Source organism: Citrobacter sp. MGH104 (assembly GCF_001034485.1).
GTDB lineage: Bacteria > Pseudomonadota > Gammaproteobacteria > Enterobacterales > Enterobacteriaceae > Citrobacter > Citrobacter freundii.
This window is the reverse complement of the sequence record NZ_KQ089818.1, coordinates 3,072,405-3,171,265: the sequence shown is the minus strand read 5'-3', so window position 1 is coordinate 3,171,265 and position 98,861 is coordinate 3,072,405. Positions and strand designations below refer to the sequence as shown.

General features: G+C 53.0%; 93 protein-coding genes and 1 riboswitch. Of the genes, 47 read left to right on the top strand and 46 right to left on the bottom strand.

Annotation, left to right across the window (positions count from 1 at the left end; genetic code table 11):
- The 3 genes from SK34_RS24840 to SK34_RS14805 all read left to right on the top strand — a co-directional run.
- On the top strand, positions 1 to 232 hold a 232-nt coding region (locus SK34_RS24840), incomplete at its 5' end, for a hypothetical protein (protein ID WP_048233326.1).
- 119 nt (positions 233 to 351) lie between these two features.
- Complete coding sequence (locus SK34_RS14810; RefSeq protein ID WP_048233324.1) at positions 352 to 1,563, top strand: multidrug effflux MFS transporter; 1,212 nt, start codon at positions 352 to 354, stop codon at positions 1,561 to 1,563.
- Between the two features lie 165 nt (positions 1,564 to 1,728).
- The gene (locus tag SK34_RS14805; protein ID WP_003845515.1) at positions 1,729 to 2,526 is read left to right on the top strand and encodes an SDR family NAD(P)-dependent oxidoreductase; all 798 of its coding nucleotides are present in this window, start codon (positions 1,729 to 1,731) and stop codon (positions 2,524 to 2,526) included.
- Between the two features lie 12 nt (positions 2,527 to 2,538).
- Here SK34_RS14805 and SK34_RS14800 read toward each other — a convergent pair whose 3' ends face one another.
- Positions 2,539 to 3,453 (bottom strand): DMT family transporter, encoded by a 915-nt coding sequence (locus tag SK34_RS14800; RefSeq protein WP_016149848.1) that lies wholly within the window; start codon positions 3,451 to 3,453, stop codon positions 2,539 to 2,541.
- A 102-nt stretch (positions 3,454 to 3,555) separates the two neighbouring features.
- On the opposite strand from SK34_RS14800, the gene SK34_RS14795 reads away from it, so the two are divergent.
- Positions 3,556 to 4,470: a LysR family transcriptional regulator gene (locus SK34_RS14795; protein ID WP_048233322.1), complete on the top strand. Its 915-nt coding sequence runs from the start codon at positions 3,556 to 3,558 to the stop codon at positions 4,468 to 4,470.
- 5 nt (positions 4,471 to 4,475) lie between these two features.
- On the opposite strand, the gene SK34_RS14790 is transcribed toward SK34_RS14795, so the two are convergent.
- Positions 4,476 to 5,024, bottom strand: a complete 549-nt coding sequence (locus tag SK34_RS14790; protein WP_048233320.1) for a TetR/AcrR family transcriptional regulator — start codon at positions 5,022 to 5,024, stop codon at positions 4,476 to 4,478.
- Positions 5,025 to 5,109: 85 nt separating this feature from the next.
- Here SK34_RS14790 and SK34_RS14785 point away from each other — a divergent pair, with 85 nt between their 5' ends.
- The 3 genes from SK34_RS14785 (at position 5,110) to SK34_RS14775 (ending at position 7,522) form a co-directional block, all read left to right on the top strand.
- A complete protein-coding gene (locus tag SK34_RS14785) occupies positions 5,110 to 6,318 on the top strand; it encodes an MFS transporter (RefSeq protein ID WP_003836950.1) in 1,209 nt (402 codons plus the stop codon).
- Positions 6,318 to 7,133, top strand: coding sequence for a Cof-type HAD-IIB family hydrolase (locus SK34_RS14780; RefSeq protein ID WP_003035335.1), 816 nt, complete (start codon positions 6,318 to 6,320; stop codon positions 7,131 to 7,133). The genes SK34_RS14785 and SK34_RS14780 overlap by 1 nt, the downstream gene beginning before the upstream one ends.
- A gap of 107 nt (positions 7,134 to 7,240) precedes the next feature.
- Entirely contained in the window at positions 7,241 to 7,522 is a 282-nt protein-coding gene (locus tag SK34_RS14775; protein WP_003035330.1) for a hypothetical protein, read from the top strand.
- 28 nt (positions 7,523 to 7,550) lie between these two features.
- Here SK34_RS14775 and SK34_RS14770 read toward each other — a convergent pair whose 3' ends face one another.
- On the bottom strand, positions 7,551 to 8,783 hold the full coding sequence (locus tag SK34_RS14770; protein ID WP_003836956.1) for an MFS transporter: 1,233 nt from the start codon (positions 8,781 to 8,783) through the stop codon (positions 7,551 to 7,553).
- Positions 8,784 to 9,081: 298 nt separating this feature from the next.
- Between SK34_RS14770 and ybjG the strand changes: the two genes are divergently transcribed.
- Together ybjG and deoR are read left to right on the top strand one after the other, a co-directional pair.
- Complete coding sequence (gene ybjG / locus SK34_RS14765; protein ID WP_003836958.1) at positions 9,082 to 9,690, top strand: undecaprenyl-diphosphate phosphatase; 609 nt, start codon at positions 9,082 to 9,084, stop codon at positions 9,688 to 9,690.
- A gap of 64 nt (positions 9,691 to 9,754) precedes the next feature.
- The gene (deoR, locus tag SK34_RS14760) at positions 9,755 to 10,513 is read left to right on the top strand and encodes a DNA-binding transcriptional repressor DeoR (protein ID WP_003836960.1); all 759 of its coding nucleotides are present in this window, start codon (positions 9,755 to 9,757) and stop codon (positions 10,511 to 10,513) included.
- Positions 10,514 to 10,558: 45 nt separating this feature from the next.
- On the opposite strand, the gene dacC is transcribed toward deoR, so the two are convergent.
- Positions 10,559 to 11,761, bottom strand: a complete 1,203-nt coding sequence (dacC, locus tag SK34_RS14755; RefSeq protein WP_048233828.1) for a serine-type D-Ala-D-Ala carboxypeptidase — start codon at positions 11,759 to 11,761, stop codon at positions 10,559 to 10,561.
- Positions 11,762 to 12,089: 328 nt separating this feature from the next.
- Here dacC and SK34_RS14750 point away from each other — a divergent pair, with 328 nt between their 5' ends.
- On the top strand, positions 12,090 to 12,716 hold the full coding sequence (locus SK34_RS14750) for a glutathione S-transferase family protein (protein WP_016149843.1): 627 nt from the start codon (positions 12,090 to 12,092) through the stop codon (positions 12,714 to 12,716).
- A gap of 5 nt (positions 12,717 to 12,721) precedes the next feature.
- Here SK34_RS14750 and SK34_RS14745 read toward each other — a convergent pair whose 3' ends face one another.
- Positions 12,722 to 13,819, bottom strand: coding sequence for a PQQ-dependent sugar dehydrogenase (locus SK34_RS14745; protein ID WP_016149842.1), 1,098 nt, complete (start codon positions 13,817 to 13,819; stop codon positions 12,722 to 12,724).
- A 102-nt stretch (positions 13,820 to 13,921) separates the two neighbouring features.
- Positions 13,922 to 14,305: a biofilm formation regulator BssR gene (bssR, locus tag SK34_RS14740; RefSeq protein ID WP_003845496.1), complete on the bottom strand. Its 384-nt coding sequence runs from the start codon at positions 14,303 to 14,305 to the stop codon at positions 13,922 to 13,924.
- Between the two features lie 229 nt (positions 14,306 to 14,534).
- On the opposite strand from bssR, the gene rimO reads away from it, so the two are divergent.
- On the top strand, positions 14,535 to 15,860 hold the full coding sequence (gene rimO, locus SK34_RS14735) for a 30S ribosomal protein S12 methylthiotransferase RimO (RefSeq protein WP_003836967.1): 1,326 nt from the start codon (positions 14,535 to 14,537) through the stop codon (positions 15,858 to 15,860).
- Positions 15,861 to 15,915: 55 nt separating this feature from the next.
- Here the strand turns inward: rimO and gsiD are convergent, their stop codons facing one another.
- The 6 genes from gsiD to SK34_RS14705 form a co-directional block, all read right to left on the bottom strand.
- Positions 15,916 to 16,827 (bottom strand): glutathione ABC transporter permease GsiD, encoded by a 912-nt coding sequence (gene gsiD, locus SK34_RS14730; protein WP_003035302.1) that lies wholly within the window; start codon positions 16,825 to 16,827, stop codon positions 15,916 to 15,918.
- 2 nt (positions 16,828 to 16,829) lie between these two features.
- The gene (gene gsiC, locus SK34_RS14725) at positions 16,830 to 17,750 is read right to left on the bottom strand and encodes a glutathione ABC transporter permease GsiC (protein ID WP_003836970.1); all 921 of its coding nucleotides are present in this window, start codon (positions 17,748 to 17,750) and stop codon (positions 16,830 to 16,832) included.
- A gap of 46 nt (positions 17,751 to 17,796) precedes the next feature.
- Positions 17,797 to 19,335 (bottom strand): glutathione ABC transporter substrate-binding protein GsiB, encoded by a 1,539-nt coding sequence (gene gsiB, locus SK34_RS14720; protein WP_003035297.1) that lies wholly within the window; start codon positions 19,333 to 19,335, stop codon positions 17,797 to 17,799.
- Between the two features lie 28 nt (positions 19,336 to 19,363).
- Positions 19,364 to 21,235 carry a glutathione ABC transporter ATP-binding protein GsiA gene (gene gsiA / locus SK34_RS14715; RefSeq protein ID WP_003836972.1) on the bottom strand — a complete coding sequence of 624 codons (1,872 nt, stop codon included), beginning with the start codon at positions 21,233 to 21,235 and terminating at the stop codon, positions 19,364 to 19,366.
- Positions 21,222 to 22,187, bottom strand: coding sequence for a beta-aspartyl-peptidase (gene iaaA / locus SK34_RS14710; protein WP_003836974.1), 966 nt, complete (start codon positions 22,185 to 22,187; stop codon positions 21,222 to 21,224). The genes gsiA and iaaA overlap by 14 nt, the downstream gene beginning before the upstream one ends.
- A gap of 191 nt (positions 22,188 to 22,378) precedes the next feature.
- Positions 22,379 to 23,167 (bottom strand): aminoglycoside adenylyltransferase family protein, encoded by a 789-nt coding sequence (locus SK34_RS14705; RefSeq protein WP_048216669.1) that lies wholly within the window; start codon positions 23,165 to 23,167, stop codon positions 22,379 to 22,381.
- A gap of 175 nt (positions 23,168 to 23,342) precedes the next feature.
- Here SK34_RS14705 and moeA point away from each other — a divergent pair, with 175 nt between their 5' ends.
- Positions 23,343 to 24,578 carry a molybdopterin molybdotransferase MoeA gene (gene moeA / locus SK34_RS14700; RefSeq protein ID WP_048233318.1) on the top strand — a complete coding sequence of 412 codons (1,236 nt, stop codon included), beginning with the start codon at positions 23,343 to 23,345 and terminating at the stop codon, positions 24,576 to 24,578.
- Complete coding sequence (gene moeB, locus SK34_RS14695) at positions 24,578 to 25,327, top strand: molybdopterin-synthase adenylyltransferase MoeB (protein WP_003836980.1); 750 nt, start codon at positions 24,578 to 24,580, stop codon at positions 25,325 to 25,327. Before moeA ends, moeB begins: the two co-directional genes overlap by 1 nt.
- Positions 25,328 to 25,413: 86 nt before the next feature.
- Here moeB and fsa read toward each other — a convergent pair whose 3' ends face one another.
- A complete protein-coding gene (fsa, locus tag SK34_RS14690; RefSeq protein ID WP_003836983.1) occupies positions 25,414 to 26,076 on the bottom strand; it encodes a fructose-6-phosphate aldolase in 663 nt (220 codons plus the stop codon).
- Positions 26,077 to 26,208: 132 nt separating this feature from the next.
- On the opposite strand from fsa, the gene SK34_RS14685 reads away from it, so the two are divergent.
- The 4 genes from SK34_RS14685 to SK34_RS14670 all read left to right on the top strand — a co-directional run bounded on the left by SK34_RS14685 (position 26,209) and on the right by SK34_RS14670 (position 31,945).
- Positions 26,209 to 27,108 carry a glycyl-radical enzyme activating protein gene (locus SK34_RS14685; protein ID WP_048233316.1) on the top strand — a complete coding sequence of 300 codons (900 nt, stop codon included), beginning with the start codon at positions 26,209 to 26,211 and terminating at the stop codon, positions 27,106 to 27,108.
- Between the two features lie 5 nt (positions 27,109 to 27,113).
- The gene (locus tag SK34_RS14680) at positions 27,114 to 29,546 is read left to right on the top strand and encodes a glycyl radical protein (RefSeq protein ID WP_048233315.1); all 2,433 of its coding nucleotides are present in this window, start codon (positions 27,114 to 27,116) and stop codon (positions 29,544 to 29,546) included.
- A 167-nt stretch (positions 29,547 to 29,713) separates the two neighbouring features.
- Positions 29,714 to 30,529, top strand: coding sequence for a Cof-type HAD-IIB family hydrolase (locus SK34_RS14675; RefSeq protein WP_003836989.1), 816 nt, complete (start codon positions 29,714 to 29,716; stop codon positions 30,527 to 30,529).
- 153 nt (positions 30,530 to 30,682) lie between these two features.
- The gene (locus SK34_RS14670; protein ID WP_003035273.1) at positions 30,683 to 31,945 is read left to right on the top strand and encodes a DUF1479 domain-containing protein; all 1,263 of its coding nucleotides are present in this window, start codon (positions 30,683 to 30,685) and stop codon (positions 31,943 to 31,945) included.
- Positions 31,946 to 32,088: 143 nt separating this feature from the next.
- On the opposite strand, the gene SK34_RS14665 is transcribed toward SK34_RS14670, so the two are convergent.
- Positions 32,089 to 33,684: an ABC-F family ATPase gene (locus SK34_RS14665; protein ID WP_003035269.1), complete on the bottom strand. Its 1,596-nt coding sequence runs from the start codon at positions 33,682 to 33,684 to the stop codon at positions 32,089 to 32,091.
- A 232-nt stretch (positions 33,685 to 33,916) separates the two neighbouring features.
- On the opposite strand from SK34_RS14665, the gene ldtB reads away from it, so the two are divergent.
- Complete coding sequence (ldtB, locus tag SK34_RS14660; protein ID WP_048233825.1) at positions 33,917 to 34,837, top strand: L,D-transpeptidase; 921 nt, start codon at positions 33,917 to 33,919, stop codon at positions 34,835 to 34,837.
- A 64-nt stretch (positions 34,838 to 34,901) separates the two neighbouring features.
- On the opposite strand, the gene SK34_RS14655 is transcribed toward ldtB, so the two are convergent.
- Complete coding sequence (locus tag SK34_RS14655; protein ID WP_048233313.1) at positions 34,902 to 36,011, bottom strand: anion transporter; 1,110 nt, start codon at positions 36,009 to 36,011, stop codon at positions 34,902 to 34,904.
- Positions 36,008 to 36,481 (bottom strand): manganese-binding transcriptional regulator MntR, encoded by a 474-nt coding sequence (gene mntR, locus SK34_RS14650; protein WP_003035264.1) that lies wholly within the window; start codon positions 36,479 to 36,481, stop codon positions 36,008 to 36,010. Before mntR ends, SK34_RS14655 begins: the two co-directional genes overlap by 4 nt.
- A gap of 186 nt (positions 36,482 to 36,667) precedes the next feature.
- Between mntR and mntS the strand changes: the two genes are divergently transcribed.
- Positions 36,668 to 36,796, top strand: coding sequence for a manganase accumulation protein MntS (gene mntS / locus SK34_RS14645; protein WP_003035262.1), 129 nt, complete (start codon positions 36,668 to 36,670; stop codon positions 36,794 to 36,796).
- A gap of 276 nt (positions 36,797 to 37,072) precedes the next feature.
- On the top strand, positions 37,073 to 38,659 hold the full coding sequence (locus SK34_RS14640; protein ID WP_048233312.1) for a phosphoethanolamine transferase: 1,587 nt from the start codon (positions 37,073 to 37,075) through the stop codon (positions 38,657 to 38,659).
- Positions 38,660 to 38,723: 64 nt separating this feature from the next.
- On the opposite strand, the gene ompX is transcribed toward SK34_RS14640, so the two are convergent.
- Complete coding sequence (ompX, locus tag SK34_RS14635; protein ID WP_003035257.1) at positions 38,724 to 39,239, bottom strand: outer membrane protein OmpX; 516 nt, start codon at positions 39,237 to 39,239, stop codon at positions 38,724 to 38,726.
- Positions 39,240 to 39,592: 353 nt separating this feature from the next.
- Here ompX and rhtA point away from each other — a divergent pair, with 353 nt between their 5' ends.
- From rhtA to ybiO, 6 genes are all read left to right on the top strand, one after another.
- Positions 39,593 to 40,480 (top strand): threonine/homoserine exporter RhtA, encoded by an 888-nt coding sequence (gene rhtA, locus SK34_RS14630; protein ID WP_046669902.1) that lies wholly within the window; start codon positions 39,593 to 39,595, stop codon positions 40,478 to 40,480.
- Between the two features lie 304 nt (positions 40,481 to 40,784).
- Entirely contained in the window at positions 40,785 to 41,288 is a 504-nt protein-coding gene (gene dps / locus SK34_RS14625) for a DNA starvation/stationary phase protection protein Dps (RefSeq protein WP_032936399.1), read from the top strand.
- 365 nt (positions 41,289 to 41,653) lie between these two features.
- Positions 41,654 to 42,400, top strand: a complete 747-nt coding sequence (glnH, locus tag SK34_RS14620) for a glutamine ABC transporter substrate-binding protein GlnH (RefSeq protein WP_003035251.1) — start codon at positions 41,654 to 41,656, stop codon at positions 42,398 to 42,400.
- 137 nt (positions 42,401 to 42,537) lie between these two features.
- A complete protein-coding gene (gene glnP, locus SK34_RS14615) occupies positions 42,538 to 43,197 on the top strand; it encodes a glutamine ABC transporter permease GlnP (RefSeq protein WP_003035248.1) in 660 nt (219 codons plus the stop codon).
- Complete coding sequence (gene glnQ, locus SK34_RS14610; RefSeq protein ID WP_003035246.1) at positions 43,194 to 43,916, top strand: glutamine ABC transporter ATP-binding protein GlnQ; 723 nt, start codon at positions 43,194 to 43,196, stop codon at positions 43,914 to 43,916. The genes glnP and glnQ overlap by 4 nt, the downstream gene beginning before the upstream one ends.
- A 118-nt stretch (positions 43,917 to 44,034) precedes the next feature.
- Positions 44,035 to 46,272: a mechanosensitive channel protein gene (ybiO, locus tag SK34_RS14605; protein ID WP_048233310.1), complete on the top strand. Its 2,238-nt coding sequence runs from the start codon at positions 44,035 to 44,037 to the stop codon at positions 46,270 to 46,272.
- On the opposite strand, the gene rlmF is transcribed toward ybiO, so the two are convergent.
- Complete coding sequence (rlmF, locus tag SK34_RS14600) at positions 46,269 to 47,195, bottom strand: 23S rRNA (adenine(1618)-N(6))-methyltransferase RlmF (RefSeq protein WP_048233309.1); 927 nt, start codon at positions 47,193 to 47,195, stop codon at positions 46,269 to 46,271. The genes ybiO and rlmF overlap by 4 nt on opposite strands.
- 210 nt (positions 47,196 to 47,405) lie before the next feature.
- Here rlmF and mcbA point away from each other — a divergent pair, with 210 nt between their 5' ends.
- The 5 genes from mcbA to ybiJ all read left to right on the top strand — a co-directional run bounded on the left by mcbA (position 47,406) and on the right by ybiJ (position 51,871).
- Positions 47,406 to 47,666, top strand: a complete 261-nt coding sequence (gene mcbA, locus SK34_RS14595) for a DUF1471 family periplasmic protein McbA (protein ID WP_003837009.1) — start codon at positions 47,406 to 47,408, stop codon at positions 47,664 to 47,666.
- 292 nt (positions 47,667 to 47,958) lie between these two features.
- Positions 47,959 to 50,244: a catecholate siderophore receptor Fiu gene (locus tag SK34_RS14590; RefSeq protein WP_048233823.1), complete on the top strand. Its 2,286-nt coding sequence runs from the start codon at positions 47,959 to 47,961 to the stop codon at positions 50,242 to 50,244.
- 43 nt (positions 50,245 to 50,287) lie between these two features.
- The gene (gene ybiX / locus SK34_RS14585) at positions 50,288 to 50,965 is read left to right on the top strand and encodes a PKHD-type hydroxylase YbiX (protein WP_003837014.1); all 678 of its coding nucleotides are present in this window, start codon (positions 50,288 to 50,290) and stop codon (positions 50,963 to 50,965) included.
- 75 nt (positions 50,966 to 51,040) lie between these two features.
- On the top strand, positions 51,041 to 51,307 hold the full coding sequence (locus SK34_RS14580; RefSeq protein WP_003035233.1) for a DksA/TraR family C4-type zinc finger protein: 267 nt from the start codon (positions 51,041 to 51,043) through the stop codon (positions 51,305 to 51,307).
- Between the two features lie 303 nt (positions 51,308 to 51,610).
- Positions 51,611 to 51,871, top strand: coding sequence for a DUF1471 family protein YbiJ (ybiJ, locus tag SK34_RS14575; protein WP_003035231.1), 261 nt, complete (start codon positions 51,611 to 51,613; stop codon positions 51,869 to 51,871).
- A 97-nt stretch (positions 51,872 to 51,968) separates the two neighbouring features.
- Here the strand turns inward: ybiJ and SK34_RS14570 are convergent, their stop codons facing one another.
- The 5 genes from SK34_RS14570 to SK34_RS14550 form a co-directional block, all read right to left on the bottom strand.
- Positions 51,969 to 53,054 carry a malate/lactate/ureidoglycolate dehydrogenase gene (locus SK34_RS14570; RefSeq protein ID WP_003837017.1) on the bottom strand — a complete coding sequence of 362 codons (1,086 nt, stop codon included), beginning with the start codon at positions 53,052 to 53,054 and terminating at the stop codon, positions 51,969 to 51,971.
- A 162-nt stretch (positions 53,055 to 53,216) separates the two neighbouring features.
- Positions 53,217 to 54,185 (bottom strand): DNA-binding protein YbiB, encoded by a 969-nt coding sequence (gene ybiB, locus SK34_RS14565; RefSeq protein WP_003035227.1) that lies wholly within the window; start codon positions 54,183 to 54,185, stop codon positions 53,217 to 53,219.
- A 29-nt stretch (positions 54,186 to 54,214) separates the two neighbouring features.
- Positions 54,215 to 56,365: an ATP-dependent DNA helicase DinG gene (dinG, locus tag SK34_RS14560; RefSeq protein ID WP_003837021.1), complete on the bottom strand. Its 2,151-nt coding sequence runs from the start codon at positions 56,363 to 56,365 to the stop codon at positions 54,215 to 54,217.
- Between the two features lie 154 nt (positions 56,366 to 56,519).
- Positions 56,520 to 57,941: a DASS family sodium-coupled anion symporter gene (locus SK34_RS14555; RefSeq protein WP_003837022.1), complete on the bottom strand. Its 1,422-nt coding sequence runs from the start codon at positions 57,939 to 57,941 to the stop codon at positions 56,520 to 56,522.
- Between the two features lie 33 nt (positions 57,942 to 57,974).
- Positions 57,975 to 59,327, bottom strand: coding sequence for a class-II fumarase/aspartase family protein (locus tag SK34_RS14550; RefSeq protein WP_003837024.1), 1,353 nt, complete (start codon positions 59,325 to 59,327; stop codon positions 57,975 to 57,977).
- 202 nt (positions 59,328 to 59,529) lie between these two features.
- Between SK34_RS14550 and SK34_RS14545 the strand changes: the two genes are divergently transcribed.
- Positions 59,530 to 60,264: a GntR family transcriptional regulator gene (locus SK34_RS14545; RefSeq protein ID WP_016149828.1), complete on the top strand. Its 735-nt coding sequence runs from the start codon at positions 59,530 to 59,532 to the stop codon at positions 60,262 to 60,264.
- A 68-nt stretch (positions 60,265 to 60,332) separates the two neighbouring features.
- Here SK34_RS14545 and rhlE read toward each other — a convergent pair whose 3' ends face one another.
- Positions 60,333 to 61,679 (bottom strand): ATP-dependent RNA helicase RhlE, encoded by a 1,347-nt coding sequence (gene rhlE, locus SK34_RS14540; RefSeq protein WP_048233307.1) that lies wholly within the window; start codon positions 61,677 to 61,679, stop codon positions 60,333 to 60,335.
- 221 nt (positions 61,680 to 61,900) lie between these two features.
- Here rhlE and cecR point away from each other — a divergent pair, with 221 nt between their 5' ends.
- Genes cecR through SK34_RS14515 form a run of 5 tightly spaced genes read left to right on the top strand, consistent with a single transcriptional unit; the run spans position 61,901 to position 67,542 of the window.
- Positions 61,901 to 62,578 (top strand): transcriptional regulator CecR, encoded by a 678-nt coding sequence (gene cecR / locus SK34_RS14535; RefSeq protein WP_003035216.1) that lies wholly within the window; start codon positions 61,901 to 61,903, stop codon positions 62,576 to 62,578.
- Positions 62,575 to 63,570 (top strand): secretion protein HlyD, encoded by a 996-nt coding sequence (gene hlyD, locus SK34_RS14530; protein ID WP_048233305.1) that lies wholly within the window; start codon positions 62,575 to 62,577, stop codon positions 63,568 to 63,570. The genes cecR and hlyD overlap by 4 nt, the downstream gene beginning before the upstream one ends.
- The gene (locus tag SK34_RS14525; RefSeq protein ID WP_048233304.1) at positions 63,563 to 65,299 is read left to right on the top strand and encodes an ATP-binding cassette domain-containing protein; all 1,737 of its coding nucleotides are present in this window, start codon (positions 63,563 to 63,565) and stop codon (positions 65,297 to 65,299) included. The genes hlyD and SK34_RS14525 overlap by 8 nt, the downstream gene beginning before the upstream one ends.
- On the top strand, positions 65,292 to 66,425 hold the full coding sequence (locus SK34_RS14520) for an ABC transporter permease (protein ID WP_003035208.1): 1,134 nt from the start codon (positions 65,292 to 65,294) through the stop codon (positions 66,423 to 66,425). Before SK34_RS14525 ends, SK34_RS14520 begins: the two co-directional genes overlap by 8 nt.
- 10 nt (positions 66,426 to 66,435) lie before the next feature.
- A complete protein-coding gene (locus SK34_RS14515) occupies positions 66,436 to 67,542 on the top strand; it encodes an ABC transporter permease (protein ID WP_003837035.1) in 1,107 nt (368 codons plus the stop codon).
- On the opposite strand, the gene SK34_RS14510 is transcribed toward SK34_RS14515, so the two are convergent.
- A complete protein-coding gene (locus SK34_RS14510; protein WP_003035203.1) occupies positions 67,504 to 67,914 on the bottom strand; it encodes a YbhQ family protein in 411 nt (136 codons plus the stop codon). The genes SK34_RS14515 and SK34_RS14510 overlap by 39 nt on opposite strands.
- 131 nt (positions 67,915 to 68,045) lie before the next feature.
- Between SK34_RS14510 and SK34_RS14505 the strand changes: the two genes are divergently transcribed.
- The 3 genes from SK34_RS14505 to SK34_RS14495 are packed head-to-tail and all read left to right on the top strand — an operon-like array spanning position 68,046 to position 71,007.
- Entirely contained in the window at positions 68,046 to 68,807 is a 762-nt protein-coding gene (locus tag SK34_RS14505) for an endonuclease/exonuclease/phosphatase family protein (protein ID WP_003035201.1), read from the top strand.
- A complete protein-coding gene (gene clsB / locus SK34_RS14500; RefSeq protein WP_003837040.1) occupies positions 68,804 to 70,045 on the top strand; it encodes a cardiolipin synthase ClsB in 1,242 nt (413 codons plus the stop codon). The genes SK34_RS14505 and clsB overlap by 4 nt, the downstream gene beginning before the upstream one ends.
- A complete protein-coding gene (locus SK34_RS14495) occupies positions 70,045 to 71,007 on the top strand; it encodes a lysylphosphatidylglycerol synthase domain-containing protein (RefSeq protein ID WP_048233302.1) in 963 nt (320 codons plus the stop codon). Before clsB ends, SK34_RS14495 begins: the two co-directional genes overlap by 1 nt.
- A gap of 100 nt (positions 71,008 to 71,107) precedes the next feature.
- On the opposite strand, the gene SK34_RS14490 is transcribed toward SK34_RS14495, so the two are convergent.
- From SK34_RS14490 to moaA, 6 genes are all read right to left on the bottom strand, one after another.
- A complete protein-coding gene (locus SK34_RS14490; RefSeq protein WP_003831536.1) occupies positions 71,108 to 71,812 on the bottom strand; it encodes a Bax inhibitor-1/YccA family protein in 705 nt (234 codons plus the stop codon).
- A gap of 41 nt (positions 71,813 to 71,853) precedes the next feature.
- Positions 71,854 to 72,306 carry a molybdopterin synthase catalytic subunit MoaE gene (gene moaE, locus SK34_RS14485; RefSeq protein ID WP_003035193.1) on the bottom strand — a complete coding sequence of 151 codons (453 nt, stop codon included), beginning with the start codon at positions 72,304 to 72,306 and terminating at the stop codon, positions 71,854 to 71,856.
- Position 72,307: 1 nt separating this feature from the next.
- On the bottom strand, positions 72,308 to 72,553 hold the full coding sequence (gene moaD, locus SK34_RS14480; protein ID WP_003837047.1) for a molybdopterin synthase sulfur carrier subunit: 246 nt from the start codon (positions 72,551 to 72,553) through the stop codon (positions 72,308 to 72,310).
- Complete coding sequence (gene moaC, locus SK34_RS14475) at positions 72,546 to 73,031, bottom strand: cyclic pyranopterin monophosphate synthase MoaC (protein ID WP_048233300.1); 486 nt, start codon at positions 73,029 to 73,031, stop codon at positions 72,546 to 72,548. Before moaC ends, moaD begins: the two co-directional genes overlap by 8 nt.
- A gap of 2 nt (positions 73,032 to 73,033) precedes the next feature.
- Positions 73,034 to 73,546, bottom strand: a complete 513-nt coding sequence (moaB, locus tag SK34_RS14470) for a molybdenum cofactor biosynthesis protein B (protein ID WP_003035187.1) — start codon at positions 73,544 to 73,546, stop codon at positions 73,034 to 73,036.
- Positions 73,547 to 73,565: 19 nt separating this feature from the next.
- Positions 73,566 to 74,555: a GTP 3',8-cyclase MoaA gene (gene moaA / locus SK34_RS14465; protein ID WP_003035186.1), complete on the bottom strand. Its 990-nt coding sequence runs from the start codon at positions 74,553 to 74,555 to the stop codon at positions 73,566 to 73,568.
- Positions 74,543 to 74,688: riboswitch (molybdenum cofactor riboswitch) on the bottom strand. It overlaps the preceding gene by 13 nt.
- Before the next feature lie 329 nt (positions 74,689 to 75,017).
- Here moaA and yvcK point away from each other — a divergent pair.
- The gene (gene yvcK, locus SK34_RS14460; protein ID WP_003837052.1) at positions 75,018 to 75,926 is read left to right on the top strand and encodes a uridine diphosphate-N-acetylglucosamine-binding protein YvcK; all 909 of its coding nucleotides are present in this window, start codon (positions 75,018 to 75,020) and stop codon (positions 75,924 to 75,926) included.
- A gap of 122 nt (positions 75,927 to 76,048) precedes the next feature.
- On the opposite strand, the gene uvrB is transcribed toward yvcK, so the two are convergent.
- Entirely contained in the window at positions 76,049 to 78,070 is a 2,022-nt protein-coding gene (uvrB, locus tag SK34_RS14455; protein WP_003837055.1) for an excinuclease ABC subunit UvrB, read from the bottom strand.
- 769 nt (positions 78,071 to 78,839) lie between these two features.
- On the opposite strand from uvrB, the gene SK34_RS14450 reads away from it, so the two are divergent.
- The gene (locus SK34_RS14450; RefSeq protein WP_003035181.1) at positions 78,840 to 79,562 is read left to right on the top strand and encodes an ABC transporter ATP-binding protein; all 723 of its coding nucleotides are present in this window, start codon (positions 78,840 to 78,842) and stop codon (positions 79,560 to 79,562) included.
- Here SK34_RS14450 and bioD read toward each other — a convergent pair.
- The 4 genes from bioD to bioB are packed head-to-tail and all read right to left on the bottom strand — an operon-like array spanning position 79,528 to position 83,152.
- The gene (gene bioD / locus SK34_RS14445) at positions 79,528 to 80,226 is read right to left on the bottom strand and encodes a dethiobiotin synthase (protein ID WP_048233298.1); all 699 of its coding nucleotides are present in this window, start codon (positions 80,224 to 80,226) and stop codon (positions 79,528 to 79,530) included. The two genes, SK34_RS14450 and bioD, sit on opposite strands and share 35 nt — an antisense overlap.
- Positions 80,219 to 80,974, bottom strand: coding sequence for a malonyl-ACP O-methyltransferase BioC (gene bioC / locus SK34_RS14440; RefSeq protein WP_048233296.1), 756 nt, complete (start codon positions 80,972 to 80,974; stop codon positions 80,219 to 80,221). The genes bioD and bioC overlap by 8 nt, the downstream gene beginning before the upstream one ends.
- Complete coding sequence (bioF, locus tag SK34_RS14435; RefSeq protein ID WP_048233295.1) at positions 80,958 to 82,115, bottom strand: 8-amino-7-oxononanoate synthase; 1,158 nt, start codon at positions 82,113 to 82,115, stop codon at positions 80,958 to 80,960. The genes bioC and bioF overlap by 17 nt, the downstream gene beginning before the upstream one ends.
- On the bottom strand, positions 82,112 to 83,152 hold the full coding sequence (bioB, locus tag SK34_RS14430; protein ID WP_003837062.1) for a biotin synthase BioB: 1,041 nt from the start codon (positions 83,150 to 83,152) through the stop codon (positions 82,112 to 82,114). Before bioB ends, bioF begins: the two co-directional genes overlap by 4 nt.
- Positions 83,153 to 83,228: 76 nt before the next feature.
- On the opposite strand from bioB, the gene bioA reads away from it, so the two are divergent.
- Together bioA and SK34_RS14420 are read left to right on the top strand one after the other, a co-directional pair.
- A complete protein-coding gene (gene bioA / locus SK34_RS14425) occupies positions 83,229 to 84,518 on the top strand; it encodes an adenosylmethionine--8-amino-7-oxononanoate transaminase (protein ID WP_003035170.1) in 1,290 nt (429 codons plus the stop codon).
- 57 nt (positions 84,519 to 84,575) lie between these two features.
- Positions 84,576 to 85,052, top strand: a complete 477-nt coding sequence (locus SK34_RS14420) for a kinase inhibitor (RefSeq protein ID WP_044701085.1) — start codon at positions 84,576 to 84,578, stop codon at positions 85,050 to 85,052.
- 95 nt (positions 85,053 to 85,147) lie between these two features.
- Here SK34_RS14420 and hutH read toward each other — a convergent pair whose 3' ends face one another.
- The 5 genes from hutH to hutI form a co-directional block, all read right to left on the bottom strand.
- Positions 85,148 to 86,668: a histidine ammonia-lyase gene (hutH, locus tag SK34_RS14415; protein ID WP_003837068.1), complete on the bottom strand. Its 1,521-nt coding sequence runs from the start codon at positions 86,666 to 86,668 to the stop codon at positions 85,148 to 85,150.
- Between the two features lies 1 nt (position 86,669).
- Positions 86,670 to 88,355 (bottom strand): urocanate hydratase, encoded by a 1,686-nt coding sequence (hutU, locus tag SK34_RS14410; RefSeq protein WP_003837071.1) that lies wholly within the window; start codon positions 88,353 to 88,355, stop codon positions 86,670 to 86,672.
- A gap of 136 nt (positions 88,356 to 88,491) precedes the next feature.
- Positions 88,492 to 89,211 carry a histidine utilization repressor gene (locus SK34_RS14405; RefSeq protein WP_003023059.1) on the bottom strand — a complete coding sequence of 240 codons (720 nt, stop codon included), beginning with the start codon at positions 89,209 to 89,211 and terminating at the stop codon, positions 88,492 to 88,494.
- Positions 89,212 to 89,298: 87 nt separating this feature from the next.
- On the bottom strand, positions 89,299 to 90,240 hold the full coding sequence (gene hutG / locus SK34_RS14400) for a formimidoylglutamase (RefSeq protein ID WP_048233294.1): 942 nt from the start codon (positions 90,238 to 90,240) through the stop codon (positions 89,299 to 89,301).
- A complete protein-coding gene (hutI, locus tag SK34_RS14395; protein WP_048233293.1) occupies positions 90,237 to 91,460 on the bottom strand; it encodes an imidazolonepropionase in 1,224 nt (407 codons plus the stop codon). Before hutI ends, hutG begins: the two co-directional genes overlap by 4 nt.
- A 224-nt stretch (positions 91,461 to 91,684) precedes the next feature.
- Here hutI and SK34_RS14390 point away from each other — a divergent pair, with 224 nt between their 5' ends.
- Positions 91,685 to 92,968 (top strand): putative acyl-CoA thioester hydrolase, encoded by a 1,284-nt coding sequence (locus SK34_RS14390; protein WP_003837077.1) that lies wholly within the window; start codon positions 91,685 to 91,687, stop codon positions 92,966 to 92,968.
- Positions 92,969 to 93,050: 82 nt separating this feature from the next.
- Here the strand turns inward: SK34_RS14390 and pgl are convergent, their stop codons facing one another.
- Positions 93,051 to 94,046, bottom strand: a complete 996-nt coding sequence (pgl, locus tag SK34_RS14385; RefSeq protein WP_048233292.1) for a 6-phosphogluconolactonase — start codon at positions 94,044 to 94,046, stop codon at positions 93,051 to 93,053.
- Positions 94,047 to 94,211: 165 nt separating this feature from the next.
- Here pgl and SK34_RS14380 point away from each other — a divergent pair, with 165 nt between their 5' ends.
- Complete coding sequence (locus SK34_RS14380) at positions 94,212 to 95,030, top strand: pyridoxal phosphatase (RefSeq protein ID WP_048216686.1); 819 nt, start codon at positions 94,212 to 94,214, stop codon at positions 95,028 to 95,030.
- Here the strand turns inward: SK34_RS14380 and modC are convergent, their stop codons facing one another.
- The 4 genes from modC to SK34_RS23925 all read right to left on the bottom strand — a co-directional run bounded on the left by modC (position 95,031) and on the right by SK34_RS23925 (position 97,903).
- Positions 95,031 to 96,089, bottom strand: a complete 1,059-nt coding sequence (modC, locus tag SK34_RS14375; RefSeq protein WP_003837092.1) for a molybdenum ABC transporter ATP-binding protein ModC — start codon at positions 96,087 to 96,089, stop codon at positions 95,031 to 95,033.
- 2 nt (positions 96,090 to 96,091) lie between these two features.
- Positions 96,092 to 96,781 (bottom strand): molybdate ABC transporter permease subunit, encoded by a 690-nt coding sequence (gene modB, locus SK34_RS14370; RefSeq protein ID WP_003023032.1) that lies wholly within the window; start codon positions 96,779 to 96,781, stop codon positions 96,092 to 96,094.
- Positions 96,781 to 97,554, bottom strand: a complete 774-nt coding sequence (gene modA / locus SK34_RS14365; protein ID WP_003023029.1) for a molybdate ABC transporter substrate-binding protein — start codon at positions 97,552 to 97,554, stop codon at positions 96,781 to 96,783. Before modA ends, modB begins: the two co-directional genes overlap by 1 nt.
- A 199-nt stretch (positions 97,555 to 97,753) precedes the next feature.
- A complete protein-coding gene (locus SK34_RS23925) occupies positions 97,754 to 97,903 on the bottom strand; it encodes an AcrZ family multidrug efflux pump-associated protein (protein ID WP_003023026.1) in 150 nt (49 codons plus the stop codon).
- A gap of 130 nt (positions 97,904 to 98,033) precedes the next feature.
- On the opposite strand from SK34_RS23925, the gene modE reads away from it, so the two are divergent.
- Positions 98,034 to 98,822, top strand: a complete 789-nt coding sequence (gene modE / locus SK34_RS14355; RefSeq protein ID WP_003023018.1) for a molybdenum-dependent transcriptional regulator — start codon at positions 98,034 to 98,036, stop codon at positions 98,820 to 98,822.
- The last annotated feature ends 39 nt before the right edge of the window (positions 98,823 to 98,861 follow it).

Sequence of the window (98,861 nt, the reverse complement as noted above, 5' to 3'; positions counted from 1 at the left end):
CACCAACACCAACACCAACACCAACACCAACACCAACACCAACACCAACACCAACACCAACACCAACACCAACACCAACACCAACACCAACACCAGCAGTATGCCCGTATTCGAAGTCAGTGTACTTATGGTTCCTCGTGCTGCCTGGCAATCAAACACAATTAAATTTAACTGGAACCCTACCATCGAAAATTATGGCTATATACCTGTGACTCATATCTCAATTTTTTGAGTCAAAAGTTTGACAGTTCATTTCAACTCTGTTTTATTGCCTACACGATAATTATCCACAACATCTCTATTTAAATAGTGAACTTTTTCATGCTTTTAATTTACTCATGGTGATAAGTAATGAAGCTGCAAACTGTTATTCATAGAAAGAACATAATTTACTTTACTGTCGGCCTGGCCATGTTGACGATAATGGGGATTCTGGGAGTGGACACTTATTTACCTTCAATTCCCGACATCGCAAAAGAATTTGAAAAAAATGTCTCAACCACGCAGTTGTCGATTATGGTTTATACCCTATGCATTGGTTTTGGACAGCTAATTTTTGGTCCATTATCTGATGCTATTGGCCGGCGAAAAATTATGCTTACAGGTGCGGTTATTTATGGCGTAACAACATATTGTCTCACGCTCTCAACCGATCTGGTTATGTTTCTGGCGATCCGTGTCATACAAGGTCTTTCTATATCAATAACGCTGGTTACAGCAATCAGCGCAGTTCGAGATGTAACTCGTGGTTCAGTGGCCGCGACGCTGTATGCCATCATCATCACTATCGAAGGTGTCGTTCCCATTGCTTCGCCCCTGCTGGGAGGGGTAATTAATGACTTATGGGGATGGCGCGCAATTTTTTTAATGATATGTGGCTATGCTATTATAACGTTAATATTCGTTTATTTTAACTTCCCTGAAACACTCAGCCATGAGAGAAGGGTTGCCTATTCATTAAAATCATCATTTAATACGTATAAAGAGATCAGCAAACAACCTCGATTTTATCTACCTTGTCTGTCTCTTGGTCTGTCATTTTCGCTGATTTATTGCTATGTCACAGCCTCCCCATTTATTTTTATGGTTACGTTTGGATACTCATCAACGCAATTTGGTGTGCTTTCATCAATTATTGGAGGCTTCCTACTGCTGGGGGCTGCATTATCAGGTAAACTTCTTAAGAAAAGGTCTGCGCCGCAAATTTTGAATTCGTGGCTGAAAATCATCGCCTCATTTATTGTACTGTGTATTCCATTAATAATACTTAGTTATCACGTCAATATTTTTATATTCTTCTTTATTATCCTGATGTTTGCTGGAGGGATGTTCGAATCACTCTATACCTACCTGACCATGTCCAGCCAGCGCACCAACCTGGGAGCGACCTCTGCGTTGATGGGAGCCGCCTCGCTGGTTATTCCGTCAGTCATCGGAGGTGTCGGTAGTTTTTTAATTGAGCTAAATACCAGCATCTGGATGATGTACTTGCTTTTGATAATTTTGATAATGATATACATGTTAAAGAAATATCAAACACTTACAGTAACTGATCGGCGTTAAAATGAGCTGATAGACATTGCTGCTATAAGATCCATAGCAGCAATGTCCCCGACATAACCTGATTTTTCATCGCTGAGTGAGGTTCCCCGGAAACGCTTTCTCAAATTTGCAGCATGCCCGTTATGGCACATACTTTACTCGGTGCTAAATGGTGATGGGGTTGCTATGTTACTCTCAGGCAAAGTCGCAATGATCTTCGGTGGCAGCGGCGCTATTGGTAGTGCAGTTGCGCATACTATGGCGCGCGAAGGGGCCCATGTGTATCTGGGCGCGCGCCGTCAGGAAAAGCTGGATTGGACCGCCAGTGGCATCCGAACGGCGGGTGGTACAGTCGAAACCTTTATCACCGATGTACTCGACGAGCACAACGCATCGAAGGAAGTTACCCGCCTTGTACAGCAAACCGGTGGAATAGATGTGGTGGTTAACGCAACGGGATTTATGCACGAACAGGGCAAGCGCATCGATGCATTATCCCTCTCTGAGTTTATGAGCGGTATCACCCCTTTTCTTGCGGCGCAGTTCAATATCGCAAAAGCCGTAACGCCGCACATGGGCGGCAATCGAGCAGGCGTTATTCTCACCATCGTTGCGCCCGCAGCCCCGATGGCGATGCCCGGGCATCTCGGCCATATCGTCGGCTGTGCAGGAACAGAGGCTTTTATTAAGGCGCTCGCCAGCGAGACGGGACCAATAAACATTCGTGTCGTCGGCGTGCGGTCGCATGCGATTGTGGATGCTGTAGCGGCTGGCTCCTATACCGGAGAAATTTTCACCGCTAAAGCACAGTCAATGGGTTTAACCGTCGATCAATGGTTAGGGGGGGCGGCGCAAAGTACCATGCTCGCGCGCCTGCCTACGCTTGCACAAATCGCTGAGGTTACAACCTTTCTCGCTTCAGACCATGCCAGCGCCATGACCGCCACAGTGGTAAATATTACCGGGGGCGCCACCATAAGCTAATTTACCCGCTTTTCACGCCACGCGCTGCTGCGAGCCTTTTTTTGCACTCGGACGGGAACACAATGCTATACCGCACATAATAACCAACGCGCTCACCAGATGATATGAATGCAGAGTGACGTGCAAAAACATCACGCTAAATAATCCGCCACTCAATGGGATCAAGTGTGAATAGATCTCTCCACGCGTTGCGCCAATGGCGCTAATCCCTTTGTTCCATAATAGATATGACAGCCACGAAGGAAAAATAACAAGGTATGCCAGCCCAGTCACAACGCCTGTATTGGCATAGCTATTCCATCCCGGCATACCATTGCGTATCAACTCCAAAGCCAGTACCGGAATAAGTACAATCGCACCTAACAGCGCGCTCACTGCGACAAAGGCGTTTCCCTTTACCTCACGCGGTTTAATGCGTAAAAAAGCACAATAGACGGCCCAACTTAACGCTGACCCCATGGTCCAGAAATCGCCCTGATTCAGATGCGCAAATACCCGCGCATTTATCATATCACCCTGCGACACCAGCCATATAACACCAACAGTACTCAGGATCACACCAGCTATATTTCGCGCAGAAATCCGCTCTTTAAAAAAAAACTTATTGATTAACAGTACGAGCGCCGGGGTGGTGGACATATAAATCGCGGCATTAAGCGAGGTTGTATATTGCAAGCCGATATACAACGTTAAGGGGAAAAGAACCTGACCACAAAGCGCAAGGAAGACGATAGTACCAAAGGATTTTTTCATCACCGGCCATTGCTCTGTGACCTGACGAAAATAGAGCGTCATCAATAATAACGCGGTAAATACCCAGCGTGCCGCTGATAAAACGATGGGATTAACTTCAGCGACCAAGAGATGACCAATCACATAATTTCCACCCCAAAAACAGGCAGCCAGACTGAGTAAAAGATAGGGCATATTTGCGCCTTATTGTCAGTTGTACGGTATGACCACAAGGCTACGGCGGCGTGAGAATGAATGCTAATATAACGTTTTTATCCATCTGCATAGATTAAAACTATGAAATTTACGCTAAGGCAACTTGAGTTTTACATCGCGCTTGCAGAAACATTACAAATTTCCAAAGCTGCTGCACGCTGTCATATTTCTCAGTCATCAATGACCATTGCCATGCGGAACCTGGAAGAAGCATTAGACGTGCAGCTATTTGTACGTTATCCCAAAGGTGTGAAGCTCACCGCTGAGGGCGAGCGCTTTCTGGCACATGCCTGCAACATCATCAACAGTAGCCGCTCGGCTATTGACGCCCTGCATGACAGGAGCGAAATTCTCACCGGCACGGTGCGCATAGGCATTGCCGAAACGCTCTCTGCCTATCTTATCCCGGATATACTCAACGATATTGAACAACGTTTCCCTTTGCTGGAGATCGTGTTTTATGAAGCCACTGCACCGGAACTGGTACAGGCGCTACGGGAACAAAAGGTCGATTTTTGCCTGCTTCTGACCTCAAATATCAACCATGATAACGACCTGGAGATCGAAACATTTATTCGTTCGCAGCGCCGCCTGTGGACGTCTATTGGGCATCCGCTACAGAGCCAGGAATCGATCCGTTTAATAGACGTCGAGAAACTACCATTTTTACTGCTGGAAACCGATAAGTACCCTGACGTAATCATCGATTACTGGCAGCAGCGTGGCTATACGCCCAATATCAGTTTTCGCAGCAACTCTTTTGAAGCAATAAGAAGTCTGGTTGCAAAAGGCAGAGGGATAACCATTTTATCCGACCTGGTGTATCGCCCGTGGTCACTGGATGGTCTGCGCGTCATGCACAGAACGATTGATGATTTTATTACTTATATGGATGTCGGGACGGTAAAAAAAGCCGCCCGACCGTTGACGCCAGAGGCGGTAAAAGTCATTGATTTTTTACGTCAGGCCGTTACCCGCCTCGACAAACCATTTTGAGGATTTTATCTCTGCGGCAATTCGGCAATACGCTCCACCATCATCAGAATATCTTCTCGCTGCAGCGGTTTTTTATCCGTGACAAAATGCAGCGTCATTCCTTCAATAAACGCATCCAGCGCCCGCGCCGTAACCGGATCAAACCACTGCTCTAACGTTTGTTGGCTGCGTTGCATCCAGTTCTGCATCACCGTTTTCAACGCTGGTTTACGGCTGGCGAAAGCATACAGCTGATACATAAGCTCCATATTATCAGGCGTTGTGACCTGGGAGCCGTAAATCATATCGGTAATCGCATGGCAGGCCGCCTGCGCATCAGCAACGTCGGCAAAAAAATCCTGGTACTGCTGAGACATAGTATGCGTAAAACAGCTGAATGCCTCCAACAGCAGATCATCTATTCCTGCAAAATAATAGGTCATTGAGCCCAGTGGCACCTCGGCAATCATAGCGATTTTACGGTGTGTAACCCCATGAATACCATGGATTACTATCGCCTTAAGGGTGGCCTGAACTATTTTTTCCCGCCGCTGCGGATCGTTTGCACGTCGCACTGCATTTCCTCTTCTTGCATTTGTGTACAAATGTACACAACCTTGCTAATGTTGTCTTCTTTCCTCTTTTCTTTGGCTCGAATTCATGACTGGCATCTCATCACGCAAAGCCTTAAGACGTCGCACCTGGGCGCTGTTCACGTTCTTCTTTTTACCAGGATTATTAATGGCCTCCTGGGCAACGCGTACCCCTGCCATCAGAGATATCCTCTCCATCTCTACCGCCGAAATGGGCGCGGTGCTGTTTGGACTCTCTATTGGTTCGATGAGTGGCATTCTTTGTTCGGCCTGGCTGGTGAAACGATTTGGCACGCGCAAAGTGATCCGCACTACCATGTCATGTGCGGTCATTGGGATGGCTATCCTCAGCGTGGCGCTCTGGCTGCATTCCGCCTGGCTTTTCGCATTTGGTCTGGCCGTGTTTGGCGCCAGTTTTGGCGCAGCAGAAGTGGCCATCAACGTCGAAGGTGCGGCGGTTGAACGCGAAATGAATAAAACCGTGCTGCCGATGATGCATGGTTTTTACAGCCTGGGTACGCTGGCGGGCGCAGGAGTCGGGATGATGCTTACCGCCTTCAGCGTCCCGGCAAACGCGCATATTCTGCTGGCGGCGCTGGTAGCTATCACGCCTATCTTTATCGCCATCAAAGCAATTCCTGACGGCACGGGTAAAAATGCCGCTGATGGTTCTCCCTCCGGTGAAAAAGGACTGCCTTTTTATCGCGATATCCAGTTATTGCTGATTGGCGTCGTGGTGCTCGCAATGGCATTTGCTGAAGGTTCCGCCAACGACTGGCTTCCGCTGCTGATGGTGGACGGTCATGGGTTTAGCCCAACATCAGGCTCTCTGATTTATGCCGGATTTACGCTGGGCATGACCGTTGGCCGCTTTACTGGCGGCTGGTTCATCGACCGCTACAGCCGCGTAACGGTGGTGCGCGCCAGTGCGCTGATGGGCGCTCTCGGGATTAGCCTGATTATTTTTGTCGACAGCTCTTGGGTGGCGGGTGTTTCCGTTATTTTGTGGGGACTCGGTGCATCACTCGGCTTCCCGCTGACCATTTCAGCCGCCAGCGACACCGGCCCCGATGCACCAACCCGCGTCAGCGTTGTCGCAACAACCGGCTATCTGGCGTTCCTGGTTGGACCGCCGCTGCTGGGCTACCTGGGTGAACACTACGGCCTGCGCAGCGCTATGCTGGTGGTGCTGGCGCTGGTGCTTGTCGCCGCCATCGTCGCGAAAGCGGTGGCGAAACCGGATCTCAAAAATACCACGGTGATGGAGAACAGCTAATGAGCATCAAATTAATTGCGGTCGACATGGATGGCACATTTTTAAGTGACCAAAAAACCTATAACCGTGAGCGCTTTATGGCGCAATACCGCCAGATGAAAGAACAAGGGATCCGCTTTGTGGTCGCCAGCGGCAATCAATATTATCAGTTGATTTCCTTTTTCCCCGAACTGGCCAGTGAGATCTCATTTGTTGCCGAAAACGGCGGTTGGGTAGTCAGTGAAGGTGAAGATGTTTTTAACGGCGAACTGGCAAAGGATGATTTCCAGGCCATCGTTGAACATCTGCTGACCCGTACAGACATTGATATCATTGCCTGTGGTAAAAGCAGCGCCTACACGCTGAAGCAGTACAGCGATGAACATAAAGCTGTTTCTGCCATGTATTATCATCGTCTCGAATTTGTAGATAATTTTGACAATCTTAACGACGTTTTCTTCAAGTTCGGGCTGAATATTTCCGACGACAGAATCCCACAGGTGCAGGCCGATCTCCACGAGGCGATTGGCGACATTATGGTGCCGGTGCATACCGGCTACGGGAGCATCGATTTAATTATTCCTGGCGTGCATAAGGCAAATGGACTGCGGCTGCTGCAACAACGCTGGAATATTAACGACGATGAGGTTGTTGTGTTTGGCGATGGTGGAAATGATATTGAAATGCTGCGCCAGGCGGGATTTAGTTTTGCAATGGCCAACGCCCATGAGCCGGTTATCAAGGCAGCGAAATATCGCGCGGGATCGAACAACGAAGAGGGCGTCCTGGATATTATCGACCGCGTGTTAAAGAATGAAGCACCGTTTACGCATTAACGCCTCAGCACAGACGGCAACAAAATGATGGCATGATCTATTCATAATCCGCCTCAAATTAACCCACTGGATTATTACTTCCAGTGAATATTTCAGGTGAGCGGATTATGAAGAAAAGTGTACTGATGGCGACATTGTTGCTGGGTTTTGCAGGGTCAGTATTTGCACAAAGCGTTACCGTTGATGTACCAAGCGGTTATAAAGTGGTGATCGTGCCCTCTTCCGTCAGCGTGCCTCAGGCGGTCAACGTGACTACCGCGCCACAAACGGTGTATGTTGCCCCGGCTCCTGCCCCGGCTCCTGTTTATCGCGCACATCCTTATGCGCGACATGTTGCCAGCGTCGGTGAAGGCATGATCATCGAACATCAGATTGACGATCACCACTAAGCTTCTGCCAGGCCCGGGCTACCGGGCTTTAGCCTTCCCGGGAATCCCCTACCCGTTTATCTTTCAGGAAGATCACCATCAGAATCAGCCACAGCACGCCGCTGGCCAGATTGAACAAGCTGAACAAGCCGTTGCCTCCCAGCAGATAAGCGTGTTTACTCAGCTCGATACCAACGGTAAAAATCAGCATCTGCAACATACCCATTGCGGCAGAAACCGTACCTTTACTCATTTCACTGGCAAACAGCGTCAGGCGCACCAGCCCCGCATTCGCCACGCCAATGCCAAACGCATAGATACTCAAACCCGCCGTCATCCATAGATATGCATGAGATGACACCACCGTGGCCGCAGCGGCAATAATCAGGCCAACGGCAATTGGCCAGCCGCCCATGATAATCAGCGAACGCACGGTTTTTCGCGAAGTCAGACGCGCCAGCACCAGGTTACCGGCAATCAGCGCACCAAAAATCGGCACCTGCAACAGGCCATATTCGTAACTACTGAGATGTTCTCCGCTGATGATAATAATCGGAGATTGCGCAATCCACGCCAGTAACGGCAGGCTGACAAAACCCAACGCCAGTGCGCCTGCAACGAAACGCACATTCCTTAGCACCAACTTATAATCCTTGCCCAGCTCTTTAATGGACAGCTTTTCACCCAGCCGGGTTGCCGTTTCCGGCATCGCGCGTTGCAGACCAAAAAAGGAGATGGCCGCCAGAGCAGCAAACAGGATAAACATCCCTTCCCACGGCAGAACATGTACCCAGGCTGCGCCTACCAACGGACCCAGCAGCGGCGCAATCAGCGCCACGTTTGCCATCAGCGCGGTAATTTTTATGCAGACCGCTTCTTCAAAGGATTCCTGAATGGCGGCGTAACCCACCGCACCAATAAAGCACAGGCTTATCCCCTGCAAAAAACGCAGGAAAGTAAATTGCTCAATATTCTGTGCAAGCAGGGTCGCAAGGCAGGTCACGATGAACCAGAGCACGCCGGTTAACATCACCGGACGACGCCCAACACGATCCGATAGCGGTCCTAACAACCACTGTAAAAACATGCCGCCAGCCAGATAGGCGGTCATGGATGTGGGTACCCAATCTAATCCGGCATTGTATTGCTCCACCACCGCCAACATTCCAGGCTGGATCATATCGTTGCCGATATAAGTAGAGAATTCGTAAAGCACCAGACAGAGAGGGAAAAGTAATGCCTGACGCCCCAAACGGGCGCCTGAAGATAAACGGTTCTGCATGCAGTCTCTTAGCTATAGAAAAATCGCGCAAAGTGTAATAAATGCGCCGTACTGGTGATAGTGAATTATGTGATTTGAAAGCAAAATGCGCACATTTTTACATTCATTTGCTCAAGAAGATTTTGCTTTAAGGTTAATTTAAGTTGAGACCGCTATCATGCTCAATAAGTCTCATTAATTGTCTTAAAAATAGTCATTTAGCAGACAAATAAGACAAGACCGCTTTTTATCCCGTGAAAGCAATTTTATGCTCTCACTCCCATGGGCCTTTTTAACGATTACACTGAGTCTGGACGTTATGCTGGAAAATCTGAACAACTCACTTTTTTACCTGATCAATGCAACACCCGACTCTGCGCAATGGGCAATTTCGCTCGCCATTTTCATTGCCAAAGATCTGATCAGCATTGTGCCGCTGTTAGCCGTTGTGCTCTGGCTTTGGGGACCGCGTGGTCAGGTTACGCTCCAGCGCCAGTTGGTCATCAAAATGGCCATTGCGTTGATAGTTGGTCTGACGATTTCCTGGCTGATGGGACATCTGTTCCCTCACGATCGCCCGTTTGTAAACCACATCGGTTACAACTTCCTGCATCATGCGGCAGATGATTCTTTCCCGAGTGACCACGGTACGGTTATCTTTACCTTTGCACTGGCCTTCCTGTTCTGGCATCGCCTGTGGACGGGCGCTCTGCTGATGGTCGTTGCCGTGGCGATTGCCTGGTCGCGGGTTTACCTTGGCGTACACTGGCCGCTGGATATGCTGGGCGGATTACTGGCTGGGTTGATCGGCTGTCTGAGCGCCCAGATGATCTGGCAGCGCTTTGGCGCGACCCTGTACCTCGGCTTGCAAACTTGCTATCGCGCCTGCTTCGCCCTCCCCATCCGTAAAGGTTGGGTACGTGACTAACCCACGGTAAAAAGAGTAGTATTAAGCGCGAAACTGAGCACTTATTCTATTCTCCAGGGGAACTATGGAAACTCGACGCGACGAGCGTATTGGTCAATTACTGCAGGCGCTGAAACGCAGCGATAAATTACACCTCAAAGAAGCCGCAACGTTGCTGGGCGTGTCTGAGATGACCATTCGTCGCGACCTGAATAATCATGATGCTCCCGTCGTACTGCTCGGGGGCTATATTGTTCTGGAACCCCGCAGCGCTAACCATTATTTAATCAGCGATCAAAAATCCCGTCTGGTTGATGAAAAACGTCGCGCCGCCCAGCTGGCGGCGAGTCTCGTGCAGGCACATCAGACCATCTTTTTCGATTGCGGTACTACCACACCGTGGATCATTGAAGCGATCGACAATGAACTGCCCTTCACCGCAATCTGCTACTCGTTGAATACGTTTCTGGTGCTGCAGGAAAAACCGCAGTGCCGCGTCATTCTGTGTGGTGGCGAATTCCATGCCAGTAACGCGATTTTTAAACCGCTCGACTTCCAGGAAACGCTGAACAATCTGTGTCCGGATATCGCCTTTTATTCTGCGGCAGGCGTTCATATCGAGAAAGGCGCGACCTGTTTTAATCTGGAAGAACTGCCGGTGAAGCACTGGGCAATGTCGATGGCGCAGCATCACGTTTTGGTGGTCGATCACAGCAAGTTTGGCAAGGTGCGGCCTGCGAGGATGGGGGAATTAAAACGCTTTGATACCATCATCAGTGATAACCGCCCTGACGATGAGTTTGTTGAATACGCTAAAGCGCAACGTATCACGCTGAAGTATTAAGAGATACTGCCGGACGGCGATTGCGCCATCCGGCAATAGGTAAGATTAAGAGAACCAACCACCAAACCACTGGTGGAATTTCATCATCACAAAGTCCCACATGCGGCTAAAGAAACCACCCTCTTGCACATCTTCCATCACCATCAACGGACGTTGCTCAATAGATTTTCCGTTCAACTGAAAGTCGATAGTGCCCACAACCTGACCTTTCTTCAGCGGTGCTGTTAGCTGTGGTTCAGTCAGGGTAAAGCTGGCCTTCAGGTTTTTGAGCTGGCCACGCGGGATGGTCACAGAACCACCTTCTCCGGCACCCAAATTCACTTCACTCTTATCGCCAAACCATACGCGCTGAGTAACGAAAGTCGCATCCGGCTTGATCGGCGTAACGGTTTCAAAGAAGCGGAAGCCCCAGGTCAGCAGCTTTTCTGACTCATTAAAACGAATGCGATCGGTTTTCGCCCCCAGCACCACGGAGATCAGGCGCATATCGCCCTGAGTCGCGGAAGCAACCAGGTTGTATCCCGCCCCGGCAGTGGTCCCGGTTTTCATACCATCCACGTTCAGGTTGGTGCTCCACAACAGACGGTTGCGGTTCAGTTGACGAATTTTATTGAAGGTAAATTCTTTCTCTTTGTGAATAGCATACTCTTCCGGCACATCGTGAATTAACGCCTTCCCGAGCAGCGCCATATCACGTGCGGTACTGAACTGTCCTGCCGCATCCAGACCGTGCACCGTCTGGAAAGTAGTGTTGGTCAGCCCCAGTTTTTTCGCATAACCGTTCATCAGACCAATAAAGGATTCCTGGCTGCCGGCAACGTAATCAGCGAGTGCAATACAGGCATCGTTACCTGACTGAATGATAACGCCTTTATTCAGATCTGACACCGCAACCTGATCGCCGGGCTTGAGGAACATGACCGACGAACCGCGCAGGGCTGGGTTACCGGTCGCCCAGGCGTCTTTGCCCACGGTGACCATGTCGTTGAGGTTAATTTTTCCGGCCTTCAGCGCCTGCCCAACCACATAGCTGGTCATGATTTTGGTCAGACTAGCAGGATCCAGTTTCTCATCAGCATTACCTTCCGCCAACACCTTGCCACTGGCGTAATCCATCAGAATCCACGCGCGCGCGTCCACGCTCGGCGGGGCCGTCGGTTGCTCCGCCGCCTGTACGGTCGGCGCCAAAAGGATTAAGAGTGCAGAACCTGCAGCAAAGCTGCGAAGTGAAGAGAAGTATTGCGTCATAAATGCCACCCGAGTATCCATTCCAAAAAACCACGTCATACCACACCGTGTTTACACAAAACCGGCCAAGCGACCTCGACCAACCCATGCAGAAAAAGTCTGATGGATGACGTGTAAAATAAGTGCGGTGAGTAATAACGCACTAACGAGCTTAAAGAAACCGTAAGTTGGTAAAGTTTTTAAAGTTTATGCAATAACGCCGCGCTGCGCTGCTCCTGGCACGATTTTTTTAGACTTTGTTGCGTAAATATTAGGTTTACCCCACCATGTGAGCTAGTCAGATGGCATCTGCAGCCATAAAGCTGCTCAATTAATTTGCGGGGTTACTATGATTACACTGTGGGGTCGCAATAACTCGACCAACGTAAAAAAAGTATTGTGGACGCTCGAGGAACTGGAACTGCCGTATAACCAAATTCTGGCGGGCGGACAGCATGGCGGTAACCGCGATGCCGACTATCTGGCACTAAACCCGAACGGACTGGTCCCGTTGTTACGCGATGATGAAACGGACGTTGTTCTGTGGGAATCCAATACCATTGTCCGCTATCTGGCCGCTCAGTACGGACAAAAACGTTTGTGGATTGACGCTCCGGCCGCGCGCGCCGTCGGCGAAAAATGGATGGACTGGGCAAATCAGACGCTGAGCCCTGCGCATCGGGTTATCTTATTTGGCCTGGTCAGAACACCTGCCGATCAGCGCGATCTAGCGGCCATTGAGGCCAGTAAGCAAGTTTGCGATAACCTGTTTGCCATTCTGGATAACGCGCTGGCAGACCAGTTATGGTTCTCCGGGGCTGAATTTGGCACGGCGGATATCGCTGTGGCACCGTTTATCTATAACCTGTTCAACGTTGGCCTGAGCTGGACCCCGCGCCCGCATCTGGAACGCTGGTATCAACAACTGACCGAGCGCCCGGCGTTTCAAAAAATCGTGATGATCCCGGTTAGCTAAACAAATCAGGGACTCACTTTTAGTAATTCCCCGTCGGACTCGTCGGTTAACACGTACATATAACCGTCTGGTCCGACGCGCACATCTCGGATCCGTTGCCCCCTTTCCTGCAACAGACGACCATCCTCAGTGACCGTATTCCCTTTAACGCTCAGTACGATCACTTCTTTATCTTTCAACGCGCCGATGAACAACTTCTGCCGCCACTGTGGAAAGGTATCGCTATTATAAAAAGCCATTCCGCTGACCGCTGGCGACTTTTCCCAGTAAAAGATGGGTTGTTCCGTGCCAGCAACAATTTGACCTTTTGCTTCGGGAATTTTCAAACCACTGTAGTTAACACCCCAGGTCGCGACAGGCCAACCGTAGTTTTTCCCTTTCTCGGGGATATTAATTTCATCGCCTCCGCGTGGACCATGCTCATTGAGCCACAACACATCACTCCACGGATTCATCGCCATACCCTGCGGGTTGCGGATGCCATACGACCAAATCTCTGCCCGCGCTCCCGCCATGTTCACAAACGGATTATCCGGTGGAATTTTGCCCTCATCGGTCAGCCGTACGACCTTGCCCTGCAGCTTATCCAGATCCTGGGCGGTAGCGCGTTGATTATTCTCCCCCAGTCCAATAAACAGATAGCCGTTGCCATCAAATACCAGACGTCCACCAAAATGGTTTCCGGTAGAGAGCTTTGGCTGTTGGCGAAAAACGGTCTGAAATCCTTGCAGGTGTTTGAGATCGTCACTCAATCGCCCGTAGCCTACCGCGGTGCCCGCTTTGCCTTCGCGGTCGGCTTCAGCGAAGCTTAGCCACACCCGACGGGATCGTTCAAAGTCCGGAGCTAACACCACATCAAGCAATCCGCCCTGACCATTCGCCCAGACTTTTGGTACGCCGGTTAGCGGGTCGGAAAGCCCTTTATCAGGCTGCCAGAGTCGAAGCTGCCCACCTTTGAGCGTAATGAGCATACCGCGGTTATCGGGTAAAAAAGCCAGTGACCATGGGTGATCGAGTTTGGTTTGCAGCACTTCCACTTTTACCGCGACGGCATAAGAGGAAAATAGCGCAAGTGGGATAGCACAGAGAAAGAGTCGACGCATAACACCTCCTTAATGGCTCTGCATAAAGCGTAGCCAGCAAGGGGAATCACCCCGTCATATTTACATAATCTTAACGAAAAGGGGGAGCGCCCTCCCCCTGATTCAGACGTGTTCCAGCGTTGGGTAAGATTGCAAACTCTGGATACTCAGCGTCAGCGTTGTCAGGCAGTTTTCCAGTTTCTCTGCGTTAACGGCGATAAACGTTGGACAATCATGGTGTCCACTCATAAGACAAACAGCGGCGGCGGCTAACGCCCCTTCAGCACGATGAAGGGCATTCCACTCTTCCTGATCAAGATGCATACCGTGAAGCTGTGATTGTTCGTGCAATTCGCGATTCAGTGCAAAAAAATTATCACGCAGACGATCGCTCTCGCTGACTGACATGTAGCCTTTCGCTTTTCTCAACAGCAGATAAGCGGCAAGTTCGATACGGGCGTTTATCAATTTGTTGAGAAGATCGGTTCTCAGTCTGTCAACAACCATACTTTGTTCCTCCTCTTTCCAACTATGGTGCAACTTAATAGTATGGTTGTTTTTTGAACAAAGTCGTGTCCAGGATCAATCCATCACTTAAAATTAACATAATTTACAAATAATCTTTAATTCCGCGCCCGGCAGGCCGCTGATGGTATGAGATTGCGATACAATTTTTGTTCAGAACTCTGTAGAATCCCTGCCCTGAATATTCCAATAACTGAACACTTTTTACGCTATGAGCAATGTAACCCACCAGCCGAAAATCGGCTTTGTCTCCCTCGGCTGCCCGAAAAACCTCGTCGATTCTGAGCGCATCCTGACCGAACTTCGTACCGAAGGCTATGATGTCGTGCCAAGCTACGACGACGCGGATATGGTTATCGTTAATACCTGCGGCTTTATCGACAGTGCGGTTCAGGAATCCCTGGAAGCAATCGGCGAAGCGCTGAACGAAAACGGCAAGGTGATCGTCACCGGTTGTCTGGGCGCGAAAGTCGATCAAATCCGTGAAGTCCACCCGAAGGTGCTGGAAATCACCGGGCCGCATAGCTACGAGCAGGTTCTGGAGCACGTTCATCATTACGTACCCAAACCAAAGCATAATCCGTTCCTGAGCCTGGTTCCTGAGCAGGGTGTCAAGCTGACTCCGCGCCACTACGCCTATCTGAAGATTTCTGAAGGCTGTAACCACCGCTGTACGTTCTGCATTATTCCATCCATGCGCGGCGATCTGGTGAGCCGTCCGATTGGCGACGTCCTCAGCGAAGCCAAACGTCTGGTCGATGCGGGCGTGAAAGAGATTCTGGTAATCTCTCAGGATACCTCTGCGTACGGTGTGGATGTGAAGCATCGTACCGGTTTCCATAACGGCGAGCCGGTCAAAACCAGCATGGTTGATCTGTGCGAACAGTTATCAAAACTGGGGATCTGGACGCGCCTGCATTACGTCTACCCCTACCCGCACGTTGATGACGTGATCCCGCTGATGGCAGAAGGGAAAATCCTGCCGTATCTGGACATCCCGTTACAGCATGCCAGCCCGCGTATTCTTAAACTGATGAAACGCCCAGGCTCCGTAGACAGACAGCTGGCGCGCATCAAGCAGTGGCGTGAAATCTGCCCTGAACTGACGCTGCGCTCCACCTTCATTGTTGGTTTCCCGGGTGAAACGGAAGAAGACTTCCAGATGTTGCTCGACTTCCTGAAGGAAGCACGTCTGGATCGCGTGGGCTGCTTTAAATACAGCCCGGTAGAAGGCGCTGGCGCTAATGACCTGCCGGATCAAATCCCGGAAGAGATAAAAGAAGAACGCTGGAACCGCTTTATGCAATTGCAACAGCAGATCTCTGCTGAACGTTTGCAAGAGAAAGTGGGCCGCGAGATTCTGGTTATCGTTGATGAAGTTGACGAAGAAGGCGCAATTGGTCGTAGCATGGCTGATGCTCCGGAAATCGACGGCGCGGTATACCTGAATGGTGAAACCAAGGTGAAACCTGGTGATATCATCCGCGTGAAGGTCGAAAACGCAGATGAATACGATCTGTGGGGTTCACGCGTTTAATAAGCGTAACTCAACCGTAGGCCGGATAAGCGTTACGTCTTATCCGGCCTGTAATTTATCCTTTTATCTTCGGGTCCAGCGCGTCGCGCAGACCATCTCCCAGTAAGTTAAACGCCAGCACCGTCAGGAATATCGCTACCGCCGGGAAAATCGCCACGTGCGGCGCGATCACCATGTCAGCACGCGCTTCATTAAGCATTGCCCCCCACTCCGGCGTCGGCGGCTGTGCGCCTAATCCCAGAAATGACAGGCTCGCGGCAGAGATGATCGACGTGCCAATTCGCATGGTAAAAAAGACCACGATCGATGAAACCGTACCCGGCAGGATATGGTTAAAAATGATGGTCGTATCGCTGGCACCAATACTGCGCGCAGACTCAATAAACGTCTGTTGCTTCAGCACCAGTGTATTTCCGCGCACCAGGCGCGCGAAAGCAGGAATGGAGAAAATGGCCACGGCGATAATCACGTTCGCAATGCCGCTGCCCAGCACGGCGACCACGGCTATCGCCAGCAGAATGCCGGGAAAGGCGAACAGCACATCGCAGATACGCATAATCAGCCGATCCCACCAACCTTCGTAGTATCCCGCCAGCAGACCCAGCACTGTGCCAATCGCCGCGCCAATAAACACGGCAAAGACTCCTGCCGCCAGCGAGATTTGGGCGCCAACCAACACGCGGCTAAAGATATCTCGTCCCAGAGAATCGACACCAAACCAGTGCAGCATCGACGGCCCATCATTCAAACGGTCATAATCGAAGTAATTTTCGGCATCAAATGGCGTCAGCCAGCGGGCAAAAATCGCCACCATGATCAGGAGCAATACAAACAGCCCAGCGAACATCGCCATGTGCTGTCGACGGAAACGACGCCAGAACTCATGCCACGGTGTGCGTATCTGCTCTGGCTTAACAAGGGGCATTGCATTCAAAATCGCCTGTCGGCGCCAGTTAAAAAATCGCATCCTTACTTGTACCTGATAGCCGGATTAATGGCGGCGTAAAGCACATCCACCACTAAGTTGATAAGAATAAACTCCAGAGAAAACAACAGTACCTCGGCCTGAATCACCGGGTAGTCGCGCATTTCGACGGAGTCCACCAGCAGTCGCCCAAGCCCAGGCCAGTTGAACACCTTCTCAACCACGATTGATCCACCAAGCAAAAAGCCAAACTGTAGTCCCATCATGGTGACCACCGGGATCATCGCGTTACGCAGACCATGTTTTAACACCACCCAGGTCTCACTCACCCCTTTAGCCCGCGCGGTGCGCATATAGTCTTCGCTGAGCACATCGACGAACGAGGCGCGGGTAAACCGGGCCAGCACCGCAGCCACCGCCGCGCCCAGAGTAATAGACGGGAGGATATAGTGCAGCCAGGTGTCAGCGCCAACGGTTGGCAACCAGCCAAGCTCAACGGAGAATATCTGCATGAGCAGCATGCCAAGTGCAAACGCCGGGAACGAGATCCCGGTGACCGCCAGCGTCATACTCAACCTGTCCGGCCAGCGATTGCGCCATACGGCTGCAATGATCCCCGCCGTCATACCAAATAACACAGCCCATGCCATACTCGCAATTGTCAGCCATAACGACGGCATAAAACGGCTGGCTATCTCTTCGGAAACCGGGCGACGAGAAACCATCGACGTGCCAAAATCGCCTTGCAACACGTTGGTCATGTAATGCCAGAACTGAATATGCAGCGGTTGGTCCAGACCCAGCTGCTTGCGTACCAGTTCAATCACCTCGGCGTCAGCTTCCGGTCCGGCAATCAGTCGGGCCGGATCGCCGGGTAGCAGGTGAACAAATAAAAACACCAGCACCGCAACAATCAATAGCGTTGGGATCAACCCCAGCAGGCGCTTGAAAACATAGTTAAGCATCACGCTCCCTTCGCCGGCCCCTGGTTAACGGGGCCGAATGAATAGCTTATTTTAAATCCGCATCATCAAAGCTAAATCCGGTGTCCGGCATAATCCAGAACCCGGTCAATCTGGTGCTGTGCGCCGAAATCAGTTTTTCCACTACCAGTGGGATCCACGGCGACTCTTTCCAGATAATATCCTGCGCATCCTTGTACAGCTTCGCTTTCTGCGCTGGATCGTTAGTTTGCAACGCTGCCGCTAAATCACTGTCCACCTGCTTATTGCTATAGAACGCCGTATTAAACAGTGTTGGCGGCCAGTTTTGTGATGCAAATAGCGGTGACAGCGCCCAGTCAGCTTCCCCCGTAGAGGCAGACCAGCCGGTGTAGAACATCCGCACCCCGCTCTCTTTCTGCGCTTTACCCTCTACTTCCGCCGCGCGCTGGCCGGCATCCATCGCTGTTACCTGAGCCTTAACTCCCACCTGCGCCAGCTGCTGCTGGGTAAATTGCAGCACTTTCTGCGCGGTACTGTGATTATGCGAAGACCATAGCGTGGTGGTAAAACCGTTCGGATAACCTGCTTCTTTCAGCAGTTCGCGCGCTTTCGCCGGGTCGTATGGCCATGGCGTATAGCTTTGCGCATAGGCTATCGACGGAGGAAGAACGCCCGTTGCTGGCGTGGCATAACCCGCAAACGCCACTTTCACCAGCGCCTGGCGGTTGATGGCATAATTCAGCGCTTCACGCACCTTCGGGTTGTCGAATGGTTTTTGCGTGACGTTCATGCTGATATAACGTTGCATAATAGACGGACTGGCCACCAGTTCCAGGTTTTTGTTCTTCGCCAGTAACGCCGCCTGTTCGTAAGGGATCGGGAAGGCAAACTGCGCTTCCCCGGTCTGCAGCATGGCCGCACGCGTGTTGTTGTCGGTCACCGGACGCCAGGTAATCGTATCCAGCTTTGGCAGCCCTTGCTGCCAGTAACCCGCGAACTTCTTAACCTTCACAAAATCTGTCTGATTCCAGGTATCAAGCTGGTACGGCCCGGTCCCCACAGGGTGGAAACCGATCTCCTTACCGTATTTCTCCAGCGCGGCGGGAGAAATCATTGCCGTTGCCGGATGTGCCAGAATATTGATAAAGGCAGAGAACGGCTGTTTCAGCGTAATCTTCACCGTCGACGGATCGACGACTTCGGTTTTATCGATATTCTTATACAGGTTGTAGCGTTTCAGACGGTTTTCCGGATTGCTGGCGCGGTCGAGGTTGGCTTTAACCGCATCGGCGTTGAAGTCGGTACCATCCTGAAATTTCACGCCCTGACGCAGCTTAAGAGTGTAAGTCAGACCGTCATCAGAAACCGTATAGCTCTCTGCCAGCACATTTTTCAGCTTCATCTCTTTATCAAGACCAAACAGTCCCTGATAAAACGACTTCGCTACCGCCTGCGACAATGTGTCATTCGCGTCATAGGGGTCAAGCGTGGTGAAATTGGATCCTACCGCCACCACCACGTCTTTGGCGGCCCAGCCAGGCGATGCGGCCAGCGCAGAGGCCACTCCCACAGCAACCAGCCATTTCCGAGCAACAATTTTTGTCATGTTATTCTCCTTAAACCCTGTCTGCCTGTTATAAACGTGAAAGCGCATTTTCTGGTTGCCCACGCGCAACATAATGTCCCGGGCCAACTAACTGTAACGACACGGGGGAAATCTCTTCGCCGCGCTTGCGGATATTGCTGGGGATATCATCCGACAACAGCACACGCTGTGGTCGGTGATGCGATGGATCGGCAACTGGTACTGCCGCCATCAGTTTGCGCGTATACGGATGTTGCGGATTTTCAAACACCGCGCGTCGGGGGCCAATCTCAACGATTTGCCCGAGATACATCACCGCCACACGGTGACTGATCCGTTCCACCACCGCCATATCGTGGGAAATAAACAGGTATGCAATTCCCATTTCCCGCTGCAGGTCGAGCAACAGGTTGATAATTTGCCCACGAATTGAAACATCCAACGCCGAGACAGATTCATCGGCAATAATCACTTTGGGATTGAGTGCCAATGCCCGTGCAATACAGATACGCTGACGCTGACCGCCGGAAAACTCGTGCGGATAGCGCCAGGCATGCTCAGGCAGCAATCCTACGCGTTCCAGCAGCCATGCAACTCGTTTTGACCCCGCATCCCCCTGCAATAACCCATGCACCCGTAGCGGCTCCAGAATGGAATATCCCACCGTCTGACGTGGATCGAGCGAGGCATACGGATCCTGGAAGATAAACTGAATATCCCTACGTAGCGGCTGCAACTTGCTGGCAGCAAGGGTATCAATACGCTGTCCGTTGAAAATGATTTCCCCACGCTGAGACTCAACCAGGCGCAACAGCGCCCGCCCGGTGGTGGATTTCCCACAGCCCGACTCTCCCACCAGCGAGAGCGTTTCTCCCGGCCACAGGTCAAAGCTGACGTTTTCCACTGCATGCACCTCGCGAGTCACGCGATTTAGAATGCCGCTACGCAGAGGAAAACGCGTCACCAGGTTACGTACCTGCAAAATTGGCTCGCCTTCAACCACGGTATCCTGTTCGGTCTGTGGCTCTACATGGCTGGGATCGTGTAATGAAATAAGCGGGAAACGGCGCGGAAGTTCATGCCCGTTCATTGCCCCAAGCTGCGGCACGGCTGCCAGCAGCGCTTTAGTATAAGGATGCTGGGGAGCGTGAAAAATCTGCTCAACGCTGCCGGTTTCTACCGCCTCGCCCTGATACATCACCAGCACGCGGTCGGCAATATCCGCCACAACGCCCATATCGTGGGTAATAAAGATCACTCCCATCGACATATCCTGCTGCAACACTTTTATCAGTTGCAGGATCTGCGCCTGAATGGTGACATCCAGCGCGGTTGTCGGCTCATCAGCAATTAAAACCGCAGGGCGACACGACAGTGCCATGGCGATCATCACCCGCTGGCGCATACCGCCGGAAAGCTGGTGTGGATAACGCGATAAAATCGCCTTCGCCTCGGGGATACGCACCTGATCGAGCATTCGCTTCGCTTCTACCATCGCCTCTTCGTGACTGGCACCCTGGTGCAAGCGGATAGACTCGGCAATTTGCTCGCCCACGGTAAACACCGGATTAAGCGATGTCATAGGCTCCTGGAAGATCATCGCGATATCCGCACCGCGCACGTGACGCATTTGTGATGCGCTCTGTTCACCCAGCTCAATAACCTGTCGATTACGGCGTCGGAGGAGCATTTCATCGCAGCTCACCTCGCCGCCGGACTGTTCAATCAGACGCATCAGCGACAAGGCGGTCACCGACTTACCAGAACCAGACTCACCGACTATCGCCAGCGTTTCGCCACGCTTCAGGCGAAATGACAGATTGCGCACTGCGCTGACACGCTGCTGCTCCTGTTCAAAGGCAATATTCAGATTGCTGACTGCCAGCACATCGCTGGCATCAAGCTCATCACTGTGTGGCAACGCTATCTCCTTTTTCCCGATAAATACCGGTGGTTGGCGTATCACCTGCGTATCCCCAGGCGCGGTACATGCCTTCGCTGTTAAACGGCAAAGCGACATTGCCCTCATGATCGATAGCAATTAAACCGCCGCTGCCGCCAAGCGCCGGTAATTTTTCCATCACTACGCGTTCACACGCTTCGGATAAACTCAGACCGCCGTAGTCCATCAACGCCGCAATGTCATAGGCCGCCAAAGCACGAATAAAGACTTCTCCGGTTCCGGTGCAGGAGACTGCCACACTTGCATTATTGGCATAACAGCCTGCGCCAACCAACGGACTGTCACCCACCCGCCCCGGTAATTTATTGGTCATCCCGCCGGTCGATGTTGCTGCCGCCAGATTGCCAAACATATCTAACGCGACCGCACCCACGGTACCCATTTTGTTGTTTTCATCCAGCGGGCTCGCGCTATGGTCCAGCACCGTTTCACCCGCTGTTCGCGCCGCCAGAAGTTGAGCGTAGCGTTCTGGCGTCGAGAAAATATCCGCTGATACGCGCTCCATACCCTGCGCAATGGCAAAGTTTTCAGCCCCTTCACCTATCATCATGACGTGTGGGCTGTGTTCCATTACCAGCCGTGCCGCGAGAATCGGGTTTCGCAGATGGCTTACCCCGGCGACGGCGCCTGCGTTCAGCGTATTACCGTCCATCACACAGGCGTCCAGCTCATGGGTTTCATCACGGGTATACACCGCGCCAATTCCGGCATTAAACAATGGACACTCTTCCAGCAGGCGCACGGCCTCGGTAACGACATCCAGTGCGCTACGACCGTCTTCAAGCATCCGCTGGCCGGTTTCAACGATATCCGACAGCGCCTGTATATAACGCAACTCTTGCTCCTGGCTCAGCTGCGAACGGGTAATAGCCCCTGCGCCGCCGTGAATTGCAATGACTGCTTTACCCATTTTTTTCGTCCATTAGGTGGCAGGTACCGGGGTTATAAATATCAGAATTTCTGTGACTTATTGATTCGATTTTTGAATATAGAAAGATGCAGACGTCATGTAAAGGTTAAGGCCCGTACCTCACCCCCCATCCCATCAGGTTATTTAGATGAGTTAATCAGAAAGGGGATCTTCCAACATCGTTGAATATATTATTCAAGCCGATCGGCAATCTGTTTTTTTGCATAAAACACAAAGCGTTCAACAGACGGCATAGACGCAGCCCAGTTCTTTTTGGTTAACCCCAGGTATTCCGCACGCGCGGCTTGCAGCGTGTCAGCATACTCAACGGGTAATTGCGGTATAAGCCAGGCGGCGGCTTCATCTTTAGCGACAATATTGCCCGTAACCAGGCTGTACCAAATACGCGCTAGAGTAAGGATGATATTTCGCTCGTCACCCTCTAAATCGCCCGTTTTCTGCCACATATCAAGAATATGCCGAAATGTTTGCACGACATCGCTAAAAGGAATGACGTTGAATAACGTCTCAGCGGCTTCACCGAACAACGCTACGCTGGCGCGCCTGGCCTGGGTCAGCAGGATGGAAAGATCAGGATCCACCTGTGTCGGTTCAACAATTCCCGCGCGAATATCGTCACGCAACCATTCGCCAAATTGCATTTCTCTTGACGGTGGGAATTGCCAGGGTACAAGTTGTGAATAGATCACGATGGTCACTTCCAGCGCCCGATATCTATCAACGCTACCAGGCGGGGCTGATATTTCCAGAAAACCCTGCATCAGATCTTTTCTTTGCCGGGTATTAAGTGGCTGCCTAATGGTAACCAGTAAATCGATATCGCTTTGGGGCTTTAAGCCACCTTCAACAGCAGAGCCATACAAATGAACAGCAACCAGGTCGCCCTCGATAATCCGCGCAATCAGTGCACTGGCGGCATTCACCTGTCGTCGAATTGAATCCGGGATAGTCGCAGACATTTAGCCTCCTGGAGAAAAAGCAGAAATCATGAGTCTATACTGCATTTTTCCTGTAGCGCTAATCTCTGGCAGAAAACCTGTATCAGATCTGATCCTAAGCCTGAGGTAGCATACTGTCCGCGTCCATTTTCTGACATAATGAGCGGATTCGATTTTGCCCCGCAGGAGTCTTCTCATGGAATTTACCGCCGGACTGATGCCGCTTGAAACGGCTCTTTCTCAGATGCTTTCGCGTATTACCCCACTCACCGCCGTCGAAACGCTGCCGCTGGTTCAATGCTTTGGCCGCATTCTGGCCACCGACGTCGTCTCCCCGATTGATGTGCCGGGATTCGATAACTCGGCAATGGATGGCTATGCGGTGCGATTAGCCGATTTACAATCAGACCAGCCTCTTGCGGTGGCTGGCAAAGCCTTTGCTGGACAGCCATTTCACGGCGAGTGGCCTGCGGGAACCTGCATCCGTATTATGACCGGAGCCCCGGTGCCTGCCGGTTGTGAAGCCGTGGTAATGCAGGAGCAAACGGAACAAACTGACGACGGTGTGCGTTTTACCTCCGACGTCCGCAGCGGACAAAATATTCGTCTGCGCGGTGAAGATATTGCAAACGGCGCGGTGGTATTCCCCACAGGAACTCGTCTGACAACCGCCGAGCTTCCCGTGCTGGCTTCGCTCGGTATTGCCGAGGTCCCCGTTGTGCGTAAAGTCCGCGTGGCATTGTTCTCCACCGGTGATGAGCTGCAATTGCCGGGTCAGCCGCTGGGCGACGGGCAGATTTATGACACAAACCGTCTGACCGTTCACCTGATGCTGCAGCAGTTGGGCTGCGAGGTGATCAACTTAGGGATTATTCGCGACAATCCCAACGCGCTGCGGGCCGCATTTATCGAAGCCGACAGCCAGGCCGACGTCGTCATCAGCTCTGGTGGCGTTTCGGTAGGCGAAGCGGATTACACCAAAACCATTCTGGAAGAGCTGGGAGAAATTGCCTTTTGGAAGCTGGCTATCAAACCCGGTAAACCGTTCGCCTTTGGCAAACTGAGCAACAGCTGGTTTTGCGGCCTGCCGGGTAACCCGGTGTCTGCTGCCCTCACCTTTTATCAACTGGTACAACCGCTGCTGGCGAAACTCAGCGGCAACACCGCCTGTGGGTTGCCTCCGCGCCAGCGCGTGCGCACCGCTTCACGCCTGAAGAAAACGCCAGGGCGTCTGGATTTTCAGCGTGGTGTATTGCAGCGTACCACGGAAGGCGAACTGGAAGTCACTACCACCGGGCACCAGGGCTCGCATATTTTTAGCTCCTTTAGCCAGGGCAACTGCTTTATCGTGCTGGAGCGCGATCGCGGTAACGTTGAGGCCGGAGAATGGGTTGAAGTTGAGCCATTTAACGCACTGTTTGGAGGCCTGTAATGGCAGAACTCAGCGACCAGGAGATGATGCGCTATAACCGGCAAATCATTCTGCGCGGCTTCGATTTCGAAGGTCAGGAAGCGCTCAAAGATGCGCGGGTACTGGTCGTTGGTCTGGGGGGGCTGGGATGTGCTGCAACCCAGTACCTTGCTGGTGCTGGCGTCGGGCATTTAACCCTGCTCGACTTTGACACGGTCTCCGTGTCGAACCTCCAACGCCAGACGCTGCACAGCGATGCAACCGTAGGGCAACCAAAAGTGATATCCGCTCGTGACGCGCTAACGCGGATTAACCCTTATATCGCCATTACGCCGTTGAATGCGCTGCTGGACGATAGCGAGATTCACGCGCTTATTGCCGAACACGATTTGGTGCTGGACTGTACGGATAACGTCAGCATCCGCAATCAGCTGAATGCCGGATGCTTTGCCGCCAGAGTTCCGCTGGTTTCCGGTGCAGCAATTCGCATGGAAGGGCAAATTACCGTCTTTACGTATCAGGAAGGCGAGCCCTGCTACCGTTGCCTGAGCCGTTTGTTCGGTGAAAACGCCCTGACCTGCGTAGAAGCCGGAGTGATGGCCCCGCTAATCGGCGTGATCGGCTCGTTACAGGCGATGGAAGCCATTAAGCTGCTGGCAAACTACGGTAAACCGGCATCCGGAAAAATCGTCATGTACGATGCCATGACCTGCCAGTTTCGCGAAATGAAGCTGATGCGTAATCCGGGGTGCGAGGTTTGTAGTCGGTAAAAAAGTCGGGTGGCGGCTTCGCCTTACCCGACCTACAACGGCTCGAACGTAGGCCGGGCAAGCGTTAGCGCCACCCGGCAACAGCATCAGATCGACGTGCGACCGAATGCGCTCTGCCAGTCGTGCTCAAACTTCGCGACGGCAGCATCAACTGCCGGAGAGCTAATCATCTGCTGAGCAACGTCCAACGGTAGCGTGATGGACTCGCAGCCTGCCAGCAGGCAATCCAGCGCCTGACGCGGCGTTTTAAAACTGGCTGCCAGTACTTTGGCGTGCGGGGCATGCATTTTCAGTAACGTCTGCAGGTCGGTCACCGTCTGAATGCCATCCCCTCCTTGCGCATCCACGCGGTTAACGTATGGCGCAACATATTCCGCACCTGCCAGTGCAGCCAATAACCCTTGAGCTGCACCGTATACCGCAGTACCCAACGTCGGGATCCCTTCTTCTTTCAGCAATTTTATAGCCGCCAGACCTTCTGCTGTTACCGGCACTTTGACCACGATATCAGCAATGATTGCCCGCAGCTTACGCGCATCGCTAACCATCCCTTCGGCGGTGGTCGCCATCACCTGAGCAAACAGACGGCCTTGTCCTCCCATCGCTTCCTGCAGTTGCGGCAGTAGTACTTCCAGCGTCTGGTTCCCCGCCGCCACAATGCTCGGGTTAGTGGTCACCCCTGCCAGCGGGAAAATGCGCGCCAGAGCTTTTACCGCATCAACATCAGACGTATCTAAATAGAGTTCCATAACCTTTCCTCAAACGAATTATTGGCATGAATAAAAGGTAGCACGGCGAAACCTCACGGTTAGTTGACGCACGTCAATATAACTTTCATTCGAAAGTAATTTAATCTTTATATGAAAGAAAAGGGGTCGCTTATGATTTTCAATATCCAGCGCTATTCCACGCATGATGGTCCCGGGATCCGTACTGTGGTGTTCCTTAAGGGATGCTCCCTGGGCTGTCGGTGGTGCCAGAATCCGGAAAGTCGCGCCCGTACGCAGGATCTGCTCTATGACGCACGCCTGTGCCTTGATGGTTGCGATCTTTGTGCTCAGGCAGCACCCGCAGTAATTGAGCGGGCACTAAGCGGGTTGCTGATTCATCGCGAAAAACTGACCGATGACGATCTGACGGCGCTGACCCACTGCTGTCCAACGCAGGCGCTAACCGTCTGTGGAGAGATAAAAAGCGTGGACGAAATCATGGCGACCGTATTGCGTGATAAACCGTTTTACGATCGCAGCGGAGGGGGCCTCACCCTGTCCGGTGGTGAACCGTTTATGCAGCCAGAGCTGGCGGCTTCTTTGCTCAAAGCCAGCCACGACGCCGGCATTCATACCGCAGTGGAAACCTGCCTGCATGTCCCGTGGAAGTATATTGAACCATCATTATCTGACGTCGATCTGTTTCTGGCCGATCTAAAACACGTGGCGGATGCGCCGTTTAAACAGTGGACCGATGGCAGCGCCTCTCGTGTGCTGGAAAATCTAAAAAAACTGGCCGCAGCTGGTAAAAAAATGATTATCCGCGTACCGCTGATTCAGGGATTCAACGCTGACGAAGCCGCCATCCAGGCTATTACCGATTTTGCTGCCGACGAGCTTCACGTCGGGGAGATTCATTTTTTGCCCTACCACACCCTTGGTATCAACAAATACCACTTACTCAGTCAACCCTACAACGCACCGGATAAACCGCTTGATGCGCCTGCACTGCTCGAATTTGCCCAGCAGTATGCCAGCCTTAAAGGTTTAACCGCGACCCTACGAGGATAATCGCCATGACCACTCTGAAACTGGACACACTCAGCGATCGTATCAAAGCGCATAAAACAGCCCTGATCCACATCGTGAAACCGCCGGTTTGTACCGAGCGCGCCCAGCACTATACCGAGATGTATCAGCAACACCTGGATAAGCCGATCCCGATACGCCGCGCGCTGGCGCTGGCCCATCATCTGGCGGAACGCACCATCTGGATCAAGCATGACGAACTGATTATCGGTAACCAGGCAAGCGAAGTGCGCGCCGCGCCGATCTTCCCGGAATACACCGTCTCCTGGATTGAAAAAGAGATCGACGACCTCGCCGACAGACCGGGCGCAGGCTTTGCGGTAAGCGAAGAGAATAAACGCGTCTTACACGAGGTGTGTCCGTGGTGGCGTGGTCAGACCGTGCAGGATCGCTGCTACGGGATGTTCACTGACGAGCAGAAAGGGCTGCTGGAAACCGGCATTATCAAAGCCGAAGGTAATATGACCTCCGGCGACGCACACCTGGCGGTGAACTTCCCGCTACTACTGGAAAAAGGTCTCGACGGCCTGCGCCACAAGGTCGATGAACGTCGCTCCCGCATCAATCTGACGTGTCTGGACGATCTCCACGGCGATCAGTTCCTGAAAGCGATTGATATCGTGCTGGAGGCCGTCAGCCTGCACATTGAGCGCTTTGCCGCGCTGGCGCGTAAAATGGCGTCCACAGAAACGCGCACCAGCCGTCGCGATGAACTGCTGACCATGGCGGAAAACTGTGATGTGATTGCCCATGAGCCACCAAAAACATTCTGGCAGGCGTTGCAGTTGTGCTATTTCATCCAGTTGATTCTGCAAATTGAATCTAACGGTCACTCAGTGTCGTTTGGCCGTATGGATCAGTACCTCTACCCGTTCTACCGTCGCGACGTAGAACTGAATCAGAGCCTCGATCGTGAGCACGCCATTGAGCTGTTGCACAGCTGCTGGCTGAAACTGCTGGAAGTGAACAAAATCCGTTCCGGCTCCCATTCGAAAGCCTCAGCGGGCAGCCCGCTCTATCAGAACGTAACCATAGGTGGCCAGAACCTGGTCAGCGGTCAGGCGATGGATGCCGTCAACCCGCTCTCCTACGCCATTCTGGAATCATGTGGCCGCCTGCGTTCTACTCAGCCGAACCTGAGCGTGCGTTATCACGCGGGGATGAGTAATGACTTCCTTGATGCCTGCGTGCAGGTGATCCGCTGCGGCTTCGGGATGCCAGCCTTTAACAACGATGAAATCGTCATTCCGGAATTCATTAAGCTGGGCATTGAGCCGCAAGATGCCTATGACTATGCAGCGATTGGTTGCATCGAAACCGCCGTTGGCGGCAAATGGGGCTACCGCTGCACCGGCATGAGCTTTATTAACTTTGCCCGCGTGATGCTGGCGGCGCTGGAAGGCGGACGCGATGCCACCAGCGGCAAAGTCTTCCTGCCGCAGGAAAAAGCGCTCTCAGCTGGCAACTTCAACAATTTCGATGAAGTGATGGATGCCTGGGATACACAGATTCGCTACTACACGCGTAAATCCATTGAAATCGAGTATGTCGTTGACACCATGCTGGAAGAGAACGTACACGATATTCTGTGCTCCGCGCTGGTAGACGACTGTATCGAACGCGCGAAAAGCATTAAGCAAGGCGGCGCGAAGTATGACTGGGTATCAGGTTTGCAGGTGGGTATCGCCAACCTCGGCAACAGCCTGGCAGCAGTGAAGAAACTGGTCTTTGAACAGGGCGCTATCGGTCAACAACAACTGGCCGCCGCGCTGGCCGATGATTTTGACGGTCTGACCCATGAGCAGTTACGCCAACGACTAATCAACGGCGCACCGAAATATGGCAACGATGACGATAGCGTTGATACGCTGCTGGCCCGCGCTTATCAGACTTATATCGATGAACTGAAACAGTATCATAATCCGCGTTACGGGCGTGGTCCGGTTGGCGGCAATTACTACGCCGGGACCTCGTCTATTTCTGCAAACGTGCCGTTTGGCGCAGCAACAATGGCAACGCCGGATGGCCGTAAAGCACACACTCCACTGGCAGAAGGCGCAAGCCCGGCTTCCGGTACGGACCATCTCGGCCCAACTGCGGTAATTGGCTCGGTGGGTAAACTGCCGACCGGTTCGATTCTCGGTGGCGTGCTATTAAATCAGAAGCTGAACCCGGCCACGCTGGAAAATGAGTCTGACAAACAAAAGCTGATGATTCTGCTGCGTACCTTCTTTGAAGAGCACAAAGGTTGGCATATTCAGTACAACATCGTTTCTCGTGAAACGCTGCTGGAAGCCAAAAAACACCCGGATCAGTACCGTGACCTGGTGGTGCGTGTAGCAGGTTATTCCGCCTTCTTCACCGCTCTCTCACCGGATGCGCAGGACGATATCATCGCGCGCACTGAACATATGCTGTAACCCTCCCGCCCGGTGGCGCTGCGCTTACCGGGCTTACATACTCCCCCTTTAGCCGGGTAAGGCGAAGTTGCCACCTGGCGTTTTACTTTCATTCGAAATTAAATTTGTGCTTTAGCTCACATTGTTATTAAAATGTTTCTGGTCGCAGTTATGAGCCAGGAGCATATATGACCATCAAAGTTATCGTCACCGATATGGACGGAACTTTTCTCGACGACGCCAAGCAATACGATCGTGCACGCTTTATGGCGCAGTATCAGGAACTGAAGAAACGAGATATTGAATTTGTCGTGGCAAGCGGCAACCAGTATTACCAGTTGATCTCCTTTTTCCCGCAGCTCAAAGATGAGATCTCTTTTGTCGCCGAGAACGGGGCGCTGGTGTTTGAACATGGCAAACAGCTGTTTCACGGCGAACTTACGCGCCACGAATCACGCATTGTCATTGGCGAACTGCTCAAAGATAAGCAGCTCAACTTTGTGGCCTGTGGACTGCAAAGCGCCTACGTGAGCGAAAATGCCCCAGAGTCCTTTGTCGGTTTGATGTCAAAACACTACCACCGCCTGAAACCCGTCAAGGATTATCAGGATATCGACGATGTGCTGTTCAAGTTCTCGCTGAATTTACCGGACCAACAGATCCCGCTGGTTATCGATCACCTTCATTCTGCTCTCGACGGCATTATGAAGCCCGTCACCAGCGGCTTTGGGTTTATCGACCTGATCATTCCAGGCTTACATAAAGCCAACGGGATCAGCCGTCTGCTAAAACGCTGGAACCTGTCACCGCAAAACGTGGTCGCCATTGGCGACAGTGGCAATGACGCGGAAATGCTGAAGATGGCGCACTACTCTTTCGCCATGGCCAATGCGGCAGAGAGCATCAAAGCGATTGCCCGCTATCAGACCGATGACAATAACCATCAAGGCGCGCTGAACGTAATTCAGGCAGTGCTGGATAACACTTCACCTTTTAACGTCTGATCCTGCCAACCGGGGTATCCCTCATCCCGGTTTTCACTCTTTTTCTATTTTGCTCACACCAGCAGGTTTTTAAACTTGCATTAACCAATTTTTAACTTATATTGTCACTTGCAATCAAATTTAGTTTCGAATGAAAGTTAATGCGAGGTGGTTATGGCTTTTACTTTTACCAGCGACACGTTGCCCGCCGATCACAAAGCGGCAATCCGTCAGATGAAACAGCAACTGCGGGCACAGCTTGGGGATGTTCAGTTGATCTTCAATCAGCTGAGCGATGCCATTGCCACCCGCGTGGCGGAAATCAACGCTCTCAAAGCGCAAGGTTCCCCGGTATGGCCTGTGTTGTCCTATGCGGATATCAAAGCGGGTCGCGTGAGTGCAGAGCAGCGTGAAGAAATTAAGCGTCGCGGATGCGCAGTCATTAAAGGGCATTTCCCCCGCGAACAGGCGCTGGCATGGGATCAGTCGATGCTTGATTACCTGGATCGCAACCATTTTGATGACGTCTACAAAGGGCCAGGCGATAACTTCTTCGGCACCCTGAGCGCATCGCGACCTGAAATCTACCCCATTTACTGGTCCCAGGCGCAGATGCAGGCCCGCCAAAGTGAAGAAATGGCCAATGCGCAGTCGTTCCTCAATCGTCTTTGGACATTTTCAAGCGAAGGTAAACAATGGTTTAACCCGGATGTCAGCGTTATCTACCCTGACCGTATACGCCGCCGTCCGCCGGGAACCACCTCCAAAGGGCTGGGCGCGCATACGGATTCCGGCGCGCTGGAACGCTGGCTGCTGCCTGCGTATCAGCAGGTATTTGCTCATGTTTTCAATGGCAAGCTGGCAGATTACGATCCGTGGCAGGCTGCGCATCGCACCGAAGTAGAAGAATACACGGTGGATAACACCACCAAATGTTCAGTGTTCCGTACCTTCCAGGGCTGGACTGCGTTGTCCGATATGCTGCCAGGTCAGGGATTGTTGCACGTGGTTCCGATTCCTGAAGCGATGGCGTATGTGCTGTTACGCCCATTGCTTGACGATGTGCCGGAAGATGAGCTTTGCGGCGTAGCGCCCGGCAGAGTCCTGCCGATTTCTGCGCAATGGCATCCGTTGCTGATTGAAGCGTTAACCAGCATTCCACAACTGGACGCCGGAGACTCCGTGTGGTGGCATTGCGATGTGATTCACTCCGTCGCGCCTGTCGAAAATCAGCAGGGCTGGGGTAACGTAATGTATATCCCTGCCGCCCCGATGTGCGAAAAAAATCTGGCCTACGCCCACAAAGTGAAAGCTGCGCTGGAAAAAGGCGCGTCGCCGGGTGATTTCCCGCGAGAGGATTATGAAACTAACTGGGAAGGACGCTTCACGTTGGAGGATTTGAATATCCACGGTAAACGCGCGCTGGGGATTATTTAATATGTAGCTTACACAATTTTCCCTAGGTATTTCGCGTTACAGGAAGGCGACCAGCCTGTAAATCCCCGGGAGCTTACATAAGTAAGTGACCGGGGTGAACAGGTGCAGCCAACACACCTGTAACACGAAAGACGACGGGTAAATTAACCGTCAATACCTTTACTACGTAGATAATCTTCGTAGTTGCCGGTGAAGTCGATCACGCGTTCCGGCGTAATCTCAATCACGCGGGTCGCCAGGGAACTGACGAACTCACGGTCGTGAGAAACAAAGATCAACGTGCCCTGATACATTTCCAGCGCCATGTTCAGCGACTCGATAGATTCCATATCCAGGTGGTTGGTCGGTTCATCCATGACCAGGATATTCGGTTTCTGCATCATCAGCTTACCGAAAAGCATGCGTCCTTTTTCACCACCGGAGAGCACTTTTGCAGGTTTCTTGATATCGTCCTGGCTGAACAGCAGACGGCCAAGGAAGCTGCGCACAACCTGCTCATCATCGCCTTCTTGTTTCCACTGGCTCATCCATTCGAAGACGGTCAGATCGTTTTCAAACTCGTATTCATGATCCTGCGCGTAGTAACCCACCTGGGCGTTTTCAGACCACTTAACGGTACCGTTGTCCGGCTGCAAATCGCCAACCAACGTTTTCAGCATGGTGGATTTACCCACGCCGTTGGCACCAATGATGGCAACCTTCTCCCCTACTTCCAGCAGCAGGTTGAAGTTTTTAAACAGCGGACCTTCATCAAAACCTTTCGCCAGCGCTTCCACTTCCAGCGCGTTACGGAACAGTTTCTTATCCTGTTCGAAGCGGATGAACGGGTTCTGACGGCTGGACGCTTTCACTTCGTCGAGCTTGATCTTATCAATCTGACGCGCACGAGAGGTCGCCTGTCGAGATTTAGAAGCGTTTGCGCTAAAGCGGCTGACGAAGGATTGCAGATCGGCAATCTGTGCTTTCTTCTTGGCGTTATCGGCCAGCAGACGTTCACGCGCCTGGGTTGCCGCCGTCATGTATTCGTCGTAGTTACCCGGATAAACACGCAGTTCGCCATAGTCCAGATCCGCCATGTGTGTACAGACCATGTTCAGGAAGTGACGGTCGTGCGAAATGATGATCATGGTGCTGTCACGCTCGTTCAGCGTCTGCTCCAGCCAGCGAATGGTGTCGATATCCAGGTTGTTCGTTGGTTCGTCGAGCAGCAGAATGTCCGGGTTAGAGAACAGCGCCTGCGCCAGAAGCACACGCAGCTTCCAGCCGGGCGCGACTTCGCTCATCGGGCCGTAATGCTGTTCTACCGGAATACCTACGCCCAGCAGCAGTTCACCCGCACGAGCTTCCGCAGAGTAGCCGTCCATTTCGCCATACTGAACTTCGAGATCAGCAACTTTATAGCCGTCTTCTTCGCTCATCTCAGCCAGGGCGTAAATGCGATCGCGCTCCTGCTTCACTTCCCACAGTTCAGCGTGACCCATGATCACGGTGTCAAGCACGGTGAATTCTTCAAAGGCGAATTGATCCTGACGCAGCTTACCGATGCGCTCGTTAGGATCGAGGGAAACGTTACCCAGCGTCGGTTCGAGGTCGCCGCCGAGAATTTTCATAAAAGTGGATTTACCGCTACCGTTCGCGCCAATCAGGCCGTAACGGTTGCCGCCGCCAAATTTGACGGAAATATTTTCAAACAGCGGCTTACTGCCGAACTGCATGGTGACGTTGCTGGAAACTAACACTGGCGTATCCTGAAAGAGAAAGAAATATGTGACAAACCGCTTATTATGCCATAAGTCTGCAAGAAGATCGCGTCTTCATGCGGAAGGGATAAAGTGAAAACAAAAGGAAAAAAATGTGATTTAGTACACATCCGAATTCCTTGTTGCTCAGATTGCACATATAATGCGTGCCCAACACTAAATAAATCTCAACCCACTAGCCTGCCTGGCACTGAATCTCGCATACATGAATATGAATATGAAATTAACAACGCTTTTCGCGGCGGCACTCGCAATAGTTGGTTTTTGTAATACCGCTTCAGCCGTCACGTACCCGCTGCCGACCGATGGTAGCCGTTTGATTGGCCAAAACCAGGTCATTACTATTCCTGAAGGCAACACCCAACCGCTGGAGTATTTTGCGGCAGAGTATCAGATGGGTCTGTCTAACATGCTGGAAGCCAACCCGGGCGTGGATACCTTCCTGCCGAAAGGCGGCACCGTGCTGAACATTCCTCAGCAGTTAATCCTGCCGGATACCGTGCATGAAGGTATTGTTATCAACAGCGCTGAAATGCGTCTGTACTACTACCCGAAAGGCACCAACACAGTCATTGTTCTGCCGATCGGTATCGGCCAGTTGGGCAAAGACACGCCAATCAACTGGACCACCAAAGTAGAACGTAAAAAAGCAGGCCCAACCTGGACGCCAACGGCGAAAATGCATGCGGAATACCGCGCTGCAGGCGAGCCGCTGCCAGCCGTTGTTCCGGCTGGTCCGGATAACCCGATGGGGCTGTACGCGCTGTATATCGGTCGCCTGTATGCTATCCACGGTACCAATGCTAACTTCGGCGTCGGCTTACGTGTCAGCCACGGTTGCGTACGTCTGCGTAACGACGACATCAAATTCTTGTTTGAAAATGTGCCGGTCGGCACCCGTGTACAGTTTATTGATGAGCCGGTAAAAGCCACTACCGAACCAGACGGTAGCCGTTACATCGAAGTACATAACCCGCTGTCTACGACTGAAGCACAGTTCGAAGGCGGAGAAATCGTACCGATTACCCTGAACAAGAGCATTACCAGCATCACCGGCCAGCCTGACGTCGATCAGGCAGTCGTTGAGCAGGCGGTACAGAACCGTTCAGGTATGCCGGTTCGTCTGAACTAAGCACATACCTAAAACGAAAAAGGCGGATGATTCATCCGCCTTTTTTATTGCCTCAATGCCGCTATTACATTAATAACAACAAACCATAACCCACCAGCGCCGCCCATATCAGCATCGGTACCGAATACCAATGAAAACGCCACCAGATCCGGCGGTCGTTTGCCATCCGTAACGCAATGAGATTCGCCAGCGATCCTGGCAACAGCCCAAAGCCGCCCACATTGACCGCCCAGGCCAGAAGCAGCGTTGGCGGGACGTAGTTCAGCAGCAAAATCGTACTGGGCACATTACTGATAAACTGCGACAGGCCAATGGCGGTCAGCCAAAGTCCCGGCGCTGAAAGCGCGCCAATCTGGTGGGTTATCCCCTGCAGGGCCGGAAGCTGCGTCAGCAAGTGCACATCAATGAACATCGCCATAAACACCAACAGCAGCGTCCAGTCTACGCTGAGGATCACGCGGCGAGCCAGCACCATGAACCCTGCCGCCACAATCGCCAGACCCCACAGCTCTTGTTTTAACTCCAGTGCTGCAAGGAAGATGATATACAACATCAGACAGCCCCACACCAGACGCGGTTGCCAGTCAGGTGCGCGCGTACCGGTATGATAGTGCAACGCTTTATTCGGGAAACTGAACCAGCACAGCACCACCAGCGTCAGCATCATGGCCCCCGCAAGCGGCGCCATTTGCCAGGTAAACGCGGTAAACGATAAGCCTGAGCGTCCCCACATCAGAATGTTTTGTGGATTACCTATTGGCGTGAGCAACGATCCGGCGTTAACCGCCAGCGCCTCAAAGATAATCAGGCGATTCACCGGAATAGCGCACAATTTTTTCAGGGTGATGGTCAGCGGAACAACAATAAACAGCGCAACATCGTTGGTCAGAAACGTCGACAACAACGCCGCCGCCAGCACCATAAATATCGCCAGCTGGCGCTCTGTTTTGAAACGGCGGGTCATCTTGCGCCCTAACACATCGAAGTAACCGCTTAGCTCCACGCCTTTGGTCAGTAACATCAGGCCACTGAGTGTGATAATTGTGTGCCAGTCAATCGCTCCCGGCCACGACCGGGGTGTAAATGGCGTGAACAGGCTCAGTACAACCCCAACGATGATTAACAGCTGGAAAAAACGATCGCGCTGTAAGGCGCGTAATAAAGGAAAACTCATTCAGAGCCTGTTCCTTGCTGTTGCGTAAACCGGCTAAAAGCCTCCAGCGTTTCCTTACTGACGTGATGCTCCATCCCCTCCGCGTCGCGACGGGCAATTTCCGGACTGATGCCTAACATCAACAGGAAATTCTCCACAATCTGATGACGCTCCCGACTTTCCTGAGCCAGTCGTTCACCTTCTGCGGTTAAAAACACGCCTCGCCAGGGGATCATTTCAATCAATCCGACTGAAGCAAGACGCTTAAGCATTTTAGCAACCGTCGGCTGGGAAACCCCAAGCCGTGCGGCCATATCCACCTGGCGCGCTTCACCTACCTCAATAATGAGATCGGAAATCAGCTCTACGTAGTCATCAATCAGCTCACGGCGATGCGCCTCCCGAACCTGACGAAACCCTTCAACGTGTTCTTCGACATTCACCAATTGCGTCACTTTTTTTGTTGTTGGCGTACCTGCGCGACGACTCATTCTGCTTCCTCGTTACTGTGACGCGTTAACGGCATCTGATTAGAGAGCACTCATTGTAAACCAGAGTTGCGCGGGCACAAAAAATTAACGTTTTAGCAATAGCTATATAATATAGCCTGTGCTATATCTGTATATAATAAAGACATCCCTCAAGGATTGATGGGATCGTGAAGTCAGGAGGTTTACATGAATGAATTTAAGAGGTGTATACGCGTGTTTAGCCACTCTCCCTTTAAAGTACGGTTGATGCTGATCTCTATGCTGTGTGACATGATTAACAGCAAACCAGAGAAGGATAAACCTTCAGAAAAATAATGCGGCGTCGCGGTACGCCGCTTCATTTTCCTGCCGTCATCCGGGTACGGTGGTGGTTTTCGTCTCAATAACCCTTCTTTTTGTCAGTTTTGCCACGTTCCTCGCAAAACAATTTCTTTGTAGTAGTTGACCTTCTCTTGCGCACACTCTATCTTTTCGCAGCCCTGCATATATTGCGGCTCGCGGATGCGGACCCTATCCCTCTTCTCGCTCTCTCAGGCAGGCAATGACCCTTAGCGCCAGGGTAAGCACATGGCGTTTTTGTAACAGTGGCATATGAATTTAACCCTCAAAGATTCAATCATTGCTCGCAGCCGGGCGATTAGTCCGTGGACTGGCCTCTATTTCTTACAGTCTCTGCTGATCAATCTTGCGCTGGGCTATCCGCTTAGCCTGCTCTATAGCGTTGCTTTCACCTGTATATTAATGCTGATGTGGCGCAGCGCGCCACGCGCGCAGAAAGTGCTGATTGGCATTTGCTCGCTGATTGCGGCAATGTATTTTCCGTTCGGCCAGGCTTACGGCTCACCGAACTTCAATACCTTGCTGGCGCTGCACTCAACCAATATGGAAGAGTCCACCGAAATCCTGACCATCTTCCCCTGGTACAGTTATCTGGTTGGGGTGTTTATTTTCGCCCTCGGCGTTATCGCCGTACGTCGTAAAAAAGATGAACAAAAGCGTGGCTGGAACAAGTTCGACAGCGTTTGTTTGCTGTTCAGCATTGTCGCATTCTTTGTTACCCCGGTACAAAACCTGGCCTGGGGCGGCGTGTTCAAGCTGAAAGACACTGGCTATCCGGTTTTCCGGTTTGCCAAGGACGTGATCGTCAATAACAACGAAGTGCTCGACGAACAAGAGCGTATGGCGAAGCTGTCGAGCGTGAAAGACAGTTGGACCGTAACCGCCGTGAAGCCGAAGTATCACACCTACGTCGTGGTGATCGGCGAAAGCGCCCGCCGCGATGCGTTAGGCGCGTTTGGCGGTCACTGGGATAACACCCCGTTTGCCAGCTCTGTTAACGGCTACATCTTTGCGGATTACATTGCTGCCAGCGGTTCAACGCAAAAGTCACTCGGCCTGACGCTGAATCGGGTGGTCGACAATAAGCCCCAGTTCCAGGATAACTTTGTCACTCTGGCCAACCGCGCGGGTTTCCAGACATGGTGGTTTTCCAATCAGGGACAAATTGGTGAATACGACACGGCCATCGCCAGCATTGCAAAACGCGCTGATGAAGTTCAGTTCCTCAAGAACGGTGACTTCGAAGCGGATAAAAACACCCGTGACGAAGCGCTGTTAAAGATGACCGCTCAGGTGCTGGCAACCGAGCGCACTCAGCCGCAGCTCATTGTATTGCATTTAATGGGCTCACATCCGCAGGCCTGCGACCGTACGCAGGGTAAGTACGAGACTTTCGTCCAGTCAAAAGAGACGTCTTGCTACCTGTACACCATGACGCAAACGGATGACCTACTGCGCCAGCTATACGATCAGCTACGTAATAGCGGTACCAGCTTCTCAATGGTCTATTTCTCCGATCATGGCCTCGCGTTTAAAGAGCGTGGAAAAGAGGTGCAGTACCTGGCGCATGACGATCAGTTCCAGCAAAATTTCCAGGTACCTTTCATGGTGCTGTCGAGCGATGATAAAGCGCATCGGGTGATTAAGGCCCGTCGATCCGCCAATGATTTCCTCAGTTTTTTCTCGCAGTGGACAGGGATCAGCGCAAAAGAAATCACCAACAGCTACCGCTTTATCTCAGAGAAAAAAGCCGGGCCGGTGTACATCACCAACTTTAAGCTGCAGAAGGTGGACTACAACCACCTTGGTACCGACATCTTCGAGACCAAATCTCGTTAACAGCTCATATTGCAGGCAAAAAAAATCCGCCCCGAGAGGCGGATTTTTCATATCACCGAAGTGATTAGAAGCGGTAACCCACGCCAGCGATCCAGGTGCCAACGTCAACGCTACGAATACGGCTCTGCTCGTAGGAGAAGTCCAGAGCAACGTTTTCGATCGGGTTGAACTGCAGACCAGCACCGTAAGAGAAACCGTAGTCGCTGGTGGTGTGGTTGTCAGCCGGGGATGCTGCGTTCTGGAATTTACCGTAACCAACACCCACTACACCGTAGATGCTTGCCCAGTCGTTCAGACGGTAAGCCGGACCAGCAGTGATGCCGTAGTACTGGGTTTTGTTGTAGTCGCCAGAAGCATCGGTACGATCTTTTTCAGTGTAAGTGAAGGAACCGATAACACCCAGCGGGTTGTTGTCCTGCTCGTAGCGATACTTCAGGTTGAAACCGTTCATTTTGTTCGCTGCGCCCTGAGCATCGCTCTGAGCGTAACCACCGGTAACGGTAGAAGTAGCAGCTACAGCAGTACCTGCGGAGAAAGCCAGAACAGCGGCCAGTGCTGAAAGACATGCAATTTTTTTCATAACCACCTCAAATGTGCTTCAAGTAAATCTTAAGTTTTAAATATACCAAAAATTGATGGGAAACTCTTTGCGATTAGCGATGTCTAACGGGGTCTTTCATGTAACAGAACATTTCAGAAATCCGCTATCTCTTTCAATTAACATCACTTTTCTAAAGTAAAATGCCATTATTGCGCGCACAATATGGCACATTCATCCAGATTATTCCTAATCATGCAGATTATTAATCCATCAGTTTCATGCCATTGTACGGAACTGAGCAATTTTTTTTTCAACGAATACTCAACCACATGTGTGTATTTCCATTACACTCGCTGTTTTACTTCTATTGACATAATTTGACAGGAGAAAGGATGCTGGGGTCGTCACGTAAAGCGCCAGTCTGGTTGCCTATTTTGGTTTTGCTAATTGCTATGTCCTCCATTCAAAGCGGAGCATCTCTGGCGAAATCGCTGTTCCCGCTCGTCGGCGCGCCGGGCGTTACCGCGTTGCGCCTTGCGTTGGGCACCCTCATCCTTATCGCCTTCTTTAAACCCTGGCGTTTGCGATTCGCCAAAGAACAGCGCCTGCCCCTTCTGTTTTATGGCCTGTCTCTGGGCGGGATGAACTATCTCTTCTATCTGTCAATCCAGACCGTGCCACTGGGAATTGCCGTGGCGCTGGAATTTACCGGCCCGCTGGCGGTAGCGCTGTTTTCATCCCGGCGCCCGGTGGATTTCATTTGGGTTGCACTGGCTGTACTCGGACTGTGGTTCCTGCTGCCATTAGGTCAGGACGTTTCTCACGTCGATTTAACCGGTGCTGCGCTAGCGCTGGGGGCTGGTGCCTGCTGGGCCATCTATATTCTTACCGGGCAGCGAGCCGGGGCGGAACACGGTCCGGCAACCGTCGCAGTAGGGTCATTAATTGCAGCACTGGTATTTGTGCCAATCGGCGCGATCCAGGCTGGTGATGCCCTGTGGCATTGGTCCATTCTGCCGTTAGGCCTGGCCATTGCAGTCCTCTCTACTGCACTTCCCTATTCACTGGAGATGATTGCATTGACGCGCCTGCCGACGCGTACTTTCGGTACATTGATGAGTATGGAACCTGCCCTGGCAGCGGTTTCCGGAATGATCTTCCTCGGTGAAACGCTGACGCTTATCCAGACACTCGCTCTGGGTGCCATTATCGTCGCATCAATGGGCTCTACGCTCACTATTCGTAAAGAGCCACAAATAAAACAAGTCGACGTGAATTAACCACGTAATATTCTGCATGGTTTGCATAATCATGCAGAATATCCAATTGTAAATCTGCGTGATAATAATTCTAAAAAATATAATTTTCTCATCCGCATATTTCATTCAATCTCAAAAATTAACATAAAAATAACACCACGTAAGAAACACAACACTCATTGTATTGATTTTATTTGATATTTTATATCTTCCCCCTTCTTCGCTATTAAAGTGATAGGCAACACCGGAAAAAAAAATCCAAATTTAGCGCTATACTTAATTCCGTTGAAGAGTTGGGACATAACTATCAAGAGGATATGAAAATATGAGTACCGCGAAACTGGTAAAAACAAAAGCATCCGCCCTCCTTTATACCCGCAACGATGTGTCTGATAGCGAAAAGAAAGCGACCGTTGAACTGCTGAATCAGCAAGTAATCCAGTTCATTGACCTGTCATTGATCACCAAACAGGCTCACTGGAACATGCGCGGCGCAAACTTCATTGCGGTACATGAAATGCTGGATGGCTTCCGTACAGCCCTGACCGATCACCTCGACACTATGGCTGAACGCGCCGTACAGTTGGGCGGTGTGGCACTGGGCACAACTCAGGTTATTAATAGCAAAACGCCTCTGAAAAGTTACCCGCTGGATATCCATAACGTACAGGACCACTTAAAAGAGCTGGCCGAACGTTATGCCGTAGTTGCAAACAGCGTACGTAAGGCTATTAGCGAAGCAAAAGACGAAGATACCGCGGATATCTTTACCGCAGCCTCTCGCGATCTCGACAAATTCCTGTGGTTTATCGAAGCCAACATTGAGTAACCGCAGACATAAGAATTACCTATATAACCCTCGCTCCGGCGGGGGTTTTGCACATCTATGGTGCATAACATTGATCATTCGTCACTCCAAAGTAAATTATTTGTAATAATCACCTCACACAATCGTTAACGAAAGATTGTTTTATCAACAATTTTTACGCTAAATAGTCATACCGTTTGCACCGTGCCTGGTTCGCACCAAATGAGTGCCCCAAAACAGTGCAGATTACTCGCTTTGCCCTACTTATTGTGCAGAGAAACGAAACACCCTCTTGTTAAAACAATGAGTTGCAAAATTGGCACGATTCTTTCATTAAGCCATATGTTCTCGCAGGGGATCGCCCCGTGGATATAAAAGGAAATCCTATGAAGTCTGTATTAAAAGTTTCACTGGCTGCACTTACCCTGGCTTTTGCGGTGTCCTCCCATGCCGCAGATAAGAAACTGGTTGTCGCAACTGACACCGCGTTTGTACCGTTCGAATTCAAACAGGGTGACAAATACGTTGGATTTGATGTGGATCTTTGGGCTGCCGTTGCCAAAGAATTGAAACTGGATTATGAACTGAAACCAATGGATTTCAGCGGCATCATCCCGGCTCTGCAAACCAAAAATATCGACCTGGCACTGGCGGGTATCACCATCACCGATGAGCGTAAAAAAGCGATCGACTTCTCTGACGGCTACTACAAAAGCGGTCTGTTAGTGATGGTGAAAGCGAATAACAACGACGTGAAAAGCGTGAAAGATCTGGATGGTAAAGTTGTCGCAGTGAAGAGCGGCACCGGTTCCGTTGATTACGCAAAAGCGAATATCAAAACTAAAGACCTGCGTCAGTTCCCGAACATCGATAACGCGTATATGGAACTGGGCACCAACCGCGCAGACGCCGTGCTGCACGACACACCAAACATTCTTTACTTCATCAAAACAGCTGGCAATGGTCAGTTCAAAGCTGTAGGCGAATCACTGGAAGCCCAGCAGTACGGCATCGCCTTCCCGAAAGGCAGCGACGACCTGCGTGAGAAAGTGAACGGCGCGCTGAAAACGCTGAAAGAGAACGGTACTTACAACGAAATCTACAAAAAATGGTTCGGTACTGAACCTAAATAATAACCGGTAGCGTTGCCCGGTGGCGTGATGCTTACCGGGCCTACGCCTGGATTTTTGAGACCTGTAAGCCGGATAAGCACAGCACATCCGGCAAAACGGGCATTTGAATATTTACACCACGGTAACAGGAACGACATATGCAGTTTGACTGGAGTGCCATCTGGCCCGCCATCCCGCTTTTGATTGAAGGCGCCAAAATGACCCTGTGGATCTCGGTCCTCGGTCTGGCTGGCGGTCTGATAATCGGACTTGCAGCAGGGTTTGCGCGCACTTTCGGCGGTTGGATCGCCAACCACGTAGCGCTGGTGTTTATCGAAGTCATTCGCGGTACGCCAATCGTTGTGCAGGTAATGTTTATTTACTTCGCTCTACCAATGGCATTTAACGATTTACGCATTGACCCTTTTAGCGCCGCCGTTGTCACCATCATGATCAACTCCGGTGCCTATATTGCGGAAATCACCCGCGGTGCGGTGCTCTCAATCCATAAAGGATTCAGCGAAGCCGGACTGGCCCTTGGACTTTCACGCACAGAGACTATTCGCCACGTTATTTTGCCTCTCGCGCTGCGTCGTATGCTGCCGCCGCTGGGCAACCAGTGGATCATCAGCATTAAAGATACCTCGCTGTTTATTGTCATTGGCGTCGCTGAACTGACCCGTCAGGGCCAGGAAATCATTGCCGGTAACTTCCGCGCACTGGAAATCTGGAGCGCCGTTGCGGTGTTCTATCTGATCATAACGCTGGTGCTGAGCTTCATTCTGCGTCGTCTGGAAAGAAGGATGAAAATCCTGTGATTGAATTTAAAAACGTTTCTAAGCACTTTGGTCCAACCCAGGTGCTGCACAATATTGACCTGAACATTCAACAGGGCGAAGTAGTGGTGATTATCGGGCCGTCAGGATCCGGTAAATCTACCCTGCTACGCTGCATTAACAAACTGGAAGAGATAACCTCTGGCGATCTGATCGTCGACGGTCTGAAAGTGAACGATCCGAAGGTAGACGAGCGGTTAATTCGCCAGGAAGCCGGGATGGTATTTCAGCAGTTCTATCTGTTCCCGCATCTGACGGCGCTGGAAAACGTCATGTTCGGGCCGCAGCGCGTACGCGGGGCGAATAAAGAACAGGCCGAGAAACTGGCGAAAGAACTGCTGGCGAAAGTGGGTCTGGCCGAGCGCGCGCATCACTACCCTTCTGAGCTGTCCGGCGGTCAACAACAGCGTGTGGCTATTGCCCGTGCGCTGGCGGTGAAGCCGAAAATGATGCTGTTTGATGAGCCAACCTCTGCGCTGGACCCGGAACTGCGTCATGAGGTTCTGAAAGTTATGCAGGATCTGGCGGAAGAAGGGATGACCATGGTGATTGTGACCCACGAAATCGGTTTTGCCGAAAAAGTGGCTTCACGCCTGATTTTCATTGATAAGGGTCGTATTGCCGAAGACGGTAATCCGCAGGCCCTGATTGAAAATCCGCCCAGCCAACGCTTACAGGAATTCTTGCAGCACGTTTCCTGATAGCTCTGCCTCCCTTCGCCCGAAGGGAGGTTTTTCACCAGAATCCTCTCATTTCAATTCTCTCCCGCCCTGACATCTATACTTATCCTTTTGTATTTATTTTCTCATGGGAGGAGTCATGCGCGGGATCCTGTTCATCATTGTTTGTCTGTTGAGTCTTCCGACCCAGGCGGTGACAATTCCTGGCGTCACCACGCCAACATCAACCAACGCGCAAACCACAGCGGCGAAAGAGCCGGATATTGAACAGAAAAAAGCGGCTTACGGTGCACTGGCCGATGTGTTGGAAAATGACGCCTCGCGTCAGGAGCTGATCGGTCAGTTACGCAAAGTGGCCACTGCCCCTCCTGCCGAGCCGGTGCCGACCATTGTCCCGCCCACGTTAACGGAAGAAAAAACGGTACTGGAAAACGTCACGGACGTCACCCGCCACTACGGTGAGGCGCTCTCCAGCCGCTTTGCCCAGCTTTATCGCAATATTACCGATGCCCCGCATAAGACCTTTAATCCGCAAACGTTCACCAATGCTCTGACGCATTTTTTAATGCTGGCGGTGTCAGTGTTCGGTTTTTTCTGGCTGGTTCGCCTGTGCGCGCTACCGTTGTATCGCAAAATGGGACAATGGGCACGACGCAAAAACCGCGAACGCAGCAACTGGCTTCAGCTTCCGGCGATGATCGTTGGCGCATTCGTTATCGATTTGCTTCTGCTGGCGCTGACATTATTTGTCGGGCAGATACTGAGCGACAAAATGAACGCCGGCAGTCGCACGATCGCCTTTCAGCAAAGTCTGTTTCTCAATGCCTTCGCCCTGATTGAATTCTTCAAGGCCATTTTGCGCCTGATATTTTGCCCAACGGTGGCCGAGCTGCGCCCGTTTAACATTCAGGATGCTGGCGCACGCTACTGGAATCGCCGTTTGAGTTCATTGAGCAGCCTGATTGGCTACGGGCTTATCGTTGCCGTACCCATTATCTCGAATCAGGTCAACGTGCAGGTCGGCGCGATGGCCAACGTCATCATCATGTTATGTATCACGCTATGGGCGCTGTACCTGATTTTCAGAAACAAGAAAGAGATAACGCAGCATTTGCTGAATCTGGCGGAAAGATCCCTCGCTTTTTTCAGTCTGTTTATTCGTGCTTTTGCGTTGGTATGGCATTGGCTGGCCAGCGCCTATTTCATTGTGCTGTTTTTCTTTTCGCTGTTTGATCCGGGCAACAGCCTGAAATTCATGATGGGCGCTACGCTGCGCAGCCTGGTAATCATTGGAATTGCCGCCTTTGTTTCCGGCATGTTTTCCCGCTGGATAGCCAAAACTATTACCCTTTCGCCACACACCCAGCGCAGCTATCCGGAACTACAAAAGCGGCTGAATGGCTGGCTGTCGACAGCGTTAAGCGTAGCCAGGATCCTGACGGTGTGCGTTGCGGTGATGCTGCTACTGAATGCCTGGGGGCTGTTCGACTTCTGGAACTGGCTGCATTACGGCGCAGGAGAAAAAACAGTGGATATCCTGATCCGTATCGCGCTGATTTTATTCTTCTCCGCCATCGGCTGGACGATTCTCGCCAGCCTGATTGAAAATCGTCTGGCTTCCGATATCCACGGTCGTCCGCTGCCCAGCGCTCGTACCCGCACCCTACTGACACTGTTTCGTAACGCACTGGCGGTGATCATCAGCACGATCACCATCATGATTGTGTTGTCGGAAATCGGCGTCAATATCGCCCCCTTACTGGCCGGGGCCGGGGCGCTGGGGCTGGCTATCTCTTTCGGCTCGCAAACGCTGGTAAAAGATATTATTACCGGGATTTTTATTCAGTTTGAAAATGGCATGAACACCGGCGACCTGGTGACCATCGGTCCACTCACCGGTACGGTTGAACGGATGTCCATCCGTTCTGTGGGCGTGCGTCAGGACACCGGGGCGTACCATATCATTCCCTGGTCATCGATAACGACCTTCGCCAACTTTGTGCGTGGCATTGGCTCAGTCGTCGCCAATTACGACGTAGACCGCCATGAGGATGCGGATAAAGCGAATCAGGCGTTGAAAGATGCGGTTGCTGCGGTGATGGAAAAAGATGATATTCGCGGGCTGATTATTGGCGAGCCGTCGTTTGCCGGGATTGTAGGATTAACCAATACAGCATTCACACTACGGGTCTCGTTTACCACCTTGCCGCTGAAGCAGTGGACGGTACGTTTTGCGCTCGACAGCCAGGTGAAGAAATACTTCGATCTGGCCAACATACGCGCCCCGGTACAGACCTATCAAGTGTTGCCTGCACCAGGGAATGGCCCAACATCTGCGGCAAGCGAACCGCTGCCGCCAACCGAGCCAACGCTTTAGCGTTTACGCGCCATAAAACGACGACGCTGATCGTTATCCATAAAGGTCCAGGCAATAAAGCGACTCTGCTTTTGCCCCTGGGCCATCTCTTTCTTGACCACTTTCACCGCGCCCGCATCCGTTAATGCGTGGTACAGCGGAGGCAAGTTCTCGCCGCGAGAAACCAGCGTGGTAAACCACATAACCTGACGGCCAAAAGCCTGGCTTTCGACGATCATTTTTTTGATGAACGCTACTTCGCCGCCTTCACACCACAGCTCCTGCTGTTGTCCGCCAAAGTTCAGCGCATCATCTTTATCTTGCCCCAGATTACGACGTTTACGCTCGCTTCCTGCGCGGGCTGAGGCCGCAGAATCATGGAATGGCGGGTTACACAATGTGGCTTCATACTGCTCATTTTTGTGAATGATACCGTTGAAGATTGCCGAAGCATCTTTCTGACGACGCAGACGAATAGCACGGGTTAACCCCGGATTGCCGTTTATGATCGCCTGAGCGCTGTTAAACGCTTCGCTACTGCTCTCACTGCCCGTGAATCGCCAGCCGTATTCATGCACGCCGATCAGCGGATAAATACAGTTTGCCCCTACGCCTATGTCCAGGATGCTCGCATTTGCCGGAATGGTTCCGCTGGTTTCCCCCAACAGGTCGGCCAGGTGGTGAATGTAGTCAGCGCGACCAGGCACCGGCGGGCACAGAAAGCCGTCTGGAATATCCCAGTGTTTCACCGCATAAAAATGCGCCAGCAGTGCCTTATTGAGCGCCTTGACGGCCTGCGGATTGGCGAAATCAACACTCTGCTCGCCGCCGGGCGTGAGGGTGAGAAATTGCGTCAGCTCTGGGGTAACCTGGCATAAAGTCGCAAGATCATAACGGCCATTGTGGCGGTTGCGTGGGTGTAATCCCGGTTTCTGGGCGGACATAGCATTCTCCTTTTAACAGCGGCGTAAGATACCCGCATAACGCCACGCGGTAAACACACACAACAAGGAAATTTGATTTTTTACGCCTGTTTGACGCTTTGCTGATTGTTCGAAAAACAGACAGTTCATCACCAGTTTTTTGCGGTAAATGTCATCCGCTGACGACCTAAACTTATCAGGCACACCTGTTGTTTTTCAGAGGATATCACCATGAAGAAATGCCTCACATTACTTGCCGCTACCGTACTTACCGGCATGACATTTGCCTCCTTTGCTGCACAGCCATACACCAGCCCAGCTACCGGTCAGCTACAAGCTTCCGGCACAGTATCTGCTACCGGTGCAACTAACCTGAGCGATCTCGAAGACAAGCTGGCAGAGAAAGCGAAAGAGCAAGGGGCAAAAGGCTTTGTCGTTAATTCTGCTGGCGGTAAAAATCAGATGTACGGCACCGCAACTATCTATAAGTAGCCCCTACCTTCTCCCAACTGCATTCGCCCCGAATGCAGTTTTCTGCGCGCTGTTCACTTCATTTTCGGCTCAATTTGTAATCAATGTGTTGGCATTTTGAATCCAATGTAAATAAATGTATTTATTTTTGAATTAATGAATGCTAAAACGTCGTACTGATTAGAAATGATTATTAAAATCATTATCAATTACACATTCATTTTCGCGAGACCTGCAGGGTACAACATCCACAGAGATGTCCCTTCGCGTGAGTGAAACCGTCTACTCAAAAAATAATAAGTCATTAATTAAAATGGATAAAAATCGCAACTTGCCGTCCAGTAGTTTTCATTCACTGACTTTTTTTGCCGGTCTGTGCATTGGCCTGTCTCCGGTAGCCCAGGCTGTCGCAGCAGGCGATCAGGATAAAAAACAAGAAGATACGTTGGTCGTTGAAGCGGCCAAACCTTCGCTGTACGCCCCAACACAGTCTGCCGACCCTAAATTCTCCCGCCCGGTGGCGGATACCACCCGCACCATGACGGTGATTTCTGAGCAGGTGATTAAGGATCAAGGCGCAACAAATCTGACCGATGCGCTGAAAAACGTACCGGGCGTTGGCGCGTTTTTCGCTGGCGAAAACGGCAACTCCACTACCGGTGATGCGGTTTATATGCGTGGCGCGGATACTTCGAACAGTATTTATATCGACGGTGTTCGTGATATCGGCAGCGTCACGCGCGATACCTTCAATACCGAACAGGTCGAAGTGATTAAAGGTCCTTCCGGTACCGACTATGGACGTAGCGCACCGACTGGCTCTATCAATATGATCAGCAAACAGCCGCGTACCGACTCAGGAATCGATGCGTCGGCCAGCGTCGGTAGCGCCTGGTTCCGCCGTGGTACGCTGGACATTAACCAGGTTATCGGCGACACCACCGCCGCACGTTTAAACCTGATGGGTGAAAAAACACATGATGCCGGTCGCGATAATGTTAAGAATGAACGTTACGGCGTGGCCCCCTCACTTGCTTTTGGCTTAGGCACCGAGAACCGACTGTATCTGAACTATCTGCACGTTACTCAACACAACACACCGGATGGGGGTATTCCCACCATCGGCCTGCCGGGTTACTCCGCGCCTTCCGCAGGGACGTCTGCACTGAATCATTCAGGAAAAGTTGATACGCATAACTTCTACGGCACCAACTCGGATTACGACGATTCGACGACCGATACCGCGACGATGCGTTTTGAACATGACCTGAGCGACAGCACCACGATTCGCAACACCACCCGCTGGTCGCGCATTAAACAGGATTATCTGATGACGGCGGTGATGGGCGGTGCGTCTAATATTACGCAACCCACCAGCAGCGTCGACACCTGGACATGGTCACGCCTGGCAAATACCAAAGATGTCAGTAACAAAATCCTGACCAACCAGACCAACCTGACCTCAAAGTTTTACACGGGATCCATCGGTCACGACATCAGCACCGGCGTGGAGTTGACGCGCGAAACACAAACCAACTATGGCGTCACCCCGATTACCCCGCCGCCGGTTAATATTTATCATCCCAACAGCGACGTGAATATCGGCGGATTATCGCGTAACGGCGCCAACGCTAACGGGCAAACCGATACCTTTGGCGTATACGCTTTTGATACGCTACAAATTACCCGTGAGTTTGAGCTGAACGGTGGTATTCGCCTCGACAATTACCGCACTGAATATGACAGCGCCACCGCTTGCGGCGCTTCTGGCCGTGGTGCAGTGGCATGTCCGACAGGCGTCGCCAAAGGTTCCCCGGTCACCACTGTGGATACTGCCAAATCAGGCAATCTGGTGAACTGGAAAGCGGGCGCGCTGTATCACCTGACCGATAACGGCAATGTCTACATTAACTATGCCGTTTCTCAGCAACCGCCGGGCGGCAGCAACTTTGCCCTTGCTCAGGGCGGAAGCGGTAACAGCGCAAACCGTACCGACTTCAAACCGCAGAAAGCGAAAACTAGCGAGATTGGCACCAAATGGGAGGTGCTGGATAAGCGCCTGCTGCTAACCGCCGCAATTTTCCGCACGGATATTGAGAATGAAGTTGAGCAGAACGACGACGGTACCTATTCCCAGTACGGGGAGAAACGCGTTGAAGGCTACGAGCTCTCGGTAGCAGGCAACATCACCCCCGCATGGCAGATTATTGGGGGTTACACCCAGCAACGCGCCACCATCCACAGCGGCAAAAACGTTGCTCAGGATGGTTCTTCTTCCCTGCCCTATACGCCGGAACATGCGTTCACGCTGTGGAGCCAGTATCAAGCAACCGACGATGTTTCCGTTGGCGCAGGCGCTCGCTACGTGGGCAGTATGCATCGCGGTTCGGACGGCGCCGTGGGTACGCCATCCTACACTGAAGGTTACTGGGTCGCCGACGCCAAACTGGGCTATCGCGTGAATCGCAATCTCGATTTCCAGCTAAACGTCTATAACCTGTTCGACACCGATTATGTATCCTCCATAAACAAGAGTGGATACCGTTATCATCCAGGCGAGCCAAGAACCTTCCTGCTCACCGCCAATATGCATTTCTGATCCATCGCGTGGGGCGAAAGCCCCACTTTCAGGAGAAACACTGATGATGTACCACATTCCCGGCGTTCTGTCGGCGCAGGATGTAGCCTGGTTTCGCGAGCAACTGGACGCTGCCGACTGGGTTGATGGTCGCGCAACCACCGGCGCTCAGGGAGCGCAGGTTAAAAACAACCAGCAGGTAAATACGCAAAGTGAACGCTACGGCGTTTTACAACAGGCGGTACAGACTGCGGTAAATAACAGCGCGCTTTTCTTCGCCGCAGCACTACCGAAAACGCTCTCCACACCGCTGTTTAATCGCTACCAGGACAACGAGACCTATGGTTTTCACGTTGACGGCGCGGTGCGTAGCCATCCGGAGAACGGCTGGATGCGCACAGACCTTTCCGCAACCTTATTCCTGAGTAATCCGGATGATTATGAAGGCGGAGAGCTGCTGGTTAATGACACCTACGGCCAGCATGCGGTGAAGCTTCCGGCAGGCGATCTGGTGCTTTACCCTTCCAGCAGCCTGCACTGCGTCACGCCAGTAACCCATGGCGTTCGTGTGGCGTCCTTTATGTGGGTACAATCGATGATCCGTGACGACAAAAATCGCGCCATGCTTTTTGAACTGGATAAAAACATTCAATCCCTGAAGGCTCGTCATGGAGAGAGCAACGAGATCCTGTCATTACTCAATCTCTACCATAACCTGCTGCGCGAATGGTCTGAAATCTGATACTGCTGGCGCATGGTCGTTTTTCAGCCATCATCTTCGCTATACTTAGTCTGTAGACATCTGCAGGAGGTACACATGGCATCCGGATGGGCAAATGACGACGCTGTAAACGAACAGATCAACAATACTATTGAAGATGCTGTTGCCCGTGCCCGCGGTGAGTTACCGACGGGGGAAAGTCTGTATGAATGCGAAGAATGTGGCAATCCTATCCCTCAGGCCAGACGTGAGGCCGTACCTGGGGTACGCTTGTGCATCACTTGCCAACAGGATAAAGATTCACATAGCGCGGCATTTTCAGGATATAATCGCAGAGGTTCGAAAGATAGCCAGCTACGTTGACTCATCTTTACCAAAAGTTTCAGCGCATACGATTTCCTTTACGAGCACGCTTTTTCGCACTCTGTGTGGCAAAATGTGCCGTTGTTGGTTTCTCTGTAAAGCGCAATGACAAGAACTGTAAATCCCTCGCCTGAATTTATTAATATTCAATAAGTTATTTGTCATTCAATTTTTTTGATTGATGTCGTCAATTCTATTCGATTTTCTCTCACCAAAAAAAACGTGATACTTATCACATCGACGGAACAACGTCTTCTTAAAGAACACTGACTACTAACAGAACAACCCTGCGAGAGATTAATCATGAAAAATATCAAATTTGCTGTTGCTGCCATCGCCCTGTCTACCCTGTCATTTGGCGTTTTCGCTGCCGAGCCGGTTTCCTCCACTCAGGCACAAAGCATGAATAAAATTGGTGTAGTTTCTGCTGATGGCGCCACCACACTGGATGGCCTGGAAGCCAAACTGGCTGAGAAAGCGGCTGCTGCTGGCGCAACTGGTTACAGCATCACTTCCGCTGTCGGTAAAGACAAAATGAGCGGCACCGCGGTTATCTATAAATAACCGAAAGATTACCTGTACGACCCAATGCTCCAACCCTCATTGACCCTGTTTGTTACCCTTTGTTTGCCCGTCCGCCACTGGACGGGCTTTTTTTTGCTTAGTGTTCAAGTCGTTGACGGAATTCCTGCAACACGGCGTCCGGCATGCCTATTTGCAGCGCCGCCACGCAAATCGCCTGCCAGCTTCCGGCATCTAGCGGAATACCGTGTTCCAGCCGTTCCTCGCGAGTATTCACTTCCCACTCACCTGGCAACAGGATCGGGGCATCTTCAGCATGCGGGGACGCTTTCACCCACTCAGCAAATGCTGCGACCTGGTTGTCGCAGTCCGGCGCGCCGAACAGTTCCGGATTCATAATAATAGTGGTCATACAGTTGATGATGGCGTCCGGGCTGGTCTGCAGGCTCTCTTCATGTGTGGTTTTACCCCCTGAAAGCGCACCACCCATAATTTCGCACATCGCCGCCAGCGCATAACCTTTGTGTTGGGCAAAGGTGAGCAACGACCCCAGCGGAGAAACCTGCATTACCGCAGGATCCGTTGTAGGCACCCCCGCCACATCAATCAGACATCCAGGAGCTACCGGCTCGCCCTTATGCCATGCCACACGGGTTTTACCAAACGCGATGGCGCTGGTTGCATAGTCCAGCAATAGCGGGAAGGTATTTTTACGCGGAAAAACAACGCAGAAGGGGTTAGTGCCAAAACGACTATCGCGGCCATGAAACGGTGCAACCATCGGGATCCCGACCACGCTCACAAAATGCACTGAGACAAAACCTGCCGCCGCGCATTGCTCCGCCCAGTAGCCAATACGTCCGATATGATGCGAATTATGTAATGCCACGGCGGCGATACCGTGCTGGCGAGCTTTTTCAATCCCCAGCGTGATGGCTTCGTGAGCCGCCACCTGACCAAAGGCACAATCGCCATCAAGCGTAATCACCGCCCCTGCATCTTTTACCACTTTGGCATGACGGTTGATTTGTAGATGCCCCAGCGAGAATGAACGAATATAGCTTGGGATCATACCGATGCCGTGGGAGTCGTGACCGGCGAGGTTAGAGGCTATCAGATGATCGGCCACCAGCCGCGCCTCCTGATCATTGCTTCCCATCTGATGAAAAACGGCCTGGATAAAAGCGTGCAGCGTTGGCACATGGAAGCGATGTCCACTGTTCATTGTTATCTCCTGTTGTGTCGCGAGTTTGTTGTGTTTCTTATTTTTCAACAAACTATGCTGCGCCACGGCGCTCAGGAGGTCAATAAACGTGCAAAAATTTCACGTTGCCGAAAAGAGAAAACCGACAGACCAGGTAAAAGGCCCGTCGGGATAACAAATGAATCAGAAACTTTGCTCGACGCGGGCAAGTCCTTCGGCCAGCGAGGCGGATTCACCGGTTGCCACCAGGCAGCAGGCCATCTGAATTTTCAACGATGCCGGGACCGGCTCACTGCCAGCCAGACAACGCTCAATCCAGCGCGCGGTGGTTTCCGGATCTTTTGCCACCGGCAGCGGTACTGGCTCGTCAGGCATCTCGCTCTGTCGGTCCTGTAACACTCGCACACCGGATGAATCTATCAGGCTTATCTGCGGGCAGCGCTGCGGGTTGGCATACACTTCGCCCTCGGTACCATGCATCAACAGGCCGCGCCCACCGATATCGCCGAAGAACTTCGCCACACGCGAGACGTATTCCGGGTGGGACACGCTGGAAAGACGCAGCGCCGCATCTTCAGCAAACGGCGTGGCTAATTTAGCCAGCGTGTGCGCACTGTTACGCACGCCCATGCGCCAGCGCATCGCCAGCTGTTTCTCCAGCGGAGGGCACAGCGCACTCACCGGGATAAACACCGGCTGATGACCATCCAGCTTTGCCTGCGCCTGCCCGGCATGCAGCGTTGGCGTAATCCCCATCAGTTCAAAAATGGTTTCTGTCAGCACGCGGGTTGGATCCTCGCTGACGCCGTGCACTACTACCGGGAAACCGAGCTTATGCAGTAAAATCGCCAGCAGCGGCGTCAAATTCGCCTGCTTGCGTGCACCATTGTAGCTGGGAATGACAATCGGCATGGGTTTGGCTACTGGCGGAGTCAGGCGAATGGTGTGGTTTTGCATCGCTTCGTAAAAGCCCAGCATCTCCGCTTCGCCTTCGCCTTTAATACGTAGCGCAATCAGCACCCCGCCCATCTCAAGGTCAGGTACGTCGCCGTTCATCATATGGGTATACAGTCCGCGAGCAGTATCCTTGTCCAGGTCACGCGCGTGATTTTTTCCTCGCCCAATCTCTTTAATGATTTTGCGGTAATCCATCGATAACTCCTTGCCTGTTGCTCGCATCGTTAACGCCGACGGCGGCGCGTGGGTTTCGCTTTTTCTTTTGGTTTTACTATAACGTCTGGCACAGCAGGTTGCTCTATCGGAAATATGGGTAACGCGTTCAGTAAACGCTTGCCATAGTTTTTGGTCAATAAACGTTTGTCATAAATAACCACTTCTCCCCAGCAGCCATGGCTACGGATGAGTCGCCCAACCTGCTGGATCAAATTGAACGACGCCGCGGGCAGGCTCTGCACCTCGAAGGGGTAGCGGTTCAGGCTTTTCAACCACTCGCCCTCGGTGATCACCACCGGGCTGTCGATCGGTGGAAAAGCAATTTTGTGAATATGCACCTGGGTCAGCAGGTCGCCTTTCAAGTCCAGACCTTCAGCGAAAGATTGCAGCCCAACCAGTACGCTGCGCTCGCCGTTGGTCACCCGTTTGCGGTGCAACTCTACCAGACGATAGCGCGGCTGATCGCCCTGCACCAACAACAGCAGGCGCAGATCGGTAACATGCTCAAGAAAACGCTGCATCGCCCGACCGCTGGCAAAGAGTACCAGCATCCCCTGATGCTTTTTGCTTTCCAGTTGTTCGCGAAAATAGGCGGCCATTTCCGCGATATGCTGCTCTTCGTTATCAATTAACGGTTCGTAGCGCATCTGCGGAATGACGATTTTTCCCTGTTCAACGTGATTAAACGGTGAATCCAGCGCAACAAACCGATCCCCTGCTTTTTCCTTCAGACCACTCATCTCCTGCAAACGCGAGAAGCTGTTGAGCGAGCGCAGCGTTGCGGAAGTGACAATAATATGCGGGACGCTACGCCACAGCAGTCGTTCGAGCTGATCGCTCACACGGATCCCCACGCAGTGGAACCAGATGTGGATTTGCCCGTCACGCACCTCGCGCGTAGCCCATTTACTCACCGGCGCGCCTGACGACTGCGCGAGCGATGCCAGCCGCCACAGTTTGCTTTGCGCCTCAAACATGCCCAGCGCCCGGTTCATCTGCAAAATAACCCGATGCAGACGCACAATATCGTGAGTGCCGGTTTTTTCGCTGAGATCGTTGAGGAACAGTTCCGCCAGCCCGCGTAGCATTTCCGTAAGCTTTGCCAGACGCTGACAAATCTCCATCACTTCTGCAGGCAGTTCGCCCATCGCAAAGCGGTGTTCCGCCTCCTGAGTAGCAGGCATATACAGATTAAGAATGTTATTGAGCGATGAAATCAGTTCATACAGCTCTTCACAGTGACCGTTCAGACGCTCGGCATTCGCCAGCGGCGGCGTGGTTTTCGGGCGAAACTGTTCAAGACAGGTCGCCACTAATTTGCAAAACAGATCCAGCTGGAGCCGGTACCAGGGGGCGCTGATTTCCGCGCTCATCTCCAGCGCATCGCGCGCGACATCCGGCAAATGGTGGCCTTCATCAAGTACCAGCAACAGGTTTTTCGGCTCCGGCAAAACGGCTTCGCTTTCCATCGCCGCCATCACCAGCGCATGATTAGCCACCACCACTTCAGCTTCCTGAATCTCCCGGCGGGCGACAAAAAAAGGGCATTCACGATAGTAGTGACAGTTGCGATTCAGACAGCTAGCTTTATCGGTGCTCAGACGCTGCCAGAGTCCGTCGTCAATGGCGATATCGGTGTGATCGCGCAGCCCGTCCCACTTGTAGCTGTCGAGATCGCCTTTTAACCTGGCGCAGCGCTTTTGTTCTTCCTGGTTGTTGGGCGTCAGGTCATCGTCGAGAAAAGCCAGCAGATCCTGCTGATTGGGTTCAGTACTGGCCAGCGCCGCTAAGTTACGCGGGCAGACATAGCGTCCGCGACCAAACGCGGCGGTAAAACGCAGGTCGGGGATAATTTTGCGCAGCAGCGGTAAATCTTTGCTGTAGATCTGGTCCTGCAAAGCGACGTTGGCGGTGCTGACCACCAGCGTTTTTTGCTCTTCACGCGCGATGGCAATACCGGGAATCAGATACGACAGGGTTTTCCCCACTCCTGTCGGCGCTTCAATCGCCAGATGCCGCCCTTCTTCACCTGCCAGCGTTTTCGCGACGTCAGCAATCATCTGCCGCTGCGGCGCACGGGGGATAAAGTCGGGGATCTGTTCCTGAAGCGCCTTATACCAGGCGGCGATTTGCGCTTTTAACGCGGCCGTTAGTGCCATGAGAAAACCTGAAATACTGTATAAACAGCCACTATTGTGGCACATTTCAGGCCCTGGATGTACCTTTTTCCCCCATTCTGGAAAGCGTTTCGCAATTCATTTTTCCTGGCCGGACGGCTGTTCGAGTCCTGTCCGGCCAATAATTCACTGACGTTTAATAGTATCCCAACAGCTTCCACCACAGCATGCCCACGGCAAAAATGATGATCACATTTGCCGTCACCACACAGAGGTTAATTTTGTAAAAGCGCGGTCGTTCAAAATAGCCCTGGGCAAAATAAATGGGGCCAGGTCCACCACCATACTCGGTATTCCCCCACATCAGGTTACTAAAGATACCGAAGCAAATAGCCACCATCATCGGCGGTGCTCCCGCAGCGATCGCCGTGGCCGCGAAAGGGGCATACAGCGCAGCCACATGCCCGGTCGCCGTAGCGAAGAGATAATGGACGTAAATGTAAAGGATCCCCAACACAATAAAGGACTCGATCGCGCCAAAACCCTGAATACCGCTGCCTAACTTTATGGTCATCCATTTAATAAAACCCAGATCGGCAAGCCCTGTCGCCAGACTAATAATGACGCTAAACCAGATCACCGTATCCCAGGCGGCGTGGTCATTAAGCAAACTTTTCCAGCTAACAGCGCCCGAGGCAAACAGATACGCAGCCAATCCCAGCCCGACAGATGTGGCAGACAATCCCGTAATCAAGCTGGTCCCCCAACCAACCAATGCCAGCACAAAACCAAACGCGACCTTTTTCTCATTGCTGCTCATCGAACCGAGCTCACCGAGGGCCTGTTTGCCCATCGCTTTCGCCTCCGGCGTACGCTTAAGCTCGGGATCCAATAATTTATAAACCAATAGCGGCATCAGGCAGAAACAGACCATCGCAGGAACCACTGCGGAAATAAACCATCCGCCCCAGGTTATCTCTATTCCTAATGACGATTTCGCCAGACTCGCTACCAGCGGATTCGCCGCCATCCCGGTGAGAAATATTGCCCCGGTAATCGGCGTAAACTGGAAGCACACCATGGTTAAGAAATCGCCGATACGCTTGCCCGTTGCCCCCGGCGCTGAGCCCAATACATCATTGATGGAACGAGTGATAGGGAAAATAATCCCCCCGGAACGCGCGGTTACTGATGGCATTGCCGGGGCCATAATCAGATCGGAAACCCCCAGTGAGTAAGCGATACCCAGGCTGCTGCCACCAAAGAGCGATAACATTTTATACGCAATACGTTTCCCCAATCCCGAGGTTACAAAACCCAGAGACAAGACGTAGGCACAGAAAATGAGCCATACTGTACCGGATGCAAAACCTGACAATGCTTTTGCCTCTGGCAACGTTTTGGTGAAAATTACCACGCAAAGTGCAATCAACATCACCGCCCCCGAAGGGAGCGGCTGGGTAAGAATCGCGGCTATGGTCGCGGCAAATATCGCGAACATATGCCAGGCCTGAGGCGTCAGACCAGCAGGTACGGGATAAAACCAAATGATCGCGCCTATCGCCAGCGGTATCAGGAACGAGAGAATGGATTTTCCCGTGGCAGAATTTTTTGACATAAAAATATCCTTATTCCGTTAGCCCAAGAGCGTTCATTTCCGCGACATATATCTCGCTAATACCTGATCCACCATTGCTGGCGCCATTCCAAGGTAATTTGCCGGGTCGGTCAGTTCTTCAATCAACTGCGGGTCAAGTCGTTCCGAGACAGATGGCATCGCATTCAGCACGTCCGCTAATCGCCCGCCTTGTTCGTTGACGATGCGGCAAGCGTCGTACACCACATCATGCGCATCCTGACGACCAATGTACGGAGCCAACCCCATCATGACCGCTTCAGCCACAATCAATCCGTTGGTCATACCGAGGTTACGTTTCATCGCCGCTTCATCGACCACCAGCCCCGCCAGCATAAAGTTAGCCTGATGCAATGCCCCCGCGCTGAGAACGAAACTCTCCGGGATAGCAATCCATTCGGCATGCCACGGCCCGGTTGCACGCTCCAGATCTTGCACCATCGCATCAAGCATCAGCCCTGCCTGTTGGCGAACGCCTTTGGCACAGGCCAGCATTAACTCGCTGGAAATAGGGTTGCGTTTCTGCGGCATAGTACTGCTGGCACCGCGTCCTTTAACAAACGGCTCATACAGCTCACCAAACTCGTTTGCTGCCAGCAGCATTACGTCGTAGGCAATCTTGCCCAGCGACCCGGTAATCACCGCTAACAGATTCACCGCCTCGGCGAAACCATCACGCGCAACATGCCATGTGGACGTTGGGATATTCAGCCCAAGCTCTTCCATCATCGCTTTTTGTACCGCCAGCCCTTTATCCCCCAGCGATGCCAGCGTACCGGCGGCACCCGCAAACTCGCCGACCAATACACGAGGACGCGCCTGAGTCAGACGTTCCGCGTGACGTTCAAACATATCCAGCCAGATGGCTGTTTTATAACCGAAGGTCACTGGCAGAGCCTGCTGCAAATGGGTTCTCCCGGCCATCGGCGTATCACGATAACGGCGTGAGAGATCGGCCAGCGTTGCACGAAGTTTGTCCATATCGGACTCAATGAGCGCAAAAGCATCACGAATTTGCAGGACTACAGCAGTGTCCATAATGTCCTGAGTGGTTGCCCCCCAGTGCACATAGCCGCCGGACTCGCCAGCCTGTTTAGAAATCTGGTGCACCAGCGGTAGGATCGGATAACCCACGATTTCGGTTTCATGGCGTAATAAATCAAAATCGAGCGTATCGGCATTACATTTTTCAGCAATTTCCTGCGCCGCAGCCTCAGGTATCACACCGCAGCGTGCCTGGGCTTTAGCTAATGCCACTTCCACTTCCACGTATTTGCGTACCAGCTCGCGATCGTCAAACACCGCGCGCATCGCCGGTGTGCCGAAAGAATCCCTGAACAGAACAGAATCAAGTACATTCGAAGCCATAAATCCCCCTGGAAAATCTGATAGTGATAAGATGCGTGTTTACGGTCGTTTTTTAGATATTCAAACGCCGACACAATGTCCAGACATAATTAAATGTCCGTACATTTGAATGTACGGACATTTATAGTATTCATAAGAAATGTAGGGAATAGTCCGTACAAATTTTCGTGATAAAGATCACTAATATTTTGATGAAAACGCGATGAAAGAATCTCTGTACAAGCGAATAGCACGTGAACTGGCGCAGCAAATTTCGGTGGGGACCTTTGCCCCCGGATCGCTGTTTCCAACGGAAATGGAACTGTGCGAAACATGGCAGGTCAGCCGCCACACCATGCGTGAGGCGTTGAGGGAATTAACAGAGCAAGGTCTGATTTCACGGCGTAAAGGCGCGGGAACTCGCGTTTGCGAACCTAAGGCTAACGGTGTCAATCACCCGCTATCGCATCTTGAGGATCTGTTGCTGCTGGCCAAAAACAATCTGCGCGTCATCAAGAAAATCGATGAGATTGTGGCGGACATCGAGCTGTCCCAGATGATTGGCTGCCCGCCAGGTTCCCGCTGGCTGCACATTGCCAGTACTCGCGAAGATGCGCAAAACCCCGACGCACCGATCTGCTGGACGGACAGCTATGCCAGCACGGATTACGCTAAACTGCGCACCTACATCCGTGACGATCCACACTCATTAATCAGCGACTTGATCGAAACGCATTACGGCATCAAAAGCCATGAGGTGCATCAGACTATTACGGCTGTCGGTGTGCCCAAAAAGGTGGCAAAGATCCTCAACGTAGCGCCTGATTCGCCAGCGATGAGAATTGTGCGTCGTTATCTGGACAGGGACGGGAAAGTATTTGAGACGACGATTTCGATTCACCCGGCAGGACGATATACCTGCTCAATCGTGCTGAAATCGCAAAGTTCGGGGGAGTGATTGACCTGTCCGGCCTACACCCTGTGTAGACCGGATAGCGTGTTTATACTGCCAGACAGCAAGGTGAATTACTGGGCGGAAGACGGTTTGCGCGGACGGCGCGGTGGACGAGGCTTATCGCCTGCCGGTTTGCCTTCGCCGCTACGCGGCTTCGCTTTTGGCGCACCGCCATCCTGACGACGCGGCTGCTGGCCACGCCCTGCTCCGCCCTGCCCGCGACCACCACCGCCGCCACGCTGCTGGCGACCATTCTGGATCGGCTCAGCTTTAATGGAGGGATCTGGCTCATAGCCTGGCGTTGCAATACGCGGGATCTCTTTTTTCAGCAGCTTCTCGATGTCACGCAACAACTTGTGTTCATCGACGCACACCAAAGACAACGCTTCGCCGGTAGCAGCGGCACGCCCGGTACGACCAATACGGTGCACATAATCTTCTGGGACGTTTGGCAGCTCGTAGTTCACCACGTGCGGTAACTCTTCAATGTCCAGACCACGCGCGGCAATATCGGTCGCTACCAGCACGCGTATATCACCGGATTTAAAATCAGCCAGCGCACGTGTACGCGCCCCCTGAGATTTATTACCGTGGATTGCCGCACTGCGGATGCCGTCTTTATTCAGCTGTTCTGCCAGATGGTTCGCGCCATGTTTGGTACGGGTAAACACCAGCACCTGCTGCCAGTTGCCCTGACCAATCATCTGTGACAACAGTTCACGTTTACGTTTTTTATCGACGAAATGAACATGCTGAGTTACCTGCTCGGACGCGGTATTACGACGCGCCACTTCGATTTCCAGCGGGTTATGCAGCAGTTTTTCGGCCAGCGACTTAATGTCATCAGAGAACGTTGCCGAGAACAGCAGGTTCTGACGTTTTGCCGGCAGTTTTGCCAGAACGCGACGAATATCGTGAATAAAGCCCATATCCAGCATGCGGTCAGCTTCATCCAGTACCAGGATCTCCACCTGATCCAGTTTTACCGCATTCTGGTGCTCCAGATCGAGTAAACGACCCGGGGTGGCAATCAGTACATCCACACCGCCACGCAGCTTCATCATCTGCGGGTTAATGCTGACGCCGCCGAAGACCACCAGCGAGCGAATATTCAGATACTTACTGTAATCACGTACGTTTTCGCCAATCTGGGCCGCCAGTTCACGGGTTGGCGTGAGGATCAGCGCACGAACCGGACGACGGCTTTTACCATGCGGCTGATTGGTGATCAGGTGCTGCAACAGCGGCAGGGTAAAACCTGCTGTTTTCCCCGTACCGGTCTGGGCGCTGGCCATCAGATCGCGGCCTTCCAGCACGGCAGGAATAGCCTGCTGCTGAATAGGGGTAGGTTCACGGTAACCCTGCTCGGCAACGGCACGTAAAATTTCAGGGTTTAAACCAAGGGAATCAAAAGACATAACAACTCCGAACCGCCCTGACCGTTACCGGTGTCGTTTTCAGGGAGATACATACAATAGAGATGACAAAAACCACAATGTCATGAAGGGGCGGAGTGTAGCAGTTTTTGTGATGTGCCGCATAAATTATCCCTGCACTGGAAAATAACCGTCCGGACTGGACAAGGCAGCACATCAGTCATAATCTTAATCAATCGATTGATTAAGATCAGAGTCGTGCCATGAATACACCCACCATGACAACCAAAGGTGAACAGGCGAAGAACCAGCTCATTGCCGCCGCATTGGCGCAATTCGGCGAGTATGGTCTGCACGCCACGACGCGCGATATCGCTGCACAGGCCGGGCAAAACATTGCGGCTATCACCTACTATTTTGGCTCAAAAGAGGATTTATATCTCGCCTGCGCTCAGTGGATTGCAGATTTTATCGGCTCACAGTTTCGTCCGCACGCTGAAGAGGCCGAGCGTTTATTCGCTCAGCCAGAACCGGATCGTGGCGCGATGCGTGAACTGATCCTGCGCGCCTGCAAAAATATGATCATGCTGTTAACCCAGGACGACACTGTTAACCTGAGCAAATTTATCTCGCGTGAACAGCTTTCCCCCACTGCGGCTTATCAACTGGTGCACGACCAGGTTATCAATCCGCTGCATACACACCTGACGCGCCTGATTGCCGCCTATACCGGCGGCGATGCCAACGATACCCAAATGATTCTGCATACCCACGCCATACTCGGCGAGGTACTGGCTTTTCGTCTGGGGAAAGAAACCATTCTGTTGCGTACGGGCTGGTCACAATTTGATGAGGATAAAACCGCGCTGATTGACCAAACGATCACCTGTCACATCGATCTTATTCTGCAAGGTTTAACGCAAAGGAGTCTGGAGTCATGAAAAAACCTGTCGTTCTCGGGCTGGTTATCGCGGCCCTCGTTGCCGTGATTGCCGGTGGTACGTGGTGGTATCAGAGTCGGCAAGATAACAGCCTGACGCTATACGGCAATGTCGATATCCGTAGCGTCAACCTGAGTTTTCGCGTCGGCGGCAGGCTGGCCTCGCTGGCTGTTGACGAAGGCGATGCGATTACCGCCGGTCAGGTGCTGGGCGAACTGGATCGCGCGCCGTATGAAAACGCATTAATGCAGGCAAAAGCCAACGTTGCCGCTGCGCAGGCGCAATACGATCTGATGCTGGCAGGGTATCGCGAAGAAGAGATCGCGCAAACCGCGGCGGCAGTCAAACAGGCGCAGGCCGCCTATGATTACGCGCAGAATTTTTACAATCGGCAGGTAGGATTGTGGAAAAGCCGTACCATTTCTGCCAACGATCTGGAAAATGCGCGTTCATCTCGCGATCAGGCGTTAGCTTCATTGAAATCCGCACAGGATAAACTCACGCAATATCGCAGCGGTAATCGTGTGCAGGACATCGAACAGGCAAAAGCCACGCTCGAACAAGCTCAGGCAGAGCTGGCACAGGCAGAACTTAATTTGCATGATACCACGCTGACCTCGCCATCTGACGGCACGCTTCTCACCCGCGCGGTTGAACCCGGCAGCATGCTGAACGAAGGGAGCACGGTACTGACGCTGTCGCTCACGCGTCCGGTATGGGTCCGCGCCTACGTTGACGAACGCAATCTGAGCCAGGCGCAGCCAGGACGTGAGATCCTGCTCTATACCGACGGTCGCCCGGACAAACCGTATCACGGCAAAATCGGCTTCGTGTCGCCTACTGCCGAGTTTACGCCGAAAACAGTTGAGACTCCTGACCTGCGCACCGATCTGGTTTATCGCCTGCGTATTGTGGTGACCGACGCGGACGATGCGCTGCGCCAGGGAATGCCGGTAACGATCAAATTTAGTGACGAGGCACGGCATGAATGATGCCGTTATTACGCTCAAAGGGCTGACAAAAAACTTTGCCGGAATGGAAAAACCCGCCGTCGCCCCGCTCGACTGTACCGTGCATGCGGGCTACGTGACCGGACTTGTCGGACCGGACGGCGCGGGGAAAACCACGCTGATGCGCATGCTGGCAGGATTGTTAAAACCCGATGCCGGAAGTGCTGCGGTAATTGGTTTTGATCCCATCAAAGACGACAGCGCGCTGCACGCGGTGCTGGGCTATATGCCGCAGAAATTTGGTCTGTATGAAGATTTGACCGTCATGGAGAACCTCAATCTCTATGCCGATTTGCGCAGCGTCACCGGTGAGGCGCGAGAAAAAACCTTTGCCCGACTACTGGAGTTTACTTCGCTGGGCCCATTTACCGGACGACTGGCCGGCAAACTTTCCGGCGGCATGAAGCAGAAGCTCGGGCTAGCCTGTACGCTGGTCGGCGAACCCAAAGTGTTGCTGCTGGATGAGCCAGGTGTGGGTGTCGACCCAATTTCCCGTCGCGAACTGTGGCAAATGGTCCACGAACTGGCCGGAGACGGCATGCTGATCCTCTGGAGTACGTCGTATCTGGATGAAGCAGAGCAATGCCGTGATGTGCTGCTGATGAACGAAGGCGAATTGTTATACCAGGGCGATCCTACTCAGCTTACGCAAACCATGGCTGGTCGCAGCTTCCTGATGAGCAGTCCGCAGGAAAATAACCGCCGACTGCTGCAACGCGCGTTAAAACTACCGCTGGTCAGCGACGGAATGATTCAGGGGAAATCCGTCCGTTTAATCCTGAAAAAAGAGGCGACAGCTCAGCAGATCCAAAACGCTGACGGCATGCCGCAGATAACCATCAATGAAACTGCACCCCGCTTCGAAGATGCCTTTATCGATTTACTCGGCGGAGCCGGAACATCGGAATCCCCGCTGGGCGCTATCCTGCATACCGTAGAAGGCACGCCTGGCGAAACGGTGATCGAAGCCAAAGCGCTGACCAAGAAGTTTGGCGATTTTGCCGCGACCGACCACGTAGACTTTTCCGTACAGCGCGGCGAGATTTTTGGTCTGTTAGGACCCAACGGTGCCGGCAAATCCACCACCTTTAAAATGATGTGCGGCCTGCTGGTCCCCACTTCCGGCAAAGCGCTGGTGCTGGATATGGACCTGAAAGTCAGCTCCGGCAAAGCGCGTCAGCATCTGGGTTATATGGCGCAGAAATTCTCCCTGTACGGTAACCTGACGGTTGAACAAAATCTGCGCTTTTTCTCCGGCGTCTACGGCCTGCGTGGTCGGGCGCAGAAGGAGAAAATCGATCGAATGAGCGAGGCATTTGGCCTGAAGAGTATCGCTTCCCACGCCACCGACGAACTGCCGCTGGGGTTTAAGCAGCGTCTGGCGCTGGCCTGCTCGCTGATGCATGAACCCGACATTCTGTTCCTTGATGAACCCACTTCCGGGGTCGATCCCCTCACCCGTCGTGAGTTCTGGTTGCATATCAACAGCATGGTGGAAAAAGGCGTCACGGTGATGGTGACCACCCACTTTATGGACGAGGCGGAATACTGCGATCGCATCGGGTTGGTGTATCGCGGCAAACTGATTGCCAGCGGTACGCCGGACGACCTGAAAGCTCAGGCTGCCGACAACGACACGCCGGATCCGACGATGGAACAGGCGTTTATCACGCTAATCAATGACTGGGATAAGGAGCACGCGCATGAGTAATTCCGCTCTCTCCTGGCGTCGCGTACGCGCGCTGTGCGTGAAAGAAACCCGCCAGATCGTCCGCGATCCCAGCAGTTGGCTGATTGCGGTGGTGATCCCGTTGCTGCTGCTGTTTATTTTCGGCTACGGGATCAACCTCGACTCCAGCAAGCTACGGGTAGGGATTTTGCTCGAACAGCAAAGCGAGGAGGCGCTGGATTTTACCCATACCATGACCGGCTCGCCGTATATTGACGCCACTATCAGCGATAACCGGCAGGAATTGATTGAGAAAATGCAGGCCGGGCGCATTCGTGGGCTGGTGGTGATCCCTGTGGATTTTGCCCAGCAGATGGCGCGACCTAATGACGTGGCACCGATCCAGGTGATCACCGATGGCAGCGAACCCAATACCGCCAATTTTGTGCAGGGTTATGTCGAAGGTATCTGGCAGATTTGGCAGCAACAGCGGGCGGAAGATCGTGGGGAATCGTTCGAGCCTTTGATCGACGTGCAAACACGCTACTGGTTTAACCCGGCGGCCATCAGCCAGCACTTCATTATTCCCGGGGCGGTAACCATCATCATGACGGTGATTGGCGCGATCCTCACCTCATTAGTGGTGGCGCGCGAATGGGAACGCGGAACCATGGAGGCACTGCTTTCTACCGAAGTTACCCGCGTCGAATTACTGCTGTGTAAACTGATCCCCTATTATTTCCTCGGCATGCTGGCGATGCTGCTGTGTATGCTGGTGTCGGTATTTATTCTTGGCGTGCCCTATCGCGGCTCGTTGCTAATCCTGTTTTTCATTACCAGCCTGTTTCTGCTCAGTACGCTTGGCATGGGGTTGCTTATTTCCACCATCACCCGCAACCAGTTTAACGCCGCGCAGGTCGCGCTGAACGCCGCTTTCCTGCCCTCGATTATGCTGTCAGGTTTTATCTTCCAGATAGACAGCATGCCCGCGATTATCCGGGCGGTAACCTACATTATTCCGGCGCGTTATTTCGTCAGTACCCTGCAAAGCCTGTTTCTGGCGGGAAATATTCCGGTGGTGCTGATTATTAACGTGCTGTTTTTAATCGCTTCGGCGGTGATGTTTATTGGCCTGACGTGGCTTAAAACCAAACGTCGGCTGGATTAAGGGGACGGGCATGTTTCATCGCTTATGGACATTAATTCGCAAAGAGCTGCAATCGCTATTACGCGAACCGCAGACGCGAGCCATTCTGATTTTACCGGTGCTGATTCAGGTGATCCTGTTCCCGTTCGCGGCAACGCTGGAAGTCACCAACGCCACGATCGCTATCTATAACGAAGACAACGGTAAACATTCGGTTGAGCTTACCCAGCGCTTCGCCCGCGCCAGCGCTTTTACGCATGTTCTGCTGCTGAAAAGCCCGCAGGAGATTAAGCCTACCATCGATACGCAAAAAGCCCTGCTGCTGGTGCGCTTCCCGGCCAATTTTTCGCGCAACCTGGACACCTTCCAGCAAGCTCCTATGCAGATTATCCTCGACGGGCGTAACTCCAACAGCGCGCAAATTGCCGCCAATTACCTGCAGCAAATCGTTAAGACGTATCAGCAGGAGCTGATGGACGGCAAGCCGAAACCAAACAACAGCGAGCTGGTCGTGCGTAACTGGTACAACCCGAATCTGGATTATAAATGGTTCGTGGTGCCGTCGCTGATCGCCATGATCACCACTATCGGCGTAATGATCGTCACCTCGCTTTCGGTTGCTCGCGAGCGCGAGCAAGGTACGCTGGATCAGCTGCTGGTCTCCCCGCTTACCACCTGGCAGATTTTCATCGGTAAAGCTGTGCCCGCGCTGATTGTGGCTACTTTTCAGGCCACCATTGTGCTAGCAATTGGTATCTGGGCTTATGACATTCCATTTGCCGGTTCACTGGGGTTGTTCTATTTCACAATGGTAATTTACGGGCTGTCGCTGGTCGGCTTTGGTCTGCTGATTTCATCGCTGTGCGCCACCCAGCAGCAAGCGTTTATCGGCGTGTTTGTGTTTATGATGCCGGCGATTTTACTCTCGGGCTACGTCTCACCGGTCGAAAACATGCCGGTCTGGTTGCAGAATCTGACGTGGATAAACCCGATCCGCCATTTTACGGACATCACGAAACAGATTTACCTGAAGGATGCGAGTCTGCAGATTGTCTGGGGAAGTTTGTGGCCGCTGTTGGTTATAGCGGCCACAACCGGCTCAGCGGCGTATGCGATGTTTCGACGTAAGGTGATGTAGCTTTTTGTCTTTCGCCAGCAGCGAGACCACGGCGGGTCCGGCCAGGATCACCAGACCCGCCAGTGCCAGCAAGACGTTGTTTTGCAGCACGCGCGACAGCAACCACAGCACGATCATTGCGGCACCGAAATACCACGTGGTAGTCAGCTCTTCCAGCACATCAGCGACATCACGCCAGCGTTGTTCATGGTGACGTTGCAAGGCCAGCATTAATAAAACCGTTACGCCGTAAACGACGCATAATCCCAGGCCGACGCGCACCAGCGTGCCGCTCATCCAGCCCATTACCAGCAACGCCACTACCAGTAAATGCAACACAATCTGCCAGCAACTTAGACCCGTTGCGACACGAACACGTTGTTGCCACCTCATGGCTTTTCTCCTGAAGGATTTTCAACTAATTGTTCAGAGTACCGGACTTTACGGAAAATTCCGCAACACTGCATCTTTTTGTGACGATGACTACACTATTTTATTTAGGAAGTGACGCCAACGGGAGGCTCATGAGCGGATCGGGAGTTCAATTTTCATTCAATGTGCTCACCATTAATACTCACAAAGGGTTCACCGCCTTCAACCGGCGTTTTATTTTACCTGAGCTAAGGGAGGCCGTCAGAACGGTCGGTGCAGACATTGTATGCTTGCAGGAAGTGATGGGTGCGCACGAAGCTCATTCGCTGCACATTGAGAACTGGCCGGATACCAGCCACTACGAATTTCTGGCGGACACGATGTGGAGCGACTTCGCCTACGGGCGTAACGCCGTGTACCCGCAGGGACATCACGGTAATGCTGTGCTGTCGCGGTATCCCATTGAGCATTATGAAAATCGTGATGTGTCGGTCGGCGCGAGTGAAAAGCGCGGAGTCCTTTACTGCCGAATCGTACCGCCAATGCTCTCCCACCCCATCCATGTGATGTGTGTGCACCTCGGCCTGCGTGAAGCTCACCGCCAGGCCCAGCTCGCGATGCTGGCAGACTGGGTTAACGCCCTGCCCGACGCGGAGCCGGTGGTGATTGCCGGGGATTTTAACGACTGGCGGCAAACGGCCAATCGCCCGTTGAAAGCCAAAGCTGGCCTTGACGAGATTTTTACCCGCGCCCACGGCCGCCCGGCGCGAACATTTCCGGTGCAGTTTCCCCTGCTGCGTCTGGACAGGATCTATGTGAAAAACGCGAATGCCAGTACCCCAACGACGCTGGCGCTGCGTCACTGGCGACATTTGTCCGATCATGCCCCTCTGAGTGCGGAGATTCATTTATGAAATATGGCTGGCGTGAAGGCAATCAAATTCAACTACTGGAAAACGGCGATCAATTCTACCCCGCCGTCTTTGACGCCATTGAACAGGCGCAGCAAAAAATAATCCTCGAGACCTTTATCTGGTTTGAAGATGCGGTAGGAAAACAGCTGCATGCCGCGTTGCTCGAAGCCGCCCGGCGAGGAATCAAAGCAGAGGTGCTGCTGGATGGCTACGGCTCGCCGGATCTTAGCGACAGTTTTGTCGAAGAGCTCACCGTAGCCGGCGTTGTTTTCCGCTACTACGATCCGCGTCCGCGTCTGTTCGGGATGCGCACTAATCTCTTTCGCCGTATGCATCGCAAAATTGTGGTCATTGATGATCGTGTTGCCTTTGTTGGCGGCATCAATTACTCCGCTGAACACATGTCTGATTACGGTCCGGAGGCCAAGCAGGATTACGCCGTGCGCGTTGAAGGTCCAGTCGTTGCTGACATTCTGAAATTCGTGCTGGAAAACTTGCCCGGACAGAGTGCTGTACGACGCTGGTGGCGACGTCATCACCGGGCAATCGACAATCATCGCCCCGGCGAAGCGCAGGCGCTGTTCGTCTGGCGCGATAACGAAGAACATCGTGATGATATTGAACGCCACTATCTGAAAATGCTGACCCAGGCACGGCGGGAAGTGATCATCGCCAATGCCTACTTCTTTCCCGGCTATCGCTTTCTGCATGCCCTGCGTAAAGCGGCCCGACGGGGCGTTCGGGTAAAACTCATCGTGCAGGGTGAACCGGATATGCCGATTGTGAAAGTGGGCGCCCGCCTGCTGTACAACTATCTGGTAAAAGGCGGCGTCCATGTCTATGAATACCGCCGTAAACCTCTGCATGGCAAAGTGGCGCTGATGGACGATCACTGGGCGACGGTGGGCTCCAGCAATCTTGATCCACTGAGCCTGTCACTGAATCTGGAGGCAAATCTGATTATTCATGACCGCACGTTTAATCAGACCCTGCGTGACAACCTGAACCCTATTATTGCGCAGGACTGCAAGCGGGTTGATGAATCCATGCTGCCAAAACGCACCTGGTGGAACCTGACCAAGAGCGTACTGGCCTTCCACTTTTTACGCCACTTCCCGGCGCTGGTCGGCTGGCTGCCGGCGCATACCCCGCATCTGGCCGAGGTAGAGCCGCCCGCGCAGCCCGCTCTGGAAACTCAGGACCGTATACAAACTGAGGATGCAGGAGGGAAAACCTGATGGCAAAAAGCCACCGACGCTGGCGGTTAGCGAAAAAGATCCTCACATGGCTGTTTTTTATTGCGGTGATCGTGCTGCTGGTTGTTTATGCCAGCAAGGTCAACTGGCAGGAAGTGTGGACGGTAATTCGCGATTACAATCGGATCGCCCTGCTCAGCGCCGTGGGGTTGGTGATCGTCAGTTATTTACTTTACGGCTGTTATGATCTGCTCGGGCGCTACTACTGCGGCCACAAACTGGCAAAACGCCAGGTCATGCTGGTGTCGTTTATCTGTTACGCCTTCAACCTGACATTGAGCACCTGGGTGGGTGGTATAGGGATGCGTTATCGCCTTTACTCGCGCCTCGGATTGCCGGGGGGCACAATAACGCGGATTTTTTCGCTGAGTATTACCACTAACTGGCTGGGCTATATTCTGCTGGGCGGTTTTATATTTACCTTCGGCGTCGTCGAACTGCCCGCACACTGGTATATCGATGAAGGCACATTGCGCATCTTAGGCATTGCGCTGCTGCTGATTATTGTTGTTTATCTGTGGTTTTGCGCCTTCTCTAAACATCGTCATATCACCATCAAGGGCCAAAAACTGGTGCTGCCCTCCTGGAAATTTGCCCTCGCGCAAATGACGATATCCAGTGCGAACTGGATGGTAATGGGGGCGATTATCTGGTTGTTGCTCGGTCAGAATATCGATTATTTCTTCGTGCTGGGCGTGCTGCTGGTGAGCAGTATTGCCGGCGTAATCGTGCATATTCCGGCGGGGATCGGCGTGCTGGAAGGGGTGTTTATGGCGCTGCTGGCAGGAGAGGACTCGTCTCAGGGAACGATCATTGCTGCCCTGCTCGCGTATCGCGTGTTGTACTATTTTATTCCGCTGCTTCTGGCACTGGTGTGTTATTTGCTGCTGGAGAGTCGGGCAAAAAAGTTGCGGGTAAAAAACGAGAAGGCGATGGCGAAATGATAGTATATATAGTGCCGGATGCGGCTTAACGCTTTATCCGGCCTACTTTTGATACCAAGCGGTAGGCCGGATAAGCGCAGCGCCATCCGGCAACAGAGAATTAACGACGATTGCCGAAAATACGCAGCAGCATCAGGAACAGGTTGATGAAGTCCAGATACAGCGTTAAGGCCCCAAGAATCGCGTATTTACGCAGATTGGAGCTGTCGCGCAGGTCAATCTGCTCACCGATATTTTTCAACTTCTGCGTGTCATAGGCGGTCAGACCAACAAACACAATCACCCCGATATAGGTCACCGCCCACATCAGCGCTTCGCTCTTCAGCCAAAAGTTAACCAGTGAGGCCAGTACAATACCGATCAGCGCCATAAACAGCATATTGCCGAAGCCGCTCAGATCACGTTTGGTGGTGTAGCCATACAAACTCATGATCCCGAACATCCCTCCGGTAACCACAAAGGTGCTGGCGATAGACGAGTAGGTATAGACGATAAAAATGCTTGATAGCGTCAGCCCGGTTAATGCCGAGTAGAGCATAAACAGCGTGGTCGCCATACCCGCGCTCAGCCTTTGCACCATGCCGGACAGGACGAACACCAGCGCCAGTTGAGCGATGATCAGGCCAAAGAAGGTGATTTTGCTGGAGAAGACAAACATCATCACCGCGGGCGTATTTGCCGCATACCAGGCGATAAACGCCGTCAGCAACAGTCCGCAGGTCATCCAGCCGTATACCTGCGCCATATACGTTTGCAGGCCGGAACGGGCCTGTACAATAGAATCGGATCGTGGGAATCGGTCCATGACAATCTCCTGAATCAGTATGAGCCTACAACAATTGTACTCTACCAGCGTTTTGCTGCTAGCTTATCGCTGTCGCGGGCATCAACCCAGCGCTCACCTTCCGGCGTGGCCTCGCGCTTCCAGAACGGCGCGCGGGTTTTCAGGTAATCCATAATGAACTGCCCGGCATCAAACGCGCTGCTGCGATGCGCACTGGTCACGCCAACAAACACGATTTCGTCACCCGGCCACAGTTCGCCAATGCGATGAATAACCGTCACCCGACCCAGCGGCCAGCGCAAACGCGCTTCGTCGACAATCTCCGCCAGCGCTTTTTCGGTCATTCCCGGATAGTGTTCCAGCGTTAACGCCTTAACGCTGTCACCGAGATTGTGATTGCGCACTTTACCGGTGAAAGTGACTACCGCGCCGTCTTCATCACGCTCTGCCAGCCAGGGATACTCATCCCCGACGCGAAACGGCGCAGGGCCAACAACAATTCGCGTTTCCGCCATCTTAGCCTCCGGTTACCGGTGGGAAGAAAGCAACTTCGTCACCTGAGTTAAGGGGATGGTCAAAATCGACCAGCGTCTGGTTTACCGCCGCCAGCAGCTTGCCGTCTTCCAGCGCCAACGCCCAGCGATCGCTTTTTGCCGCAAGATGCTTGCGCAGCGCTTCTACCGTTGCAAACTCGGCGGCAACCTCTAACGCATCGGTGTTTACCAGTTCGCGTACCTGAGCAAAGAAGAGAACCTTAATCATGCGCATCTACCTTAAAATCTCCGGACTTGCCGCCGCTTTTTGCCAGCAGACGCACCGGACCAATCACCATATCCTTTTGCACCGCTTTGCACATATCGTAGATGGTCAACGCCGCCACGGAGGCCGCCGTTAACGCTTCCATTTCAACGCCGGTTTTACCGGTCAGGCTACACAGCGTTTCAATCCGTACGCGGTTGTGCTCCGGTTCAGCGTGAAGATTGACTTCCACCTTACTCAGCATCAGCGGATGGCACAGCGGGATAAGATCCCAGGTACGTTTGGCGGCCTGAATACCCGCAATACGCGCCGTGGCGAATACATCACCTTTATGGTGGCTGCCATCGATAATCATCGCCAGCGTTTCGCTACGCATAGTCACGAATGCTTCAGCACGCGCCTCGCGTACAGTTTCCGCTTTGGCGGAGACATCCACCATATGCGCTTCGCCAGCGGCGTTAATATGAGTCAGTTGCGACATACTTATTTCTTCAAATGTGGGTGGAAATTACACGGACGCGTACGGGCATCAAGCTGCGGCGCAATGATATTTTCCCAGGCGGTACGACACGCTTTGGTCGAACCCGGCATGGCGAAAATCAGCGTTTTATTGGCCACTCCGGCAATCGCGCGGGATTGCAGCGTCGCGGTGCCAATCTCTTCAAACGACAGCATACGGAAGACTTCGCCAAACCCTTCAACTTCTCTGTCAAACAGCGGTTGCAGCGCTTCCGGCGCCTGGTCCCCTTCGGTTAACCCGGTACCGCCGGTAATGAGCACTACCTGTACATCATCACTGGCAATCCAGGCAGAAACCTGGGCGCGGATGGCGTAACGGTTTTCTTTGACAATCGCCTTATCGACAATCTGATGACCCGCTTCTTGCGCCGAGTCACGCAGATAATGGCCGGAGGTGTCATCTTCTTCGCCGCGACGGTTGGAAACAGTAAGAATAGCAATGCGTGTCGGGATAAATTCAGCGCTTACCTGACTCATGAAAAACTCCTTTTAGCGATCAGCCGCCAATGTAAGATAAGTTTTGCGTAATACCGGTATTGTTCTGATGCAGGAAATGGGTCTGCTTTTTCTCCAGCAGCGCGGCTGAAATACGTTCTTCCAGTGCCGACTGCTGAGCGTCATCTTCCAGCAAATCACGCAGGCTTACACCGCCTTCACCAAATAAACACAGATGAAGCTTGCCAACAGAGGAAACGCGCAGACGATTACAGGTGGCGCAGAAGTCTTTCTCATAAGGCATGATCAGACCAATTTCACCAACATAATCAGGATGACAGAAAACCTGAGCTGGGCCGTCGCTGCGCTGTCGGATCTGGTGGATCCAGCCGCGACGCAGCAGCTCATCGCGAAGTACCTGTCCGGAGATATGGTGTTTACGGAAGAGAGAGCTGCCCTCGCCCGTTTCCATCAGTTCAATAAAACGCAGTTGGATTGGCCGAGGTTGGATCCACGCAAGGAAGGTGTCCAGTTGATGATGGTTTACGTCGCGCATCAGCACGGTGTTGACTTTCACTTTTTCAAAACCCGCATCAAAGGCGGCGTCAATGCCTGCCATCACCTGTTGAAACTTGTCCTGCCCGGTAATGGCATGAAACTGACGGGCATCCAGGCTGTCGACGCTGACGTTGAGCGCGGTCAGTCCGGCATCGCGCCAGGCAGCAGCATCGCGCGCCAGACGATAACCATTGGTGGTTACCGCAATCTGACGGATGGCGTCGTTTTCGCGCACGGCGGCGATAATGTCCGTAAAGTCGCGACGCAGTGAAGGTTCGCCCCCTGTCAGACGCACTTTTTCCGTTCCCAGACTGGCGAACGCGCGCGTGACACGGCGAATTTCATCAACGGTCAGAAAGCCGTTATTGGTGACCCCACCGGGCTTATAGCCATCCGGCAGGCAGTAGGTGCAACGAAAGTTACACACATCGGTAATCGACAAACGTAAGTAGTAAAACTTACGTGCGAAAGCATCGGTAAGTTGAGAGCCCATGTACACCTTTCCAAATACGGGAGACGTAGTCATTTCTTCCTGCGCCCTGGTGACAAACTTTTTCAAGTCTTGTCACGGCCAAAGCACCGTATCATTTGACCCAGGTGCAGAGGCTAGAGTGTTTATACTCGTCATACTTCGTGTTGCAGATGCGTTGGCTTCCGGCAACTCAAATTATTAAGAGTACTTAGTGGTTATGCCGATACTAGCGTGTAAATGACGCTTTTGCCATGTACACTTTCGCTATATAAATACATACATAACGACATGATCGTGCAATTTCGCTACAGAATAAGCAAAAATCACAGTTTTGCATTGATATACATCATCTTGCCATCAGGTGGATCTCGCCAGAAAGGAGTAGACCGCAGAAAAAAATTACGGCAGATGCCGACTGGATAATTGCTGAAAACACGCTATTTACGTTACTGTAACGCCGATCAATTGATATCAGGAAAATATATGCGCACTCGCACGCTGGCAGATCTGGACCGCGTTGTCGCTCTCGGCGGAGGGCATGGATTAGGACGCGTTCTCTCCTCACTTTCCCCTCTAGGCTCACGCCTGACGGGTATCGTCACCACCACGGATAACGGCGGCTCGACAGGTCGTATTCGTCGCTCTGAAGGCGGGATAGCCTGGGGAGACATGCGTAACTGTCTGAACCAGTTAATTACCCAGCCCAGCGTCGCATCCGCGATGTTTGAGTACCGTTTTGGCGGGAATGGCGAACTTTCCGGGCATAACCTCGGAAATCTGATGTTAAAAGCGCTCGATCACCTCAGCGTGCGGCCTCTGGAAGCCATCAATTTAATTCGAAGCCTGTTGAAGGTAGATGCGCATTTAATTCCGATGTCGGAGCTGCCGGTGGATTTGATGGCTATCGACGATCAGGGGCATGAAGTCTATGGCGAAGTGAATATCGATCAGCTTACTATCCCGCCTCAGGAGCTAATGCTATCGCCAAAAGTCCCCACCACGCGGGAAGCAGTAGAGGCTATCGCCGAAGCGGATTTGATTCTGATAGGACCAGGCAGTTTTTACACCAGCCTGATGCCGATCCTGTTGCTAGACGAGCTGGCGCAGGCGTTACGTCGCACACCGGCCCCGATGGTCTATATAGGCAATCTGGGGCGCGAATTAAGCCTGCCAGCAGCCAGCCTGACGCTTAGCGATAAGCTGGCCATTATTGAACAGTACGTCGGGAAGAAAGTGATTGATGCGGTAGTAGTGGGTCCGAAAGTGGATGCTTCCGTCGTTACCGACCGCGTTGTCATTCAGGAAGTGCTGGAAGCCAGCGATATTCCCTACCGCCATGACCGCCAGCTATTGCATAGTGCGCTGGAGAAAGCGGTGCAGGCGCTAGGCTAAACGGATTTACCTGATGCGCGGCGCTTATCAGGCCTACCAAACGCTCCGCTCCGACATCCGACCTACGGACGCGATCTTTGCCGTAGGCCGGATAAGGGGTTTACCCCGCATCCGGCACACTCTTACGATGCTGCGATAAACAACTCGCGCAGTTGATGCAACTGGTCGCGGATCGTCGCTGCCTCTTCAAATTCAAGATTCTGCGCATGCTGCATCATCTGCCCTTCCAGCTCGTGAATCTTCTGCTGCAGCGCTTTTGGCGTCATATCCAGTTCCACAACTTCAGACTTCGCGCCTGCGCGTGACTTCCCTTTACCTTTCGCCTTGGTCTTCGCAATATTCTGACCCAGCGCCAGAATATCGACTACTTTCTTATTCAGGCCCTGCGGCGTAATACCGTGCTCTTCGTTGTAGAGTTGCTGTTTCTCACGACGACGTTCGGTTTCACCAATCGCTTTAGCCATTGAGGCGGTAATTTTATCGCCGTAGAGAATAGCCTTACCGTTGATGTTTCGCGCCGCACGACCGATGGTCTGGATAAGCGAACGTTCAGAACGCAGGAATCCTTCTTTGTCTGCGTCCAGAATCGCCACCAGGGAGACCTCAGGCATGTCCAGACCTTCACGTAAAAGGTTGATACCCACCAGCACGTCAAACTCGCCCAGACGCAGGTCACGAATGATTTCCATGCGTTCCACAGTATCGATGTCAGAGTGCAGATAACGCACCCGCTCGCCATGTTCTTCGAGGTATTCTGTGAGGTCTTCTGCCATCCGTTTGGTCAGCGTGGTGACCAGCACACGTTCGTTAATCGCCGCACGGGTGCGGATCTCCGACAGCAGATCGTCAACCTGCGTCGCCACCGGACGCACCTCAATGACCGGATCCAGCAGGCCGGTCGGTCGTACCACCTGATCGACCACTTCATCACCGGATTTCTCCAGCTCATAGTTGCCCGGCGTCGCCGAAACGTAGATAGTTTGCGGAGCCAGCGCCTCGAACTCTTCAAATTTGAGCGGACGGTTATCCAGCGCCGACGGCAGACGGAATCCGTATTCAACCAGGGTTTCTTTACGCGCCCGATCGCCGCGATACATGCCGCCAATTTGCGGGATAGTCACGTGGGATTCATCCACCACCAGCAGGCCATCGGCAGGCAGGTAATCAAACAGCGTCGGCGGCGGCTCGCCGGGGCCGCGCCCGGACAGATAGCGGGAGTAGTTTTCAATCCCCGAGCAGTAACCCAGCTCATTCATCATTTCCAAATCGAACTGGGTACGCTGACTTAAGCGCTGTTCTTCCAGCAGTTTGTTATTTGCCAACAGGACTTTACGCCGCTCTGCCAGCTCAACTTTGATTTCTTCCATCGCCTGCACGATACGTTCTCGCGGCGTCACGTAGTGCGTTTTAGGATAGATGGTGTAGCGCGAAATTGTGGATTCGACCTGTCCGGTCAGCGGGTCAAACAGCGATAAACGTTCGACCTCTTCATCAAACAGTTCCACGCGCAGCGCGATGTCATCGGATTCTGCCGGGAAAATGTCGATCACTTCACCGCGCACGCGGAAGGTCCCGCGCTGGAATGCCTGATCGTTGCGGGTATATTGCAGCTCCGCCAGACGACGCAGGATCGCACGCTGGTCGATAATCATCCCCACCGTCAGGTGCAGCATCATTTTCAGGTACAAATCCGGGTCACCCAGACCATAAATCGCGGAAACCGACGCCACGACAACGACATCGCGACGTTCCAGCAGCGCTTTGGTTGCCGACAGGCGCATCTGCTCAATATGTTCGTTGACCGAAGCATCTTTCTCGATGAAGGTGTCAGAACTGGGTACGTAGGCTTCCGGCTGATAATAGTCGTAGTAAGAGACAAAATACTCCACCGCGTTATCCGGGAAAAACTCTTTCATCTCACCGTACAGCTGAGCAGCAAGTGTCTTATTGGGGGCCAGCACCATGGTAGGACGCTGCAAGTCCGCAATCACATTAGCGATGGTGAATGTTTTCCCCGACCCCGTCACCCCCAGTAGCGTCTGATGCGCCAGACCATCCTCCAGACCTTCTTCCAGGCGACGAATCGCCTCAGGCTGATCGCCAGAGGGTTTAAAAGCGGAATTTAGTTTGAACGGTTTACTCATGAGCAGCTACCTGAAGCAATGGGCGGGCAGGTGTGTAATTTTACTCGCAGCAGTATATTTTGCCAGTAAAATATACTGGATGAAAAAACAGTAACGCGCCAGAATATTTCTGTTACCCCAGCAAAATGGCCGTGACTACAGGCTAAAATTTGTCCGCAGGCAAGATAAAACACCAGCAAAAATGTGTTATCCCCAAACCAATGACTTTTTTAACATTTGTCAAGCTACTCGATGAAAGTTTTGTGGCAACGCATGACACTTCTGCGACAGCCATTGCATTTATCTAACATCCTGTAATCTAATGATTATTATCTTGAGCCGTCTTTCGCATCAATTTAGTCGCAGGCCGCGTCTTCTCTCGCTTACATTGTGTTTTCTAACCCTAATACACAAGGTTATCCACAGGAATAGTGGATAACTGCCTCCAGCCCGTATGGACTGTAGCCTGGCAAAAACGTCCTGATGGTCTTTTCTGGTGGGATAAAAAAAAATTATCGCTATTTTTTGATATTTATCAGCTAACGAAGCGACCTCGGATGGCCGAGATCTTGCTCGCATTTTCATCATTTTCCTGCCTGCACCATCACGACACTACCAGGCACTGCCAATGTGCACAAAACAATGTCAGGAATGCGGTCAGTAAGAATTTACCGCCAGCGCTGCACGCCATCCTGCTGTATTTTTCCCCAATTCCGCTTCTGGCAAGAGATTTGCAGTTTTCTCCCGACCACCAGTCCGCGAGGCGGATATCATCATGAGGGAGAAATCTATGTTGAGTCTTCGTGCAGTGAATCACTATTACGGTAATCAACACTCGCTTTGGGATGTCGATCTCGACCTGTTGCCCGGTAAATGTACCGCCGTGCTGGGTCTTCCAGGGATGGGAAAGACTACGCTTGCCAATTGCATCATCGGCAATTTACCGATTGAGAGCGGAACCATGTTCTGGCATCAGGCTGGCGCACCACCTTGCGATCTGCTTCAGATTCCGGCGGCAAAGCGCATTGCACTAGGTATTAACTGTGTATCACAGGAGCGGCGAATTTTTTCGCAGTTGACGGTAGAGGAAAATCTGCACATTGCGCGCCAGGCGGTTGAGGAAAGCGAAGCAATGAACAGCAGCGATATTTACCGCCTGTTTCCACAGCTGTTTGTACTGCGTCAGGCCAAAGGGGTGGCATTGTCGGAGGAAAATCAGCACCAGCTTGCACTCGCCAGCGCGTTGGTCACTCGCCCGCGTCTGCTGATCCTCGATGAGCCCACACGAGGAACAGGCCAGGCGTATATCCACAAACTGGGGAATCTGATTGTGAGGCTAAGCCAGGAGCTTGGCATCACCATTATGCTCGCGGAGCAGAGCCTGCCGTTCATTCGTCGGGTCGCCGACTGCTATTGCTTGTTACATCGTGGCCGCAACGTGGCTCAAGGGCAAATAACACAATTCAGCGACCCGCTAATCAACGACTGGTGGATGCCGGAGACAAAACGCTAAGATCGATATAACGACCTGTCGATGCTTGCTCCGGCTCTTCTGCCAGCCAGGGAATTTCCCCCAGCAGCGGAGCCGCAAGCGCACGCTTTAGCGTCGCCATATATTCAGCATGACGCTTGCCGGGCGGCGTCACATCATTGGCAACCCATCCGGCGAGCGTCAGCCCAGCCTGCTGCACCGCCTGGGCGGTCAAAATGGCATGATTGATACAACCGAGCTTAACGCCAACCACCAGAATCACCGGCAGTTGTTCCTCTTTTACCCAGTCAGAAAAACTCAGCGTTGGCGAAAGCGGCGTAAACCATCCGCCTGCACCTTCCACCAATACCCAGTCAGCCTGTTCTTCAAGCAAGCGTAAACCCGCAGACATCACGGAGGCCTGAATGGGGCGCCCTTCGTCAGCACTGATGATATGCGGTGAGGTAGGTTCCGCGAAGGTATACGGATTGATGGCTGCATAATCCACGGCTACAACGCTGTTGCGCTGTAGCGCCAGCGCATCACTGTTTCGCAGACCTTCATCCGTCATTTCACTGCCTGACGCCACCGGCTTATAGCCGACGGTTCGCAATCCCAACTGTCCCGCCGCCTGAAGCAACGCACAGCTGGCGATAGTTTTACCTACTTCAGTGTCCGTCCCGGTGACAAAATACGTGTTAGTCACGTTGAATCACTCCCAAAAAAAGATGATAGGTCAGCGGATATTTCCCCTGCTGACAGGGCCAGGCGAGCTGTAGCTGACGCAGTTGCGAGCGGGTCAGCACACGCTGCTCGCGTCCATCATGCAAATGCGTCGCACCAATACCCTTCAACGAGCGCATGGCGCTCAGCGCATCGTCAAACCACAGCGTGACGGCATGAGACTGGTATTCAACGTCCCAGCCGCACAGCGCGTTTTCCAGTTGCTCCACGGGCAAAAAACGGTTGGCATGCTCCCGGTCATCAACTGTTCGCCACGCCTGACGAAGTTCCGGCATCGAACCTTGCGCCAGGGTACTAAACGCCACCGTTCCGCCAGGACGCACCACCCGGTATAGCTCGCTTAACGCACCGCGTAGGTCGCTGCACCACTGCACGGCCAGATTGCTCCAGGCCAGGTCGAAAGTGGCAGCGGCCTGCGGAATGGCTTCGATATCCGCCAGCAGATAGTGATGGGCAACATCGTGACGCTGCGCTTCAGCCAGCATTTGCGCCGACAGATCCAACGCACAGACCTCGCTCCCCTGCTCCCGCCAGTAGAGACTCATACGCCCAGGCCCACAGCCCGCGTCCAAAACCCTTGAGAACTCCCGGCCATCGAGTTGTGCCAGTAACGCATCGGCACTCTGACGTTGTAGCTCTGCGTGTTGCTCATAGTGGGTGGCAGCGCGGCCAAACGCGGCGGCAATCGCCTGTTTATTGACCTGTGCCATGCAACACCTCCAGTAGACGATCGATATCCTGCACCTCATGCGCTTGTGTCAGCGTCAGCCGTAATCTGGCCGTACCGGTGGGCACCGTTGGTGGGCGAATCGCCGTCACCCAGCATCCCTGTTGCCGTAATGTCTGTGCCAGTTGCAGGGCTTTATGATTGTCGCCAACGATCAGCGGTTGAATAGCGCTGTCTGAATGCGCCAGCGTCAAATCCGTAGTATTCACCCCAGCGCGAAAACGCTGGATCAGCATCGCTAACTTTTCCCTGCGTTCATCGCCTTCACGGCTGCGGATCACCGCCAGCGCGGCGCGTAAGGCCTGCGCCTGCGCCGGAGGCATACTGGTGCTGTAGATCAGATGGCGGGCAAACTGCAACAGATAGTCGGCCACGCTATCAGAACACAGGATCGCCGCACCGCTGACGCCAAACCCTTTGCCAAACGTCACTACGAGCAGCTCAGGTTTCACCTGCTGTCGAGAGCACGAGCCACGCCCTTCCTCACCGCTCACGCCAATCCCATGCGCATCATCCACCAGCAGCCACGCGCCCTGCCGTTTCGCCACCGCGTGGATTTCTGCCAGCGGCGCACTATCGCCATCCATGCTGAATACGCCTTCAGTGACCACCAGCTGCTGCCCCGGACAGGGGGAAGTCAGCAGACGCTCCAGGTGTTGCGGATCGTTATGGGTAAAGCGACGTAAAACAGCAGGGCTAAGGCTGGCGGCCTCCAACAGCGAGGCATGGCTAAGCCTGTCGGCGACAATGCGATCGTCTTTTTCCATCAATGCGGCTATCACTGCCTGATTAGCGGCAAAACCGGAGATGAACAACAGCGCCCGGGAATAGCCGAGCCACTGCGCCAGCTCTTCTTCCAGCGCCTGATGCGCAACGGAATAACCGCTGACATGGCCCGAGCCGCCACTGCCGACGCCAAAACGCTCAGCGCCCTGCTGCCACGCGCAGATAATTTGCGGATGGTGGCTTAAGCCGAGATAGTCGTTGCTGGAGAAATTCAGATACTGACGACCGCCAGCCTGTAACCAGCGACCAGCACCCTGTGTCACTGCATAGCGCCGACGCCACGCATCAGCACGACGACGCGCCGTTAGCGCATCGTCGATTTTTTGCTGCCAGGTCATACGGTTGCCGCGTTGTAGTAATCGTCGGTATCCGGGGTACGCAGCGCCTGCTCCAGACGTTGTTGCTGTTCGTTATCACCCGCCAGTACCGCCGTTTGCTGCGGGTTAAGACCCAGCTTACGGAACAACAATAAATCTTTATCTTCGTTCGGGTTCGGCGTGGTCAGCAGTTTGCAGCCGTAGAAAATCGAGTTGGCCCCGGCCATAAAGCACATTGCCTGGGTTTGTTCGTTCATCTGCTCGCGTCCGGCAGAAAGACGTACGTATGAGGTCGGCATCATGATACGCGCGACGGCGATAGTACGAATAAAATCAAAAGCATCTACGTCGTCGTTATCGGCAAGCGGCGTGCCCTTCACTTTCACCAACATGTTGATCGGCACGCTTTCCGGCGGCGTCGGCAGATTCGCTAATTGCAGCAGCAGACCCGCGCGGTCGGTCACTGTTTCACCCAGCCCCACAATCCCGCCGGAGCAAACTTTAATGCCCGCCTCACGCACTTTATCCAGCGTATCCAGGCGCTCCTGATACGAACGGGTGGTAATGATATTGCCGTAAAATTCCGGCGAGGTGTCGAGGTTGTGGTTGTAGTAGTCCAGACCCGCATTGGCCAGGCGCTGGGCCTGAGATTCGTCCAGCGTGCCCAGCGTCATACAGGCTTCCAGCCCCAGTTCTTTCACGCCCTGAACCATTTGTTCCAGGTACGGCATATCGCGTTCGTGAGGGTTCTTCCACGCCGCGCCCATGCAAAACCGCGTTGAACCGGCTTGTTTCGCCTTACGGGCAGAGTCCAGAACCTGTTCAACTTCCATCAAACGTTCCGTTTCCAGTCCGGTTTTATAGCGGGAACTTTGCGGGCAGTATTTGCAGTCTTCCGGGCAAGCACCGGTCTTTATCGACAGCAGCGTACTAACTTGTACCTGCCGCGGATCGAAATGCTGACGATGAACCTGCTGCGCTTCAAACAACAGATCCAGCAGCGGTTTTTCAAATAATTCGGTGACTTGCGACATTGTCCAGCGAGAAGAATGAGCCATATTGGTATACGTTTCGTTGTTAGTTTGGTGTAGACTCGTAAACCTAAATCTTTTTAATTTGGTTTACAAGTCGATTATGACAACGGACGATCTTGCGTTTGACCAACGCCATATCTGGCACCCTTACACCTCCATGACCTCCCCGCTACCGGTTTATCCGGTGACGCGTGCCGAAGGTTGTGAACTGATATTAGCCAGCGGTGAGAAGCTGATTGACGGCATGTCATCCTGGTGGGCGGCGATCCACGGTTACAATCACCCGCAGCTGAATGCCGCGATGAAAACGCAGATTGATGCCATGTCGCACGTGATGTTTGGCGGCATTACCCATGCCCCGGCTATTGCGCTGTGTCGCCAGTTGGTGGCGATGACGCCCGAGGCGCTGGAGTGCGTTTTTCTCGCGGATTCTGGTTCGGTCGCCGTGGAAGTCGCGATGAAAATGGCGCTGCAATACTGGCAGGCTAAAGGTGAATCCCGTCAGCGTTTCCTGACATTTCGTAACGGTTATCACGGCGATACTTTCGGCGCGATGTCGGTCTGCGATCCCGACAACTCGATGCACAGTCTGTGGAAGGGTTATCTGCCTGATAACCTGTTTGCGCCCGCTCCGCAAAGCCGGATGGGCGGCGAATGGGACGAACTGGATATGGTGCCTTTTGCCCGTCTGATGGCCGCACATCGCCACGAAATTGCGGCAGTGATCCTTGAGCCGATTGTGCAGGGCGCTGGCGGCATGCGCATGTATCACCCCGAATGGTTAAAGCGCATCCGTAAGATGTGTGACCGGGAAGGCATTTTGCTGATTGCCGATGAAATCGCCACCGGATTTGGTCGCACGGGCAAGCTGTTTGCCTGTGAGCATGCCGATATCACTCCGGACATTTTGTGCCTTGGCAAAGCGTTAACCGGCGGAACGATGACCCTTTCCGCCACCCTGACCACGCGCCTGGTTGCGGAAACCATCAGTAACGGTGAAGCCGGATGTTTTATGCACGGCCCGACTTTCATGGGTAATCCACTGGCCTGCGCCGTCGCCTCTGCCAGCCTGTCGCTGCTCGAAACCGGCGAATGGCGCTCGCAGGTCGCGGCCATTGAAGCGCAGTTGCGTGAAGAACTCGCCCCGGCGGCAGATTCCCGTTGGGTCGCCGACGTGCGCGTGCTTGGTGCCATCGGCGTGATAGAAACCACGCATCCGGTGAATATGGCCGCGTTACAGAAGTTCTTTGTCGAACAGGGCGTGTGGGTAAGACCGTTTGGTAAGCTCATTTATCTGATGCCGCCGTACATCATCAAGCCCGAACAACTGCGTCGTCTGACCCAGGCCGTCAACGAGGCTGTGCGCAATGCAACATTTTTTAGCGATTAATCAGCGGTAAGCTCTACGGTTTCTGGCTACACTTTTTGGCTAACGAGAGGAGTCAGCATGAAACTAATCAGTAACGATCTGCGCGATGGCGAAAAGCTTCCTCATCGCCACGTCTTTAACGGCATGGGATATGACGGGGATAATATTTCCCCGCACCTGGCATGGGATGATGTGCCCGCCGGGACTAAAAGCTTTGTCGTGACCTGTTACGATCCTGATGCGCCAACCGGCTCCGGCTGGTGGCACTGGGTGGTGGTTAACCTGCCTGCAGATACCCGGGTTTTACCACAAGGTTACGGCTCGGGGCTGGTTGCGTTGCCGGAAGGCGTGCTGCAAACACGCACGGATTTTGGTAAAGCCGGTTATGGTGGCGCTGCGCCGCCGAAGGGGGAAACCCACCGCTATATCTTTACAGTTCACGCACTGGATGTGGAGCGTATTGATGTCGATGAGGACGCCAGCGGCGCGATGGTTGGATTTAACGTCCATTTCCACTCGCTCGCCAGCGCTTCTATTACCGCAATATTTAGCTAAGTTCTGTTGTGCCGGATGTCGGCTTAGCCTCATCCGGCGTACAAAGCAGACCGTAAGCCTGATAAGACGCGTCAGCGTCGCCATCAGGCAATTTTCTACAGAAATTCAGGCAGCAATTTCAGCAACGTTCCTTGCGCTAACAGTTCGGTCGCGCACTCGATATCCGGTGCGAAAAAGCGATCCTGCGTGTAATGAGCAACCTGCTCGCGTAAAGCCTGGCGCGCCTGCTCCAGCAGCGGGCTTGAGGTTAACCCTTCACGCAGGTCAATCCCCTGACACGCCGCCAGCCACTCTACGGCAATCACGCCGCGCGTATTTGCTGCCATCTCCCACAGTCTGCGCCCCGCCGCCGGAGCCATAGATACGTGATCTTCCTGGTTGGCGGACGTCGGTAAACTGTCTACGCTATGCGGATGCGCCAGCGCTTTGTTCTCACTCGCCAGCGCGGCAGCCGTGACTTGAGCAATCATAAAGCCGGAGTTCACCCCACCGTTTTTCACCAAAAACGGCGGCAGTTGCGACATGTGTTTATCCATCATTAACGCAATGCGTCGCTCCGATAACGAGCCGATTTCCGCAATCGCCAGCGCCAGATTATCTGCTGCCATCGCCACCGGTTCAGCATGGAAGTTGCCGCCAGATATGACATCCCCCTCTTCGGCAAATACCAGCGGGTTGTCGGAAACCGCATTGGCTTCCACCAGCAGAACATCCATCACCTGGCGCATTTGCGTCAGACATGCCCCCATCACCTGTGGCTGACAGCGCAGAGAATACGGATCCTGCACTTTCTCACAGTTATGATGCGACTGCGAAAGCGCGCTGGTGTCGGTCAATACGTGACGATACAGCGTTGCGGCATCAATCTGCCCACGCTGCCCTCGCGCGGCGTGAATACGGGCGTCAAACGGACGACGGGAACCCAGCACGGCTTCGGTGGTCAGCGCCCCGCACACCGTTGCAGACGCAAACAGTTCCTGAGCTTCAATTAGCCCACGCAGCGCAAAGGCCGTCGAAGCCTGGGTGCCGTTGAGCAACGCCAACCCTTCTTTTGCCTCCAGCGTTATCGGCTCCAGCCCGGCCTTTTTCAGCGCTTCGGTCGCCGGGAGCCATTCACCCTGCCAGCGCGCCTTCCCTTCTCCCAACAGCGTCAAAGACATATGCGCCAGCGGCGCCAGGTCACCCGATGCCCCCACGGAGCCTTTCGCCGGGATCAGTGGATACACCTCGGCATTCACCAGCGCAATCAGCGCTTCAATCACGCTCAGGCGAATACCGGAAAAACCGCGCGCCAGGCTGTTGATTTTCAGCACCATAATCAGACGCACCATCGCGTCGTCCAGCGCCTCGCCGACACCTGCCGCATGGGAAAGCACCAGCGAACGCTGCAAATTCTGCAAATCTTCCGTGGCGATACGGGTCTGGGCCAGCAGGCCAAAGCCGGTATTAATGCCATACGCCGTACGGCCTTCAGCGACAATATTATTGACGCAGGCGACGCTGGCGTTAATAGCATCGATCGCCCCGGCATCCAGACTCAGTTTGACCGGCTGCTGCCAGATTTCACGTAGCTGGATAAAACTCAGATGGCCCGGCGTGAGTGTCATGGTGTTCATATCAGCGTTTCTCCTGCGTCGCGGCAACCATCGGCAAATTTAGCCCTTCTTCGACGGCGCATTCCACCGCAATGTCATATCCGGCGTCGGCGTGACGCATCACCCCGGTCGCTGGATCGTTATGTAAGACCCGGGCGATACGCGCCGCGGCTTCATCGGTGCCATCGCAAACAATCACCATCCCGGCATGCTGAGAGAAGCCCATACCGACCCCGCCACCGTGATGCAGCGACACCCAAGTCGCGCCGCTGGCGGTGTTAAGCAGCGCGTTCAACAGCGGCCAGTCGGATACGGCGTCTGAACCGTCGCGCATAGCTTCAGTTTCGCGGTTCGGGCTGGCAACAGAACCGGAGTCCAGATGGTCACGGCCAATAACAATCGGCGCGGATACTTCACCGCTGCGCACCATTTCATTAAACGCCAGCCCCAGTTTCTGACGCCACTCCAGGCCGACCCAGCAGATACGCGCCGGTAAACCCTGGAAATTAATCCGCTCACGCGCCATATCCAGCCAGTGATGAAGGTGCTTATCATCAGCCACGATCTCTTTCACTTTGGCATCTGTTTTATAAATATCCTGCGGATCGCCGGAAAGCGCCACCCAACGGAACGGGCCAATGCCGCGACAGAACAACGGTCGAATATAAGCAGGTACGAAGCCGGGGAAATCAAAGGCATTTTCCACGCCCATCTCTTTGGCCATCTGGCGAATGTTGTTGCCGTAATCAAACGTTGGCACGCCCATTTTGCTAAACGCCAGCATCGCCTCAACGTGCGTTGCCATTGAACGTTTCGCCGCCTGCACCGTGCCTTGCGGATCGGACACCGCTTTTGCCTGATACTCTTCCCAGCTCCAGCCAGACGGCAGATAACCATGCAGCGGATCGTGGGCGCTGGTCTGGTCGGTGACCATATCCGGGCGCACACCGCGCTTCACCAGTTCCGGCACAACGTCGGCGGCGTTCGCACACAGCGCAATGGAGACCGCTTTACCCTCGCGAGTGTATTTGTCGATACGCGCCAGCGCATCGTCAAGCGATGTCGCCTGCTCGTCCACGTAACGGGTACGCAGACGGAAATCGATTCGGCTTTGCTGGCATTCAATGTTCAGCGAACACGCCCCCGCAAGCGTAGCGGCTAACGGCTGCGCCCCGCCCATACCGCCCAGTCCGGCGGTCAGTACCCAGCGCCCGCTCAGGTTACCCTGATAATGCTGACGCCCGGCCTCAACGAAGGTTTCATAAGTCCCCTGCACGATGCCCTGGCTGCCGATGTAGATCCAGCTCCCGGCGGTCATCTGGCCGTACATCGCCAGCCCTTTGGCGTCCAGTTCGTTGAAGTGTTCCCAGGTAGCCCAATGTGGCACCAGGTTGGAGTTGGCAATCAGCACGCGCGGTGCGTTGTCGTGAGTTTTGAATACGCCTACCGGTTTTCCGGACTGGACCAGCAGCGTCTCATCGGTCTCCAGTTTGGTCAGCGCGTTGACGATGGCGTCATAGCATTCCCAGTCCCGTGCGGCGCGGCCAATCCCGCCGTAAACCACCAGCTCATGCGGATTTTCCGCCACATCGGGATCCAGATTATTCATTAACATGCGCAGCGGCGCTTCGGTCAGCCAGCTTTTGGCCGTTAAGGTGGTGCCGCGTGGGGCACGAATATCCTGCTGACGATATTTGCTATGGGACATGACAGAAAACTCCTCGCGAACGTCGGATAGATAAGTAACATATACTTGTCTATACAAGTCACCGCAAGGATGATTTTAACAATTAAGATACATTTTTATTATATTGCGTCAGCAATCACGGTTTTCATCTCCTGTATCAGGACATAAACCGCCCTTGCAGTCGATAGCGGGAACCAGGGAACAGCAAACGGGCATGAGAGACAATGGATGACGCGGACCAGGTCTTGCGGCGGATCAGCAGGCAGGGATCGTGTTCTTTGATGTTCAGCAGCGCGCACTCTTCGGCGCTGGCGCGAACGGCCTCAACAATATGCTCACCTTCGGTCAAGGGGGCTATCAGCGACAGGTAAGCGTGCGGCGTAGTCTGGCTGTAATCCTGCGCCAGATACTCGGGCACAATTTCGGCATTCACGCAGCGATCTTCAATCTGTACCGGCAGATCGTTCTCGTAGTGCACCATGACAGAGTGAAAAATAGAGGTGCCTTCTTTGACGTTTAATACCAAAGCCTGCTGCGCGTTTGCCCGGGTTCTTTCCAGCGTCAGCACTTCGCACCGGTGCTGATGCTGACGGGCGTTAATTTCATCCGCGATGCTACGAATTTCAAACAGCGCGGACTGACCTTTTGGCTCGGCGACAAACGTCCCCACGCCCTGCAAACGCACCAGTAAACCTTCATCCGTTAACTCACGCAGCGCCCGGTTGATGGTCATGCGGCTGAAACCATACTGCGCCACCAGTTCTGCCTCAGACGGAATGCGATCGTGAGGCTGCCAGATACCGCTGGCAATTTTTTCGCTGATCTCCTGTTTGACCTTTTCGTAAAAAGGAGCCGGAGCAGAACGGGATGGGAGCATGCGTGAGCCTTCCTTAAGCTGAAAATGTGAGTGGGTACAGTTTACAGGCATTACCCGAACCTGATAAGCGCAACGCCATCAGGTATGTCAGTGCCACCAGTGGGCGATTTGCCAGCCTAATCGCGCCGCAACCCGCACCGCCCGGCCATCATCGTCAAAGCGTGGATTAAATTCAACCATATCCACCGCCTGTAGTTTACCGCTACGACACAGAGGCTCAATCAGTCTCAGCAGCGTCGCCAACGGTACGCCAAGCGCGGCGGGGGCCGACACACCGGGCATTTCCCACACCGGCAGCACGTCGAGGTCGATTGTCAGATAGATGACATCCAGATTGGCAATGAACTGCGCTAACCGCGCCTGCGCCGTATCACAATGCAGATCCTCCACTACGGTCACACCGAGCCGCTGGGCCTCATCCCAAAGCGCCTGGGTGTTTGCCGCCCGGCTGACGCCGATACAGGCATAGTGAAATTCACGCTGTTGTTCATCGCAAAGCTGCGCCAGCTGGCGAAACGGCGTACCGGATGTAGCCTGCCCGGCATGGCGCAAATCGAGATGCGCATCGAAGTTGACTATCCCCACTTTCGCCTGCGGGAACGCGTCCAGCACACCTGCGCCATGGGCATATGCGGTTTCGTGTCCGCCCCCCAGAACAAAGGTGCGCATATTTTCCTGCTGGCAACGCTGTACCGCATTGTGTAGCGCCTGCTGCGCGCCCTCAAGATCGGAGGCCTGCGCCACAATATTGCCCAGATCCACCAGTCGATGATGCCCATCGTGGCTGGCTAAATTCGCCAGCGCCTTGCGCAGCACATCGGGCGCTCCGGCAGCTCCCGTGCGCCCCTGATTACGTTTAACACCTTCGTCGCAGGCAAACCCGAGCAACGCTATCTGCTCGCGATACATTTCTGGGCTAAACGTCGGGCTCTGGGTGATAGTCTGAAACAGGCGCAGCGCATTCGGCGATTCGGCCCGGTCATCACGTCCCTGCCATAGCGCAGGTGAAGCAGGTTGCCAGTGAGTCATGCTATTTGTCCTTTGAATACGCGTTGGTAGAGCGGGTTGCGTCCTGGTTCATACAGGATCTCAACAGGAAGTGTGGCATCCCACACCACAAAATCGGCCACAAACCCGGCCTTCAATTGACCGTGGGTGGCGTGACGCCCCAGCGCCCGGGCCGCATGACGGGTTACGCCCGCCCATGCTTCTTCCGGCGTTAAGCCAAACTGAACGCAGGCCATATTCATCGCCCAGTGCAGGCTGATAAACGGGCTGGTACCGGGGTTAAAATCTGTCGCTACCGCCATCGGTACCTGATATTGACGCAGCAACGCTACCGGTGGGCGCTGCTGCTCTTTGAGGAAATAGAATGCGCCGGGCAGCAGCACGCCGACCGTACCGCTTTGGCTCATTGCCGCCACGCCCGCTTCATCGAGGTATTCAATATGATCGGCGGATAGTCCGTGGTAGCGGCTTACCAACTGCGCGCCGCCAAGCAATGACAGTTGTTCGACATGGCCTTTAATCGGGATGCCCAGCGCCTGCGCAGCCTGAAACACCCGCTCACTCTGCGCCAACGAAAAACCAACGCTTTCACAGAACAGATCAACGGTCTCAAACAGCCCTTGTTCCCACAGCTGCGGCAAAATGGTCTCGCACACCAGCGTAATATAGCCGTCAGGATCATCCCTGAATTCCGTTGGCGTCGCATGCGCAGCCAACAGCGTCGGGCTGATTTCAACGATATTCTCTGCCGCCAGCGCTGCCACCACGCACAATATTTTCTCTTCTGTCGGCAAATCCAGGCCGTAGCCGGATTTTATTTCCAACAGCGTAACACCTTCTTTGATCAGCTGTTCCATCCGCTGATGGGCTACGTGTAAGAGTTGTTCATCCGTAGCGCTGCGGGTCGCCGATACGGTGGCATTGATCCCCCCACCCTGAGCGCTTATCTGCTGGTAGGAGACACCATTTAACCGCTGCTCCCATTCACCTGCGCGGTTTCCGCCAAAGACGAGATGCGTATGGCAATCAATCAGGCCTGGCGTAATCAGCCGGCCCTGCATATCAAAAGTATTGTCATGTGTGAGATATAACGATGATTCCGGGACGATATCGCGAATCTTGCCCTGGCGGACGATCAGCGCGTGACCATCCACCAGCCCATATGGGGTACCACGTTCAGGATCCATAGTCGCCAGACGAACATTGCGCCAGATAACATCATCAGGGAAGAATTGCTGCATTCGACTCACCACTTGTCATAGGTTGTATAGACATTTATTTTTGATTATAGTGATGTTGTCAACCTGAAGAGCCATAATTGTTATCTATTTGTGATATAAAGACTCTCCGCGCCAGACATTGCTGCGATAAAAAACAACTTTTTACCTTTTCGCCTTCCCGTTTCGCTCAACTTAGTATAAAAAAGCAGGCTTTAATGGATAACTTTCAAAGCCCGGAGCAACCTGTGAACATATCATCAGTTTCCCGTCTGGCGCTGGCAATGGCTTTTGGCGTGACGCTGACCGCCTGTAGCTCTACGCCGCCCGATCAAATTCCTTCCGATCAGACCGCGCCAGGTACCTCTTCGCGCCCGATCTTGTCGGCCAATGAAGCGAAAAACTTCGTTGCTGCGCACTATTTTTCCGCGCTGACGCCAAACACCGCGCCATGGAGCCCTTCTTCAATTTCTTTGCCTGCACAACCTGACTTCGTCGTTGGCCCGGCAGGCACTCAGGGCGTAACCCATACCAGCATTCAGGCTGCGGTGGATGCGGCAATCATCAAACGTACGAACAAACGTCAGTACATCGCGATTATGCCGGGCGAGTATCAGGGCACGGTATACATCCCGGCAGCAACGGGTAGCCTGACGCTGTACGGTATGGGCGAAAAACCGCTGGATGTAAAAATTGGCCAGGCCATTGACGGTGACATGAGCACCGCAGACTGGCGTCGTACGGTGAACCCAGGCGGTAAATATATGCCGGGTAAACCTGCGTGGTATATGTTTGATAATTGCCAGAACAAACGTGGCACAAATATTGGTGTGATGTGTTCTGCCGTCGTCTGGTCGCAAAACAACGGTCTGCAATTGCAGAACCTGACCATCGAAAACAACCTCGGTGACAGCGTTGATGCGGGTAACCACCCGGCCGTTGCACTGCGTACCGATGGCGATAAAGTGCAGATCAACAAGGTCAATATTCTGGGTCGTCAGAATACGTTCTTTGTAACCAACAGCGGCGTACAAAACCGTCTGGAAAACGATCGTCAGCCTCGCACGCTGGTAACCAACAGCTACATTGAAGGTGATGTGGATATCGTTTCTGGTCGTGGCGCAGTGGTGTTCGAGAACACCGATTTCCGTGTTGTGAATTCCCGTACGCAGCAGGAAGGTTACGTGTTCGCACCGGCTACTCTGTCAAACATCTACTACGGTTTCCTGGCGATTAATAGCCGCTTCACGGCAAGCGGCGATGGCGTGGCGCAGTTAGGCCGATCGCTGGATGTCGATTCCAACACTAACGGTCAGGTCGTTATCCGTGACAGCGTGATTAACGAAGGCTTTAACATGGCAAAACCATGGGCTGACAGCGTTATCGCAAAACGCCCATTTGCCGGTAATACCGGTGCGGAAGATGACAAAGGTGAAATCCAGCGCAACCTGAACGACACCAACTTCAACCGCATGTGGGAATACAACAACCGCGGTATCGGTAGCAAAGTGGTTGCCGAGCCGAAGCAGTAAACGTCATTCTCTTATGTAAACCCGGCAGAATCATGCTCTGCCGGGCAGTATGCCGGATGCTCATCCGGCATTCGACACAGAATTAGTACGCGTTAACCACCACCCACATCGGGCCTTGTCCTACCGCGTAACGACCGTTCTCTGCCAACAGTCCTTGTTCGCCTGCAATCTTATACACCGCGATATGGTGCGATTTTTGCCCGGCGGCAATCAGGTATTTTCCGCTGTGATCGATATTAAAACCACGTGGCTGAGTTTCGGTAGGCTGGAAACCCTCTTTAGTCAGTACGCTACCGTCTTCAGACACGCTAAAGACCGTAATCAGGCTGGCGGTGCGATCACAGGCATACAGATGACGCCCATCAGGTGTGATATGAATATCTGCTGCCCAACGGGTATCAGCAAAATCTGCAGGCATCATATCCAGCGTCTGCACACACTCAATTTTGCCGTACGGATCTTTCAGCTCCCAGACATCAACAGAGCTGTTCAGTTCGTTCACACAGTAGGCATATTGCTTATTCGGATGGAACGCCATATGACGCGGGCCCGCGCCTTCCACGGTAGTCACTTCAGCCGGTTCCTGCGCGACCAGATGGCCATCATCGCTTACGTCAAACAGGCAGATACGATCCTGTTTCAACGCCGGAACCCACAGGGTACGGTTATCCGGAGAGATGTTGGCTGAGTGGCAACCATCCAGACCCTCAACCACGTCAACCAGTTCCACCGGCAGACCATCTTCCAGACGCGTGACGCTCACGCTGCCAGCGTTATAAGAACCCACGAACACGAAACGTCCCTGATGATCGGTAGAAATATGCGTCGGGCTACCCGGCAGCGCAGACTCTGCCGCGAAGGTCAGCGCACCGTCATCAGGCGCAATACGATAAGCCAACACGCGAAACTCCGGGCGCACGCCAACATAGAGGTAACGCTTATCCGGGCTGACGACCATCGGCTGTACCTGACCCGGCACATCAACCACCTGTGTCAGCGTCAGAGAACCATCGTGATTCAGGCTCCAGACGTGGATTTGCTGACTTTCAGGGCTGGCGGTATAAACGGTTTGCTTCATGAATACTCCTTTGCTTTTTGGCAGGTGGCTGCAATTGCCTGACACACGCCTAAGGTAGACGCTTTTAACGGTGAATGCTTAATTAAGGCTCAGAATTTTGTCCGGCTCCCGTCTCGGTGTACCATCCCAACAGACATAATTCTCAACCTTAATCTGGATAAACCTATGACCGCACGCGTGATTGCCCTGGATTTAGACGGTACCCTCTTGACCCCGAAAAAAACCTTGCTGCCATCCTCTCTCGAAGCGCTCTCGCGCGCCAGAGAAGCAGGCTACCAACTTATCATTGTCACAGGTCGCCATCACGTTGCTATTCATCCTTTTTATCAGGCACTGGCGCTGGATACACCTGCAATTTGCTGTAACGGTACCTATTTGTATGATTATCAAGCAAAAAAGGTGCTGGAATCCGATCCCCTTCCGGTAGACCAGGCATTACAGCTGATCGAAATGCTGGATGAACATCAGATCCACGGGCTGATGTATGTGGATGAGGCCATGCTGTATGAGCGCCCGACCGGGCATGTAGTGCGTACCGCTAACTGGGCACAAACGCTGCCGCCGGAACAGCGCCCGACCTTCACCCAGGTTCCTTCGCTGGCGCAGGCGGCGCATGACGTTAACGCCGTCTGGAAATTTGCTCTGACCGACGAAGATATTCCGAAACTGCAGCAGTTTGGCCGGTATGTCGAGCAACATCTGGGGCTGGAGTGTGAATGGTCCTGGCACGATCAGGTCGACATTGCCCGTAAAGGCAACAGTAAAGGACGACGCTTGACCCAGTGGATAGAAGCACAGGGCGGGTCAATGGAAAACGTGATTGCCTTTGGCGATAACTTTAACGATATCAGCATGCTGGAAGCCGCAGGCACTGGCGTGGCGATGGGCAACGCGGATGACGCGGTCAAAGCCCGCGCCAACATCGTGATTGGTGATAACACCACCGACAGCATCGCAAAATTTATCTACTCTCACCTGCTGTAATCAGGCGGTAATCGATACGCTCTTAATTTGCGCGTACAGCCACAGGCCAGGTTTGATACCCAGTTCATCCCTGGCCCATGGGCTGATCTTCGCCCACAGCGTCTTACCGCCCACCTCAAGCTGAACTTCCACCTGACCGTTATCGTCATAGCATTGCGCGACTTTTGCCCGGAGAACATTACGAATACTGGTCTGTTGCGGCGGTTGCAGTACCAATGAAACATCAGAGGCCTGAATACGAATACGCAGCGCGGTTTGCAGCGGTTGTTCCAGCTTGTTGACCCACAGATGCTGATCGCCAAGCGCCAGCGCGGTCATCGCGTAGTGTGGATGATGTTCCAGCACGCTGACTTTCAGAATACTGCTTTGCTGTTCCTTAGGCAGCCAGGGGTGCATCACGCTGCTGCCCCAGACATCTTCCAACGAACCAAACGCTTTGACCTGCCCGTTTTCCAGCACCATCACTTTATCTGCCAGGTGCAGAATCTCATCAAGCGAGTGGCTGACGTACAGCATCGGAATATTAATTTCCCGCGCCAGGCGTTGCAGATAAGGCAGCAGTTCGCGTTTACGCGGTATATCCAGAGAGGCTAACGGCTCATCAAGCAGCAATAACTCAGGCGCGGTCAGCAGCGCCCGACCGATGGCGACACGCTGCTTTTCACCGCCAGAAAGACCGCCTGGCAGACGGTCAAGCAGCGGTTCAATGCCCAACAACGCCACCAGCTTATCAAACTGTCCGGCCATGCTTTTCGCCATTCCGTAACGCAGGTTGCCGCGCACTTTATAGTGCGGGAACAGGCGCGCATCCTGGAAAACATAGCCCACCCGGCGTTTTTCCGGCGTTAAACAGATACCGTTCTCGACGTCGTTTAACACCCGACCGTTGAGCACGATGCGCCCGGACTGCGGCTGCGTCAGACCACTGATGGCGTTAATCAGTGAGGTTTTGCCCGCACCGGAAACGCCAAAAATAGCGGTGATGCCGCTGGCTGGCAGCGTTTCGTTGAGCGTCAGACAATGCGTCCCCAGCGTCTGGGAGAAATTAAGTTCAAGCATGATTATCGCCCCGTCCGCTCACGGCTAATACGCGCCAGCCATTCAGAAATCAGCAGCGAAATCAGCGCCAACACAATTGAAATGATACATAACCTCGCCGCCGCGCTTTCGCCGCCGGGAGTTTGGATCAGGGTATACATCGCCGAAGGAATGGTGCGGGTTTCACCAGGAATATTGGAAACAAAGGTAATGGTTGCACCAAATTCCCCAAGGGAACGCGCAAACGCCAGCACCGTACCAACAATAATGCCGGGCAGCATCAGCGGTAACGTAATGGTCATAAAGACGCGCCAGCGTCCGGCTCCCAGCGTGCGGGCCGCCTGCTCCAGCTTGACGTCGACACCTTCCAGCGCCAAACGAATAGCCCGCACCATGAGCGGGAAGGACATCACCGCAGCGGCCAGCACCGCCCCACGCCAGCTAAAGGCAAAAGTGATGCCAAACCAGTCGTACAGCCATTCGCCAATGAATCCGCGCCGTCCCATAGAGACCAACAGCAGATACCCCACCACCACAGGCGGCAGAACCAGCGGCAAATGCAGTACGCTGTCGAGCAGCGCTTTGCCCGGGAACTTGCATCGCACCAGTAGCCAGGCAAAGAAGATCCCAAATGGCAGACTAAACAACACGGCCAGGGAAGAAACTTTCAGGCTCAGTATAACGGCCTGCCATTCAGGATCGGTCAGTATCATTACTTGGTCGTAAATCCATAACGTTTAAAGATTTCAGCAGCCTGCGGTCCTTTCAGGTAATCATAGAACGCGCTAACCGTTGCGTTTTTGTGCCCATCAACAATCGCGATAGGGTATTCCACTTTTTTGTGCGAATCTTCCGGGAAGGTCGCCACAACTTTTACGCCCTTGCTGGCGACGGCGTCAGAACCATAGACGATCCCCAGCGGCGCTTCGTTACGCTCTACCAGCGCCAGCGCACCGCGCACGTCTTCAGCAGGAGCCAGTTTCGGGGCCAGGGTATCCCATGCACCCAGTTTTTGCAGCGCTTCTTTGGCATAAATGCCTGCCGGAACATGTTCCGGATCGCCAACAGCCAGGCGTCCACCGTTCAACAGACTGGTCCAGTTGGTTTTGCTGTCGATGGTGAAGTCTTTCTGTGCGCTGGCTTTCGGCGCAACCACCACCAGGCTGTTACCCAACAGCGTTTCACGCGTTGCGGTATCAATCGACTTCTTGTCTACCGCGTAGTCCATCCATTTCTGATCGGCAGAAATAAACAGATCGGCCGGTGCGCCTGCTTCAATCTGACGCGCCAGTGTGGAAGAAGAAGCAAAAGAGGAGACAACATCAACGTTCTTCTCTTTTTTATATTGCGTTGCAATGTCCTGCATCGCGTTGGTCAGCGAAGCCGCTGCGAAAACGGTAATCTTTCCTTCATCCGCCAGCGCATGTCCGGCAACAGTAAGAGAAAGTGTTGCCCCTGCAAACAAGCGTAACCATGTACGTGCCATCTGTAACTCCTTTGCGTTTCGTTATGTAGGCGCAAATATAACGATTAAACCAGGATTTTCCCAGTGGTTATTGATACCAATTAGAGGTTACACAAAGAAAATATCGGCAGGGAAAGTAGGATCTTGAGAAACTGTAGCGAGAGAAAACGAGTAGGAAGGCAAAAAATATAAACGCCCGACTGAGCGGGCGTTTGGGGAATCAATGATTCTGTCTGGACTGGTCTTTCTGACCGATACCGGAGAAAATGTTGAACACTTCACCCAGTCCGTAAATCAGACCCAGAATGATGGCCATTACCACAGGTACCATGATTACGGCGAATACCAGACTTTTCAATAACTCTAACATGGTCAACTCCAGATATAGTCCTTAGTTGTATTCTAACCACATAACGCAGAAAAGCACTCCCCTTTTGTGCGGTCGGCTTTGCTCAGGCACGGTTTTCCGTCACAATACCCTTTTTTGCCAGGAGCTTGTGATGCAGGCCGAAATCCTTCTTACGCTGAAACTTCAGCAAAAACTGTTTGCTGATCCCCGTCGCATTTCTCTGCTTAAGCACATTGCGCTTTCCGGTTCCATCAGTCAGGGCGCGAAGGATGCAGGTATCAGCTACAAAAGCGCCTGGGATGCGATTAACGAAATGAACCAGCTCAGCGAGCAGACGCTGGTTGAACGTGCCACAGGCGGTAAAGGCGGCGGTGGCGCGGTGTTAACGCGCTATGGCCAACGTTTAATCCAGTTATATGATTTACTGGCGCAAATCCAACAAAAAGCTTTTGATGTTTTGAGCGATGACGATGCGCTACCGCTCAACAGCCTGCTGGCAGCTATCTCGCGTTTTTCACTGCAAACCAGCGCCCGTAACCAGTGGTTTGGCACCATTACCGCTCGCGACCACGATCAGGTCCAGCAGCATGTTGACGTCCTGCTGGCCGATGGCGAAACGCGCCTGAAAGTGGCAATCACTGCGCAAAGCGGCGAGCGTCTGGGTCTTGAGGAAGGCAAAGAAGTACTGATTCTGCTGAAAGCGCCGTGGGTGGGAATCACTCAGGACGACGCTATCGCTCAGGCTGCCGATAACCAGTTGCAGGGCACGATTAGCCATATTGAACGCGGTGCGGAACAGTGTGAAGTGCTGATGACGTTGCCAGATGGCCAGACGCTCTGCGCGACGTTGCCGATAGATCAGACCCACACATTAACTGAAGGCGCTAACGTCACAGCATATTTTAATGCTGATAGAGTGATTATCGCCACGCTGTGCTGAGTTGATTGACATCAGCCCGAAGAACACGTATCCCTGTTA

What these genes read in the sequence shown, in the direction of transcription:
- modA (WP_003023029.1), bottom strand. Translation starts at nt 97,554, where the DNA reads ATGGCACGTACATGGTTACGCTTGTTTGCAGGGGCAACACTTTCTCTT.
- bssR (WP_003845496.1), bottom strand. Translation starts at nt 14,305, where the DNA reads ATGGTTGTTGACAGACTGAGAACCGATCTTCTCAACAAATTGATAAAC.
- rlmF (WP_048233309.1), bottom strand. Translation starts at nt 47,195, where the DNA reads ATGTCCGCCCAGAAACCGGGATTACACCCACGCAACCGCCACAATGGC.
- SK34_RS14670 (WP_003035273.1), top strand. Translation starts at nt 30,683, where the DNA reads ATGGCTTTTACTTTTACCAGCGACACGTTGCCCGCCGATCACAAAGCG.
- SK34_RS14550 (WP_003837024.1), bottom strand. Translation starts at nt 59,327, where the DNA reads ATGGCTTCGAATGTACTTGATTCTGTTCTGTTCAGGGATTCTTTCGGC.
- ldtB (WP_048233825.1), top strand. Translation starts at nt 33,917, where the DNA reads ATGAATATGAAATTAACAACGCTTTTCGCGGCGGCACTCGCAATAGTT.
- mcbA (WP_003837009.1), top strand. Translation starts at nt 47,406, where the DNA reads ATGAAGAAATGCCTCACATTACTTGCCGCTACCGTACTTACCGGCATG.
- uvrB (WP_003837055.1), bottom strand. Translation starts at nt 78,070, where the DNA reads ATGAGTAAACCGTTCAAACTAAATTCCGCTTTTAAACCCTCTGGCGAT.
- cecR (WP_003035216.1), top strand. Translation starts at nt 61,901, where the DNA reads ATGAATACACCCACCATGACAACCAAAGGTGAACAGGCGAAGAACCAG.
- SK34_RS14510 (WP_003035203.1), bottom strand. Translation starts at nt 67,914, where the DNA reads ATGAGGTGGCAACAACGTGTTCGTGTCGCAACGGGTCTAAGTTGCTGG.
- SK34_RS14555 (WP_003837022.1), bottom strand. Translation starts at nt 57,941, where the DNA reads ATGTCAAAAAATTCTGCCACGGGAAAATCCATTCTCTCGTTCCTGATA.
- SK34_RS14800 (WP_016149848.1), bottom strand. Translation starts at nt 3,453, where the DNA reads ATGCCCTATCTTTTACTCAGTCTGGCTGCCTGTTTTTGGGGTGGAAAT.
- bioC (WP_048233296.1), bottom strand. Translation starts at nt 80,974, where the DNA reads ATGGCACAGGTCAATAAACAGGCGATTGCCGCCGCGTTTGGCCGCGCT.
- SK34_RS14770 (WP_003836956.1), bottom strand. Translation starts at nt 8,783, where the DNA reads ATGCAGAACCGTTTATCTTCAGGCGCCCGTTTGGGGCGTCAGGCATTA.
- SK34_RS14405 (WP_003023059.1), bottom strand. Translation starts at nt 89,211, where the DNA reads ATGCTCCCATCCCGTTCTGCTCCGGCTCCTTTTTACGAAAAGGTCAAA.
- SK34_RS14505 (WP_003035201.1), top strand. Translation starts at nt 68,046, where the DNA reads ATGAGCGGATCGGGAGTTCAATTTTCATTCAATGTGCTCACCATTAAT.
- hutU (WP_003837071.1), bottom strand. Translation starts at nt 88,355, where the DNA reads ATGTCCCATAGCAAATATCGTCAGCAGGATATTCGTGCCCCACGCGGC.
- bioF (WP_048233295.1), bottom strand. Translation starts at nt 82,115, where the DNA reads ATGACCTGGCAGCAAAAAATCGACGATGCGCTAACGGCGCGTCGTCGT.
- hlyD (WP_048233305.1), top strand. Translation starts at nt 62,575, where the DNA reads ATGAAAAAACCTGTCGTTCTCGGGCTGGTTATCGCGGCCCTCGTTGCC.
- SK34_RS14545 (WP_016149828.1), top strand. Translation starts at nt 59,530, where the DNA reads ATGAAAGAATCTCTGTACAAGCGAATAGCACGTGAACTGGCGCAGCAA.
- SK34_RS14685 (WP_048233316.1), top strand. Translation starts at nt 26,209, where the DNA reads ATGATTTTCAATATCCAGCGCTATTCCACGCATGATGGTCCCGGGATC.
- rhtA (WP_046669902.1), top strand. Translation starts at nt 39,593, where the DNA reads ATGCTGGGGTCGTCACGTAAAGCGCCAGTCTGGTTGCCTATTTTGGTT.
- deoR (WP_003836960.1), top strand. Translation starts at nt 9,755, where the DNA reads ATGGAAACTCGACGCGACGAGCGTATTGGTCAATTACTGCAGGCGCTG.
- moaB (WP_003035187.1), bottom strand. Translation starts at nt 73,546, where the DNA reads ATGAGTCAGGTAAGCGCTGAATTTATCCCGACACGCATTGCTATTCTT.
- moeA (WP_048233318.1), top strand. Translation starts at nt 23,343, where the DNA reads ATGGAATTTACCGCCGGACTGATGCCGCTTGAAACGGCTCTTTCTCAG.
- SK34_RS14520 (WP_003035208.1), top strand. Translation starts at nt 65,292, where the DNA reads ATGAGTAATTCCGCTCTCTCCTGGCGTCGCGTACGCGCGCTGTGCGTG.
- glnH (WP_003035251.1), top strand. Translation starts at nt 41,654, where the DNA reads ATGAAGTCTGTATTAAAAGTTTCACTGGCTGCACTTACCCTGGCTTTT.
- mntS (WP_003035262.1), top strand. Translation starts at nt 36,668, where the DNA reads ATGAATGAATTTAAGAGGTGTATACGCGTGTTTAGCCACTCTCCCTTT.
- glnP (WP_003035248.1), top strand. Translation starts at nt 42,538, where the DNA reads ATGCAGTTTGACTGGAGTGCCATCTGGCCCGCCATCCCGCTTTTGATT.
- SK34_RS14745 (WP_016149842.1), bottom strand. Translation starts at nt 13,819, where the DNA reads ATGCGTCGACTCTTTCTCTGTGCTATCCCACTTGCGCTATTTTCCTCT.
- moaA (WP_003035186.1), bottom strand. Translation starts at nt 74,555, where the DNA reads ATGGGCTCTCAACTTACCGATGCTTTCGCACGTAAGTTTTACTACTTA.
- SK34_RS14655 (WP_048233313.1), bottom strand. Translation starts at nt 36,011, where the DNA reads ATGAGTTTTCCTTTATTACGCGCCTTACAGCGCGATCGTTTTTTCCAG.
- SK34_RS14680 (WP_048233315.1), top strand. Translation starts at nt 27,114, where the DNA reads ATGACCACTCTGAAACTGGACACACTCAGCGATCGTATCAAAGCGCAT.
- mntR (WP_003035264.1), bottom strand. Translation starts at nt 36,481, where the DNA reads ATGAGTCGTCGCGCAGGTACGCCAACAACAAAAAAAGTGACGCAATTG.
- SK34_RS14525 (WP_048233304.1), top strand. Translation starts at nt 63,563, where the DNA reads ATGAATGATGCCGTTATTACGCTCAAAGGGCTGACAAAAAACTTTGCC.
- SK34_RS14810 (WP_048233324.1), top strand. Translation starts at nt 352, where the DNA reads ATGAAGCTGCAAACTGTTATTCATAGAAAGAACATAATTTACTTTACT.
- modE (WP_003023018.1), top strand. Translation starts at nt 98,034, where the DNA reads ATGCAGGCCGAAATCCTTCTTACGCTGAAACTTCAGCAAAAACTGTTT.
- gsiB (WP_003035297.1), bottom strand. Translation starts at nt 19,335, where the DNA reads ATGACAAAAATTGTTGCTCGGAAATGGCTGGTTGCTGTGGGAGTGGCC.
- ybjG (WP_003836958.1), top strand. Translation starts at nt 9,082, where the DNA reads ATGCTGGAAAATCTGAACAACTCACTTTTTTACCTGATCAATGCAACA.
- SK34_RS14420 (WP_044701085.1), top strand. Translation starts at nt 84,576, where the DNA reads ATGAAACTAATCAGTAACGATCTGCGCGATGGCGAAAAGCTTCCTCAT.
- moaC (WP_048233300.1), bottom strand. Translation starts at nt 73,031, where the DNA reads ATGTCGCAACTGACTCATATTAACGCCGCTGGCGAAGCGCATATGGTG.
- fsa (WP_003836983.1), bottom strand. Translation starts at nt 26,076, where the DNA reads ATGGAACTCTATTTAGATACGTCTGATGTTGATGCGGTAAAAGCTCTG.
- SK34_RS14380 (WP_048216686.1), top strand. Translation starts at nt 94,212, where the DNA reads ATGACCGCACGCGTGATTGCCCTGGATTTAGACGGTACCCTCTTGACC.
- SK34_RS14450 (WP_003035181.1), top strand. Translation starts at nt 78,840, where the DNA reads ATGTTGAGTCTTCGTGCAGTGAATCACTATTACGGTAATCAACACTCG.
- ybiJ (WP_003035231.1), top strand. Translation starts at nt 51,611, where the DNA reads ATGAAAAATATCAAATTTGCTGTTGCTGCCATCGCCCTGTCTACCCTG.
- ybiX (WP_003837014.1), top strand. Translation starts at nt 50,288, where the DNA reads ATGATGTACCACATTCCCGGCGTTCTGTCGGCGCAGGATGTAGCCTGG.
- SK34_RS14495 (WP_048233302.1), top strand. Translation starts at nt 70,045, where the DNA reads ATGGCAAAAAGCCACCGACGCTGGCGGTTAGCGAAAAAGATCCTCACA.
- moaE (WP_003035193.1), bottom strand. Translation starts at nt 72,306, where the DNA reads ATGGCGGAAACGCGAATTGTTGTTGGCCCTGCGCCGTTTCGCGTCGGG.
- ompX (WP_003035257.1), bottom strand. Translation starts at nt 39,239, where the DNA reads ATGAAAAAAATTGCATGTCTTTCAGCACTGGCCGCTGTTCTGGCTTTC.
- bioB (WP_003837062.1), bottom strand. Translation starts at nt 83,152, where the DNA reads ATGGCTCATTCTTCTCGCTGGACAATGTCGCAAGTCACCGAATTATTT.
- SK34_RS14705 (WP_048216669.1), bottom strand. Translation starts at nt 23,167, where the DNA reads ATGTCTGCGACTATCCCGGATTCAATTCGACGACAGGTGAATGCCGCC.
- ybiB (WP_003035227.1), bottom strand. Translation starts at nt 54,185, where the DNA reads ATGGATTACCGCAAAATCATTAAAGAGATTGGGCGAGGAAAAAATCAC.
- SK34_RS14490 (WP_003831536.1), bottom strand. Translation starts at nt 71,812, where the DNA reads ATGGACCGATTCCCACGATCCGATTCTATTGTACAGGCCCGTTCCGGC.
- modB (WP_003023032.1), bottom strand. Translation starts at nt 96,781, where the DNA reads ATGATACTGACCGATCCTGAATGGCAGGCCGTTATACTGAGCCTGAAA.
- SK34_RS14780 (WP_003035335.1), top strand. Translation starts at nt 6,318, where the DNA reads ATGAGCATCAAATTAATTGCGGTCGACATGGATGGCACATTTTTAAGT.
- SK34_RS14750 (WP_016149843.1), top strand. Translation starts at nt 12,090, where the DNA reads ATGATTACACTGTGGGGTCGCAATAACTCGACCAACGTAAAAAAAGTA.
- SK34_RS14580 (WP_003035233.1), top strand. Translation starts at nt 51,041, where the DNA reads ATGGCATCCGGATGGGCAAATGACGACGCTGTAAACGAACAGATCAAC.
- hutI (WP_048233293.1), bottom strand. Translation starts at nt 91,460, where the DNA reads ATGCAGCAATTCTTCCCTGATGATGTTATCTGGCGCAATGTTCGTCTG.
- SK34_RS14640 (WP_048233312.1), top strand. Translation starts at nt 37,073, where the DNA reads ATGAATTTAACCCTCAAAGATTCAATCATTGCTCGCAGCCGGGCGATT.
- bioA (WP_003035170.1), top strand. Translation starts at nt 83,229, where the DNA reads ATGACAACGGACGATCTTGCGTTTGACCAACGCCATATCTGGCACCCT.
- SK34_RS14795 (WP_048233322.1), top strand. Translation starts at nt 3,556, where the DNA reads ATGAAATTTACGCTAAGGCAACTTGAGTTTTACATCGCGCTTGCAGAA.
- hutG (WP_048233294.1), bottom strand. Translation starts at nt 90,240, where the DNA reads ATGACTCACTGGCAACCTGCTTCACCTGCGCTATGGCAGGGACGTGAT.
- dinG (WP_003837021.1), bottom strand. Translation starts at nt 56,365, where the DNA reads ATGGCACTAACGGCCGCGTTAAAAGCGCAAATCGCCGCCTGGTATAAG.
- hutH (WP_003837068.1), bottom strand. Translation starts at nt 86,668, where the DNA reads ATGAACACCATGACACTCACGCCGGGCCATCTGAGTTTTATCCAGCTA.
- clsB (WP_003837040.1), top strand. Translation starts at nt 68,804, where the DNA reads ATGAAATATGGCTGGCGTGAAGGCAATCAAATTCAACTACTGGAAAAC.
- moeB (WP_003836980.1), top strand. Translation starts at nt 24,578, where the DNA reads ATGGCAGAACTCAGCGACCAGGAGATGATGCGCTATAACCGGCAAATC.
- iaaA (WP_003836974.1), bottom strand. Translation starts at nt 22,187, where the DNA reads ATGGGTAAAGCAGTCATTGCAATTCACGGCGGCGCAGGGGCTATTACC.
- modC (WP_003837092.1), bottom strand. Translation starts at nt 96,089, where the DNA reads ATGCTTGAACTTAATTTCTCCCAGACGCTGGGGACGCATTGTCTGACG.
- SK34_RS14785 (WP_003836950.1), top strand. Translation starts at nt 5,110, where the DNA reads ATGACTGGCATCTCATCACGCAAAGCCTTAAGACGTCGCACCTGGGCG.
- SK34_RS14590 (WP_048233823.1), top strand. Translation starts at nt 47,959, where the DNA reads ATGGATAAAAATCGCAACTTGCCGTCCAGTAGTTTTCATTCACTGACT.
- SK34_RS14805 (WP_003845515.1), top strand. Translation starts at nt 1,729, where the DNA reads ATGTTACTCTCAGGCAAAGTCGCAATGATCTTCGGTGGCAGCGGCGCT.
- gsiC (WP_003836970.1), bottom strand. Translation starts at nt 17,750, where the DNA reads ATGCTTAACTATGTTTTCAAGCGCCTGCTGGGGTTGATCCCAACGCTA.
- rimO (WP_003836967.1), top strand. Translation starts at nt 14,535, where the DNA reads ATGAGCAATGTAACCCACCAGCCGAAAATCGGCTTTGTCTCCCTCGGC.
- yvcK (WP_003837052.1), top strand. Translation starts at nt 75,018, where the DNA reads ATGCGCACTCGCACGCTGGCAGATCTGGACCGCGTTGTCGCTCTCGGC.
- ybiO (WP_048233310.1), top strand. Translation starts at nt 44,035, where the DNA reads ATGCGCGGGATCCTGTTCATCATTGTTTGTCTGTTGAGTCTTCCGACC.
- rhlE (WP_048233307.1), bottom strand. Translation starts at nt 61,679, where the DNA reads ATGTCTTTTGATTCCCTTGGTTTAAACCCTGAAATTTTACGTGCCGTT.
- SK34_RS14515 (WP_003837035.1), top strand. Translation starts at nt 66,436, where the DNA reads ATGTTTCATCGCTTATGGACATTAATTCGCAAAGAGCTGCAATCGCTA.
- pgl (WP_048233292.1), bottom strand. Translation starts at nt 94,046, where the DNA reads ATGAAGCAAACCGTTTATACCGCCAGCCCTGAAAGTCAGCAAATCCAC.
- moaD (WP_003837047.1), bottom strand. Translation starts at nt 72,553, where the DNA reads ATGATTAAGGTTCTCTTCTTTGCTCAGGTACGCGAACTGGTAAACACC.
- SK34_RS23925 (WP_003023026.1), bottom strand. Translation starts at nt 97,903, where the DNA reads ATGTTAGAGTTATTGAAAAGTCTGGTATTCGCCGTAATCATGGTACCT.
- gsiD (WP_003035302.1), bottom strand. Translation starts at nt 16,827, where the DNA reads ATGCGATTTTTTAACTGGCGCCGACAGGCGATTTTGAATGCAATGCCC.
- dacC (WP_048233828.1), bottom strand. Translation starts at nt 11,761, where the DNA reads ATGACGCAATACTTCTCTTCACTTCGCAGCTTTGCTGCAGGTTCTGCA.
- SK34_RS14675 (WP_003836989.1), top strand. Translation starts at nt 29,714, where the DNA reads ATGACCATCAAAGTTATCGTCACCGATATGGACGGAACTTTTCTCGAC.
- SK34_RS14570 (WP_003837017.1), bottom strand. Translation starts at nt 53,054, where the DNA reads ATGAACAGTGGACATCGCTTCCATGTGCCAACGCTGCACGCTTTTATC.
- dps (WP_032936399.1), top strand. Translation starts at nt 40,785, where the DNA reads ATGAGTACCGCGAAACTGGTAAAAACAAAAGCATCCGCCCTCCTTTAT.
- SK34_RS14775 (WP_003035330.1), top strand. Translation starts at nt 7,241, where the DNA reads ATGAAGAAAAGTGTACTGATGGCGACATTGTTGCTGGGTTTTGCAGGG.